This is a genomic window from Lentzea sp. NPDC042327 (assembly GCF_040647275.1).
Taxonomy (GTDB): domain Bacteria; phylum Actinomycetota; class Actinomycetes; order Mycobacteriales; family Pseudonocardiaceae; genus Lentzea.
On record NZ_JBEZBX010000023.1, the window covers coordinates 1 to 96,824 of the forward strand.

Below are 96,824 nucleotides of genomic sequence, written 5' to 3' on the forward strand. Positions count from 1 at the left end.
CTGGCGCTCCGCGGCAACGGTGTCGGGCAAGAACCCCGTCGCGTCGCCGCAAGCGAGCGGGACCGCCAGACCCGTGCGGGCCCGCTGGCGGCCTATGTGCTTTCCGACGAGGACATCGAGTTGCGTGCCCGGCTGCTCTCCCTGGCCGACCGGCACGGTCACGCCACCATCGTCGTGCCACCGGACGCCGAGGGAGCGGGCTACGTCTTCTCGGTCGGCGCGTGGCGGCGGTTCGGGGTGGCCGAGGCGGTCGTGATCGGACTCGACCAGGGCATGGGCGAGACGCTCGTCAACGCGTACGTCAAGCGGGCGAGCGCCGGGGAGCGGTTCGTGCCGGGGCAGCTGTACTTCGACTTCTTCAACGGCGTGCCGATCACGTTCGAACGCGTCTACAAGGGCTTCTACCCGGAGTTCCTCGGCAGTGCCTACCTGCTCTACGACGGCTCCGAGTTCGCCGCCGTGCAGATCATCGTGCCGACACCGCAGGGCCACTGGCCGTGGCAGCCCGACGCGCCCGCCGGGTTCGGCGACCACCAGCTCGTCCTCACCGAGAGCGGTGTGCCGGAGAGCTGGACGCCGGGGGTCAACGGGCCGTGAGCATCCGGATCAGGGCACTCGACGCCGACCGGGCGGGTGAGGTCATGACCGTGCAGCGGGCCGCCTACCTGGTCGAGGCCCGCCGGTACGGCGCGTGGGACCTGCCGCCGCTGGTGGAGACGCTCGCGCAGGTGCGGGACCACATCTCCTCCGGGCAGCCCGCGCTCGGCGCGTTCGACGGGCACCGGCTCGTCGGCAGCGTGCGCGGCAACGTCGACGGGGACCGCATGGAGGTCGCCCGCCTGTTCGTGGCGCCCGACCAGCAGGGCAGGGGGATCGGCAGGAAGCTCCTCGACGCGGCCGCCGGTGCCGCGCCGAGCGGGGTCGACGTCCTGTGGCTGTTCACCGGTGCCCGCAGCGAGGAGAACATCCGGCTGTACGAGAGCGCCGGGTTCGTGAAGATCAGCGAGCGCGTCGACGGGCTGGGCATCACACTCGTCACGTTGGAGCGGAAGGTCATCTGAGGTTCAGGTGCCGGTCACGGGCGGCTGGCAGAGTCCTGGGCGGTCCACCCACGACCACACACCGGTGCGGACGTCGATCACACGTCGGCTGATCCGTCCGGCACCCCGCGCCCCCTGGCACATCCGGTGCCAGGGGGCGCGTCGCGTCGTGGCGGCGGGTTGTCCGGAGGTCGTTGTCCGGTGGTCGTGCGCCGACACCGGACAACGCCGCGGGCGGTAGAACTTGCGGTGCGGCCGGAACCGGGGGGTCACCGGCCGCGCAGTGGGGGATGAGCGCCCCGCCTCGCAGGAGGCGAGGGGGATGCGGGGCGGGGCGCTTGCACACCGGAAGGGCTACGGCTTGCGTCCCAGCAGTCCGATCAGGCGGGTCTGGTCGTCCGCGTCCCGAGCGACCGGGACGGCCGAGTCGAACATCGGCGTCGCACTCCACTCGTCGGCGTTGCGCTCCACGTACGCGAGCACCGTCGCGGCCAGGTCCGGGTCTATGCGCTCGTCGGCGCCGATCGAGCGCGCCAGGTCCCACGCGTGCACCGCGAGGTCCGTCGTCATCTGCCAGCAGTACTCGGCGGCGTCCAGCAGCCCGCTCGACACGTGCACCGGCCGCGACAGCGCGTCGGGCTCCAGCCACGCCTCGCGCGCCGCCGCCGCGGCCACCACCCAGGACACCAGCGGGTCGTCGCCGAGGTTGTCGTGGTCGAACCGGTCACCGACCTGCTCGGTGGTGCAGCCCGCCAGCAGCTCCGGCGCCCAGAGCTGCTCGTGGACCAGATGGCCCACCAGATCTCTGACCGACCACTCCCGGCAGGGGGTACCCAGCTCCCACTGGTCGGGGGCGATTTCCCGCACCCGACGGTCGAACTCCGTCATTGCGAGGCCGTGCGCCTGGATCAAGTCCACCCCAGCAGTGCATCAAACACCGCCCGACCCCGCACGACGGCCTGAGAGTTGGGCCACTTGGACGCAACCCCGATTGCAAACAGTACGAGCGTTCGGCGTAATGTGCACCGGATCCGCCGTGACATCGTTGACACGAGAGGACGATGACGTGAGCGCCCCTAGCGCCAGCATCCCCGGCAAGCAGGACACGGGCTTCTTCGGCCACCCCCGAGGCCTGTCCACGCTCTTCTTCACCGAACTGTGGGAGCGGTTCTCGTTCTACGGGATGAAGGCCATCCTCGGCCTCTACCTGTGGACGGCCGTGTCCGAGGGCGGTCTCGGCGTCGACAAGGCGCTGGCGTTGTCCGTCGTGGCCATCTACGGCACCGCGGTCTACATGTCCGGCGTCGCCGGCGGCTGGCTCGCCGACCGCGTGTGGGGTGGTCAGCGCGCCACCTTCTACGGCGGCGTCCTGATCATGTGCGGCCACATCGCACTGGCGCTGCCGATCGGCATCACCGGCGTGTACGTCGGCCTGATCTTCATCGTGTTCGGCACCGGCCTGCTCAAGCCGAACATCTCGACGGTCGTCGGCGGCCTGTACGACAAGACCGACACCCGCCGCGACGCCGGCTTCACGATCTTCTACATGGCGATCAACATCGGTGGCTTCGTGTCGCCGCTGATCACCGGCGCGCTCGCGGACGGCATCGGCTTCCACGCCGGGTTCGCCGTCGCCGCGGTCGGCATGGCGCTGGGCCTCGTCCAGTACCGCCTGGGCCGCAAGCACCTGCGCGGGTCCGCGGCCGTGGCGCCGAACCCGCTGCCGCACCAGGAGAAGGGCCGCGTCTACGGCCTCATCGCCGGTGTCGCCGTCGCCATCGCCGCGCTCGGCGTGGTCTCCTACCTCCTCGGTGACGTCGAGGGCGTCATCCTGATGATCAGCATCATGTCGATCGTCCTGCCGATCGCGTACTTCACCGTCATGCTGCGCAGCCCGAAGACGCTGCCGGAGGAGAAGCCGCGGGTCGTCGCCTACATCCCGCTGTTCGTCGCCGCCGCCATGTTCTGGCTGATCTTCGAGCAGAGCGCCTCGGTCATCGCCGAGTTCGCCGACTCCCGCGTCGACAACCACGTGTTCGGCTGGGAGTTCCCGGTCGCGTGGTTCCAGTCGATCAACCCGATCATGATCATCGCCCTGGCGCCGCTGTTCGCGCTGCTGTGGGTGAAGCTCGGCAAGCGGGCGCCGTCCACGCCGCGCAAGTTCGCCGGTGCGCTCGTGCTCGTCGGCCTGTCGTTCGTGCTCATGTACTTCGCGAGCAACTCGGCGGCCGACGGCAAGGTGACGCCGCTGTGGCTGGTGCTGATGTTCCTGATCATGACCGCCGGTGAGCTCATGCTGTCGCCGGTCGGCCTGTCGGTGACGACGAAGCTGGCGCCGCGCGCGTTCGCCTCGCAGACGATGAGCCTGTGGTTCCTCGCGACCTCGGCCGGCACCGGTGTGGCCGCGCAGCTCGTGAAGTTCTACACGACGAGCCCGTCGGCGTACTTCCTCACGCTGGGCGGTGCGGCCGTGGTCTTCGGCATCGCGCTGGCCGTGGCGGCCCCTGCCATCAGGAAGCTGATGTCGGGCGTCGAGTGAGGCGCACAAGGCGAGAGGGAGGCCCGTCGCGGCGGCGGTGCGGCGGGTCTCCCTCTCGCCTTCAAGCATGCACTACGGAGATGTGTCATTGGGGCACGAACATTGCTCCGGACAGGTGAAGTAGGGCACGTGCGCCCGCGAATTTCGCCCCACGTCAGGTCTGCTTCACCGCCAGTGATCGTTTGGGCTCGTTCGCACGAACCGGAAGTCGCAACGCGCCGCGGATGAGCTTCGACCTGCGCCGCGCCATCGGGCCGTCCTGCGCGAGGTTCGGGAAGCGCTTGAAGAGCTCGTGCAACGCGACCGCGCCCTCGATGCGCGACAGGCCCGCGCCGATGCAGTAGTGGATGCCCGCGGAGAACGCGAGGTGCTCGCGCGCGTTGGACCGCGTCGGGTCGAACGTGAGCGGGTCGGAGAACACTCGCGGGTCACGGTTGGCCGCCGCGAGCAGCAGCATCACCGGCATGCCCTTCGGCAGGGAGACGCCGGCCAGCTCAAGGCGTTCCTTCGGCCAGCGGATCGTGTACTGCACCGGCGGGTCGAGCCGCAGCACCTCCTCGACGAACCCCTCCGCGTACTCCGGGCTCTGCGCGAGCGGCGCGACCGTGTGCGGGTTCTCGAACGCCTTCAGCACGCCGTTGCCGATCAGGTTGACCGTCGTCTCGAACCCGGCGAACAGCAGCAACCCGGTGGTGGCGACCAGGTCCTCGCGGCTGAGGTCCGCGTGCTGGGTCACCAGGTGGCTGACGATGTCGTCCTGCGGGTTGCGCCGCCGCTCGTCCATCAGCCCGTCGATGAAGTCGTTGTACTCGACGATCGTGGCGTGCAGGTCCCTGAGCTGCTTGTGCGACCAGACGCCGTCGAGCGTCTCGGCCAGCGACGAACCCCAGCGGGCGAACAGCGCCCTGTCGTCGTCCGGCACGCCCAGCAGGTCCGCGATCACCTGGATCGGCACCTGGGACGCGAACTCCGCCACCACGTCGAACCGGTCGTCCAGCCGGTCGAGGTGGTCCGTGACGATCTTCTGGATCGACGCGGTGCGGTCCTTCAGCGCACGAGGGGTGAAGAACGGCTGCACCAGCCTGCGCAGCCGGGTGTGGTCCGGCGGGTTCTTCATCAGGAACGAGTCCTGCACCGGGTTCACGACCTTGTGGCCGTCCTTGACCAGCGTGATCGGGATCATCGACGCCTCGTCGAACGTCGCCGTGACGAACCGCGGGTCACGCAGCACCGAGTCGCACAACGCACGCGACGGCGTGACGTAGGCGCCCATCTTGCTGCGCACCATGTCGCCCTTGGCGCGCACCTTCTCGTACATCGAGTACGGGTCGCGGTCCGGCGGTGATGCCATGACACCGGCGTACGGGTCACCGATCAGCGCATAGCCGCGCACGAGAGAGCGGAGCGCGAAGAACTGGACGGTGGTCTTCAGCGAGGACGGCATGCGTCCACAGTGGGGTTTACGTGAAAAACCTTCAAGAGCTGCGGCGGTGGCGGCGCACGGTTTCTTCGACGAGGTCGAGCACCGGCTCCATGTCGTCGGCCGGCAGCCCCATCGCCAGGTGCGACACCAGGCCCTCCAGCACCAGCTCCAGGAAGCTCGTCAGCACCGTCACGTCGACGTCGTCGCGCAGGTTGCCGGCCTCCCGCTGCCGGAGCAGGCGCTGCCGGGTCGCGGCCGTCAGCTGCTCGGACCGCTCGGCCCACCGCGCGCGGAAGTCGGGGTCGGTGCGCAGCCGCCGGGAGACCTCCAGGCGCGTGCCCAGCCAGTCCGCCGCGTGGCCCTCGTCGCGCTTCTCCGGCTCGTCGAGCAGGTCGCGCATGACCTGGACCAGGCCCTGCTCGGCCACGACGTCGGCCATCCGCAGCGCGTCGTCCTCCGCGAGGGCGAGGAAGAGCGACTCCTTGTCCCGGAAGTGGTGGAAGATCGCACCGCGGGACAGTCCCGTGGCCTCTTCGAGACGGCGTACCGTGGCACCCTCGTAGCCGTGGCGCGCAAAGCAAGCACGCGCACCGTCGAGGATCTGGCGACGGCGGGCGTCTAGGTGGTCCTGGCTGACCCTGGGCACCGGTAGATGGTCCCAGGACGGGGACCGGAAATCCAATCCGTACGTACGGATTGGACAGCTCCATCCGTGTGATCCTTTCGAGTGGATCTCCGGCCTGGCCTGTCCCGGTGGCGGCGTGAGCGCCAATATCCTCCTGCGCCATGGAGACGCACGAGTTCGTCAAGCTGTCGGCGCTCGCCGAGCGCCTCGGGTGGCGGCGGCGCGTCTCGACCGGCGTCCACGTGGTCGACCTCCTGCTCAGCCGCACGACCACCGACCTCATCGCGGCGCTCGCGGAGAACCGGGACCGGGAACGGTCCGGCTGACCTCGGCAGACCGCGGACGGCACCGCCACCTCGTCGACCAGCAGGTCTACGGCCGCCTGCACATGGTGGAGGTCGACATCTGGCTGACTCCACCGCCAGTAGAAGCAGCGGAGGAGGCGCAGGGCGTGAACGTGAACGAAGCGGGCAACTCGACACATCCGCCACGCAAACCCCCTGGGCACACGCGTGCGCGCACGCCACGTCGTTGATCTGTAAGGATTTGCACGTCCGCGAGAGCGTGCGAGCCGCAATGCCCGCGTGTAGCGTCGAATGCGCTTATCCGATCACGGGGAGTGTGTAGTGACGACTGCGCTGCGTGACCAACCGGCGCCGGTCAGGTTCGCTGACCGCGCCGAGGCCGAGGCTTACGTCGCCTCGGTCTGCTTCAAGCACGGGCCTCCGAGGTTGTTCGGCGTGGAACTGGAGTTCACCGTCCACCACGCAGAAGACCCCGCGTTACCCCTGGACCAGCGAAGGTTGGCCGCGGCGCTCGGAGACCACGCGCCGCCGACCCTCGTTCCGGACAGCCCGCAGAGGCCGCTTCCCAGCGGCACGCCGCTGACCGTCGAACCGGGCGGGCAGGTCGAGATCTCCACACCTCCCTGCACCTCCCTCCCCACGCTCTTCACCACCGTCGAAACGGACGTCGAGCAGCTCACCGCGTTGCTCGCGGACCAAGGTCTCGTCCTCGGCGACAGGGGTGCCGACGCGCACCGGACGCCGAGCCGGGTGCTGCGGGTGCCGCGCTACGCCGCGATGGAGCACGAGTTCGGCCGCCTCGGCCACGACGGCATCTCCATGATGTGCAGCACCGCCGGGCTGCAGGTGTGCCTCGACTTCGGCGAACAGCAGGACCTGCGGGCCAGGTGGGCCGCCGTGCACCAGCTCGGGCCGGTGATGGTCGCGTTGTTCGCGAACTCACCGGGGCTCGGCGGGCAGCGGCAGGACTGGGCCTCCGCGCGGATGCGGACGTTGTACGGCACGGATCCCGTGCGCACCAGGCCGAGTGCCGTGTGCGCCGATCCGGCCGCGGCCTACGCGCGGCGGGTGGTCGACACGCCCGTGATCGTCGTCAGGGGACCGGGTCCGAACTGGGTCCCGCCCAGGAGGCTCACGTTCGCCGACTGGATCGACGGGGCGCTCGACCGCAGCCCCACCAGCGACGACCTCGACTACCACATGTCGTTGATGTTCCCGCCGGTGCGGCCGCGTGGGTACATCGAGATCCGGTACCTGGACACGCCGCCGCCGGGCGGCTGGATCGCGCCGAGTGCGCTGCTCGTCGCGCTGTTCAGCGACCAGTCCGTTGTGGACGGTGTGCTGGCGGCGACGGAACGGGCGGCCGGGCGGTGGCTCGTCGCCGCACGGCACGGGATGGCGGACGACCGCATCGCGCGGGCGGCGAAGGACGTCGTCGCCCTCGGCATCGAGGCGTTGCCCCGCACCGGTCTCTCCGACGAGCAGATCAGCACCATCAGCCGGGAGCTGGAGGGGAAGCTGTGACCGAAGAACTCCGCGAGCGGGTGGCGGAGGAACTGTTGCGTTCTCGCGCGCGTTCCACCGCCCTGACCGATGCCGTCGACGAGCACGACCTCGTGCGGCAGCACTCCAAGCTCATGTCGCCGCTGGTCTGGGACCTCGCGCACATCGGCAACCAGGAGGAGCTCTGGCTCGTCCGCGACGTCGGCGGGCGTGAACCGGTGCGCAGCGACATCGACGAGTACTACGACGCGTTCAAGTACGGGCGCAGCGTGCGGCCGGAGCTGCCGCTGCTCAACCCCGCCGAGGCCCGCCGGTACGTCAGTGACGTGCGCGGCAAGGTGTTCGACGTGCTGGAGGAGGTCCCGCTGGAGGGCCGCAGGCTCGTCGAGAACGCCTTCGCGTTCGGCATGATCGTGCAGCACGAGCAGCAGCACGACGAGACGATGCTCGCCACCCACCAGCTGCGCACCGGCGAACCGGTGCTGCACGCGCCCTCTCCGCCGAAGGGGAACCTGGTCGCCGCGACCGAGGCGTTCATCCCGGGCGGACCGTTCGAGATGGGCACCTCGGACGAACCGTGGGCCCTGGACAACGAACGCCCCGCGCACACCGTCCACGTCGACCCGTTCTTCATCGACACCACCCCGGTCACCAACGGCGAGTACGCCGAGTTCGTCCTCGCCGGCGGGTACTCCGACCGTCGGCTGTGGACGGACGAGGGATGGGTGCACCGCACGCGCGCCAAGCTCACCGCACCCCGGTTCTGGCACCGCGAGGGCACGAGCTTCAGCCGCACCGCGTTCGGTGTCACCGAGCCGATCGTGCCGGACGAACCCGTTGTGCACGTGTGCTTCCACGAGGCCCAGGCCTACGCGACGTGGGCGGGCAAGCGGCTGCCGACCGAGGCCGAGTGGGAGAAGGCCGCACGGCACGATCCGGCGACCGGCACCAGCCGCCGGTACCCGTGGGGTGACGCGGCACCGGACGAACGGCACGCGAACCTCGGCCAGCGACACCTGCGCCCCGCACCGGCCGGCGCGTACCCGGACGGGGTCTCCGCGCACGGCGTGCACCAGCTGATCGGTGACGTCTGGGAGTGGACCTCGACGGACTTCCACGGCTACCCGGGCTTCGAGGTCTTCCCGTACCCCGAGTACTCGGAGGTCTTCTTCGGACCCGACTACAAGGTGCTGCGCGGCGGTTCGTTCGGCACCGACTCCTCCGCGGTCCGTGCGACGTTCCGCAACTGGGACTACCCGGTCCGGCGGCAGATCTTCGCAGGCTTCCGCTGCGCCAGGGACGCCTAGGCGATGTGCCGCCACCTGGCGTACCTGGGCCCCGCCGTGCCCTTGTCCGGCCTGCTGTACGACGCACCGCACTCGTTGGAGCACCAGTCGTACGCACCGGGGGACATGCGCGGCGGGGGCTCGGTCAACGTCGACGGCTACGGCGTCGGCTGGTTCCCCGGCCCGGTGCGCTACCGCCGTGCCGGCACGCTGTGGAGCGACGCGAACCTGCGCGCCCTCAGCGGCACCGAGTCCACCGCGGTCCTCGCCGCGGTCCGCAACGCCACGACCGGCATGCCGGTGGCGGACGCGGCGTGCGCGCCGTTCACCGACGGCACGTGGCTGTTCAGCCACAACGGGCGCGTCACGGGCTGGCCGCACAGCGTCGAGGACCTCGCGAGGACGCTACCGGTGACCGACCTGCTCACCCTCGACGCGCCCACCGACTCGGCACTGCTGTGGGCGCTCGCCGCACGGGCGCTGGCCGCGGGGAAGAACCCCGCCGACGCCCTTGTTGAACTCAGCGACGAGGTCGAGGCCGTGGCCCCGGGGTCACGCCTCAACTTCCTGATGACCGACGGTTCGGTCGTCGTCGGCACCACCTGGACCCACTCGCTGTGGGTCCGCCACGACGGCGTGAGCGTCACGCTCGCCTCCGAACCGCTCGACGCCGACGCGGCGTGGCGGGAGATCCCCGACCACCACGTCGTCCTCGCCGATCCATCCACTGTGGAGGTTCGACCCGCATGACCGAGCCGGTGCTGGACGTTCACCTCAAACCGGAAGACGCCGTGCACGCCCTGCGCGCCGACGTGCGCGCCGGGCTGACCGCGGACCCGAAGTGGGTGTCGCCGAAGTACTTCTACGACGCGACCGGCAGCGCGTTGTTCGAGGACATCACCCGCCTGCCCGAGTACTACCCGACGCGGGCGGAACGGGAGGTGCTCGCCGCGCGGGCCGGTGAGATCGCGGCGACCACCGGCGCGCACTCGCTGGTCGAGCTGGGCTCCGGGTCGTCGGAGAAGACGCGGCTGCTGCTCAGCGCCCTGCGCGACCACGGCACGCTGACCGAGTTCGTGCCGCAGGACGTCTCGGTGTCCGCGCTCACCGAGGCCGCCCACGCGATCATCGCCGACTACCCCGGCCTGCGGGTGCACGGTGTGGTCGGCGACTTCACCCAGCACCTGGGCCTGCTGCCGGGCGTGTCACCGCGCCTGGTCGCGTTCCTGGGCGGCACGATCGGCAACCTCATCCCCGAGGAGCGGGAGAAGTTCCTGCACACCGTCCGCGACGTGCTGCGGCCGGGGGAGTGGCTGCTGCTCGGCACGGACCTGGTGAAGGACCGCGAGACGCTGGTGCGCGCCTACGACGACGCGCAGGGCGTGACGGCCGCGTTCAACCGCAACGTCCTGAACGTCCTCAACCGCGAGCTCGGCGGCGACTTCGACGTCGCGGCGTTCGAGCACGTGGCGATGTGGAACAGCGAGCAGGAATGGATCGAGATGCGGCTGCGCGCCACGCGCGCCATGACGGTCACGCTCGCCGGTCTCGGCCTGGCGGTGGAGTTCCGCGAGGGCGAGGAGCTGCGCACCGAGGTGTCGGCGAAGTTCCGGCGGGACGGGGTGCGCGCGGAGCTGGAGGACGCCGGGTTCACCCTGCACCGGTGGTGGACCGACTCGCGGGACCGCTTCGCCGTCTCGCTGGCGCGGGCGATCTGAGCCGACAACCCTCCGATAGGCGGGTACAAACGGTGCGCCCGCAGTGATGGGCTGCACCGGTGACGTCTTCCCTTGCCACCCGTGCCGGCCGCGCGGCGCTCGCTTCGGCGCTCGCGCTCGGCACCATCGCCTCCGGTCTGGGCGCGAGCACCGCCTCCGCCCAGCCCGGCGCCGCAGCAGTCAGACCCGCCGCTTGGGGGCCGTGCGCGGCGGATGTGCTCGCCTCGATCCCTGCTGCCGAACGCACCAGGGTCAGCTGTGCCATCCAGGAAGTTCCCGTCGACCACTCGCGTCCGCGCGGTGACAAGACGGGCATCATCATGATGAAGCGGCCGGCGACCGACCCGGCGAAGAAGATCGGCTCGCTGTTCATCAACCCCGGCGGCCCCGGTGGCGCCGGTCTGATCTACGGCGCGTTCGGCGCGAGCTTCTTCAGCCAGGAGGTCCTCGAGAAGTTCGACCTCATCGGCTTCGACCCGCGCGGTGTCGGCCGCAGCGCCCCGCTGCGCTGCTTCCGCACCCAGGAGGAGGCCGACGCGGTCAACGAGGGCTGGTTCGCCCTGCCGACGACCAAGGCGGAGATCGAGAGCTCGATCCGCCAGTCGAAGGCCTACACGGACTACTGCGGGATCAACGCCGGTCCGCTGCTCAACCACATGTCGACCGAGGCAGTCGCCCGCGACCTCGACGTGCTGCGCGAGTCGGTCGGCGACCGGCAGCTGACCTACGTCGGCTTCTCCTACGGCACGCTGCTCGGCGCCACCTACGCGAACATCTTCCCGGAGCGGTCGCGTGCGCTCGTGCTCGACGGCAACGTCGACCCGAAGCTGCGCCTGACCAACGGCGCCGAGTACGACCGCCAGCGCGCCAAGGGCTTCGAGATCGCGCTCGACGCGTTCCTCAAGCGCTGCGACGCCGAGGGCACCGCCAAGTGCGCGTTCGCCGGTGACGCCCGCAAGAAGTTCGACGGCATCCGCGAGACCCTGCGCAAGGGCCCGACGACGCTGCCGGACGGCACGCAGGTGACGCTGACGGACGTCGTCGGCCGCACCGCGAGCAACCTGTACAACCCGGCCACGTTCAAGGCGCTCGCCACGTGGCTGCAGTCGATCCACGCGGCGCAGAACCCGGCCGCGGCGACGGCCACCGCGCAGACGATGAGCGTCCAGTCCGTTGTGGACGTTCCCGCGCTGAACAACAACGGTGGCCTGGCCGACGTGCGCGGCCTGCCGGAGACCCCGTACACGAGCGACGACTCGTACTACGCGGTCAACTGCATCGACAAGCCGTTCGCCAGGACGACCCGCACCTGGGCGTCCACCGCGGCCAAGTGGGAGAAGGAGTCGCCCACGTTCGGCCGCTACCAGGCCGCTTCGGACGCGCTGACCTGCCCGACGTGGCCGGCGCGCAACCCGGACCGCTGGATCGGCCCGTGGCACCGCAAGACCAAGAACCCGGTCGTCGTGGTCGGCAACTACTACGACCCGGCCACGCAGTACGAGTTCGCCCGCCGCATGTCCCAGCAGCTCGGCAACGCGCGGCTGATCAGCGTCGACGCGTTCGGCCACTGCATCCTGGGCGACTCCGCGGGTGCCGACGCGGCGGTGACCAGGTACCTGGTCGACCTCACGGCGCCGGTGAACGGTTCGGTGTACCAGCCCAACACGCAGCCCTTCTGAGCAAAGGCGTTGCGAGCAGCACTCCCGCGGTGAGGAACGGCGTCACCGGGGCCACCGCCAGCGCGACCACGGCGATGGCCCCGTCGGCGCCGTTCTTCCGCGCGCAGGACCAGAAGCCGAGCGCGAGGCCGGCCGTGATGGCGATGATCGTGACGGCCAGCGTCCACGGTTCCTGCCGGTCGGCCAGCGCGAGGGCGAGCACGCCGATGCCCGCCAGGTAGAACGGGTCCCGGCGCGGCCCGAGTGCCGCGGCCGCGGCGGCGAACACCGGGATGGCCGCGTGTTCGGGAGCGGCCTGCAGCACGGCGCCGAACGCCACGCCCGCGACGGCGACCCGCCAGCTGCGGCGCCTGATCGCCCAGACGAGCACCGCGGCCACGACGAACCACACGGGCGTGTAGGTCAGCATGTCGCCGCGGCCCAGGCTGCCGATCCCGGTGGCTCCGCTGGACACGACGACCTGTGCCGGGCGTTCGTCAGAGGAGTACCAGCCGGGCGCACTGCCGCACACGGCTCCGGGCAGGGTGCACGGGTTGGTGAGGAACATCGGGCTGAGCGTCACCGTGTACGCCGCCAGCGAGCCGAACCCGGCGATCGAGAGCGCCACCCAGGCGGGTCTCGGCGCCACGGCGACGAGCAGCAGGGCCACCCCGAACGCGATCCAGACCACCTCCGGCATGGCCTCGACCACCGGGCGGGCGGGGAGGACACCGAGGAAGGTCAGCCCGAGCGCGACCGCGAGGACCACGATCCCGCCGGAGTGCAGCGGCCTGCGCGGGGCCGCGGCGAGCGCGGCGGCGGTGAAGAGCAGCAGGACCGGGATGAACGCCCGGTCGGTGCAGAGCACGAGCGCGCCGAAAACGACGGCCGCGGCGCCCATCCGCCAGCTGCGGTGCCGGACCGCCCACGCGACGAGCCCGGCGGCGATCACCAGCCGCGGCGAGGCCAGGTCGGGGGCCAGCGCCCCGGAGGTCGCGCCGATCCAGCCGGGGCCGAAGGGCTGCACCGCGATCGTCGCGAGCCCGGCGAGGACGAACGTCACCCACGCGGGCCGGGCGAAGTAGAGGAAGACCGCCGTCGCGGCCGCGAACCAGATCACGACAGCACGCTCCGCACGATCAGCACGACCGAGCTCAGCCCGGCGACGAGGAGCATCGGCGTGCGGATCCCACCCGCGTCGACCCGCTCGCGCAGCGGCCCGGACAGCAGGAAGCCGGCGACGAGGAACGGGATGAGCGCGACCCCTGCCCAGAACTGGTGGGCGGTGACCTGCCCGGCGCCGGCCAGCGCGAGGACCGAGGCGCCGGAGCCGAGCACGAAGAACGCCGCGAGCGTCGCCCTGACCTGCGGACCCGCCTGGTTCTGGTAGAGCAGCGCCACCATCGGCCCGCCCACCGACGTGGCCGTGCCGAACGACCCGCTGGCGAACCCGGCCGTGACGAGCGACCCCGGCCTCGGCACCGGCCGCCAGGTCGTGGTGGACAGCAGCACGCACGCCAGCACCGAGCCGCCGACGACCAGCCCGAACCCCTTCGGGTCGAGCGCGTCGACGACCAGCACGCCCACGACCGTGCCGGGCAGCCGGCCGAGCATCGCCCAGCCCACACCGCGCCAGTCGACGTGGCCGAACTCGCGGGCGAGCGACATCGACGCGTGGGCGGCGGCGACCATCAGCACCGGCACCGGCAGCAGCGCCGGGTCCAGCAGCGCGATCAACGGCACCGCCACGAGCGCCAGCCCGAACCCGATCAACCCCTGTAACAGCCCGCCCACCGCGACGACCGCTCCTGCGACCACAATCCCCCAGCCCATGGGTCGCGATGCTAGCGAGTGGTCCGATCGGCGGAGGGCCCGGTTTCGCCCGGTGTTCTCCTGACGTCGGTCAAGCGCACCCGCGGTCCGCGCCACGACCTCGTCCCGCCGCGGCTTCCTGCTCGGACCTCATGCGGTCGAAGGCAGCCCGAACCGCGGGAACAGGCTGAGGTCGAAGAACGACGAGACGCGCGTGATCCGGTCGTGCCCGACCTCCAGCACCTGGAGGTTGAACGGCCGGAACACGCCGTCCCCGTCCGCCAGGTACAGGCCGTAGGCGGGCTGGCCGTTCGCCTCCGTCGCGATCATGCGCGCCCTGCCGGGGACGGCCGGGCACTGGTGCACGAGGTGCCACGCGATCATGTCCGGGCCGCGGTACCACTGCGGGTACGGCGGCATCTCCCACACGACGTCCTCGCTGAACAGCGCGACGATCGCCGGGATGTCCTTGGCCACGAACGCCTCGACCCACCGGTCGAGCAGCTCCCGCGCCCCGCCCGGTTCGGTGACCTGGTCCTCGCTGAGGTCCTTGAGCCGGTCGTGGGCGCGTTGCAGGGCGCTGTTGACCGCGGCGACGGTCATGTCCAGCCGGTCGGCGGTCTCTGCGGCGCTGAGCCGCAGGACGTCGCGCAGGATCAGCACCGCGCGTTGCCGTGGTGACACGTGCTGCAGCGCCGCGACGAACGCGAGCCGCGTGCTCTCCCGTTCCGCGACGATCGCCGCCGGGTCGGTCGGGAACGGCTCCAGCCACGGCACCTCGTGGTCCTGGGTGAGCGGGTCGTCCTGCGTGGCGCCGCGGGTGCCGAGCCCGGACGGCAACGGCCGGCGGGCGCGGCTCTCCAGCGCGGTGAGGCAGGCGTTCGTGGCGATCCGGTACAGCCAGGTGCGCACCGACGACCGGCCCTCGAACCGGTCGTAGGACTTCCACGCCCGCAGGTACGTCTCCTGCACCAGGTCCTCGGCGTCGTGCAGCGAGCCGAGCATCCGGTAGCAGTGCGCGAGCAGCTCGCGGCGGTACGGGTCCACCGCGGTGGCGAAGTCGGTCGTGGCCGTCATCCCCGGACCCCGATCGCGGTGCGCATGCGGTCGATGAGCGTGCCGATGTGGTCCCTGAGCTCCGGCGGTTCGTGCACCTCGAAGTCGAAACCCAGGTACAGCAGGAAGAACACCATCCGGTCGAGCGACTCGGCGCCGGTGCGCACGAGGCACGTGTCGTCGTCGATCGCCTCCAGCGACACCGAGGTGGGCGTCGAACGTTCGGCGACCGCCCGCACGGGTGCGTGGACCGTGAGCACGGCCTGGTAGGTGTAGACGCTCGACGCGACCTGACGCGACACGAACTCGCCGAGCTCGGGGGCAGGCGGTTCGCGCGGCGCGAACCGGGCCGCGAGCGCCGGCTGCTCGGTGATCCGGTCGACCCTGAACGTCCGCCAGTCCTCTTTGGACACATCCCACGCGACCAGGTACCAGCGGCGGCCGGTGTGCACGAGCCCCTGCGGCTCGACGAGCCGTTTCGCGGGCTCGCCGTGCGTGGCGGCGTAGGTGAACCGCAGCTGCTGGTGGTCCCGGCAGGCGGCGGCGATGACCGTGAGCGTCGCCGCGTCGACCACCGGCCCGCCCGCGACCAGGGGAGTGGTGTGGGCCTGCAACGCCTGGACGCGCCTGCGCAACCGGCTCGGCAGGACCTGCTCCAGCTTGGTGAGCGCGCGCACCGACGTCTCCTCGATGCCCGCGACCGTACCGTTCGCCGCGGTCCTGAGTCCTACGGCGACGGCCACCGCCTCGTCGTCGTCCAGCAGCAGCGGCGGCAGCTCGGCACCCGCCCCCAGCCGGTACCCGCCCGTGGCGCCGGGAAGCGACGTGACGGGATAGCCGAGACTGCGCAGCTTGTCGACGTCGCGGCGGATCGTGCGCACGTCGACGCTGAGCCGGCCGGCGAGTTCCGGGCCCGTCCAGTCGCGCCGCACCTGCAGCAACGAGAGCAGCTTCAGCAGCCGTGCGGACGTCTCCAGCATGGGCGGAAGTCTAAGTTCCATTGCGGACAACCGCGGGAAGTGGCTAGTCTTCCCGGTATGACTGCCGGGTCGGCCCTGTGCCGTGAGCGGAACGGTTGCCCGGCCCTGACTTGATCAGGGCCCCTCCACCCCCGCGCTTCCTCCGTTCTCAAGGGGAACTGCGCACGGGAGAGGAGGTGATGCGCAATGCTTCCCAACGTTGGTGATGTCTTCTCCGGGAAGGTCGTCTCGACCGTCCCGTTCGGCTCGTTCGTCGAGCACCCCGCCGGGGCACACGGGCTGCTGCACGGTCAGCAGGCCGAGGTCGGTTCGACCGTGCAGGTGAAGGTGCTGGTGGTGGACGACGCGCAGCAGCGGTTCAGCCTCGAACTGGCCTGATCCGCCTGACCGCATGAGCGCGTGACCGGACAGAGGCGCCCTGTCCGGTCCTGTGCTCACGCCCTGCGGTACTCCGCGCACTCGCCGACCAGCCGGTCGTGCAAGGTCCTGCGGTGCCCCTGTTCCCGGGGTGCCGGGCCGAGCGCGTCCGCCGGGCTGTCGACGCCGTGCAACAGCCGGTACAACACCACGTCCGTTGCCGTGCAGAGCCAGTCGTCCGCACACCCCGGTGGTGCGGCGGGTCCCAGCGCGTTCTCGAACCACGCCGGGAACAGCAGGTCGCGCGCGACCGCGTCCTCGATGCGCTCGCGGATCTGCCGGCGTGCCTCGGCGACCGCCTCGTTGCCCTGCGACCGTGCGGCGGCGTCCCCGGCGTGCGCCTCGTCGTCCGGTGCCGGCGGCCGCCGCCCGAGCTTCCCGAACGCCTGCCACCGCGCGTACTTGGCGCGCCACAACGACTCCGCGTTCGCCGGGAGGTTCGTGAGCCCCTCGGCGGCGTCGATCGCCTCGGCGAGCCGGGCGTCGTACCGCGCGATCAGCTTGCGCGTGTCCTGCGCCTCCTGCGGCGTGAACGTCTTGCGCGCGTAGGCGTCCTGCCCCGCGAGGATCGTGTCGACGAGCGTCTGGTCGATGCCGGGCCAGTCGTCGAAGTCGGCCCTTTCCGCCACCCCCGCCCGCACCTTGCGGTTGAGCGCGACGAGCAGGCGCTCGAGCCGGTGGACGCTCTCGGCGAGCTCGCTCACCCGGTTGTTGGTCCCGGTGAGCCTGCGGTTGTTGTCCCTGATCTGGTTGGTGGCGCTGAGCTGCTGCTGCGCTCCCGCGGTCTCGACGTCGTCGAGGCGCGCGGTGAGGGTGCCGAGGTCCTTCCTGAGCCGTTCGACCTTGTCGCCGAGCGCCTTGACCGGGTCGATGTTCACCGCAGCGTCCTCCACGCCCACCACACGCCACCCGCGACCACGGCCAGTGCCGCCCACCCGCGCAGGACCGGGGTGAGCAGCACCCCCGCGAGCGCGGCGGAGATGGCGGCGGTGCGGGCCCGCGGCTCCCACAGCCGCGTGCCGGTGGGGTCCACGAGCACCGCGGCCGCGACCGCCAGCGCGAGGACGACCGACACCAGCGACCAGGGGTCGAACCACCCGATGACCACGGTCAGCGCCGCGACCGCCGTGACGGCCGCGACGACCCGGTTCGGGACGGTGAGCCGCGCCGACTCGACGTCCCTGCGCGCCTGCACGACGGCCTGGACCTCCCGGTCGGTGTCGGCGAGCAGGGCGGGGAGCTCGGGGCTGCCGGGGTGGGTCGCCTGGAGTGCGCGCAGTGCTGTTCGCAGGGAGTGCTGGCGGTCGGCCAAGCGGGCGAACGGATCGGCTGCCATGTCCCGGAAGCGTGATCAACGGGGGCGGGGTGTGGGTAGGGCTGCGCGACGAGTTGGTCCGGTTGCCGACGAACTTCGCTCAGGTGGCGTAGCGCAACCCCGGGCACGGCCCCACCCCCGTGCTCACGACTTCCTGCGCGCCTCCGGCGGCCACACGACCTCGATCGGCACCCCGGACGCCCGTGCCTGCTCGACCACGTCCGCCGTGCCGCCCCTGCCCTGCGCCGGCACCCCGTCCCACACCGCCACGAGCAGCTCGACCGAGGCCAGCACGCGTTCGTTCGCGGCGACGTAGGCAAGCCGGCCCGACGTCATGTGCGGCAGCACGCTGACGACCGTCGCGGCCGACCGCAGCTCGTCGTACTCGGCGACCTGGTGCGGTTTGAGCCGGTCGCGGTAGTCGAGCGCCGGGAGCACCACCTCCACCTGCCCGCCCAGGTCCAGCACCGCGCGCGCGAACACCTGGTCGGCGCCCGGCGCGAGGCACGTGACGCCGACCAGCGGCCGGCCCAAGCCGGCTAAGACCGCCGACAGCGCGGCGCGGACGGCCGGGACGCACTCGGGGACCAGGTTGCTGTGACCGGTGACACCGACGCGCATCAGGCGGTCCGAATCGCCCTGATCGCGTCGCGCGTGTCCTGCACGGCGGGGATGTGGCGGTGCCGTGCCGCCTCCTTCGCGAAGTCCTCCAGCTTGCGCAGCACCCGGCCCGAGGAGAGCTTCGCCGCCGTCGGCAGGACCTCGTTGATCAACCCGCACGCCGCCTCCGGGTCTCCCGCGACCATCTTGGTGCGCGCCAGTCCGATCACGTCGAAGGCGCGGTTGCGCACCTTCGAGGGGTCCCTCAGCTCCAACGCACGCCGAATGTGCTGCTCGGCGTACACGGCCTGAGAGGGGTCATGCATCGCGAGGTCGCGGCAGCGGGCGCCGATGACGCCCTCCAACTCGGCCTCGTCGAAGCTGTGCAGGTAGTCCGGCTCGTGCGACGAGTCGCGCTGCGCGAAGCTGTCCTGCGCCATGCCGACGGCCTGGTGGAACTCGCGGACCTTGCCCAGCTGCGCGTAGGCCCAGGCCTCGCGCGTGAGCAGCAGGGCCTTCAACGTCGGCGTGCCGGTGCGGCGGGTGCCGTACTGGCCGAGCTGCACGAGCTCCAGACCGTCCTCCGGGCGGCCCAGGTCGAACATCTGCCGGGCCATCGCGGCCAGGCACAACGCGGCGAAACCGTCGTTCTGACCGGCCTTCGCCATCCGGATGGCGAGCACGTAGTAGCGCTGGGCCGCGTTGTGCAGGCCCGCGTCGAACGACATGCTCGCGGCCACCTTCGACAGCTCGGCGCCGATGAAGAACGCCCGTTCCGTCAACGGGCCCGCGGGGGCGCGCTGGAGCCGTTCGGCCAGCTCGTCGAGCTGACCCAGCACGGCCTTGCGCGCCAGCCCGAAACCACCGCGGCCGCCCCAGCCGCGCAGGCCGTCCGCGACCTGCTGCAACGCCGCCAGCTCCTCCTCGCTGATCGCCGAGTGCGACGACCACCGCGACAGGTTCTGCAACGGGTGCAGCCAGCGCTGCAACGGCTCGACCAGTGCGGACCCCACCGTCACCGCGGCCGCTCCCGTGAGCGCCGCTCGTCTGCTGATCGCCAAGTCGCTCCTCGCCGTCTCCTCGACCGAACGGGCAATGCTCGTCGCCTCCCACGGGGCGGCGAGCACATCCGGTGGGCCCGAACCGGGGGAACCCACCTGAGCTGGGATGACGACCCGGTCGAACCACAGCCGCTCGCCCGGCACGCCGAGCACCAGCGCGAAGTGGCGCAACCGGTCGAGGCGGTCGATCGGGTTCTCACCCGACTCGTAGCGCGAGAGCTGGGCCTGGCTGATGCCGAGCCACGCCGCCATGCGGTCCTGGGACACCCGGCTGAGGTGGTGCGGGTGGTGGCGGTACGCGGAGATCAACGCGCCCATGTCGCGGTCGGTGCAGGCGGCCGCGACCGAGGGGTGGTCCCAGAAGTCGTCGGGGACCGCGGGAGGGCCGTGCACACCGGAACGGGCGTTGCGGCGGCACCGGTGGCACAACCGGTCGGTGTTGTCGGCGGCGATGAACGCCCCACACGGGCAGGCGCGCCTGGACTTGGGTCTCGCGGCATCCATCGGCATCGCTCCCGTCACTGAGCGATTACCAAGTGTACGGAGCCGTGATCGTCAGTCCATCCATCTCATGCATAAGACGTAATGGGTACGCGTGTCGCACCCCCGGTACCCCCGCCCGGCGGATGAGCTTCATGCGTCCGCTGCATGAAGCCCATGCACCGGGCGAGTGGTGCTGACGCGAAGTGCGAAGCACCCTGCACATCGTCGGGTCGCGGGTCGATCCCCGTGACCGAGTGCCTGACCCACCCGAAGGGGAGGACGACCGCCGATGAGCCTCACGACCGCGGAGACCGGCAAAGCCGGTGTCCCACAGAACAGGGCACACGACCGGGCGATCGGGGAGGCCGTCGCCGGCTACCGGTTGCTCGGCTGGCAGGTGCAGGTCACCGAACAGGGCGTGTTCCTGCCCCTCGGGCCCGCCACCACCGCGCTCGCCATGCCGGCCCGCATCGGGTCGCGCGTGCTGGCCGACCTGAAGTCGCGCATGCTCGCCGGACCGGTCACCGTCATCCCCGGCCCCCGCGAGCACTGGATCTTCCTCGCCGAGCTGGTCGCGTTGCTCCCGACGCACCTCAAGGCCCCGGCCGAGGTCCAGTTCGTGCGCTCGCCCCACCGGATCGCGCTGCCACCCACGATGACCAGGTACGGCTCCCTGCGGTGGGCGAACCCGCCGTCGCACTCGCGGCACTGGTTCCCGCCGTTCACCGCAGTGCTCGCCCTGGCCCGGACGGCCGTCGCGGAGGACCAGCGCCGATAATCGGCACCCGTGGACCGTCGTTCAGTGTTGTTGTGCGGGCTCGTCGCGGCTTTGAGTGCGTGTGGCGAGCCTGCGCCGCGCAAGACGGGCGGTGTCGGAACCGCCCGTGCGGGGGACCGGGTCACCCCCGCGTCGTCCGTGCCCGAGGGCAGCGGCGTGCTGGTGGACATGCCCGGCAACGCCCAGCTCCTCGTCGTGCAGCCCCGGCCGGGTGAGTACCGGGCGTTCAACCCCTCGTGCCCGCACGTGGGCTCCCTGGTGAACCCGCCCGCCGCCGGCGTGATCACCTGCCCGCTGCACGGGAGCACCTTCGACCCGGCCACCGGCGCCGTCCGCAGAGGACCCGCGACGTCCGGCCTGACCGAGGTCGCCATCACCCTGTCCGGTGATGACCTGCTGCTCGCCTGAGACCTGTGGAATTGCTGTGCATCCGGCCCGTCGCTGAACTTCCGCCGCCCGGATCGCGTACTGCTGTGGTGTGACCCCGAACACCACCCACCACGGAGGATCGGTCGTGACCACCGAAAGCCCAGTCAGCAGGCGGGCTGCCCTGTGCGGAATCGCGGTTGCCCTCGCCGTGCCCAGCGGCCTCGTGGCCTGCAGCTCACCCGGCACGTCGTCCGGCACCGCACCGACCCAGCAGGGGAGCGGCAACACCGGCTCCACCGGCTCCACCGGCTCCACCGGCTCGACCGGTGCGGCGGGAGGTGCGCTGGTCGCGCTGGCCGACGTGCCCGAGGGCGGCGGCGCCGTCGTGGACGCACCCGGCGGCAAGAAGATCGTCGTCGCCCGCATCTCGGCCACCGAGGTCAAGGCCTACGACGCCACCTGCCCGCACCAGGGTTCGATGGTCGCGGAACCGTCCGCCGGCACCATCACCTGCCCCTCCCACGGCAGCCAGTTCGCCGCCGCGGACGGCAAGGTCAAGAAGGGCCCCGCCACCTCCGGCCTGCGCGCCGTGCAGGTCCGCGTCGACGGCGACCAGGTGGTCCTGGCCTGACCCTTTCCACTTTTGTCAGACCCCGTCGTTAGGCTGGGTCACGTGGCAGATCCTTCGACGTACCGCCCTTCTCCGGGCTCGATCCCCGAGGCCCCCGGCGTCTACAGGTTCCGCGACGCCGGTGGCCGGGTCGTGTACGTCGGCAAGGCGAAGAGCTTGCGCAGCAGGCTGAACTCCTACTTCGCGGACCTGTCCGGGCTGCACCCGCGCACGCGGCAGATGGTGACCACGGCCGCGTCGGTCGAGTGGACCGTCGTGACCACCGAGGTCGAGGCGCTGCAGCTGGAGTACAACTGGATCAAGGAGTACGACCCCCGGTTCAACGTCCGGTACCGCGACGACAAGTCGTACCCGGTGCTGGCCGTCACGCTGTTCGAGGACTACCCGCGGCTGCACGTCTACCGCGGCCCGCGCAAGAAGGGCGTGCGCTACTTCGGCCCGTTCGCCCACGCGTGGGCGATCCGCGAGACGCTGGACCTGCTGCTGCGCGTGTTCCCCGCGCGCACCTGCTCGGCCGGTGTGTTCAAGCGCCACAACCAGATCGGCCGCCCGTGCCTGCTCGGGTACATCGACAAGTGCTCCGCGCCGTGCGTGGGCAAGGTGTCCGCGGACGAGCACCGCGACATCGTCGACGACTTCTGCGACTTCCTGGCCGGCAAGACCGACCACATGGTCCGCCGCCTCGAACGCGAGATGCTGCAGGCGTCGGAGGAGCTGGAGTTCGAGCGCGCGGCCCGGCTGCGCGACGACCTGGGAGCACTCCGCCGCGCGATGGAGAAGCAGGCCGTGGTCCTCGGCGACGGCACGGACGCCGACGTGATGGCGTTCGCGCAGGACGAGCTCGAGGTCTCCGTTCAGGTGTTCCACGTGCGCGGCGGCCGGGTCCGCGGCCAGCGCGGCTGGGTGCTCGACAAGGTCGAGGCCGTCGACGACGGCGCCATCGTCGACCAGTTCATCATGCAGTTCTACGGCGACAACACGGAGAGCACACCGCGCGAGGTCCTCGTGCCGGTGCTGCCCGACGACGCCCCCGCCCTGGAGGACCTGCTCTCCGAACAGCGCGGCTCCCGCGTCGCCCTGCGCGTCCCGCAACGCGGCGACAAACGCGCACTGCTGGAAACCGTGGCGCGCAACGCCTCCGAGGCGTTCGCCCAGCACAAGCTCCGCCGCGCCGGCGACCTCACCGCGCGCTCGGCCGCGTTGCAGGAGCTGCAGGACGCCCTGGCCCTCGACACCGCGCCGCTGCGCATCGAGTGCATCGACATCAGCCACGTCCAGGGCACCGACGTGGTCGCGTCGCTGGTGGTGTTCGAGGACGGCCTGGCCCGCAAGTCCGAGTACCGCCGCTTCGCCCTGCGCGAAGCCGCCACCGAGGGCGACGTCGCCTCCATCGCCGAGGTCGTCCGCCGCCGCTTCCAGGCCATGCTCCGCGAAACCGCCTCCGGCGGCCCCAACCCCGGCATCGACCCGGACACCGGCAAACCCCGCAAGTTCGCCTACCCGCCCAACCTCCTGGTCGTCGACGGCGCCGCCCCCCAAGCCGCCGCGGCCGCCGACGTCCTCGCCGAGCTCGGCATCACCGACGTGGCCGTGGTCGGCCTCGCCAAACGCCTGGAGGAGGTATGGGTCCCCGGCGAACCCGACCCGGTGATCCTCCCGCGCACCAGCGACGCCCTCTACCTCCTGCAACGCATCCGCGACGAGGCCCACCGCTTCGCCATCGCCTACCACCGCCAAAAGCGCTCCAAGCGCATGATCGCCTCCGAGCTCGACAACGTCCCCGGCCTGGGCGAAACCCGCAAAGCCGCCCTGCTCCGCCACTTTGGCTCGGTCCGCAAACTCAAACAGGCCACAGTGGACGAAATCAGCGACCTCCCCGGCTTCGGCCGCCGCACCGCCGAGGCAGTGGTCGTGGCCCTGTCCGCCCCTTCCACCCCGGCGCCCCACCCCGACCCAGCCCCATGACCCCCGCTCCCACCGACCCACCCCAGCCACCCACACCGGCGGCTTGCTCACACACCCCGACTCCGCCGGACGCTCCGGTTCCGCCAGCCGCTTCGGCTCCGCCGGGCACTCCGGTTCCGGAGCAGCCGCTCGCACCAGTTCAGCCGCCTGGTCCGGCTGCTGCACCCGCCGCGGCCCAGCCACCCGCCGACGCGGAGCCATCCACGCCGGTCGTGCCGTCCACCCCAGGTGCGCCGCGCACCTCGGTGGCGCAGCGCGCCTCGGCAGGGCCGCACATCCCGGCCGCGTCGCCCGCCCCGGCCGCGTCACCCGCCCCAGCCACATCGCGCACCTCGGTCGTGCCACACACCTCGGCCGCGACGCCCGCCCCAGTCGTGCCGCGCACCCCAGCCGCATCGCCGGCCACAGCCACATCGCGCACCTTGACCGGTCCGCACACCCTGGCCGCGTCGTCCGCCCCAACCGCGCCGCGTACCCCGGCCGAGTCACGTGTCCCGTCTCCGTCGCTCACGCCCTCACCGCGACTGCCGACACCCCCGCCTCCGCCGCCCACCGCAGCGATGACCCGCGCCCTGACCGAAGCCGACTGGCTCCACCCGTTGCCCGCCCAGGCCGCCGACCTCCTGATCACCCTGCAGGCCCCACCCCGGTTGATCGCCCACCTGCGCGCGGTGCACGACGTGGCCCGCCAACTGTCCGACTGGGTCGCCCAACACCACCCCGAAGTGCCGTTCGACCGCGAGGCGGTCCTGTTCGGCGCCGCCACCCACGACATCGGCAAGGTCGAACACCCCGCAGAACTCTCCGCCCCGGGCTCCTCCCACGAGCCGGCGGGCCACGCCCTCCTCCTCCGCCACGGCGTGCCGGGCCACCTGGCCCGCTTCGCCGGCACCCACGGTTCCTGGACCGCCCCCGGCACGACCTTCGAGGACCACCTGGTGAGCCTCGCCGACAAGGCCTGGAAGGCCAAACGCGTCGAAGACCTCGAACAACTGGTGACCACCCACCTCGCCACGGCCAGCGCCCGCGAGCCCTGGGACGTCTTCCTCGCCCTCGACGACGAGCTCGACCGCATCGCCTCCACCGCGGACGCCCGCCTGGCCTTCCAGTCGAGCCACCCCATCGCAGGCTGACCCCGATGCTCGCCACACCCGCCCGTCACGCACACCCGGCTGGCCACGCACACCCGGCTGGCCACGCATGCCCGCCCGCCATGCACACCTGCCCGTCACGGGCACCCGGTCGGCCACGCATGCCCGCCTGCCACGCATGCCCGGCCAGCCATGCACACCCACCTGCCATGCACACCGGCCCGCCACGTACGTCCGGTCGCCACGCACCCGCCCGCCGTTCCGGCTCAGCCACCGGTCTGGCTCAGCCACCGCTCTGGCTCAGCCACCGTTGCTCCCGCCCAACTGCCACTGCTCCCGCCCGGCGGCCCACCACTCCGCCCCCGCCCCCTTCCTTCTCGGCGCGGCGAAGACGACCATGGTGTTGAGACATCTGAAAGACGGCGCCAGGCGCAGATCCGGACAAGCTTCACCTGTCCGAGTGACGGCCACCGCAGTCCGGAGCACAACCAGCCGCGAAGCGCCCAACCAAGTGGGCCAGGCGCGCACCCTCACCGTGACGCGCGCGTCACCGTGGCCCGAACCTGCCGCGCGCGGAGGGCCTCGCAGTGGAGACTGCACCCGGCGCGCTGGAAGAACGGAAGGCGCGCCGAACTGGCAGACCTGTCCAGAACCGGCAGACCTGCCCGAACCGCAGAGCTGCCCACAACCGGCAGACCTGCCCCAACCGCAGAGCTGCCCACCAACCCCAGAACCGCCCAGAACTGCCCGAACCCCAGAACCGCCCACAGCACAGCCCACCGAGAAGCGGAAGCTGACGCTCCCGCTCATGAACAGGTAACGGAGTCGTAGTCGTGAACGCGGAGAAGTCCGGCATCGAAGTCGCCGTGGTGACCGGGCTGTCCGGTGCGGGTCGCAGCACCGCGGCCAAGTGCCTGGAGGACCTCGGCTGGTTCGTCGTGGACAACCTGCCCCCGGAGCTCATCGCCACGATGGTCGAGCTCGGCGCGCAGGCGCGAGGGGCGATCACCAGGGTCGCCGTCGTCATGGACGTGCGCAGCCGTGCGTTCACCGAGGACCTCGCGTCGATCATCAAGGACCTGGACGCGCGCGGGTACAAGCCCCGCGTCCTCTTCCTCGAAGCCACCGACGCCGTGCTGATCCGGCGGTTCGAGGCGGTGCGGCGCGGTCACCCGATGCAGGGGGACGGGCGGTTGCAGGACGGCATCGAGGCGGAGCGGGTCCTGCTCACGCCGCTCAAGCAGGAGGCCGACCTGGTGCTCGACACGTCAGCGCTCAGCGTCCACCAGCTGCGGGCCAAGATCGAGGACACGTTCGGCACGGAGGCCGCCACCCGGACGCGGGTCACGGTGCTGAGCTTCGGCTACAAGTACGGGCTGCCGATGGACGCCGACCTCGTCATGGACGTGCGGTTCCTGCCGAACCCCTTCTGGATTCCTGAGCTGCGCGAGCAGACCGGGCTGGACGGCGAGGTGCGCAACTACGTGCTGTCGCAGGAGGGGGCCGAGGAATTTCTGGACCGGTACCACGAGTTGCTCAGGCTGGTCGGCGCCGGATACCGGCGTGAGGGCAAGCGGTACCTGACGCTCGCGATCGGGTGCACGGGTGGCAAGCACCGCAGTGTCGCCCTGTCCGAGGAGCTGTCGGCGCGGCTGGCGAGTGAGGACGGCATGGCGGTCAAGGTTGTGCACAGGGATCTGGGACGCGAGTGACGGAGTTGAAGGCAGTTGCTCTGGGCGGCGGGCGCGGGCTGCACGCGACGCTGTCGGCGTTGCGGCGGGTGACCGGGGACGTGACGGCCGTGGTGACCGTCGCGGACGACGGGGGCTCGTCGGGGCGGTTGCGGCGTGAGCTGTCCGACCTGCTGCCCCCCGGTGACCTGCGCAAGGCGCTGGCGGCGCTGGCGGGGGAGGACGAGCACAGCGTGCTGTGGACCTCGCTCTTCAAGCACCGCTTCGGTGGCACGGGTGCGCTGGCCGGTCACGCGATCGGCAACCTGGTGCTCGCCGGGCTGCTCGAACAGCTCGGCGACCCGGTGGCGGTGCTCGACGTGGCCGGGCGGCTGCTGGGCGTGCGGGGGCGGGTGCTGCCCATGTCGAACGACCCGCTCGACATCGAGGCCGACGTCACCGGGCTCGACGAGGACGAGACCGACGTGCGCCGGATTCGCGGGCAGGTCGCCATCGCCACCACGCCCGGACTGGTGCGGCGCATCCGGCTGACTGCCCCGAACGGGCGACCTGCCGGCTGCCCCCAGGCGGTGGAGGCTGTACTTGCCGCCGATCTCGTGCTACTCGGCCCGGGATCGTGGTTCACCAGCGTGTTGCCGCACCTGCTGGTCCCCGAGCTGCACGACGCGCTGGTGCGGACGCACGCCAAGAAGGTCCTCGTGCTCAACCTCGTCCCCCAACCGGGCGAAACCGCCGGTTTCTCACCGGAGCGGCATCTGGACGTAGTCTGCGAGCACGCACCCGAGCTGAAGGTGGACGCGGTCATCGCCGACGTCGACTCGGTCCCGACGCCGGACCGGTTGACGCGAGCCGCCTCGGCACTGGGTGCGCGAACGCACCTGGCCAGGATCGCCGCACCGGACGCCGCCGACCGGCACGATCCGGAGGCACTGGCAGGCTGCCTGAGGCAAGTGGTCGAGGAGACCGGAGTGGGAGGGACAGACCCGTGGCGATGACGTCGGCGGTCAAGGACGAGCTGAGCAGGCTCGCGGTATCCAAGACCTGTTGCCGCCGCGCGGAGGTCTCGTCCCTGCTGCGGTTCGCCGGTGGCCTGCACATCGTGTCCGGCCGGGTGGTCGTCGAGGCCGAGCTCGACCTCGGCTCCGCGGCCCGCAGGCTCCTCAAGGAGATCCAGGCGCTCTACGGCCACCACGCCGAGGTGTTCACGATCCAGTCGAACGGCCTGCGCAAGGGCACCCGCTACGTCGTCCGCGTGGTCAAGGACGGCGAGGGCCTCGCCCGCCAGACCGGTCTGCTCGACCCGCGCGGCCGACCCGTGCGCGGCCTGCCGGCCCCCGTGGTGTCCGGTGGCGTGTGCGACGCCGAGGCGGCGTGGCGCGGCGCGTTCCTGGCGCACGGCTCGCTGACCGAACCCGGCCGCAGCTCCTCCCTGGAGATCACCTGCCCCGGCCCGGAGGCGGCGCTGGCCCTGGTCGGCGCGGCCCGCAGGATGGGCATCGCCTCCAAGCAGCGCGAGGTCCGCGGCGCCGAACGCGTGGTCATCCGCGACGGCGACGCCATCGGCGCCATGCTCACCCGCCTCGGCGCCCACGACAGCGTGCTGGCCTGGGAGGAACGCCGCATGCGCCGCGAGGTCCGCGCCACCGCCAACCGCCTGGCGAACTTCGACGACGCCAACCTGCGCCGCTCGGCCCGCGCCGCGGTCGCCGCGGCCGCACGGGTCGCCCGCGCGCTGGAGATCCTCGGCCCGGAGGCCCCCGACCACCTCGCCGCCGCGGGCCAGCTCCGGCTGGCGCACCGGCAGGCGTCGCTGGAGGAGCTCGGCCAGCTGTCCGAGCCGCAGATGACGAAGGACGCCGTCGCCGGCCGCATAAGGCGTCTGCTGGCGATGGCCGACAAGCGCGCGAAGGACCTGGGCCTGCCCGACACCGAGTCGGCGGTCACGGCGGAGATGCTTGAAGCAGAGGTCTGACCATGGGCCGAACGGCCTAGTCAGAGCCTGTTTTTCTGGCTCGATCCAGAGATACTCACTATCCCTGTGACCAGCGACGCAGTTCGGCAGATAGGGTGGGCTTGTTCCTAGCCAGCTGAACGCAAGGAGTCCGTCGTGACGGTTCGTGTAGGTGTCAACGGGTTCGGTCGCATCGGCCGAAACTTCTTCCGCGCGGTGCGTGCCGGCGGCCACGACATCGAGATCGTCGCGTTCAACGACCTCGGTGACGTCGCCACCATGGCCCACCTGCTGAAGTACGACAGCATCCTCGGTCGCCTGGACGCCGACGTGCAGGTCACCGACGAGGGCATCTCCGTCGACGGCAAGGTCATCAAGGCCCTCGCCGAGCGCGAGCCGGGCAAGCTGCCCTGGAAGGACCTCGGCGTCGACGTCGTGGTCGAGTCGACCGGCTTCTTCACCGACGCCACCAAGGCCCGCTCGCACGTCGACGAGGGTGGCGCCAAGAAGGTCATCATCTCCGCGCCGGCCAAGAACGAGGACCTGACGGTCGTCATCGGCGCGAACGAGGAGAAGCTCGACGGGTCGCAGACGATCATCTCGAACGCGTCCTGCACCACGAACTGCCTCGCGCCGCTCGCCAAGGTCCTCAACGACAGCTTCGGCATCGAGCAGGGCCTGATGACCACGATCCACGCGTACACGCAGGACCAGAACCTGCAGGACGCGCCGCACAAGGACCTGCGCCGTGCCCGCGCCGCCGCGCTGAACATCGTGCCGACCTCCACGGGTGCCGCGAAGGCCATCGGCCTGGTGCTGCCGGAGCTGCAGGGCAAGCTCGACGGCTACGCGCTGCGCGTGCCGATCCCCACCGGCTCGGCCACCGACCTGACCGTCACGCTCAAGCGCGAGGTCACCGTCGACGAGGTCAACGCCGCGTACAAGGCCGCCGCCGAGGGCCCCCTGGCCGGCATCCTCAAGTACTCGACGGACCCGATCGTGTCGGCCGACATCGTCACCGACCCGCACTCGTGCATCTACGACGCGCCGCTGACCAAGGTCATCGGCAACCAGGTCAAGGTCGTCGGCTGGTACGACAACGAGTGGGGCTACTCCAACCGCCTCGCGGACCTGGTCAAGCTCGTCGCCTCCAAGATCTGAGCAGCGGGAACGGACAGTCAGTGAAGACTCTCAGCGACCTGCTCGCGGAGGGTGTCGCAGGTCGGCGCGTGCTCGTGCGCGCCGACCTGAACGTCCCCCTCGACGGCGACAAGATCACCGACGACGGCCGCGTCCGCGCGTCGGTGCCGACGATCAAGGCACTGGCCGGTGCCGGTGCCCGCGTGGTCGTCACCGCCCACCTCGGCCGCCCCAAGGGCGAGCCGGACCCCAAGTTCTCCCTGGCACCGGCCGCCGCTCGCCTCGGTGAGCTGCTCGGCACCGAGGTGGTGCTCGCGGAGGACCTGGTCGGCCCGTCCGCGACCGCCGCGGTCGGCGCGCTGACCGACGGTGGCGTCGTGATGCTGGAGAACGTCCGCTTCGACGCCCGCGAGACCTCGAAGGACGACGCGGAGCGCGCGGCACTGGCCGACGAGCTCGCCGCGTTCGCCGACGCGTTCGTGTCCGACGGCTTCGGTGTCGTGCACCGCAAGCAGGCCTCGGTCTACGACGTCGCGCAGAAGCTCCCCGCCTACGTCGGCGGTCTCGTCGAGGCCGAGCTGGGTGTGCTCAAGAAGCTCACCGACGACCTGGAGCGCCCGTACGTCGTGGTGCTCGGCGGCGCGAAGGTCTCCGACAAGCTCGGCGTCATCGCGAACCTGCTGAGCAAGGTCGACCGGCTGCTCATCGGCGGCGGCATGGCGTACACGTTCCTCAAGGCCCAGGGCCACGAGGTCGGCACGTCGCTGCTGCAGGAAGACCAGCTCGACCAGGTCAAGGGCTTCCTCGCCGAGGCGGAGAAGCGCGGCGTCGAGCTCGTGCTGCCGGTCGACGTGCTGGTCACCGCCGAGTTCGGCAGCACGGAGCACGACGTCGTCGGCACCGACTCGATCCCCGCCGACCGGATGGGCCTCGACATCGGCCCGAAGTCGCGCGAGCTGTTCGCGTCGAAGCTCGCCGACGCCAAGACCGTGTTCTGGAACGGCCCGATGGGCGTCTTCGAGATCGAGACCTACGCCGGCGGCACCCGTGCCGTGGCCGAGGCGCTCGTGGCCTCCGCAGCGTTCACCGTCGTCGGCGGTGGCGACTCCGCGGCGGCCGTCCGCGCACTGGGTCTGCCCGAGGACGGGTTCTCGCACATCTCCACCGGTGGTGGTGCGTCCCTGGAGTTCCTCGAAGGCAAGGAACTCCCCGGCATCAGCGTCCTGGAGGACTGAGGTGGCAGCGCGCACCCCGCTCATCGCGGGCAACTGGAAGATGAACCTGAACCACCTCGAAGCGATCGGCCTCGTGCAGAAGATCGCCTTCGCCCTGCCGGAGAAGTACTTCGCCAAGGTCGAGGTGGCCGTCCTCCCGCCGTTCGTCGACATCCGCAGCATCCAGACGCTGGTCGACGGCGACAAGCTGCTGCTCAAGTACGGCGCGCAGGACATCTCGCAGCACGACTCCGGCGCCTACACCGGCGAGGTGTCGGGCCTGATGCTCAAGAAGCTCGGCTGCCACTACGTCGTGGTCGGGCACTCCGAGCGCCGCGAGTACCACGGCGAGACCGACGCACTGGTCAACGCCAAGATCGCCGCCGCCCTCAAGCACGAGGTCACGCCGATCTTCTGCTTCGGCGAGAAGCTCGACGTCCGCGAGGCGAAGGGCCACCTGGAGCTCGTCCGCCGGCAGCTGGAGGCCGGTCTCAAGGGCTTCACCGCCGAGCAGGTCGCGAAGATCGTGTTCGCCTACGAACCGGTCTGGGCGATCGGCACCGGCAAGACCGCGTCCTCGGCCGACGCGCAGGAGGTGTGCTCGCTGGTCCGCTCGTTCGTGGCGGAGTCCTACGGCGAGGAGACCGCCGCGGTCGTCCGCGTGCTCTACGGCGGCTCGGTGAAGTCGTCCAACATCGGTGAGCTCATCGGGCAGAAGGACGTCGACGGCGCCCTGGTCGGCGGCGCGAGCCTCCAGGCCGACGAGTTCACCAAGCTCTGCGCTCTGGCTGCCGGCGGGCCTCTACCCTAGGTTGATCTGGACAAACCCTTAATCCCACTGGTTGCACACGTTCGGCAGTCGAACAGGTACTCTATGGCGTCGGCTGCCTGACAGCGAGGAAGAAATGATCCTGTTCCTGCAGATCCTGTTGATCGTCTCCAGCGTGCTGCTGGTGCTGCTCGTGCTTCTGCACCGCGGCCGTGGTGGCGGCCTTTCTTCGCTGTTCGGCGGCGGTATGCAGTCGAGTCTGTCCGGTTCCTCCGTTGTCGAGAAGAACCTCGACCGCCTGACGCTGTTCGTCGGCGCGGTCTGGATCATCGCGATCGTGGGCATCGGACTGCTGATCAAGCTGCCCGGCGCGGGCAGCTGATCAACCGTTCAGCGGCAGAAGCCCTCCGGGGCTTGGGGTAACCACTTGGTGGGGGTGTAACGGTCGATGTCCGGTGGTAACGCGATTCGCGGTACCCGCGTCGGCGCAGGACCGATGGGTGAGTCGGAGCGCGGCGAGTCCGCGCCCCGCCGTCGGGTGTCGTACTGGTGCGCGAACGGTCACGAGTCCCGGCCGTCTTTCGCGGTCGACGCGGAGATTCCGGAGAACTGGGACTGCCCGCGCTGCGGCCTGCCGGCAGGTCGTGACGAGCAGACGCCACCCGCGCCTCCGCGCAACGAGCCGTACAAGACGCACCTCGCGTACGTGAAGGAGCGGCGCTCCGACGCGGACGGTGAGGCGATCCTCGAAGAGGCTCTCGCCAAGCTGCGCCGTCAGCGCGAGGAGCCGTAGGGCTCACGGAGTTCCCGATCAACGCGAAAGGCCCCCTCATCTGCGGAGAGGGGGCCTTTCGCGTGTTCAGGCACTACCTGGGGGTGCCGGAGGGTCACCGCCGCAGGCCGGAGAACTGGCGGCGCAGCATCGCGGCACCGACCAACAGGAAGAACACCAGCACCACGAGCGTGCTGCTGCTCCCACCGGACGAGCTGGACAGCGTCACGTCGACGTTGCCGACGAGCGTGATGCCGCACTCGGCGCGCACCTTGTGCCGGCCGGGTTCGATGTTCGTGAACCGCACCGGCGCGGTGAAGCCGCCGTTGTCGTCGGCGGTGGCCTTGCCGACGTCCTGGCCGAGCGACTTCAGCGTCACGCCGGCGCCCTTGGGGCAGCCGGTGCCGGTCGCGGTCAGGTCCTCGCCGGGCTGGATGTTCTCCTTGTCCAGCACCAGGACGCCGTCACCGGAGGAGCCGAACGGGTCGGTGGACGACGACGTGCCCGACGACGACGGTGCGGTCGTCGTCGTCGTGGTGGTGGTCGTCGTGACCGGGGGAGTGGTCGTGGTGGTCGTGGTGACCGGCGGGCGTGTGACGGGCGGGTCGGTGGCCGGCGGGTTCGTCACCGGGGGGACGGTGACCGGCGGCTGCGTCGTCGTCGTGGCCGGCCGCGGGGTGACGACGAAGGTGTTGCGGGCCATCCGGTTGCACTCGTCGGTCGCGGTGAAGACGTACTGACCGGCCTTGGCGCCGGCCGGGATGGTCGCGGTGACCGAACCGTTAGCCACCCACGGCGCGGTGGCCAGTACGCTTCCGCCCGGCCAGTTGATGCGCATCGTGCCCTTGCACCTGTAGAAGCCCGTCCAGGTGAAGGTCGCGCTCGACCCCGCGGGTCCGGTGCCGGGGTTCGCGGACACGGTCAGCTGCTGCTGGGCGGCTGCCGGTGTGGCGACCAGCACCGTAACACCGGCCGTCAAGGCCGCGAGTAAGACTGAAGACCGCATTCCCTCTCCCCGGATCAGAACCGAAGGTGCGCTAGTGAGACGTCGTACGACCGGTGCAGGTTTACTGCTGTGGTGCGGAATTATGCTGCTGCCGTCAACCGCGTCCGCACAGGGCGGGTCGGTGACGCTCGAAGCCACAGTGGACAGCACCCCGGTGGGCGCGACGGTCATGGTGCTCGACCCGGACCGCACCGCCAGGGTCTCGGTCACGGTCCGCAACGACACGGACACGGTGCAGCACGTGAAGACGGTGCGGATCAGCGGGTCCGCGCTGGCGCTGACCTTCTTCGCCTACGACACAACGGTTCCGTTCGACGTGCCGGCGGGGGAGACCGAGACGCGGTCGTTCCCGCTGGAGCCCGCTGACCTGGGGGCGCAGGCCATCGGGTTGCTGCCGGTCTCGGTCGAGGTGATCGGCCCGCAGCGCGAGGTGCTCGCCTCGATCGACGCCACCGGTGACATCCGGGGCTCGCTGTGGTCGGTCTACGGCGCGTTCGGGCTGGGCGTGCTGGCGCTGACGGCGTTGTCGTGGCTGGGCGCGCTGATCGCGCTGGCGCGGCGGCGGCTGCCCGCGAACCGGTGGCAGCGGGCGATGCGGTTCCTGCCGGCCGGCATCGGGACCGGGCTGATCGCGGTGTTCACGCTGTCGGTGCTGCGCCTCGTGGCACCGTCACCCTCCGCCGAGATCCCGTTCGTCGTCGGCGCGGCCGCGGTGGCACTGCTCCTCGGCTACGTGACGCCGCATCCGGGCGAACAGCAACAGCAACAGCAACTGTCCGAAGTGGATACCGTGAGGATCCCGAGACTGTGAGGACTGCCCGGTGACATTGTCCAGTGTGGTCGCCGCGCTCCCGCAGTACGCCGTCGGCGAGCAGATCGGCGAGGGCGGGATGGGCGTCGTGTACGGCGGCGTGCACCGGCAGCTCGGCCGTCCCGTGGCGATCAAGCGGTTGCCGGCCGCGGTCGCGGAGGACCCGCGGATGAGCGAGCGGTTCGAGCACGAGGCACGGCTGCTCGCCCGGCTCGACCACCCGCACATCGTGCCCGTGTACGACTACGTCCGGCAGCACGGCGAGCACCTGCTCGTCATGGAACGCCTCGACGGCGGCACGGTCTGGTCCCGGTTCGCCTCCGCCGGTCTCACCGCCCAGCAGTCCTGCGGCATCGTGCTGGCGGCGCTCTCCGGGCTGCACGCCGCGCACGAGGCCGGGGTGCTGCACCTCGACGTGAAGCCGAAGAACCTGCTGTTCACCTCGAACGGCCTGGTCAAGGTCGCGGACTTCGGCATCTCGCAGGTGGTGTCCGAGGGCGCCACGCTCGTCACGCACGCCGGCGCGGTGCTCGGCACACCCGCCTACATCGCGCCGGAGCAGGCGCTGGGCAACGCGCTCACACCCGCCGCGGACGTCTACGCCACGGGCACGGTGCTGTACGAGCTGCTGAGCGGCGACCTGCCGTTCGAGCGCGGCGGCGGAGCGCTCGCCATGATCCAGAAGCGGGTCCACCAGGACCCGCGGCCGTTGACGAACGTCCCCGGTCCGCTGGCCGGCGTGGTCATGCGCAGCCTGGCCCGCGACCCGTCGGCCCGCTACCGCAACGCGGAGACGTTCGCCGTGGACCTCGCCGGTGCGGCGGGCCACCTGTTCGGCCCGGACTGGCTGATGCGCCTCGGCATGCCCGTGCACCTGGCGCCACAGGTGTCCGCCGCACGGCCGTCCGCGCGGCCCACCCAGCCGCGCGACACGATCTCGATCACCCAGCAGCCGGTCCGCGCCACGCTCGCCGACCCGGTGCCCGCCGCCCGGCTGAGCGGCAGCGGCACCCTGGTGCCCGCCGCGCAGGTGATCACGCCGCCGGCCCGTCCGTGGTGGCTGTGGCTGGTGGCCGCGGCTGCGTTGATCGCGCTGGTGGCGGTGCCGTTCGCGGTGTCCGGGCGGGACCTGCCGTCGTACCCGGCGAACCTGTCCGAGCCGGTGGCGGTCGAGGGGCAGCGGCTGACGGTGTCGCTGGCGGGTCTCCCGCTCGCGGACGTGGTGAGTGGACAGGAGGGGTTCGAGCTGCCCGGTGCGGCGCGGTGGGTCGTCGGCGGCGCGGTCACGGCGGCGGTGGACGGACGCGAGTTCCTGCTCGTGTCGAACCAGACGCCGTGGCTGAGCATCATGGGCACGGGGTCCGCGCTGCTGCTGCTGTTCACGCTGGCGTACCTGGAGTCGAACCTGCGGGCGTTGCGGCGCCGGCAGACCGGGGTGGGCGCGGTGATCGCGTCGGTGCCCCTCGGGTTCGGCCTGGGTCTCGCGGTGTGGCTGCTCGTGTCGGTGCTGCTGGACAGGGAACCGGTGCTGCCGATCGCGATCACCTGCGGCGTGCTGGGCGCGGCAGCCGGCCTCTCCGCGGCGCTGGCCTCCAAGCGCTGACCGCGCTCGAACAGTTCCGCGATCTCCCGCGCCTGCCTCTCAAGGCGTCTGCAAGTACTACCACCTCAACATCAAACGGCTAGTTGTCGGCGGCGGTGCGCTGGGTCGGGAACGACGCCGTCACGAGGTAGCCGCCCTCCTCGGTGGGGCCTGCGGAGAACTCGCCGCCGAGCAGCGTGGCGCGCTCCCGCAGGCCGACCAGGCCGTGACCGCCGCTGGGCAGCGACTGGCCGGGCTCGGGTGACGCCGCGTTGCGCACCTCCACGCGCACGGCCTCGTCGCCCGCGTCCACCACCACCTGCGCCGTGGCACCGGGTGCGTGCTTGCGGACGTTGGTCAGCGCCTCCTGCACGGTCCGGTAGACCGCGCCGGACACCGGGGCCGCCACGTCGTTCACCGGCCCGTTGACCTGCAGCTCCACTTCGAAACCGGCGTCGGCGGCGAGCTCGGGCAGCTCACCGACACCGGGCTGGGTCACGTCGTCGCCGTCGGCGGTGCGCAGCACGGACACGAGCTGGCGCAGCTCGTCCAGGGTCCTGGTCGACAACGTGCGGATCGTCGCGGCCACCTGCTTGTGCTCGGCGTTCGCCACGGCCATCCGCAGCGCGCCCGCCTGCATGGCGATCAAGCTGACCTGGTGCGACACGACGTCGTGCATCTCACGGGCCAAGCGCGCGCGTTCGTCGGCACGGACGGCGTGCGCGTTCAGGACCCGTTCGCGTTCACGGGACTCGGCGAGCTCGGCGATGCGGTCGGCGAGCTGCTGGCGGGCGTGGGCGAGCAGGGCCAGCGCGATCGGCAGGCCCGCGATCATCACGCCGCGGATCGCCGAGTGCAGGTGGGCGTACCAGGGGAACTTGAGGAAGTCCTCCGGCGGCCACAGCGCCGAGCGGCTGAGCCACACCAGCACACCCGCGGCCAGCGTCTGCCAGCCCCACACGTACCGGCGCGCGACCGCGTACAGGGCGATCATCGCGGCCATCTGCGCCCAGCCGAAGAAGAAACCGGGGATGGTCAGCAGCGCCACCACGAACGGGAACCGGCGGCGCAGCAGCAGCACCGCGGCCGCGATCCAGGACAGCCACAACGAGTAGGCCGGCGGGTGCTCGTCGGCCAGCCACGACATGCCGAGCCACACGTCGAGCACCCCGACGAGCACGAGCCCCAGGTCGGCCGCGACCTGCCGGACGCCACCGGTCAGCGGCCAGAGCGACCCGGCCCCGGTCGCCGTCGACCGCCGGGCCGGAAGCAGCGTCGTGGTCAGGATCCGACCTCCCCTGTGAGCGGTGCGATCCTCACCGTACTGCGCGTATGCGGCGGTTGGCATGGCTGCCCCTTCACCCCGACCTGCTCCGTCACGAGTTAAGGACGGCCCCGCTCGCGGATCGGTACGCCGCTGTCCCCACTAATGTGCTACCGCACACGCACGGGGCGTGTGCGGCAGCTCCGGGGGAGGTCAGCCGCCTGCGGGCAGCGCTTCCACGAGAACCGACGTGGCGGCGGCAACCGCGTTGAGCACGGGACACCTTTCCGGCGCAGCTCGCGAGGCGGACCGGCGGCGAATTGTCAGAAAATCGTCAGGTTCAGTCGCAGCGCTTCCACGAGAACTGGAACAACGTGCGCACCTCGCCCCGCGAGTAGTCCATCGTCATGAAACTGTTCGCATTCGGGTCGGCGGAACCTTTGTCGACGCGCAACGAGCTGTTGACGTTGAGATTGCGCTTCTCACCGCACGGCGCGTAGACGATGTCCGCGAACTCGGTGCGGTGGGTGACCCGCCAGTTGTCGTCGACCGGCCCGGTGAACGAGTGCTTCTTCACGGTGCCGGCCGGCTGGCCTTGGAAGTAGTAGTTCACCCACTGGTGGCCCGTCGCGCCCCGTTCGAGGTGTGCGAAACCGCCGTAGGTGGCTTCCGCGATGCCGTAGGTGAAGCCCTGCGGAATGTTGATCTGCAGGTTGAGCTGGCAGTTCTTCCTGAAGTCGGTGGCGCCCGCGCCCTTGCCCGCCTGGGCCAGGTAGTCGCTGTAGAGCACCCAGAACGACGTGTTGTCCGGCGCCACGACCACGTCCGCGGTGCCCTGTTCGCACCCGGACCCGTTGATCGTGACCACGTCGATCGTCACCCGCTCCGCAGGAGTCACAGCGGCTTGCGCGGGCGTGGACGACAATGTGAACAGCACGGCCAGACAGGCTGCTGCCGTCGCTTTGCGCATGGAGGTCGCCTTTCCTGGAGCCTCTTTCTCAGCGTGGAGCGGCAGCGGTGCACGGAGGCTAGCGCAGAAACACATCCGACGATGTAGCCCGAACGGCCGTGGTCACACCGGTGGGGCAGCAGGTGGACAATTCTCGGTGATAGTCGCGCACCTGGTGCTGAGGACACGAATGGTTTCCGGCATAATGACGCGCATGCAGCAAGCCGGTCTGGTGCTCGTGGTCGAGGACGAGGACCCCGTGCGGAGGTACACCGTCAGCCTGCTCGAGGAGCTGGGCTACCGCGTCCTGCAGGCGGCGGACGGCGCGGAGGCGATCGCGGTCCTGCGCGCGCGCCATGCGGAGATCAGCGCGATGCTGCTCGACCACAGCATGCCCGGCCTGTCCGGCGGCGAGGTGCTGGCCGAGCTGGAGCGCGAGGGGCTGTCCGTGCCCGTCGTGCTGACCAGCGGCCACGACCGCACGGTCCTGGAACACCGGTTCGCGGGCCACGCCGTGGCGGGCTACCTGCAGAAACCGTTCCGGATCGAAGCGCTCGACGAGACCGTGCGGCTCGCGGTCGCCCAGCGCGCTCAGACGTCCTGATCGAGGACCTGGCGGACCGCCTCCAGCAGCTCCGACTCCACGTACGGCTTGCTGATCAGCACCTCGGAGGTCATCGGCTCGTCGGTGGTGTAGCCGGACATGTAGATCACGGCCGGCGCCGCCCCCGCTGACCGCAGCAGCGCCACGAGCTCCGGTCCGCCCATCTTCGGCATGACGACGTCGGTGAGCACCAGGTCGATCGTGCTGCGGTGCTCGGTCGCGAGCTGCAGCGCCTCCTGGCCGTCACCTGCCTCGACCACCACGTACCCGGCGGCCTCCAGCGAACGGCGGGTCATGGCCCGCACCTGGGCGTCGTCCTCCACCAGCAGCACCGTGCCCGCGCCCAGCTGGGTGGTGACACGACGCGTGAACGGCGCCGTGGGCGTGCCCTCTCTCTCGTACGGCACCGGTAGGTACACCTCGATGGTCGTGCCCTCGCCGGGGGCGCTGATCACCTCGATCTGGCCGCCGCTCTGCTGCACGATGCCGAACACCGTGGACAGTCCCAGCCCGGTGCCCTTGCCGACCGGTTTCGTCGTGAAGTACGGCTCGAACACCTGCGCCAGCACGGACTTGTCCATGCCCGCACCGGTGTCGCGCACCCGCATCACCACGTACGCGCCCGGCCGCACGCCCACTATCCGGCCGGTGTCACCGGGCCCGAGCGTGGCGTCGCCGATCTGCACGGTCAGCCTGCCGCCCTGGGGCATCGCGTCGCGCGAGTTCACCGCGAGGTTGAACAGGATCTGCTCGATCTGGCCCGCGTCCGCCCACACCCGCGAGACGCCGCCGGGCAGGTCGAGCTCCAGCTCGATCCCCTCGCCCACGAGCGTGCGCAGCATCGAGCCGACCTTCGTGAGGTTCTCCCTGAGGTCGAGCGACTCGGGGTGCAGCACCTGCTGGCGGGTGAACGCGAGCAGCTGCCGGGTCAGGTTCGCCGCCCGCTCACCGGCGTGGCGGATGTCCTCGATCGCCGCGCGCCGCGGGTCGTCGGGCAGGGTGCGCCGCAGCAGCATCTCGCTGTTGCCGTTCACCACGGTCAGGATGTTGTTGAAGTCGTGCGCGATGCCACCGGTCAACCGGCCGATGGCCTCCATCTTCTGCGCGTGCCGCAGCTGCGCCTCGGTCTCGCCGACGCGTTCCTCGAGCCGGGCGCGCGCGTCCTTCAGCTCCTGCATCAGCCGGATGCCGCGCAGGGCGCTGCTGAGCTGCTGCTGCACGGCCTCGTAGATCCAGCCCTGCTCCGGGCCCTCCTCGAAGATCACGTACCCGAGCTGCTCGTCGTCGGCGTGGAGCGGGGCGACCAGCGCGCTGAACGGCTCATCGCGGCGGAACGGGTACGGCGTCAGCGCGATGGCGGGGAACGGCCTGGCCGGAGCGGTCCGCACCGCGCCCCGCTCGTAGCGGACGAGCACACGGGCTATGCCGGGCGCCTCGTACGCCATGACGTGGCAACCGGGGATGCCCAGCCGCGGCAGCTCCTCGACCAGCGCGTCGGTGAGCTCGCTGACCGTCCTCGACGCGATGAGCCGTTGCCCGGCTTCGCGCACCGTCTGGTCGTGGCGCTCGTGCGACAGGTACGCGAACTTCGCGTCTGTGCGGAACGCGTCGCCCACCAGCAGCTGCACGCGCAACCACAGCTCCTGGAACACGGCGGCGTCGGTGACCCGCGCGGTGACGAACCGGTAGAGGTCGAACAGCGGCGCCCACCAGCTCTCCGGCGAACACCCGGCGCGCGCGCTCGCCCGGATGTACTCGGCGAGCAGCTTGAGGAACTCCGCCCCCTCGACCTCCCCGCGCCCGGCGGCCATCAGCTCGACGACGAGCTGTTCGGCCCAGCCCTCCGGCAGCGCCTCCGCCGACGGGCCGAGCGAGGACCGCAGGCGCCCGGCCACGGTGTGCGCGCTCGCCGACTCGGCGAGGTTCAGCCGGCCGTGCGCGGGCGCGTGCTCGCCCAGCCCGGTGGGCAGGCAGCCGCACGACCGGCGCACCACCAGCTCGGTGCGCATCGTCTGCACCGGCGGCGTGGGCCGCTTGCGCGCCAGCGCCAGCGCCAGCTCCGCCGCCCGGACCCCCATCTGGTGGAAGGGGGCGCGGACCGTGGTGAACGCGGGCATCGCCGCGTCGATGTCGACCTTGCGGTGCACCCGGACCTGGTGACCGGAACCGGACGTCGTGGCGTACCCGAGGTCGTGGGTGCGGACGTTGGTGTGGTTGTCGTAGCCGACGACCGCGATGTCCTCCGGGATGCGGAACCCCAGGGCCTCCAGCGCGGACACGACACCGATCGCGTAGTCGTCGTTGGCGGCGGCGACCGCGTCCGGCGGCCGGTCCACCGACGCGAGCACGGCGCGCACCGCGTCCGCAGCGGTGCTCGGCTCCCAGACGAACGAACCGGGCACCGTCACCAGCCGCGGGTCGAGCGGAATCCCGTGCTTGCGCAACGAGTCCGCGTACCCCTGGTACCGCTCCTGCGCCCCGGCGTGCGACCGCGGCCCGCGCACGAACGCGATGCGCCTGCGGCCGTGCACCTCGATGAGGTGGTCGACGGCCTGTTCCATGCCTTTGCGGTTGTCCATCAAGATGGCCGGCCACTGCGCGAGGGAGGTCTCCACACTCACGATCGGCGTCGGCGCGTACCGCTTCACATACTCCTGCATGCCCTCGGAGCCGATGAGCTGCCCCACGCGCGTGGTCCACACGACGAGCGCGTCGACCCGGTCCGGTGACACGAGCTCGTACACGGAGTTGGCCTGGCGCTTGTGCGGGTCCGGGTGGCCGAGCTCGGTGCCCACGAAGCACACCAGGTCGCACCCGAGCCGCTGCGCACCCTCGCTGACACCGCGCCACTGCTCGCCCGCGAGCTCGATCAGCGGGCCAGCGGTGATCATCCCGATGGTGGGCCGCCGCTCCGCACTGCCGTTCGCCACAAAACCCCCGCTGCCTCAACGCGATTCGAAATGATACGCGCAGCCGGGGGAATGCCCGGACTGTTGCGAGGGGGAACTCTTCGGTGGATTTGGCCGTACTGCACGGAGTTCACGGTCTGGCGGCCCGATCTGCCCCACGCGCTGTACGACCGTGTTCCCCCGACGAAAAAGGCCCCCGGTGCGAACCGGGGGCCCTCGTCATGCCAGCGGGGGTGTGAACAAGGCGGGTACCTTCGAGGCAGCCGCCGTGTCCAGCAGCCACAGCGTGCGGCGGCGTCCGGTGGCACCGGCGGCCGGCAGCTGCACCTCGCCCGCCCCGGTCAGGCTCATCGCGACCGCGGCGGCCTTGGCCTCCCCGGTGGTCATCAGCCAGACCTCCTGCGAGTTCCGCACGGCCCCCAGCGTCAGCGACACGCGGGTCGGCGGCGGCTTGGGGCAGTTGCGGACGGCCACGACCGACCGCTCCTCCTCGTACACCGCAGGGGAAGCGGGGAAGACCGACGCCACGTGGCCCTCCTCGCCGACACCCAGCATGCAGACGTCGAACGACGGCACGTCGCCGTGGTCCTCCGGGCGGGCCAGCGCGGCCAGCACCGCCGCGTACGCCTCGGCGGCGGCCTCCGGGTCGTCGCCGAACTCGCCGTCGGAGGGCGCCATGACGTGCACGCGCGCCGGGTCGACCGGCACGTGGTCGAGCAGGGCCGCGCGGGCCTGCGTCTCGTTGCGCTCCGGGTGACCGGACGGCAGGAAGCGCTCGTCGCCCCAGAACAGGTCCACGCTGGACCAGTCCACGGCGTCACGGGCGCCGTTGCGGTTGAGGTGCTCCAGGACCGCGGTGCCGGTGCGGCCGCCGGTGAGCACGACCGACGCGGAGCCGCGGGCGGCCTGAGCGTCGACCACGCGGGTCACCAGGCGAGCCGCCGCGGCGGCGGCCAGGAGGTCGCCGTCGCGGTGGACCACTACTTGCGGACTGCTCACGAACCCGCCTTCGCCTTGGGCTTCTTCGCGGCCGCCTTGCCGTTGGGCGCGGGCAGGTCCGCTGCGGCCTCCGGTTCACCGGCCGCCGCCGCGGCCGCGGCCGACTCGGGCTTCGCCGCCGGCGTGCGACCCCGGGAGATCTTCGACAGCGACTTCAGCGCCGCCGCGTAGACCTCGTCCGGGTCGAGCCTGCGCAGCTCCTCCGCCAGGCAGTCGCGCACCGAACGCCGCTGCAGCGCCACCCGCCGCGACGGCTGGCCGGGCTGGGTCAGCGTGCCCACCTTGCCGTCCGGGCGGTGCAGGTCGACGTGACCGGACGCCCGGTTCAGCGTGACCTGGACGATGCCCTCGCCCGAGGTCGCCTTGAAGCGCTTCGCGGGCACCTTCAGCCGGTCGGTCAGCCACGCGGCCAGCAGGTCGGTGGACGGCGAGTCGGCCTCACCGGTCACCTCGGCGTCGACGACCTTCTCGTACGGCGGCAGGTCGAGCGACGAGGCGAGCATGGCGCGCCACAACGTGAGCCGCGTCCACGCCAGGTCCGTGTCGCCCGGCGCGTAGTGCGCCCGCCGGGTCTCCAGGGCCTTGATCGGGTTCTTCTCGGCGGCGGCGTCGGTGATGCGCCGCTGCGCGAGCTGGCCGATCGGGTCCTTCGACGGCGAGATCGGCGCGTCGAACGGCCACCACGCCACGACCGGGGTGTCCGGCAGCAGCAGCGGCATCACGCAGGACGCGCCCTCCTTGGCCAGCTCGCCGTACAGGCGCAGCACCACGACCTCGGACGCGCCCGCGTCACCGCCGACGCGGATCTGGGCGTCCAGCCGGGGAGCCGCCTGCCGGGCACCGCGCGCCACGACGATCACGCGACAGGGGTGCTCGCGCGAGGCGTCGTTCGCCGCGTCGATCGCGGCGTCGGTGCGCTGGCCGTCCTCGGTCACGATGACCAGGGTCAGCACGCGGCCCAGCGTCGTCGCACCGCCCTCGTCGCGCAGCCGGACGAGCCGGGAGTTGATCTGCGAGGTGGTGGTCGAGGGAAGGTCGATGATCACGGACGCCTCCAGTGCCTTCCGGTCCTGGCGGTCATCGCGTCCGCCGACGGCGGTCCCCAGGTGCCGGCCTTGTACTTCTCGAGAGCCGGTTCGTCCTTGCGGGCCCAGAACTCGAGGATCGGGTCGAGGATCTCCCAGGAGAGCTCGACCTCGTCGTTCTTCGGGAACAGCGACGGCTCGCCGAGCAGCACGTCGAGCAGCAGCCGCTCGTAGGCCTCCGGCGACGACTCGGTGAACGAGTGGCCGTAGCCGAAGTCCATCGTGACGTCGCGGACCTCCATCGTGTTGCCCGGCACCTTCGAGCCGAACCGGATGGTCACGCCCTCGTCCGGCTGCACCCGCACGACGAGCGCGTTCTGGCCGAGCTCCTCGGTCGCGGTGTCGTCGAACGGCAGGTGCGGCGCCCGCTTGAACACGACGGCCACCTCGGTGACGCGGCGGCCCAGGCGCTTGCCGGTGCGCAGGTAGAACGGCACCCCGGCCCACCGGCGGGTGTTGACCTCGCAGGTGATCGCACCGAACGTCTCGGTCTTCGACTCGGGCGAGAAACCGCCCTCCTCCAGCAGACCGGGCACCTTCTGGCCGCCCTGCCAGCCACCGGTGTACTGGCCGCGCGCGGTGGTCTCCTCGAACGGCTCCGCCGGACGCGTCGCCGAGAGGATCTTCACCTTCTCCGCCCGCAGGTCCGACGGCTTGAAGGAGACGGGCTCCTCCATCGCGATCAGCGCGAGCAGCTGCAGCAGGTGGTTCTGGATGACGTCACGCGTGGCGCCGATGCCGTCGTAGTACCCGGCGCGGCCACCGAGACCGATGTCCTCGGCCATGGTGATCTGCACGTGGTCGACGTAGTTCGAGTTCCAGATGGGTTCGTACAGCTGGTTCGCGAACCGCAGCGCCAGGATGTTCTGCACGGTCTCCTTGCCGAGGTAGTGGTCGATGCGGAACACCGACTCCTCGGGGAAGACCTCGTTGACCGTGCGGTTGAGCTCCTTGGCCGAGGCCAGGTCGTGGCCGAACGGCTTCTCGATGACGACGCGGCGCCACTGGTCGTTCTGCGCCTGCGCCAGACCCGCGCGCTTGAGCTGGTTGATCACCGTCGGGAACGCGCCCGGCGGGATCGACAGGTAGAACGCGTGGTTGCCGCCCGTGCCGCGCTCGGTGTCGAGCGCCGCGAGGCAGGAGGCCAGGTTGTCGAACGCCTCGTTGTCGTCGAACGTGCCCTGCACGAACCGGATGCCCTCGGCGAGCTGCTGCCACACGGCCTCGTTGAACGGCGTGCGCGCGTGCTCCTTCACCGCGTCGTGGACGACCTTCATGAAGTCCTGGTCGGCCCAGTCGCGGCGGGCGAAGCCGACAAGACCGAAGCCCGGCGGCAGCAGACCCCGGTTCGCGAGGTCGTAGATCGCGGGCATGAGCTTCTTGCGCGACAGGTCACCGGTGACACCGAAGATGACCAGCGCGCTCGGCCCCGCGATGCGCGGCATGCGCTTGTCGCGCGCGTCCCGCAGCGGGTTGCGCCACTTGGCGGCGGATGTGGTCACGAACCGTCCTCCTGGACTGCCTCGACGAGCTGGGCCAGACCTGCGATGCGGTCCTGCAGGTGCAGCCGCAGCACCGGGCGGCCGTGTTCGACGAGGACCTGACCGTCACCGGCCGCCTGCGCGAGCTGCAGCTGCGCCAGCGTGTAGGGACGGCCGGGCACCTCCAGGTCGTCACCGGACTCGCCGGTGATCTGGATGAACACGCCGTTCTGGTGACCGCCCTTGTGGTACTGGCCGGTCGAGTGCAGGAACCGCGGACCCCAGCCGAACGTGGTCTGCAGGTGCGTCCTCTTCGCGATCTCCGCGCGGAGCAGCTCGAAGGACGCGTCGTCGATCCTGTCCAGGTACGCCTGAACGGAGATGTAGCCGTGCTCGGGCGCCACCTCGACCAGGGCGGCGAGCGCCTCGGCGACGGTGTGGACCTCCCGCGGGGCCCAGCCGGTGCCGTGGCCCTCGACCGGACCGTCCACGAAGGACGGAGCGGTGGCCGAGACCGCCGGCGCGTCGAGCAGCGCCCGCGCGGCCTTCTTCGCGGCCTCGACGTCGGGCTGGTCGAACGGGTTGATGCCGAGCACCCGGCCGACGAGCGCGGTCGCGTACTCCCACAGCAGGAACTGCGCGCCGAGCGGGCCCTCCACGGCCACGTGCGCCGACCCGGTGGCCGGTCCGATCGCGACGGTGGTGGCGTCGGAGCGGGCGTCGACGAAGCCGGGGGCACCGGGGCCCTCGACGACGACGGGCAGCAGGCCGGTGCCGTTCTTGCCGGTGGACTCGGCGATCAGCTGCTCGGCCCAGTCGCCGAAGCCCTTGATGCCCGAGCCGGTGTCGGCGAACACGACCTTCTCCGCGCCGTTGGCGTGCGCGGCACCGAAGATCGCGGCCAGCCGCACCGCGGGGTTGTCGACCGAGTCCTGGGAGAGGACCTTCGCCTCGGCGGCGGCGTCGTCGAGCAGGGACTCGACGTCGGCGCCCGCGAGGTAGGACGGCACCAGGCCGAACGCGGTCAGCGCGGAGTAGCGGCCACCCACGTGCGGGTCGGCCAGGAACACCTTGCGGTAGCCCGCCTCCTCGGACGCCTTCTGCAGCGGCGAGCCGGGGTCGGTGACCACCACGATGCGCGACGCGGCGTCGATGCCCGCGTCCGCGAAGGCCTTCTCGAAGATCCGCCGGTGGCTGTCGGTCTCGACGGTGCCACCGGACTTGGACGACACCACGATCACCGTGCGCTCGAGGTCACCGGCGAGCGCGTCGGCGACCTGGGCGGGATCGGTGGTGTCCAGCACGACCAGCGGGACGCCCGCGGTGCGCGTGATCACCTCGGGGGCCAGCGACGAGCCGCCCATCCCGGCGAGCACGACGCGGTCGACGCCTTCGGCGTGCAGTGCGGAGCGCAGGGCCACGAGGTCGGGGAGCAGCGCACGGGACGACTCGTGCAGCGTGGTCCAGGAGAGGCGGATGCCCGCCTCGGACTCGGCTTCCGGCCCCCACAGGGTCGGGTCCTGCGCGGTCAGCTTGCTCGGCACCGAATCCGCGACCAGGTCAGCAGCGATCGTGCTGACCTGGTCGGCGTTCGGTGACCTCACGATGTCGACGGAGGTCACTTGATGATCAGCCCTTCAGCTTCGCCAGTTGGTTCGTCACCGTCTCGAGCAACTCTTCCCAGGACTTCTCGAACTTCTCGACGCCCTCGGTCTCCAGCGCGACGAACACGTCCTGGAGGTCGATGCCGACGGCGCTGAGCCGGTCGAACACCTCCTGGCCCTCCGCGGCGCGCCCGGTGACCGTGTCACCGGTGATCTCGCCCGCGTCGGCGACGGCCTGCAGCGTCTTCTCCGGCATCGTGTTCACGACGTCGTTCACGACGAGCTGGTCGACGTAGAGGGTGGGGGAGTAGCTCGGGTCCTTCACACCGGTCGAGGCCCACAGCGGGCGCTGCGCGTTCGCGCCGTCCGCCTTGAGGGCCTCCCAGCGCTCGCCCTGGAAGGTCTGCTCGAACGCGCCGTAGGCGATCCACGCGTTGGCCAGCGCGGCCTTGCCCAGCAGCGCGGTGGCCTCGTCCGTGCCGATCGCCTTCAACCGCTTGTCGATCTCGGTGTCCACCCGGGACACGAAGAACGACGCGACCGAGTGGATCGAGCGCAGGTCGTGGCCGTTCGCCTTGGCCTGCTCCAGGCCGGCGATGTACGCCTCCATGACCTTCTCGTACCGCTCGACCGAGAAGATCAGCGTGACGTTGACGGAGATGCCCTCGGCGATCACCTTCGTGATCGCGGGGATGCCCGCCTCGGTGGCCGGGATCTTCACCAGCAGGTTCGGCCGGTCCACGGTCTTCCACAGGTCCTGCGCCTCGGCGACGGTCTTGTCCGTCTCGAACGCCAGGCGCGGGTCGACCTCGATGGAGACGCGGCCGTCCACACCGTTCGTGCTGTTGTAGACGTCGCGGAACTTGTCGCACGCGTTGCGCACGTCGGTCGTGGTGACCTCGCGGATGGTCGCCTCGGTGTCGGCGCCCCGGTTCGCGAGCTCGCGGACCTGCTCGTCGTAGGACTCGCCCTTCGACAGGGCGCCCGCGAAGATCGTCGGGTTCGTCGTGACACCGACGACGTTCCAGTCGCGGATCAGCTCGTCCAGGTTGCCGCTGGTCAGGCGCTCGCGGGACAGGTCGTCCAGCCAGATGGAGACACCGGCGCCGGACAGTGCGTCGAGATGCGGCTTGCTCACTTGTTACCCCTCACGTTGTCAAGGGAACGGCGGGCGGCGGCGACGACGTCTTCCGTCGTGAAGCCGAACTCCTTGAACAGGACCTGGTAGTCGGCCGAGGCACCGAAGTGCTCGATCGAGACGATCTCGCCGGCGTCGCCGACGTAGCGGTACCACGGCTGTGCGATACCGGCTTCCACCGCGACGCGCGCCTTGACCGCCTTCGGCAGGACCGACTCGCGGTACTCGGCGTCCTGCTTCTCGAACCACTCGACGGACGGCATGGAGACCACGCGCACCGCAACGCCCTCGCCCTGCAGGACCTTTCCGGCCTCCAGGGCGACCTGCAGCTCGGAGCCGGTGCCGATGATCACGACCTCCGGGTTGTCGTCACCGAGGAGCACGTAACCGCCGCGCTTGACGCCCTCCGCGGAGGTGCCTTCGAGGATCGGGAGGTTCTGCCGGCTCAGCGCGAGGCCCACCGGGCCGAGCTGCTCGACGACGGCCTTCCACGCGTACGCGGTCTCGTTGGCGTCACCGGGGCGCACGACAGCGAAGTCCGGGATCGCGCGCAGGGCCGCGAGGTGCTCGATCGGCTGGTGCGTCGGGCCGTCCTCACCCAGGCCGATGGAGTCGTGCGTCCAGACGTACGTGACGGCGGCCTGCATGATCGCGGCCAGGCGCACCGCGGGGCGCATGTAGTCGGAGAACACGAGGAACGTGCCACCGAACGGGCGCGTCGGGCCGTGCAGCGCGATGCCGTTGAGGATCATGCCCATGGCGTTCTCGCGGACACCGAAGTGCAGCACGCGGCCGTACGGGTCGGCGCTCCACATCCCGGTCGAGATCGAGGCCGGGCCGAAGGACTTGGCGTCCTTGATCGTGGTCAGGTTCGACTCGGCGAGGTCGGCGGAACCGCCCCACAGCTCGGGCAGGTGCTTCGCCAGCCCGTTGATCGCCTCACCGGAGGCCTTGCGGGTCGAGATCTCCTTGCCGCCCGGCTCGTAGGAGGGCAGGTCGGCGTCCCAGCCCTGCGGCAGCTCGCGGGCGACGAGCCGGTCGAGCAGCGCCTTGTTCTCGCCGTTGGCCGAGGCCCACGCGTCGAAGGACTTCTGCCACTCGGCCTTGGCGTGCTCGCCGCGCTTGACGACCTCGCGGGCGTGCGCGAGCACCTCGTCGGCGACCTCGAAGGTCTGCTCGGGGTCGAACCCGAGGATCTCCTTCGTGGCCTTGACCTCGTCGACGCCCAGCGCGGCACCGTGCGCGGCACCGGTGTTCTGCTTGTTCGGCGCCGGGTAGCCGATGATCGTGCGCAGCAGGATGAACGACGGCTTGTCGGTGACGGCCTTGGCCTTCTCGACGGCCTCGAGGATGCCCTTGACGTTCTCGCCGGACTCCACGACCTGGACGTGCCAGCCGTAGGCCTCGTAGCGCTTCGCGGTGTCCTCGGACAGCGCGATCGTCGTGTCGTCCTCGATGGAGATCTTGTTGTCGTCGTAGAAGACGACCAGGTTGCCCAGCTGCTGCGTGCCCGCGAGCGACGAGGCCTCGGAGGTGACGCCCTCCTCGATGTCACCGTCGGAGGCGATCACGTAGACGTGGTGGTCGAACGGGCTCTCGCCCGGCGCGGCCGACGGGTCGAAGAGACCACGCTCGCGGCGAGCGGCCATGGCCATGCCGACGGCGGCGGCCAGACCGGAGCCCAGCGGGCCGGTCGTGATCTCGACACCGCGGGTGTGGCCGTGCTCGGGGTGGCCCGGCGTCTTCGAGCCCCACTTGCGCAGGTGCTTGAGGTCGTCGAGCTCCAGGCCGTAGCCCGACAGGAACAGCTGGACGTACAGCGTCAGGCTGGAGTGGCCCGCGGACAGCACGAACCGGTCGCGGCCGATCCAGTCCGGGTCGGCGGGGTCGTGCCGCAGCACCCGCTGGAACAGCGTGTAAGCGAGAGGCGCGAGGCTCATCGCGGTGCCGGGATGACCGTTGCCGACGTTCTGCACGGCGTCCGCCGCGAGCACCCGAGCGGTGTCGACGGCGCGCTTGTCGAGCTCCGTCCAGTCATCAGGCAGATCGGCCTTGGTGAGCCGGGTGATGTCGTCGGTGACGCTCACGGACTTACAGCTCCACTCTGTCGGTTGGGCGGGTCCCGACCTGTCTGCAGACGACCTTGGTGGATCGATCCCGAAAGGCCTGACCCGCGTGTGTCCCTCGTCCTGCGGCCAGCCTAGTCCTGACACTTGCCGAAGGTGCTCTGAAAGGTCCCGGGCCGGTGTGTGCCCAGGCACACCAGCACCCGAACGGGCTGTGAATCCTGCGCGCGGTTACCATCAGTTGCTGGATTTCCCCCCACTCGCGACATGAGGAGCGTTCCCGCGATGAGTGCCGACAGTCTCGTTGCCGAGGCCCCGGGCAGGTCGCCTCGCCAGGTTGTCGGCGCCTACGTGGCGCTCACCAAGCCGCGGGTCATCGAGCTCCTGCTGATCACCACGATCCCCGCGATGCTGCTGGCCCAGCACGGTCTGCCACCGCTGTGGCTGATCGCCTGCACCCTCACCGGCGGTACCCTCGCCGCGGGGTCGGCAAACGCCCTCAACTGCTTCGTGGACGCCGACATCGACTCGGTCATGAAGCGGACCGCGGGCCGGCCCCTCGCGCACAACGCCATCCCGCCGCGCAACGCCCTGATCTTCGGCATCGTGCTCGGGGTCGTCTCGTTCGCGTTCCTGTGGATCTTCGTCAACCTCATGTCGGCCGCGTTCGCGGTGGCGACGATCCTCTTCTACATCTTCGTGTACACGCTCGTGCTCAAGCGCCGCACCTCCCAGAACATCATCTGGGGCGGCATGGCGGGCTGCATGCCGGTGATCATCGGCTGGAGCGCGGTGACGGGCACGGTCGAGTGGCCCGCCCTCGTGATGTTCGGCGTCATCTTCTTCTGGACCCCGCCGCACACCTGGGCCCTCGCGATGAAGTTCAAGGACGACTACGCCAGGGCAGGCGTGCCGATGCTGCCGGTGGTGGCCACAGCCGCGCAGGTGACGCGGCAGATCGTCATCTACAGCTGGATCACCGTGGTCTGCACGCTCGCACTCGCCCCGGTCACCTCGTGGATCTACGTCGCCGTGGCGGCGCTGTCGGGCGTGTGGTTCGCCGTGTTCGCCCACAAGCTGCACAACGTCGTGCGCCGCGGTGGTTCCACGAACACCATGAAGTTCTTCCACATGTCGAACCTCTACCTGATGCTGGTGTTCTGCGGGCTCGCCGTGGACGCCGTGGTCGGGTTGCCGGTGCTGGGCTGGCCGTTCTAGCTGCACCTCCAGGCGTACGGCTGTGGCGCCCGTCGAGTTCACCGTCTCCGGCGGCGAAGGCTCGCCGCTGGAGCACGTCGCCGCGCTCGCGGACCGGGTGTCGCTGTTCGTCGTGACCGATCCGGGCGGATGGGCGCAGGTCAGCCGGGGGCTGGCGGTCGGCCGGGCCGGCTCGGCCGCCGTGCGGACCCGCCTGCGGACGCTGCGGTTCGCGGTGCTCGACCTCCGGCACTTCGCCTCGGCCGACGGCCTGCCCCCGATCTCGGACGTGCCCGCCGACGTGGTCGCGCTGCACGACACCCGGACGTGGGACTCGGCGCCGGTCGTCGCCGCGCTGCGCGGGCTCGGGCGGCCGGTCGTGCTGTTCACCGCCGTGCACGCGTGGGTGTCCGGAGTGGATCCGGCGACCGTGGTCCTGGGCTGGAGCACGCCGCACGTGGTGCTGGCCGCGCCGGTGCGGGCGGGCGAGGTGCGGGTCGAGGACGTCCTGTGGCAGTTCCGCGAGCTGGAACGGCGGGGGCGGGCCGGGTTCGTCCCGCTGCCGCAGCCGCCCGTGCCCGACGACCGCGCGGTCACCGTCGTGGTCGCGCTGCCCGGTGCGACCGAGGGCGTCGCGGGAGCGTTGCGGCCGGGTGCCGACTACGAGGTGTGGGTGCACGTCGGGGCGCACGCCACGCCGTTGCCCGGTGACCTGGAGCTGCGGGCGGTGCTCGCCATGTCCGGGCGCGCGGTGCGGACCGAGACGTTCGTGCTGCCCGCCGACGGGGCGGGCCCGTGGGTGAGCTTCCCGGTGACCACGCCGTACGCCGCGGCGCGGTGGACCGGGGAGCTGGTCCTCTACCGCGGTGCGGTGCCGGTGCACGTCCAGCAGGTCGTGCTGCCGGTCGGTGGTGGTGAGTGGCGTGCGGTGCCGCGGTACCGGCTGTCGCGGACGTTCGCCGACGTGGCACCGCTGGCGTCACGGGTGGCGTCGATCCTGGTGGTGGGGGAGCGGGCGCTGGTCGCGGCCGGTGACGAGGTGCCGTCGTGGGTCGGCCTGGCCGGCTGCGGGCACCCGGCGCTGCCCGTGGCGGGGCTGGACCCCTGGTACGGCAAGGACTTCCCGGCGTACTGCGCGGACCTGGCGGCGTTGGCGCGCGACGGTGCGGCGTTGTACGCGCGGCTGTTCGCCGGGTCCGCGTTGCCGGAGCTGCTCCGGCGGTCGGCGCGTGCCTCCGGTCGCCCGGCCGGGGTGCTGGTGGCCGAGGTGACCGAGTCGCCGGTGCCGTGGTCGCTGGTCTACGACCTGCCGTTCGCCGATGGGCCCTATCGGCTGTGCGCGTCGGTGGGGCGGTTCGGCCCGTTCGGGCCCGGCGGTGAGGTGCCCGCGCACTGCCCGGTGTCCGACCACAGCGGGAACGTGCTGTGCCCCTTCGGTTTCTGGGGCCTGTCCACTGTGCTGGAACAGCCGGTCGGACCGCTCGTGCGGCAGGTGTCGCAGACCCCGCGGCCGTTCGAGGTGATGATGGCGGTCGACCCCGGGATGGACCGGGCGCTGACCGAACGGCACGCCGCCGAGCTGATGTCGATGCTTCCGCCGGAGGCCGTGTCGTCGGCGTACGTCAGCCCGTCGGAGCTGGGGCACGCGCTGGCCGATGAGTCGGCGGACATCGTGCACCTGCACTTCCGCGAGGGGTCCCTCGACGCGGAGGAGGTCGAACGGTGGAGCCACGACGGTGTGTGGCCGCAGCCGCACTGGCCCACCCGCAAGCCCTTGGTGGTGGCCACCTCCCCGCTGAGCGCGCTGGTCCGGCCGCTCGTCCGGCACGGCGCGTCCGGCGTCATCAGCCCCGCGGTGGCGGTGCCGCAGGACATGGCCGGGTGGGTGACCGGCATGGTGCTGGCCCGGCTCGCGGCCGGGTTCGGCGCGGGCGAGGCGCTGCGGCTGACCCGGTGGGAAATGCTCGGCCGGGGCAACGTGCTGGGCCTCGCCCACGCCCTGAACGCGTCAGCCGACCTGCGGCTGCGGGCCGGCGGCTGAGGTCACGAAGCCACCTTCGCGAGCAGGTCCTCGACGCACGGGTCGTCGAGCGACTCCACGATGCACCGCCACAGCGACAGGTTCGCCTCGGCCCACCGGGTGTAGGTCGCGGCGGCCTCCTCGTCGTAGAAGTAGTAGCCCTCGTCGGCCTTGCCCACCTGCTCGCCGACGATCTTGTGCGCGAGCTCCCGCAGCGTGATGCCGTTCTCCTGCAGGTACTTGTGGGCGAGGACGACCGGTGTGACCGGCAGCGCCTTGAACAGGGTGTCCGCGTCGGACAGCGCCTGCGCCTCCGGTGAGATGTCGCGGTGGCGGGTCCGCATCTCCGCCTCGACCACGATCCGCTCGATCCAGTCGATGTCGCCGACGCACACCCCCGCGACGAACAGCGTCTTGCGGCGCAGCGCCGCGCCGTCGGTCGGCAGCGAGTTGCGCCGGACCATGTAGTTGAGGTCGTGCACCAGCGCGGCCACCTCGACGACGTCGGCGGCGGCGCCGTTGCGGCCGGCGAAGTGCACGGCCTTGTCGCGGACGAAGCTCACGTGGTGCCAGCCGTGGAACTGCAGCTTGGCGGCCAGGTCCTCGCACAGCCGCCGCACCCGTTGCTCCACGTCCGCTATGACAGATCTCGGAATCATCGTGCGCGTACGCATCATCAGCCCTCCTGGCAGGTGGGCTGATGGTAGGCGCGCGCCGAACCCGGCCGCAGAGGCTTCAGAGGTTGTTCGTCAGATCCTCCAGCCGCTCCTCGACCGGCACGTGCCGGTGGCTGACGCCGGTGTCCGGGTCGTAGCTGAGGCTCCACGGCGTGACGGCCCGCGACTTGACGAGGAACGTCATCGTGCCGTCCGCCGCGCGGGGGATCCGGTGGAACTCGTGCGCGAGCAGCGTGCCCGTGGTGCCCGCGGCGCACTGCGTGCGCTTGGTCAGCTCGGTGCTGATGATCGAACGTCCGCCGACGCCCAGCCGTGCGTCGAAGCGTTCGTGCAGGTAGGCGCCGCTGAGGATGGTCGTGCAGAAGTGGTAGCGGTGGTTGTGCACCGAGTCCGCGTAGCCCGTGCGCCAGTCGGCGAGCGGTTTGTACTCGTGCAGCCAGAACGTGAACGGCTCACCCGGCTCGTCGCGCAGGCACCACGCGAAGTGCGTCGTCGTCTCCCGCGAGTGCGCGATCACCCACGTCGCCTGCTGCGGTGTGAGCCCGTCGATGTGCGCGCGCAGCTCCTTGCGCAGCTCCGGCCGTGCCGCCCACTCGCGGAACCACCCGCCGACCTCGGCCCAGTGCTCGACCACGGGAGGGTCGGCGCGCTTGACCCGAGCGGTGAGCTCGTCGAGCGCGGACACCCCGGTGAACTCGGCTAGCAAGATCGATCAGCTCCTCAACTGAGCGGAAGCGGAGAATTCGCGGCGAAATGCGTGGAACTTCTCTTCGAGCTCGGTGAACCCGTCGTCGCCGAGGGGTGTTCCGGTGATCTTCTCGAACAACGCCAGGAAGTCGGCGCGGGAGGTGCCCGGCGTGATGACGAAGTGGTATCCGGCCCTGGAGTTGCTGATCCGCAGGAACTCCGCGCGTTCCATTGCGTACAGGAACGAACTCTCCGTGAACCGCAGCGTCCGCGGATATGGCCTGAGCACTCCGGCCGTGTTGCTGTACAACGTGAGCCAGGCGCTGTCGTCGAACAGTTCGAGCCGGTCGAGCGGTGGATCGGAAACGATGGTGACGTCGATTCTGCTGCACCTGCTCCTGGCCGCGTACAGCCCGACGAGACCGATTCTGATCTGTTCCTTGAGCCGGCGCTGGATCTCCTCGTAGTCGCCGTCGGCGCCCTCGTTGCGCAACAGGTACCGCGCCCGCCCGCTGAGGGCGTTGTCGTCGCGCGGGTCCGCCAGCACCGCCCTGAGCTCGCACTCCGTCTGCGACAGCAGCACCCGGCCCGCCGCGTACCGCCCCGCGAACCCGCGGAAGCAGTACAGCCGCGTCCGCTCCAGGTCCTGCATCATGAGCTGGTTGAACACCGGGTCCGGCGTGGCCGTCGGCTCGAACACGTGGCTGGGGAAGAACTCCCGGTCGAGCGCCCGGTACTCCTCGCTCAGCTCCTTCAGCGCCTTGCGGCTTTCCTCGACCACGGGTGTGAGCAGCGCCGTGTGCGCCGCCCTGGACGTGATCAGCGTCTGCGTGAAGCTCACGACCGCAGAAATGAGCGTTCCGGTGCCGACCGACGTCAAGAAGTTCCGCGCCGTCCCCACGTCCATTTGACTGGAAATGGCGAGCGACACCCCGGACGTGACGACGAGTACGAGGAGTAGCAACCCGGTCCGGGTCCAGAACAACTCCTGGATCAGGTTGCTGCGGATGCCTCCGGCCTCCGCGGACACAAGTCCCACCTCCTGGATCACCTCAATGGTCGCTACCCGATCGGACGAATGCTCTCAGTGTCCGATCAAGTGCGCGGAGTTACTGTACGCGTCGGTCAAAAGATAAGGAAGCTGCTGATCGTGCGATATTCCCGGCCGGAATAGTCATCTTCCGGCGCACCCGCTCGTTCGCACCCGTGCGCTCCGGTGACGCGGCGTCGCGAAGTTCCGCCCTCGTGTCGGATGAGGGTGACCCACCCACCCGAACGCACCCGTGGCCTGTGTTCGCCCGGATTGGACCCGCTCCAAGTGGCGGACTCCTTTCACCCGCTCGGCGCGTAATTCCGAGTTAGGTGGAATCGGGGTGGCGGCGTCCCGCGACCGGCCTGCTACACCCCGCTCACACCGCCGCCCATAAGCTGCCCGGTCATGCGCACCGTCCTGCTCATCGCTTCTCTCGCCCTGGCCACCACCGCACTCGCGGCGTGCGGCACCGAGGAGAAGCCCGCCGCCGACGCCTCCGCCCCCTGCAAGGCGGAGGACTTCAAGGTCACCGGGGACTTCGGCAAGGCGCCGAAGGTCGAGATCCCGGCCTGCAAGCCCACCGGCGAGCTCATCGTCAAGGACCTCGTGACCGGCACCGGTGCCGAGGTGAAGCCGGGTACGACGGCGTCGGTGAACTACCAGCTCACGACGTTCAGCGACAAGAAGGTGCTGGACAGCTCGTTCGAGCGCGGCGAGCCGTTCGACGTGGAGAACGTCGGGCAGGCGCAGGTCATCGACGGCTGGAACGAAGGCATCGTCGGCCTGAAGGAGAAGGGGCGCCGGCTGCTGGTCGTGCCGCCCGCCAAGGGCTACGGGCAGGGTGGCGGCGGCATCAAGCCGAACGAGACGCTCGTCTTCGTGATCGACGGCGTGAAGGTCACCGCCGCGCAGTAGCCGTTGACCGCACGCGGGGACCTTCCGTGCACCACAAGTGCACGAAAGCTCCCCGCGTGCGCCGCAAGTGCACGGAAGCTCCCCGCGTGCACTGCAAGTGCATGAAAGCTCCCCGCGTGCACTCCAAGTGCACGGAAGGTCCCCGCGTGCACCTCGGTCAGGGTCAGGGCAGGAGCAGCAGCTTGCCGGTCGTGCGGCGCGACTGCAGGTCCGTGTGCGCCTGCGCGGCCTCGGCCAGCCGGTAGCGGCCGCCGACGCGCACCGACAGCGTGCCCGAGGAGATCGCCGAGAACAGGTCCGCCGCGCGCCACTCGAACTCGGCGCGGTCCAGCAGGTACGCGCCGGTCGACGGCCGGGTCAGGAACACCGAGCCGGCGGCGTTGAGCCGCTGCGGGTCCACCGGCGGCACCGGGCCCGACGACGCGCCGAACAGGGCCAGCAGGCCCCGTGGCTTCAGCGAGGCCAGTGACTGGTCGAACGTGTCCGCGCCGACGCCGTCGTAGACCACGTCGACCTTGTCGATCTGCGCGGCGAAGTCCCCGTAGCGCAGCACCTCGTCCGCGCCGGCCTCGCGGGCCAGCGCCTCCTTCTCGTCGGTCGACACGGTGCCGATCACGTGCGCGCCGTACGACTTGGCCCACTGGGTCAGCAGCAGGCCGACACCCCCGGCCGCCGCGTGCACGAGCACCCGGTCACCGGCCTTCACCCGGTACGTCGAGTGCACGAGGTAGTGCGCGGTGATGCCCTGCAGCAGCGCGGCGGCCGCGAGCTCCACGTCCAGCCCGTCGGGCACCTTCACGGCGGCTGCGGCCGGCACCACGACCTCGGTCGCGTAGCTGCCCAGCACGGACATCCACGCCACCCGGTCGCCCACCGCGAAGTCCGGCGAGCGGGACTCGACGACCTCGCCCGCGCCCTCCAGGCCCAGTGCGGTCGGCAGCGGCACGGGGTAGAGCCCGCTGCGCTGGTAGGTGTCGATGTAGTTCACGCCCGCGGCGCTCACCCGCACCAGCAGCTCGCCGTCACCGGGTGTGCGCGCGTCCACGTCCGCGTGCTCCAGCACCTCCGGACCACCGGCCGCGCGCACCACCACTGCCTTGGGCATCTGTCCTCCTAGATCGGCTCACCCCGGACAACTGCGGCCCGCCACCCGATGTTCCCGGTCCCACCACGCGGGAGCACGGGGCGGTCCACCCCGTGGCCGCTACTCCTCGCCGAGCGCCACGCGCCGCGCGAGCCCCAGCGGCAGGGCACCCGACCCGGCGATGCGGTCGTGGAAGTCGCGCAGCGACCCCAGCCCCGCGGCCAGGTAGTCCTCGCGGATCAGGTCGATCTCCAGCGCACCGGTCAGGTAGGACGGTGCCTGCGTCGGCCACGAGCAGTACCGGCGCACCTCACCCGCCGCCGTGCCGGGCGTCAGCGCCGTGCGCTCCACCATGAACGACTCGGCCTCGTCCGGGGTCATGTCGCCGCAGTGCAACGCCGTGTCGACGACCATCCGCGCCGCGCGGAACAGCCGCGCCTCGACGTGACCCATCACCGCGCCCGGTGTCGTGTAGTGGCCGACCGAGCGCAGCAGCTTCTCCGCGTACAGCGCCCAGCCCTCGGAGAAGTACGGCGTCCGGAACACCCAGCGCAGCGGGTGCGCGTCCCCCTGCGCCGCGACCCACGACGCGTGCCAGTGGTGGCCGGGGTAGGCCTCGTGCACGGAGATCGTCGGGAGCTGCGAACGGGCGTTGGTGCGCAGCCGCTGGGTGACGTCGACGTCGGAGGCGCCGTCCGGGGTGAACGGCACGAAGAAGTGCCCGAGCCGGCCCGCGGTCATCGGCGGCGGGCCGACGTAGCTCGCCACGGCCATCACCGCGCGGTGGAACGGCGGCGACGGCACGACCCGGCACTCCTCGCCCTCCGGCAGCGTCACCAGCCGGTGCTCGACCAGCGCCGCCCGCGCCCGCGCCGTCTCGGCCTCGTACTCCGCGCGCATCGCCGCCAGCGTCGGCGGGTGGTCGTCCTGCAGCGAGCTCATCACCGCGCGCCAGTCCGGTGTGCCCGCGAGCTCGACCAGCTCGGCCTCCAGCCCCGCGTACGCGTCCTGCCCGCGGCGGTGCAGCTCCGGCGCCCCGTACCCGAGCATCTCCTTGTCCTGCAAGAGGGTCGAGTACAGCTTCTCGCCCATCCGCCAGTCGCCGGTGGCGCGCAGGGCCAGGTCCTCCAGGAACACCGCGAACCGGTCGAACGCCTCCGCGGCGGGCAGCGCGGCCTCCACGAGCTCCGCGCGCAGCTCCGGTGCGGACACCTCCAGCGGCAGCGTGTCGAGGACGAACGACCGCCCGGTCCGCACCTGGCCGAGGGCGCGCCGCACGACCAGCGGCGCCGCGAGCGCCGGGTCGAGGTTGTGCTGGGCCGCCGCCAGCACCGACGGCACCTCCCGCAGCTTCGCGGCGATGGCGGTGACGAGCTCCGCCTCGGGCAGCAGGCGGTGCAGGAACGGTGCGAGCAGCCCGAAGAACAACATGCCCGTGTACGCGTGCGGGTCGCGCCGCCACGCGGGCCACGTCTCCGCGGCGAGCTCACCGCGCAGCACCGACAGCACGAGGTCGCGGTCCACCGACGCCGGCTCCGCCTCCAGCTTCGCGAGCCACGCGGCGTTCTCCCTCGCCCGGTTCTCGAAGGCAGAGGAGGAGAAGTCGCCGAACGTCGCGTAGTGCGGGAGGGAACCGACCTGCGCCGCGTGCGCGGGGTGCTGGTCGAAGTACCAGGCGAGGTAGGACGTGAGCGTGTCGGTGGTCACCCGTCCGAAGTTACCTGCTGGTTTTAGAGTGTGGGACGTGTCTGATCAAACCGCGCAGAAGCGCATCGCCGAGTTCGTGAAGGCCCACGGCAAGCCGGACCAGGCCGTTCGCGCGGTCGTCGAGCCGATCGGCCGGGCCGGTGCCCGGATCGTGCTCGTCGGTGCGGACGGTGCCATGGGCGACGTGATGACCGAGGACGTGGAGTCCGCGACCGCCGCCGTCGAGGCCGCCCCCGGCGTCGAGCCGGCCGAGTGGGACCGCGAGACCACCGCCGCGACCAAGATCGGTGCCGAGCACCGCCGCAAGATGGCCAAGATGCAGTCGTGAGGGTCGTCCTGGTCTCCTGCGCGGAGCTGCCCAAGGGCGACGGTGACGACGACGCGCTGTTCGACGCGCTGGCCCGCGACGGCGTGGACGTCACGTGGCAGGTGTGGGGCGGTCCGGTCGACGCCGACCTCGCGGTGCTGCGGGCGCCGTGGGACTACCCCGAGCGGTTCGACGAGTTCCTGGCGTGGTGCGACACGGTGCCGGTGCTCGCGAACCCGGCCGCGGTGGTCCGCTGGAACACCGACAAGTCCTACCTGGTCGAGCTGGCCGGCCGCGGGGTGCCGGTGGTGCCGACGTTCGTCGTGCGGCCCGATGAGACGCCCGAGTGGCCGTCCGGCGAGTTCGTGGTGAAGCCGGCGGTCGGCGCGGGCTCGCGCGGCGCGGGCCGGTTCACCGACCACGACCTGGCGCTGGCACACCTGCGCTCGCTGGGGAAGACGGCGCTCGTGCAGCCCTACCAGTCCAGTGTGGACGCCAACGGGGAGACGGCGCTGGTGTACTTCGCCGGCGAGTACTCGCACTCGTTCCACAAGGGACCGATGCTCGCCAGGGGCGGTGCCGGGTCCGACAACGGCCTGTACCTGGAGGAGAAGCTGGCGGGCGTCGAACCGTCGGCGGCGCAGCGCGCACTCGGTGACGCGGTGCTGGACGCGACCGCGGACCTGCTCGCGGTGCCGCGCGAGGAGCTGCTGTACGCCCGCGTCGACGTCGTCGAGGACGCGGACGGGGCACCGCTGCTGCTGGAGCTGGAGCTGACCGAGCCGACGCTCGGGTTCCGGTACACCGGTGAGGAGGCGGCTGCCCGGATGAGCGCGGCGATCAGGGCGGCGGCCACCCGGTAGTCGTTCCACACCACCTCGGGGGGATTCGGTGAAGGCGGACGTCAACGGCATCACGATCGGCTACGACGACGAGGGCGTGAGCGACCACGTGCTCGTCCTGGTGCACGGCCACCCGTTCGACCGCACGATGTGGCGCCCGCAGGTCGAGCACTTCGGCCGGCGGGGCTGGCGGGTGGTCGCGGCCGACCTGCGCGGCTACGGCGAGACGACCGTCGTGCCCGGTGTCACGCCGCTGTCGGCGTTCGCCCAGGACGTCGCGGGCCTGCTCGACCACCTCGGCGTCGACCGGTTCGTGCTCGGCGGCCTGTCCATGGGCGGCCAGGTCGTCCTGGAGTGCCAGCGGCTGTTCGGCGAGCGCATCCGCGGTCTCGTGCTCGCGGACACCTTCGCCCAGGCGGAGACGCCGGAGGGCAAGGTCCACCGCAACGCCATGGCCGACCGGCTGCTGCGCGAGGGCATGTCCGGCTACGCCGGCGAGGTGCTCACGAAGATGGTGGCGCCGCACAACGCCGAGGCGCTGCCCGAGGTCGCGGCCCACGTCAGCCGGATGATGCACGACGCGCCGCCGGAGGGTGCCGCGGCGGCGTTGCGCGGCAGGGCCGAACGCCCCGACTACACCGACCTGCTGGGCACCATCGAGGTGCCGACCCTGGTGGTGGTCGGCAGCGACGACGAGTACACGCCGGTGCGCGACGCGGAGTACATGCACGAACGCGTCCCCGGCTCGACCCTCGTCGTCGTGCACGGGGCCGCGCACATGCCCAACCTCGAACGCCCCGAGGTCTTCAACGAGGCGCTCGGCTCCCTGCTAGCGGAGGTCTGACCCGATCCCGGTCAGCCCGCGGACCTCCATCTCCGCCTGCTTCTCCCGGTCGGCCGGCTCGCCGCCGAACACCGTGCCCAGGTACCCGGCCAGGAACGACAGCGGGATCGACACGATGCCGGGGTTGCTGAGCGGGAAGAAGGCGAAGTCGACGTCGGGGAACACCGACGACGGCGAACCGGAGATGGCGGGGGAGAACACGATGAGCAGCACGCACGACGTGAGGCCGCCGTACATGCTCCACAGCGTGCCGCGGGTGTTGAACCGCTTCCAGAACATGGAGTAGAGCAGCGTCGGCAGGTTCGCCGAGGCCGCCAGCGCGAACGCGAGCGCGACCAGGAAGGCGACGTTCTGGCCGTTCGCCGCGATGCCACCGGCGATCGCGAGCACGCCGACGCCGACCGCGGTGTAGCGGGCGACCCTGACCTCGTCGCGCGGGTCGGCCTCACCGCGCTTGATCACGTTGGCGTACACGTCGTGCGCGAAGGAGGCCGACGCGGTCAGCGTCAGACCGGCGACCACCGCGAGGATCGTCGCGAACGCCACCGCGCACACGACGCCGAGCAGCACCGCCCCGCCGATCTGGAACGCCAGCAGCGGGGCCGCCGAGTTCTCGCCGCCGGGAGCGCTGGTGATCTTGTCCGAGCCCACCAGCGCCATCGCGCCGAAGCCGATGACCAGGGTGCACGAGTAGAAGATCGCCATCATCCACGTCGCCCACACGACCGAACGACGCGCCTCGCGCGCGTTGGGCACCGTGTAGAAGCGCATCAGCACGTGGGGGAGTGCCGCCGTGCCGAGCACGAGGGCCAGTGCCAGCGACAGGAAGTCGATCTTGGACAGGTCGGTGGCGCCGTACTTCACGCCCGGCGACAGCACGGCCTCACCGCGCGGCGACCGCTGGGTGGCGCGGTCGAGCATCGAGGACAGGTCGAAGCCGAACTTGCCGATCAGGAAGATGGTCAGCAGCGACACGGTCAGCAGGAGCAGGACGGCCTTGATGATCTGCACCCACGTGGTGCCCTTCATGCCGCCGACCAGCACGTACAGCACCATGACGATGCCCACGACGGCGATGATGACGGCCTGGCCGACCTTGCTGTGCACGTCGAGCAGCAGCGCCATGAGACCGCCGGCGCCCGCCATCTGGGCGATCATGTAGAAGATCGAGATGACCAGCGTCGAGTTGGCGGCCGCGGCGCGCACCGGGCGCTGGCGCATCCGGAACGCCATGACGTCGCCCATGGTGTAGCGGCCGGTGTTGCGCAGGCGCTCGGCGATCAGCATCAGGCCGATCAGCCAGGCGACGACCCACCCGATCGAGTACAGGAACCCGTCGTAGCCGTTGACGGCGATGGCACCGGAGATGCCCAGGAACGACGCGGCGGACAGGAAGTCACCCGACAGTGCGATGCCGTTCTGCGTCCCGGTGAAGCTGCTGCCCGCGGCGTAGTAGTCCGACGCGCTCACGTTCCTGGTCGACGCCCGGTAGACGACGTAGAGCGTGAGCAGGACGAAGATGCCGAAGACGGACAGGTTGATCGCGGTGTTCGCCCCGGTCACGCGAGCTCCTCATCAGCGCCGGCGAGCGCACGGACCCGGTCGACCTGGGGGTCGAGCCGCTTCTTGGAGTAGCGCGCGTACGCCATTGTGATGACGACGGTCGTGACGATCTGGAGGAATCCGAGCGTCAGGCCGACGTTCACCGTTCCGAACAGCGGAGTGCGCATGAAATCGGCGGCGTAAGCCGAAAGCAACACGAACGTGACGTACCACGTGAGGAACAAACCGGTTGCGGGAAGAATGAAACGTGTCACCCGGCGCTTCAGGACGAGGAAATCCTCACTCGTTTGGATGGCACTGAAATCCGGCTCACCGTCACCGTCTATGAGCAATGAGTGACGGGAGTCGTCAAAGGTCGCGAAACCGGGCGTCGCCGGGCGTGACACGGAGGGCAGCGCCTTCGTCATCAACCGCTCGTTTCGTTACGGGGAGTACCCGGCGGGCGCGTGCGCGGACGCCGCTGCCGTGCCGGAGGTGGAGGGCGCCAGCGTAACCACGCGTGGCGGCGAGTCAATCCCTTGCGCGTGCAACACCACCCCAAGAGGTTACTCGTGACAGCCGGTGATCAATCGTGCACGCCTGAGGTCGTTGTAGCCGCACGCTCTCTGGCCTACTATCCGCACACACCCGATGCGGCGGATCTCGATATCGAACCCCCGGGTGACTCAACTCGTGGGGATTCACCGGCCAGGAGGTAGCCGATAGTGGGGCACTTCGAGCGCGCCGTGGGGATCATTTCGTGAATGTCGAGTGGAGAAAGATCAGCGACTGGCGCAACTGGAGGCTGCCGGTCAAGCTCGGCGTCGTGCTGCTGGTCCCCGTGGCCGTGGCCGTCGGTGCGGGCGCACTGCAGATCAACGGGTACGTCGACCGGTCGAACTCGTACGTGCGGATGCAGGGACTGGTCAAGCTGAGGGCCGACCTCGCGCCGCTGATCTCCAGCGTCCAGCAGGAACGCACGCTCGCCGCGCAGAGCGCCACGAGCGGCTCCGGCGTGGGCGCCTACCAGAACCAGATCAGCGCCACGGACAACGCCGCCGCGACCGTGCGCCGCCGCGTCGAGCGCACCGCCGGCCTGAGCGACGTCGCCCGCAGCCGCTTCACGGAGATGGGCGACCAGATCGGTCAGCTCAAGACCTTCCGCGAGAAGGTGACCACCGGCAACGGCGACTCGGCGGAGGCCACGGCCGGCTACACCGGTGTCGTGAAGTCGTTGCTGGACTTCGAGCAGGCGCTGATCAGCCAGTTCGGCGACCAGGCCATCTCCGGCACCGCCATCGGCCTGCACAACATGGTCATCGCGCAGGAACAGGTCTCGCAGCAGCACGCGATCGTGCTCGCGGGCATCGGCCGCGGCAAGCTGCTCGGCACCGAGGTCCGCTCGCTGGAGCAGTCCGACATCCGCCTGCAGGACCGCCTCGGCGACTTCCAGGCCGTCGCCACCGGCGGCCAGCGCCGCGACTACGACCAGACCGTCACCGGCGCCGAGGTCGCCGCCCGCGGCAAGCTCGTCGAGCGCGCGCTCACCCAGCCCGACGGCACCCCGATCCCGGTCAGGCCCGGTCAGCCCCGGCCCGACCCCGCCTCGACGCTCGGCATCGCCGTCGACGAGTGGAACAAGGCCTCCGGCACCACCGCGCGGCTCATGGAGCAGGTCACCCGCGGCCTGCAGGACGAGCTCGCGAGCTCGTCGGCCGCGCTGCAGGACGACACGTCCGACAAGGCCGGTGCCGCCGCGGTGGTCCTGCTGGCGATGCTGCTCGTCGCCGTGACGCTCGGCTTCGTCATCGGCCGCTACCTGCTGCGCTCGCTGTCGGAGCTGCGGCACTCCGCGCTCGACGTGGCGCACCACCACCTGCCCCAGGTCGTCGCCGCGATCCGCGCCGACCGCCAGCCGGACACCACGATCGAACCGGTGCCCGTGCACACCAGCGAGGAGTTCGGCCAGCTCGCCCGCGCGTTCGACGCGGTGCACGAGCAGGCCATCCGCTCCGCCGTCGAGCAGTCGTCGATGCGGTCGGGCATGAAGAACATCTTCGTCAACCTGTCGCGCCGCTCGCAGGGCCTCGTCGAACGCCAGCTCAAGCTCATGGAGGAGCTGGAGCGCCACGAGGAGAACCCCGAGCAGCTCGCGAACCTGTTCAAGCTCGACCACCTCGCGACGCGCATGCGCCGCAACAACGAGAACCTGATGGTCCTCTCCGGCACCGACGTCGCACGCCGCTTCCACCAGCCCGTCGCGCTGGCCGACGTGCTGCGCGCCGCCGCGTCGGAGATCGAGCACTACCAGCGCGTCGTCGTGAAGTCGACGCCGTCGGTCGAGATCGTCGGCTACGCGGCGAGCGACCTCGTCCGGCTCGTGGCCGAGCTGCTGGACAACGCCACCGCGTTCTCCGCGCCCAGCACCCAGGTCGTCATCGGCTCCCGGCTCGACCAGCAGGGAGCGGTCCTCGTCGAGGTCGCCGACCAGGGCATCGGCATGGGCCCCGCCGAGCTGGCCGAGGCCAACGACCGGTTGTCCTCCGGCACCGAGGAGGACGTGCCGGTCTCCCGCCAGATGGGTCTCTTCGTCGTCGGCCGCCTCGCCGGACGGCACGGCATCACCGTGCGCCTGCGTTCGGCGGGAGAGGGCGGGGAGGGGCTGCGGGCGTTCGTGCTCGTGCCCGCCGAGCTCGTGCGCTCCCACCAGGAGGCCGAGGTCCCCGCCGCACCGCGCCACGCCGCGCTGCCCCAGCCCAAGCAGGTCCCCAAGCAGGCCCAGAAGCCACCGCACGTGGTCGTGAAGACGCCGAACCTGGCCCCGGCCCCGGTCGCCCCCGCGATCGAGGAGCAGCGCCAGTCACCGGAGTGGACCTCGTTCCGCGGCGCGGCGATCGACGAGACGCCGCTGCCGAGCCGGCCGACCGCCAACGGCACCGCCCACGGCGCCCGCAACGGCAACGGCGGCTCGAACGGGCACGGCACCGGCGCCCGCCCGGCGGTCCCGCCGGCCGAGACGACGTCCTCGTGGTTCGCCGGGAGCGGCGGCTCGGGCGGCCCGGCCGGCGACGACAGCTCCCCGCAGGTGCCCGGCCCGGCTTCGTCACCGTCCGTGACGGGTTCGTGGTTCGGCAAGAAGGCCCCCGGCACGGTGTGGGAGCAGCCGGGCGACCCCGCGGCCGACGCGGGGGAGACGAATGCCGGGTTGCCGAAACGCGCGCCGCGTAAGAACCTGCTCCCCGACCTCGTGGAACGTCCCGAGAACGGGGTGCGGCCGGCCGGTGGGCCCAAGCGCGATCCGGAACGCGCGCGGGGCTTCCTGGCCAGCTACCAGACAGGCCTTCGCCAGGCCCCGCTGGGGGACAAGGGCAACGGGAACGGCCAGTGGAACGGGCAGGAGAAGGCATGAGCACGCCTCAGTCGCGGCAGGTGGACCAGTTCGGTTGGCTGATCACGAACTTCACCGACCGCGTGCCCGGTGTCGCGCACGCGATCGTCATCTCGGTGGACGGGCTGCTCCTGACGAAGTCGTCAGGTCTGCCGCCGGACCGAGGGGAGCAGCTGGCCGCGATCGCGTCGGGCGTGACGGCGCTGACGATGAGCGCCTCCCGCTGTTTCGAGGGCGGCGGAGTGTTGCGCACCGTGATCGAGATGGACTACGGGATCATGCTCCTCATGTCCATTCGAGACGGGTCCTGTCTGGCGGTGCTCGCCGCGCCCGACAGCGACGTCGGCCAGGTCGCCTACGAGATGACCGTGGTCGTCGACCAGGTGGGCCAGATCCTCACCCCCGAACTGCGAGCTCAGCTGCACAGCGTGAGGTGATCATGAGTTCGGCCGCTGACGCGCCCCGGCGGCGCAGGCGGGCGGAGACGCCCGCGGAGCAGACCTTCGCCGACCTGATGAACGGGTTCACGCTGAACTCGTCGCGGCGGCGGTCGCGCTCGGCCTCCGACGGGCCCGAGCGGGACGCCCCCGCGTCCGGCGCTGCTGTTCCCCTTGCGCCACAGGAGGAACAGCCCGCCTTCGAGGTGCCCGCGGTGGAGCCGCAGGACGCCTCGATCGTGCGCGCGTACGCCTGGACGGGCGGGCGCACCCGGTCCGCCGTGCACCTCGAGATCGAGACACTCGTCTCCGCGAATGATCAGAGCCGGCAGTCTGCGGGTATCTTGCAGGCTGAGCACCAACACGTCGTCGAGCTGTGCCGCTCACCGCGATCCGTCGCGGAGGTGGCCGCACTGATGCGGCTCCCGCTGGGAGTCGCGAAGGTGTTGCTCGGCGACCTGGCGGAACGAGGTCTGGTGGACGTGCACCAGACTGTTTCCGCGGGCGGTGACACGCCGGACCTCGGGTTGATGGAGAGAGTGCTGAGTGGACTACGTCGGCTCTAGATTTCCCGACCTCGGGCCCCCTGGGCCTCCCGGTCGGGAGCTGACTTCGGCCAAGGTTGTGGTCGCCGGTGGCTTCGGCGTCGGCAAGAGCACCTTCATCCGGTCGATCCTCGAACACGACCTGCTGACGATGACCGCGCTGCCGCCGGAGCGGGGCCTGGTCACGGAGCTGGTGCGCATCCAGTTCGGCAAGGTGTGGCTCGACCCCGGGCTGGCGCTGCACCTGTTCGTGGCCCCGCAGTGGCAGAACCCGCGCGCGGGCTGGTCCGACGTGGTGCGCGGTGCCGTCGGCGCGGTCGTGCTCTTCGACGTGATGCGCCCGGCCGACTCGGTCGACGCCATGCGCTACTTCGAGGACCACAAGATCCCGTACGTGATCGCGTTGAACAACGTGCACGTGTCCGTCCGCTCGGACGTGCAGGCCGTCATCCGCGGCATGGGCATCGCGCCCCAGGTGCCGGTGGTGGACTGCGACCCGCGCCTGCGCGTCTCGGTGCGGGAGACGCTGATCTCGCTGGCCGAGCACGCGAAGCTGGACCGGTGGCGCCGCCGTCCCGGCCCGGACGAGACGACGCCGCTCGCGCCCGTCTGCTGACGAACCACGCGGGGGCCTTCGCACGACACGTGCGAAGGCCCCCGCGTGGCGTTTCACCGGCCGGAAGGCGTGCTCAGGCGGCGCCGGCGGCCACCACGTACGGCGAGCCCCACACGGCCTTGCCGGAGCGGCACTGCGCCTTGTCGACCGTGGCGACGGACGACCTCAGGGTCAGCGCGAACACGTTCGGCGGCAGGTCGGCCTTGAGCGGCTTCGCCTCACCGGGGTTGACCACGACCTCGGCGACCGGCTTGACCAGGTCGCTGTTGACGAACACCTGGAACTTCACCACCAGCTGCGGGTCGGACGTCGCGTCGGTGCCGACCGCCGCGACCTCCAGCCGCGTGAAGTTCTTCAGCCTGACCTGCTGGTCGCTGCTGGTCGTGTAGCACGAGTCGAGGCTCGTGAACGCGGAGTTCTGGTGCTGCGTCAGCTGCACGTCGTGGTCGCCGCGGGTGAAGGACCAGCTGTTGCCCGGCACCGGCAGCTCGACGAGCCACACCGGCGCGTCCGCGGACAGCGAGCTGCCGTCACCGGGCACCGCCGAGGCCGGCAGCGACCCGGTCGGCAGCGCGTTCGACGAGGACGGCCTGGCCGTGGTGGTGCTCGTCGTCGCGGTCGTGGTGGTCACCGCTGGGGTCGTCGTGGCCGGCAGTGCCGCCGGCGGGGCGGGCTGACCGGACGAGAACGCCTTCGCGGCGATGAACCCGAGCAGCAGCAGCACGACCGCCGCCGCCGCACCCGCCGCGATCTTCCACCGCCCGCGCTTCGGTGCCGTCACGACCCTGCCTCCCAGGTCTGCGTAGAGCCGGCGGCCGAAGCCGGGGTCCTGGCGCAGCTCGCGCGCCAGGTGCAGGCGCAGCGTCTCCACCTCGACCGGGTCGGCCGGGTTCGCGAGGAAGCGCGCCAGGATCTCCTGCGGGTACGGGCCGGACAGCTTCGCCTCCAGGTGCCCGAGCAGGCCTTCCAGTCGCGCGTCGTACGCGGCCGGGCCCACCTCGTTCTTGCGGATGACGTACTGCGACAAGGCGTGTACGGCGGAGCTGGCGAGAACGTCGTCATCCATCCTGCTGGTCCCCCTTCTCCCGCTGCTGTGCTGTGTAGAGGTCGCGCAGCACCCCCATCACCTGCGGCGGCAGGAGCGGTTTGCCGTCCGGACCCCGCGGGGCGCGGCCGGACCCCGGGTCGACGAACGACACCGCGAAGTCCTCCGCGAGCTTCGTGAGGCCGGTGAGGATGCGGCCGAGCGGTTCCGGCGGTGGCGCGACGGGCGTTCCGCTGTGCGACCGAATCTGGTCGGTGAACCCGTTCCACGCCTTGAGCAGCGCCTCCATCGCGGCGCCGCGCAACGGGTCGTGCGCGGTGCCGCCGGTGGACACGTTCTGCAGCAACGACATGACGTCCTGCATCGACCAGTCGAGCTTGCCCATCTCGTTCGCGATGGCGCGGGCGAACGGCTCCGGTTCGTCGAGCCGGGTGAGCGCGACGCTCACCAGCGGTTCGAGCCGGCGCGGTGCGGCGTGGAACAGCGCCGTGACCGCGTCCAGCAGCCCGGGGTGCCGCGGCAGCGCCCGGCCGAGGACGGTGAGCGCCGTGGTCAGCCACTCGTCCGGGAACGCCACGGCCACGGTCGTGACCAGTGCCGGGTGCTCGGCCAGGGTCGCGGCGACGAGGTGCTCGCCGAGCGCGTCCGGGCGCAGCGCGGTGAGCGGGTAGGGGCCGGGGTGCAGGCGCGACCACGCCGCCACCTGCGTGCGCACGGCGTCCGGGTCCTGGCCGAGGAAGTCGGGCAGGCGGACGACCAGCGCCTCGGCCTCCTCCGCCGACGCCGGGGCGCACAGCGTCGCCAGGGTCCCGATGATCGCGAGCGAGGGGGAACCGGCGCGCAGCGCGGCGTCGTGCCGGTGCAGCGCCGCGAGTGGGTCGGGGCCGGTCTCGCCGAGCACGGCGGTGAGCGCGCGTGCCTGGAGGTCCAGGACCGTTCCCGGCGGGGCGGCGACGGCGACCGGCTCCACGCCGAGGGCACCGGCGAACGCGGTCACGGCGGTGGTGATCGACAGACCGGGCGGGCAGGGCTGCAACGTCACCGTGCCGGACCGGCCCGCGGTGCGGAACAACGCGGCCACCCGGTCGTCGCGGTGCTCCCGCAGCGCGGTCAGCCAGCTGCCGTCGGACCGGCCGAGCAGCAGCAGGCGGGTCGGGGCGTCGTGCACCGCCGACCGCGCCGCGACCGCCTCCGCCAGCGCCACCAGCTGCTCGGAGCGCTGCTCGGCGTCGTCCACGACGGCGAGCAGCGGCCGGTCGACCGCGCTGGTGCGCCGGATCTGGGCGGCGGGCGCCTGCCCGGCGAGCAGACCGGCGAGCCACCCGTCGGCCGTCATCCGCCGGCACAGCTCGACCGCGAGCCGGGTCCGGCCGCAGCCGGCCGGGCCGACGACCAGCCTGGCCGCGTTGGGAGCGGAGGCGTGCGCCCACGCGACCAGGTCGGCCAGCTCGCGGTCCCGGCCGTGGAACGGCACCACGGCGCGCTCGGGCAGCAACAGGGTGCTGGGAGCGGCCCCGGGCTCGAACGGCTGCGGCGGCTGGGCGAACAGGCTCGGCACCACGAGCGACGGGACCAGGCCGACCAGCCTCGCCACGAGCTCGGCCATGTCCTGGTGGAACCGCCGGTGGCTGAGCGCCTGCGCCTGGATGCTCGCGAACCCGCGGATGCCCGCCGGGAGGTCCCCGTGCTTCGGTCGCGGCGCGTCCTCCAGCAGGACGGGCACGATCGGGATGCCGTTCGCCAGCGCGTGGGCGATCTCGTCGTGCACCCAGTCGCCCGGTGACTCGAGGCGCGGGCGACCGGTGCCGGGGTCGGGCACGAGCCAGTGCGGCCCGACGACGGCGACCAGGACGTCCGCCTCGTGCAACGCCCTGCGGATCTCGCTGGGGTAGTGGGTGCCCGGCTCCATCGACACGGCGTCGCGGAAGACCAGGTCGGCGCCGAAGTGGTCGCGCAGCACCTGCGTGATCGACGCCGCGCCGTAGGGGTTGTCCTTCACGCGGTAGTTGACGAACACACCGGCCATGCGACGAGAAAAGCACGCGGCACCGCCGAACGGAGCACCCCGCCGCGCATTGACCTTGAAGTGTCCAGCGGATGTCCAGTTCGCGGGGCCCACCTGTGTCCACAATGGTCCATGGGTGTCGTCTTCATCAACTTCCGCGGTGGTGACGGCCAGGACAGCGCCGTCCTGATCGACCAGAAGCTCAGCCGGGTGCTCGGCCGCGACCGGGTGTTCCGCTCCAGCGCGAGCATCGAGCCGGGTGTCCCGTTCGACCCGGAGCTCGTCCGCGCGGCCTCCTCGTGTGCGGTGCTGCTGGCGGTGATCGGCCCGCGCTGGCTCACCGTCGCCGACGGGGGCGTGCCGCGGATCGCCGCACCGGGCGACTGGGTGCGCTTCGAGATCGAGCTGGCGCTGCGGGCGGGCGCGCGGGTCGTACCGGTCCTGGTGGGGGACACGGCGATGCCGTCGGCCGCGGACCTGCCGCCGACGATCGCGGCGATCGCAGGGCACCAGTACCTGCGCCTGCACCACCGGTCCGCCGACTACGACCTGATGCAGATCCTCGACGCCGTGCGGCCGTTCGCGGGCTCCGACGGCAGCGTTCCGCCCCCTCCGCCGGCCGACACCACCCGCCTCACGTCGTTGCCGGTGGCCGCCCGTTCGCCGGACGTGGTGCTGGGCGGCGCGAACCTCAACGGCCGGCACTACGGCGAGAGCGTCGTCTACCGCTGCTCGGGCTTCTGCCATGAGCCGAAGGGGCAGGTCGAGTTCAACCTGGGCCGCCGGTTCCGCCGCTTCGAGGCCACGGTCGGCGTCCTCGACGACGCCGTGGACGCGGGCCAGACCGGTGTGTTCGAGGTGGTCGTCGACGGGGTGCCGCGCGAGCAGCGCTCGGCGGGACAGGGCGGGCCGCGCCTGCTGAGCCTCGACGTCACCGACGCGCTGCGGCTGCGGCTGGTCGCCTACCGGCCGGGCACGACGGTGCACCCGCTGCTGGCCGGCGCGAACATCGCCGGCGGGCGGTCGAACCACCTGCCCGAGCTCGCCTGGGGCAACCCCACCCTGTACGCCTGAACCACACCGCCACCCCCTGGGTCGTTGACAAGATCGCTACGATGATTTCAGTGTCGACCGAAGGGGAACATCGATGAGCGTCGGCAGGGAAACCCGCCTGTCCGCCTGGATCGAGCGGTTCGCGGCCCACTTCGCCGAGGAGGGCATCCCGCTGATCGGCGGGCGCATCCTCGGCTACCTGCTGGTCTGCCAGCCCGTGGAGCGCACCGCCGCCGAGCTGTCGCAGGAGCTGGAGGCGAGCAGCGGCTCGATCAGCACGAACCTCAAGTTCCTGGTCAACTCGGGGCTCGTGACCAAGCGGACCCGGCGGGGCCGGCAGGCCGCGGAGTACCGGATCAACGAGAAGGCCTGGTCGGACTTCGTGCAGCGCAAGCTCCACGCCATCGCGAGCGTGCAGACGCTGACCGACGACGGCATGCGGCTGCTCAGCGGCGATCCGGAGCGGGCGATGCGGCTGAAGACCGTCGACCACCTCTACGGTTGGCTCTCAGCGGAAATCCCGGCCCTGTGGGAGCGCAGGCCCGCGTCGCCCAAGTAGCTTGGGTGCATGTGGCACCCGTTCCGCGACGACATCGAGTACTACGAGGAACGGGCGCGCGGACTGCTCGCCTCCGCGTGGGACGGCGTGCCGGGTGCGCTGGAGGTCTTCGACGGTGTGCCGCTGACGGACGAGGGCGCGCACATCGTGCTCGCGCAGGCACACGGGTGCGAGGACTGGAAGACGCTCAAGGCGCACATCCGCAACCCGCGCCCGTTCGCCCGCGCCTACCAGGCGGTCGAGCTGCAGCACCCGGCCGAGCTGGCGGCGCTGCTCGCGCGTGACCCGTGGCTGGTGAAGGCCAGCGGCACCAACGGGAACGACCTGCTCGGCATGGCCACCGCCAAACACGACGAACGCCTCGTGCGCGTGCTGCTCGACGACGGCGCCGACGTGAACCACCGCAACGTCCACGGCTGGACCGCGTTGCACCAGGCGGCGTACGCGAACCAGCCGCACCTGGCCGAGGTGCTGCTCGCCGCGGGCGCCCGCACCGACCTCGAAGCGCGCGGGGCGGGCGGCACCCCGTTGACGGTCGCGTTGTTCTGGGGCCACCGGGAGACCGCGGAACTGCTGGCACGGCACGGGATCCACCCGCCGAACCTGCGCACCGCCGCCGGACTGGGCGACCTGGACCTGGCGGTGGAACCCGAGGCGGGCCGCGGCTACTACCGGCCGCACAGCGGTTTCCCGCGCTGGTGGCCGACGGCCGACCCGCAGGAGGTGCTGGACGAAGCGCTCGCGTGGGCGGCGCGCAACGACCGCACCGAGGTGTTCGGCGAGCTGGTCGAGCGCGGTGCCCGCGTCGACGCGGACGTCTACCGCGGCACGGCGCTGGCGTGGGCGGCGTGGTGCGGTCTGGAGAACGCCACCCGCACGTTGCTCGACCTGGGCGCGAACCCGGACCAGCGCACCGGTTTCGGCGGTCCGATGCACGGCGAGGGCGTCACCGCGCTGCACCTGGCGGCCGAACGCGGGCACCTCGGCGTCATCCGGGTCCTGCTCGGCGCGGGCGCCGACCGGACCGCCACCGACGCGAACTTCGAGGCGACCCCCGCCCACTGGGCGAGGCACAACGGGCAGACCGAGGCTCAGGCCTTGCTGAGCGCCTGATCGGTGGCCGCGGGCACCTCGACCTCGACGGTGCGTTCACGTGAGGACGTCCACAGCATCGCCGTGGCGACGACGACGGCACCGGCGCCCAGGACGTGGATCGACACGAGCACCTCGGGCACGCCGGTCCAGTACTGGACCATGCCCAGCGCGCCCTGGGCGAGCACGACGCCCACCAGGACCCAGTAGGAGCGGTTGCGGACGAAGAAGCCCATCGCGATCAGCATGCCCAGGAACAGGAACAGCAGGTCGGCGTGGATCTGCGCGAGCGCCGGCACCGGCACGTCCAGGCGCGGCGTCTTCGAGTCGCCCGCGTGCGGGCCGGCGGCGGTGACGAAGGTGCCCGCGATCAGCAGCAGGTACATCACGACGGCCATCACGACCTGCAGCCCGCGCGCGCCGGCGGGGACCAGCCAGCGGGCGGGTCCGTCGCCCTCGCTCAGCGACCGCAGGAGCAGCACGGCGAACCACACCAGCACCATCGAGACCATGAAGTGGACGGAGACGCTCCACCACACCAGTCCGAGCCGGACGGTCAGGCCGCCGATCACGGCCTGGGCGAGCACGCCACCGACCTGGACCGCGGCGAGCACGATCACGCGGCGGCGGCGCGGCTTGTTCAGCACCGCGGCGACCAGGCACAGGCCCGTGATGATGCCGATGACGCCGAACAGGGTGCGGTTGCCGAACTCGACCCACTGGTGCAGGGCGGCGACGTCGGGGTGCTCGACCGGGACGATGCTGCCGGGCACGCACTCCGGCCACGTCGGGCAGCCGAGCCCGGAGCCGGTGACGCGCACGATCGACCCGGTGACCGCGATGCCGCCCTGCGCGATGATGGCGGCGATCGCGAGGGCGCGTTGCAACGGAACGATGAAAGCGGTCAATCGAGACACGGACCGATGGTATGCCGGGTCAGGTGAGCCGCGTCGTCCGGGTCGCCAGTGCCCCGGCGGCAACGCCCCAGGCCACGAGCACCGCGACGGGGCCCGCACCCGGTGCCGTGCCGTGCACCACAGCGGCTTCGAGCGCCTCGGCGAGCGCGGCGGACGGCAGCAGGTGCACGAACCCGACCGGCACCGACAGCGCGACGCCGCCGGCCATCAGCAGCACGAACCAGATGATGTTCGCGAGCGCCAGCACGACCTCCGCGCGCAGCGACCCGCCGAGCAGGACGCCCAGCGCGCCGAACGTCAGCGTGCCCAGGACGACCATCAGCACCAGCCACGGCAGCCCGGCGGGCTGCACGTCCCAGCCGAGGAACAGCGCCGTCACGGCGAGCAGCGCGATCTGCAGCGCCACCACGACGAGCGCGCCGCAGACCCGTCCGGCGACGAGCAGCCAGCGGGGCAGTGCGGAGGCCGACAGCCGCTTCAGCACGCCGTAGCGGCGGTCGAAGCCGAGCGCGATGGCCTGGCCGGTGAACGCCGACGAGATGATCGCCAGCGCGAAGATCCGGGCGGTGGCCGACCCGACGCGCGGCTCGGGCATCGGGATGACCGACATGAGGCTGAGGGCGACGAGCAGCGCCAGCGGGATGAGCACCGTGAGCAGGATCTGCTCGCCGTTGCGCAACGTCAGCATCGCCTCGGTGCGGGCGTGCGCGAACAGCATGCGGCCGAGCGAGCCGCGGCCGGGCTTGGGCGTGAAGGTGCCGGGAGCGAAGGTGGTCATGAGCGCAGCTCCCTGCCGGTCAGCTCCAGGAACACGTCTTCGAGGCTGCGCCTGGCCACGGTCAGCTCCTCGGCCAGCACGCCCTGCTGGGCGCACCACGACGTGACCGTGGACACGACCTGCGGGTCGATCAGGCCTTCGACGACGTAGCCGCCGCGGGTGGCCTCGCGCACCTTCAGGCCCTCGGGCAGCGCGGCCGACAGCAGCGACGTGTCGAGGCCGGGCCGTGCGCGGAACCGCAGCCGCTGGTCGTCGGCCCGGTTCGCGGTCAGCTCGGCGGGCGTGCCCTGCGCGACGACACGGCCCTGGTCGATGATGACGACCTGGTCGGCCAACGCCTCGGCCTCGTCCATGAGGTGCGTCGTCAGCAGCACGGACACACCGTCGTCGCGGAGGGCCCCCACGAGGTCCCACACCAGACGGCGGGCCTGCGGGTCCATGCCCGCGGTCGGTTCGTCGAGGAACACCAGCTCGGGGCGCCCGATCAACGCGCACGCGAGCGACAGCCGTTGCTGCTGGCCGCCCGACAGCCTCTTGTAGGGGGTCTTCACCGCGCCGGACAGCCCGAGCACCTCGATCAGCCACCGGGGGTCGAGCGGGTGCGCCGCGCAGGCCGCCACGAGGTTCAGCATCTCCTCAGCGCGGATGCCGGGGTAACCGCCGCCGCCCTGCGGCATCACGCCGATGCGCGGGCGCAGCGCCTCACTGCCGGGCTCCAGCCCGAGAACGCGCACGGACCCGCCGTCCGCGGAACGGAAGCCCTCGCAGACCTCGACGGTCGTCGTCTTGCCGGCGCCGTTGGGCCCGAGCAGGGCGAGAACGGTGCCGGTCGGCTGCACGAGGTCCAGGCCGTCGACGGCGGTCTTCGAGCCGTACCTCTTGACCAGCCCCGACACTTCCACCGCAGGCTGGGGATTCGGGCTCACGAGCGCTCACCCTATTCGGTCGCCCCCGCTCCTGGTGCACGCGGGGCGCCCGCGTGCACCAGGAGCGCACGAAAGCTCCCCGCGTGCACTCCGCACACGTGCACGCGGGGGCCCCGCGTGCCGCTGAGGGGAACGCGGGGCCCCCGCGTGACCTCCGCAGGGGTGGCGCAAACGTTCGCGGGGCGCCCTTGACGAAGGCGGACGGGAAAGGTGGGGCTGGCCCTACCCCGGGAAGTCGGGGACACCTCAGGGTCCGCTCGGGGGAGTTCCCCATTGGTTGATCACCGCCGTCACAAGAGACTTTTCACGTGATCGAGGTGGGGGACAGAAGACGGGGACTGGTGCTCGGGGGACTGGTGTTCTCACTGGTTCCGATTTTTTACCTGCACGTGGTGTCGGCGGGGCAGCTCGACCCGGTCAGCGACGTCGTCAGCGACTACGTGTTCGTCCGCAACGGCACCGAATGGCTGGCGGCGACGTCCCTCAGCCTCGCGGCCGTGTCGGCGTTGCTGGCCGTCAGCCTGCGGGGTGCGGGCAGGTCAGCGCAGTGGCTGATCGGTGTCTGGTCGGCCGGTCTGACCGTCTCGACGATCTTCCCGACCGATCCGACGGGGGCACCGACGTCGCTGTCGGGCTACGTCCACCGCTACGCCGGCGCCGTCATGTTCGCCGCGTTGCCGGTCGCCGGACTGCTCATCGCGCGCAAATTTCCGGCTCTGCTCGGTATCGCAATAACGGCCACGGTGTCGAGTGCGGCATTCATGGTCAGCCACGTTTCCTTCGCCGGTTTCGAGGCGCGCGGGCTCACCGAACGCGTTTTGTTCGCCGCCCTTTACGGACTTCTCTTCGCAATCGCGGCCACCCAGCTCAGGCGGACGACATGACCCTGCTCGCCATCACCCTCGCCGTGCTCGGCGCCGTGTGCTTCGCCCTCGCGGCACGCCTGCAGCACGACGCGGTCGCCGAGACCGGTGCCCGCGCGAGTGTGCTGCGGCAACCCCGCTGGCTGGGCGGGCTCGCCCTGCTCGTCGCCGGTGCCGGGGTGCACGCGGCGGCGCTCGGCATGGCGCCACTCACGGTCGTGCAGCCGATCGGCGTGGTCGCGATCGGCCTGACCGCGCTGCTGGACCGGCGGCTGAGCGAGCTGCCCGCGATCCTGCTCACCACGGTGGGCGTGGGCGCGTTCGTGTTCCTCGCGTCCGGCAGCGCGACCGCCACCGAGGTCGTGCCCGACGCCGAGCTCACGGCCGGACTGGTGTGCCTCGGCCTGATCGCCATCCCCGGTGTGACAGCCGCGCTCACGACGAACGCGCGCGTTCGCGCCGTGGCGTTCGCATCAGCCGGTGGTGTCGCCTACGGCTACGTGTCAGTGCTCATGCGCGCCGTCTCCCAGTCGGTGCAGCAGGGCGGTTTCGGCCTCTCGCACGTGGCGTCCGTGCTCGGCATCGCCCTTTCGCTCGCGGTCGGCGGCTGGCTCGTCCAGCACGCCTACGTGGGCGGACCCCCTCATCTCGCCGTCGCCTGCCTGACCGTGGTGGACCCGCTGGTCGCCGTGGGCATCGGCGCCTTCCTCCTCGGCGAAGCCGCGCACCTGTCCGCGTGGACCGGTGCCCTGCTGCTCGCCTGCGCGCTCGCCGCAGCCAGTGGTGTGTTCGCCCTCGCCCGTCACCCTCGTGTCCCTCTTCGAACGGAGCTTCCCGTGAACACCTCCAGCGCGCTGCGCGTCGTCATCGCCGCCGACACGTTCCCGCCGGACGTCAACGGAGCCGCGCGGTTCGCCCAGCGCCTCGCCGTCGGTCTCGCCTCCCGCGGGCACGACGTCCACGTCATCGCACCCGACTCGCCCAAGGCCACCGAGATCGAAGGCGTGACCGTGCACCGCCTGCGTTCGCACCGGCTGCCGTTCTACCCGGACTTCCGCTTCTGCCTGCCGTGGCAGGCGAAGGAGGAGGCCGACGCGCTCGTCCAGGCGCTCAAGCCGGACGTCGTGCACGTCCAGGCGCACTTCGTGGTCGGCCGGTACGTCCTCGGCTCCGCCGCCGCGCAGGGCATCCCGACGCTCGCCACGAACCACTTCATGCCGGAGAACCTGTTCAGCCACGCGCACGTGCCGGCGTTCCTGCAGGGCCTGTCCCGCAGATGGGCCTACCGCGACCTCGCACGGGTCTTCGGCCGTGCCGACATCGTCACCGCACCGACACCGCGCGCCGTGCAGCTGCTGCACGACAGCGGGTTCCCCGAACGCGCCATGCCCGTGTCGTGCGGCATCGACATCGCCCGCTACCAGCGCGAGGTCACCCGCAACGACCGGCCCACCGCGTTGTTCGTCGGCCGGCTCGACGAGGAGAAGCGCGTCGACGAGTTCCTGCGCGCCCTCGCACGCGTGCCCGGCGCGCTCGGTGAGGTCGTCGGCGACGGCACGTGCCGCGCGGAGTGGGAGCTGCTGGCCCGCGACCTCGGCATCACCGACCGGGTGCGGTTCCACGGGTTCGTGTCCGAGGACGAGCTGCTCGACGCCTACGCCCGCGCCGACCTGTTCGTGATGCCCGGTGTCGCCGAGCTGCAGAGCCTCGCCACCATGGAGGCGATGGCCGCGGGCAAGCCGGTGATCGCCGCGAACGCCATGGCGCTGCCGCACCTCGTGCACCCCGGCCGCAACGGCTGGCTGTTCGAACCCGGTGACGTGACCGCACTGGCCCAGCGCCTGCACGCGCTCGTGCACGACGCGCCCACGCGGGCCCGCATGGGCGCCGCCAGCAGCGAGATCATCTCGCACCACGCGCTGGCGGCGACCCTGGAGCGGTTCGAAGGTCTCTACGCACGGGCGATGGGCCGCCCTGCGCCGGTCATCGCGCTGGCGGCCTGAGCTTCCGCTCGATCCGCTGCGCGACGACCTGCCCGGTGCGGGAGAGGGTGAGCCCTGCGGGGTGCTCACCCTCCCCGTCGATCAGGAACCGGTACAGCGAGGCGTGGCCCTCCAGCCGCTCCCGCAGCACCGCCGCGACGTCGCAGCCGCCGGGGTAGATCGCCGGGATCGCCTCGGTGACCAGCTGCTCGCGGATGCGCCGCCGTTCCGCCCTCGGCACGTACCAGGACGTGATCAGCAACAGCGTCAGCCCGAACACCAGCGCCGTGCCGATCACCGCCCGCCAGCCCCAGCCGCCCGGCCGCACCAGCAGCAGCACGTCCGCAGCCGCGAGGTAGGCGATGCCGTAGACGACCGCCCAGCCCGCGGTCGCCGCGGCGGGCGGTTCGGCGCGTTCGGTGCCCCACACGCCCTCCACCCGGCGCCACCGCTGCAACGACTTGCCGCCCGACAGCGCCATCCACACCCCGAACGCTCCACACAGGACGGACGTCGGGATCACCAGCCACGGCCGGGTGTGCAGCTCGAACTGCCACACCGACCACACCAGCCCGGCCGCCACGGCCACGACGGCGGCCTGCTTCCAGCGCCGCCGCAGCACCTCCAGCGGCCGGAAGTCGGCGAGCACCGCCAGCGGGGTGCGGATCGGCGCCGGCAGCGACCCCAGCAACAGCAGCGCCGCCACCACCACGACCACACCGCCGACGGTGACCGTGCCGGTGGTGAGCTGCGAGCGGTCGTCCGGCACCCGGTCGACCGCGACCGCCGCCAGCGGGATCACCGGCGACAGCAGCACCAGCCCGTGCAGCAGCGTGCCGGACCGCAGTGCCGCGTACCCGAAAGCGGCCAGCAGCGACGCGGCACCGACCGCCGCGCCGGGCCCGGCCGCCCACGACGGCAGCAACCCGAACAACGCCATCACGACCAGCGCCCCGCCGACCGCGAGCCCGAGCAGACCGAGGAACTGCGCGAGGTTCCCGCCCCTGGTCAGCCCGGTGATCGTCCAGTACGGCAACAGCGCGCCGCCGCGCATGACCCTGGTGACCGGCCGCACCGCCCTGAGCCCGGCGCGTTCCGAGTCGGCCACCGTGACCGCCACCGCCGCCGCGGTCGCCGCCGTGCGGATCATCTGGTCCGACGCCGCCTCCTGGGTGAGCGGCTCGCGGCCGATACCCGCGCGGTCGAACGCCGTCAGCGCCGCCATGCCCAGGGTGACCGTGTGCTCCTGCGGGAACTCCAGGCGCCGCAACAGGTCCGCGTGCTCCTCCAGGAACAGCTCGCCACGCGACCGCGCGTCCGCCCCGTCCCCGCGGTCGGCGATGATCGCCGCCCGCAGCCGGGGCAGCTCCTCGCAGATGATCCGCCAGTGCAGGCCCCACGCGGCCAGCTCGGCGAGCTTCAGCGACGACGGCGACAGCTCACCCTCCGCCTCGTAGATGCCCTGCAGCTCCTTCGCGGCCTCGTTCGCGCACGCCGCGACCCGCACCGGCAGCTCGGGACCGAACATGTGCCTGATCACGTTCTGCACCACCGCTTCCGCACGTTGCGCGGCGGTGCGGGTGTCACCCTCGGGACGGCCGAGGAGGTCCATCCGCCGCAGCCGGCGCGGGTCGAACAGCACCCGGCACAGCATCGTGGCGCCGTCGAGCCGCCCCCAGATCCAGTCGTTGACCCGCCAGGACCTCTTGAGGAACCCGGAGAACCGCGACAGTGACGCCCCGCCCGCCTTGTCGTCGGCGGTGAGCGACTGCTGCGCGAACGCGTTGCGCGTCTGCAGCGACACCTGCACCAGCTCGACCGGCGTGTCCAGCCCCGTCGACGCGTCGTCGGACAGGCAGGTGCCCGCGACCTCCAGCGCCAGCAACCGGCTCAGCCACCGCTCCGCCTCCGACAGCCCCGCCTCCTGCGCGGTGGCCGCCGTGCCGAGCAACGCGTGCCACGCGGTCAGCCCACCCAGCTTGAGCCGGTGCTCGTCGAGGTCGCGCACGACCTCCTGCGCCGCCCCGACGACCCGCCCGATCTCGGCGACCTGCGCCTTGACCTCCAGCCCGAGGTGCCCGTCGACCATGAGCTCGTGGTAGCTCGCCAGCCGCCCGGTCCAGTACTCCTCGCCCAGCGAGTCCGACGGCTGCCAGGCGAACAGCTCCTCGCGCAGCCGCCGCAGCTCCGCCCTCACCTGGTGCAGCTCCCCGCGAGCCCGCGCGATCCGTTCCGCCTGCCCGTCCGGTGCCACCCACACGAGCCGCTTGAGCAGGTCGAGCGCCGAGGCCCCGAGCCGCTCGGCCATCGTGATGCCCCACTCCCAGCCCAGGTCCGCGCGGCACACCGTGCTCGGCAACCGCACCCCCGGCACGTACGGCAGCACACCGTGCTTCCTCTTCCACGCCCGCTGCGCGTTCTCCGCGGCCCGCCGCGCCCGCTCGAACGACCAGTTCGCCGGGTTCCCCTTGGGCAACGCGAACTGCTGCGCGGCCACCTGCCGTGCCGCGAGCCGGATCTCCACGTCCTCGTAGTGCCCGAACAGCTTGTCCGCCAGCGAGTACACCTCGCCGACCACGTCCTGCCCCCCGGCGTGCAACCGTTCGAGCAACGCCATCCGCCCGCCTCTGCTGCCCGCCGCGCGCCGGTTGTGCTCCTCGATCTTCTCGACGTAGGTCCGGTTCGCCTGGCTCGACATGGCGCTCAGCAACCGAGCCCCGGCCGCCACCGTCGTCGGCCCCGCCCCTGCCACGTCCGCCCGCGGCTCCGACCCGAGCGGCTCGGCGTGCGGGAACACCAGCAACATCACCCGCCGCACCGGCCCGTCCGCCGGCATCCGGTCGATCGCCTCCAGCGCCTCCCTGGTCGGCGTGTTGACCAGCACCCCGCCGTCCACGGCGAACCGGCTCCGGTCCCCGCCGTTCGCCCAGCTCGCCACGTCCGCCATGTCCGGCCGGCCCGGCGAGGGCTGCCCGCCGACGGGGATGAAGCTCGGCTCGAACGCGAACGGAAAACTCGCACTGCTGCGCGCGGCCAACGCCAACTGCAGCACCCGCTCGTCGATCCCCCCGGCCGCGAAGTCGTCCCTGGTGACCTCGCTGACCCACGAGTAGGGATCACGCCGGAACGAGAAGCTGCCCTGGTGCACCGACTGCGTCAACGGCTGCCCGAGGTCGTCGTAGCTCGTGGTCGGCACACCCCCGAGCAGGGTGGTCGTGATCCGCAGGTCGATCGGCCGCTCGTCCGGCGCGGTGGGCTCGAAGTCGCTGGTGAGCCGCGCCAACGCCTCCTGCAACCTCGGCAGGAAGAACTCGTCCCCCTGCAACAGCGACGCCGGCGCCCCCTTGAACGGCGTCCTGAGCAGCTGCTCCATCCGCCCCTGCTCCGCCCACAGGTCCCGCAGCCTGCTCAGGTCCGCGTTCTTGTTGACCTGCGACAACGCGAGCGCGGCCCCGTTGATCCCCCCGGCGGACGTGCCGGCGATGACATCGGCCCTGGCCGTGCACCCCACCAGGTCGAGCAGCGGCTGGTAGACCGACCCCGGCCTGGTCAGCCGGTCCAGTTCGAGCACCGTGCCGCCCATCCAGACGGCGAGACTGACGCCGCCGTTGAGGACGACGGCGAAGCGGACCTCCTCGCGGGACATGGGCTGTCCGGCGTGGGCGGGCTTTTCCGGCTGCCCGGGCTTCTCCGGCTGTTCCGGCTTTTCGGCCGGCGCGGCCTGCGTTGGCTGCGCGGCTTGCTCGGTCTGTTCGGCTCGTGCGGTCTCCTCGGACATGCCGCACCACCCCCTCCAGCTTCGATCTTCCCCTCTGCCGGGTAGTCGTCCGCTGGAGTTGTGTGGTTACTGCTGCTTTCGCCGCAGCCGACAGTCCACGGCGCCACCCGGACGGGTGAATCGTGTCCGGATCCACGGCCGGCTGCGTCTTGTGGATGTCCGGAACCACCCCCTTGCCGCGCCCCGGAGGAAAGGAGGAACGCGGGCCCGGCCCGGCCTGACCCCGCCGTCAGCCCGCCGAGTCGACACCGTCCCAGCGCACCCTGACCAGACCCCGGCACACCCGGTCAGGCCCGCCAGATCGGTCAGGCCCGCGGTCGAACGCACCGGCCCGCCGCCCGCCCTGCGCGAGCACGCGCGCCGGGTGTGAGCCCCGGATGCGAGCGGCAGCCCCACCAAGGCGGCATCGAACAGGCCGCTTCGGCCCCACGCCCGCCCGCGCCGCCCTCACACCCGCGCCGCCCTCACACCCGAGCTAGCCGCACCCCCACCTCACACCGCATCAGACTTCAAAAACGGCCCAACCCGCTTCCGCGCGATCAACACACAAACCGCGAACGTGATCACCGCCCCCGCCACCGCCTGCGGCACCGTGTACGCCCGCCCGTCGAACGCCGACCCGGTCGGCGGCAGGATCACCGCGATCACCGCGCTGGTCACCATCGCGAACCCGCGGAACCGCGGCCCGATCACGGCCGTCGCCATCGGCAGCACCGCCCACAGCACGTACCAGGGTTGCAGCACCGGCCCGAGCACCAGGATCGCTCCCAGGGCCGCTCCCAGGGCGTTCATCGCCTTCAGCCGGCCCTTGAACGTCCGCCACAGCAGCACCACGGTGATCACGATCGAGATGCCCTGGCTGAGCAGGCGGGCGAGCGCGATCATCGAGTCGGTGTGGTTGCCGAGGCTCAGCAGGATGCCCAGGCCGCCGCCCATGAAGCCGAGCGCGGTCGGCGGTGACATCCACGACTTCACGACCGAGGCGACGTTCAGCGTCTCGATCCACCCGAACCCGAAGCCGGTGCCGAGGCAGATCGCGACCACCCCCACGCCGGCTATCGCGGCCATGACCGCGGCCACCACCAGCAGGTGTTTGAAGCTGCCGCCGAGCTTGCGCGCCACCAGCACGCCCACGAAACCGAGGGCGGCCATCGCGGGGATCTTCACCATGGCCGCGCACACGATCGTGGCCGCGCCGAACGTGATCCACCACCACCGCAGCGGTTCCAGGCCGCGCAGCGCGAACTCGATGCCGACCAGCATCATGCCCAGTGCCAGGCCGTCGTTGTGCACGCCGATGACGATGTGGAACAGCACCAGCGGGTTCAGCGCGCCCAGCCACAGCGCCCCGACCGGCGACACGCCGAAGCGGGCGGCCAGCCGCGGCAGCGCCCACACGATCATCACCAGACCGCACAGCACGAGCAGCCGGTGCACGAACACGCCCGACACGACGTGGTCGCCGGTGACCATCGCCAGCAGCCGGCCGACCGCGAGGAACAGCGGCCCGTACGGCGCCGGGGTCTCCCGCCAGATGTTCGGCACACCGCGGGTCAGCACGTGGTCCACGCCCAGCGCCGAGGCCGGGCCGAGCTCGTACGGGTCCAGGCCGCGGGCCGCGATCTCGCTCTGCGCCAGGTAGGAGTACACGTCGCGGGAGAACATCGGCACGCAGAACACCAGCGGCACGGTCCACATCAGCAGCGTGCGGTCCATCTGGCTGCGCGACACGATCCGCACCCGCCCCGGCCGCACGAACCGGCCCAGCGCGAGCCACGCCGACACGATCATGAAGATGCCGGTCCAGACGACCCCCATCGCGACCGAGGGCATCCTCGAGAAGAGCCCGAGGACGGGCACGCCGTACAGCGGCGAGTAGATGGGGGCGGCGCCACCGCCCAGGGACCCGACGGTGAGCAGCAGCGCGCCGATGGTCCCCCAACGGCGGACGATGTCCAGCTGACGACGCTCTCGACCGTTCAAGAGGTCGCTCTCCGGAGTCACGGCTCCGCCGGAAGTGGGCATGCCAGCAGCGTATCCAGCCCCGCTCAGCCGTGAGTCAGGTCACCCTGTGACCGCGATCTTTGCGACCTCCGGCGAAATACGCAACACTGGTGTTGTGAAAAACGCCGAGACCCACCTTGACGCCGTGTCGCAGCACGACGGCAAGACTCGGCGCGCTGTCGCCAGGCTCCTGCTGGAGCAGGGTCCGGTCACCGCGGCCGCTGTTGCCGAGGAACTGGGCATCAGCCCCACGGCCGTGCGCCGTCACATCGACGCACTGCTCGCGGACGGCGAGGCGACGACGAGGGACGCCCCCCGCCAGACCCAGCGGGGCCGGGGCCGTCCGGCGAAGCTCTTCCTGCTGACCGACACCGGGCGCGCCCGGTTCGGCCACGCCTACGACGACCTCGCGGTCGCCGCGATCCGGTTCCTCGCCCAAACGGGTGGCGAAGAGGCGGTCAGGGCGTTCGCGCAAAGTCGGGTCGACGCGCTCGTGGACCGGCACCGGACGGCGATCGTGGCGCAGGCCACACCCGCCGAACGGGCGAAGGCCCTCGCTGCCGCGTTGACCAGGGAGGGTTACGCTGCGGCGACCCGCACCGCGGGGGCGGGTGAGCAGTTGTGCCAGCACCACTGCCCGGTCGCCCACGTGGCTGCCGAGTTCCCCCAGCTGTGCGAGACCGAGACGGAGACGTTCGCGAACCTCCTCGGAACCCACGTGCAGCGCCTCGCGACGATCGCCCGCGGCCACGCCGTGTGCACGACGCACATCCCGAACATTTCACGGATCCCAGATGATGGAGGGGAGCCCGCATGACTGCCGCTGCCGAGCAGCGCACGCCCACCACGGTGCAGTCTCCGCTCACGCAGGAAGAGACCATCGCGTCTCTCGGCAACTACGAGTTCGGCTGGGCCGACTCGGACGTTGCCGGCGCGAGCGCCCGCCGAGGCCTCAGCGAGGACGTCGTCCGCGACATCTCGGCCAAGAAGGACGAGCCCGAGTGGATGCTCGAGTACCGGTTGAAGGCGCTCAAGCTCTTCGACCTCAAGCCGATGCCGAACTGGGGCGCTGACCTCTCTGGGATCGACTTCGACTCGATCAAGTACTTCGTGCGGTCCACGGAGAAGCAGGCCACCTCCTGGGAGGACCTGCCCGAGGAGATCAAGAACACCTACGACCGCCTGGGCATCCCCGAGGCCGAGAAGCAGCGCCTCGTCGCCGGCGTCGCGGCCCAGTACGAGTCCGAGGTCGTGTACCACCAGATCCGCGAGGACCTGGAGCAGCAGGGTGTCCTCTTCCTCGACACCGACACCGCCCTCAAGGAGCAGCCGGAGCTCTTCAAGGAGTACTTCGGCTCCGTCATCCCCGCGGGTGACAACAAGTTCTCGGCGCTCAACGCCGCGACGTGGTCCGGCGGCTCGTTCATCTACGTGCCGAAGGGTGTCCACGTGGACATCCCGCTGCAGGCCTACTTCCGGATCAACACCGAGAACATGGGCCAGTTCGAGCGCACGCTGATCATCGTCGACGAGGGTGCGTACGTGCACTACGTCGAGGGCTGCACGGCGCCGATCTACTCCTCGGACTCGCTGCACTCGGCCGTCGTCGAGATCATCGTGAAGAAGGGCGGCCGCTGCCGCTACACGACGATCCAGAACTGGTCGAACAACGTCTACAACCTGGTCACCAAGCGCGCCAAGGCCGAAGAGGGCGCGACCATGGAGTGGGTCGACGGCAACATCGGCTCCAAGGTGACCATGAAGTACCCGGCCGTCTTCCTGATGGGCGAGCACGCCAAGGGCGAGGTCCTCTCGATCGCGTTCGCGGGCGAGGGCCAGCACCAGGACGCCGGCGCCAAGATGGTCCACATGGCCCCGCACACCTCCTCGACCATCGTGTCGAAGTCGGTGGCGCGCGGCGGTGGCCGCACGTCCTACCGCGGCCTGGTCCAGGTCAACAAGCGGGCGCACCACTCGAAGTCCACGGTGAAGTGCGACGCGCTGCTGGTCGACACCATCAGCCGCTCGGACACCTACCCGTACGTCGACGTCCGCGAGGACGACGTCGCGATGGGCCACGAGGCCACGGTCTCGAAGGTCTCCGAGGACCAGCTGTTCTACCTGATGTCGCGCGGCCTCAACGAGGACGAGGCCATGGCCATGATCGTGCGCGGGTTCGTCGAGCCCATCGCGCGCGAGCTGCCCATGGAGTACGCCCTCGAACTGAACCGCCTGATCGAACTGCAGATGGAAGGGGCCGTCGGCTGACATGGCCGCCCTGTCGACTCAACCTCACTCCCACGGCGCTGTCGTCCCGGTCGCCTCGCGCGCGGAGCACTTCACGTCCTACGACGTGGACGCGTTCGAGGTCCCGGGCGGCCGTGAGGAGATCTGGCGCTTCACGCCTCTCAAGCGTCTTGCCGGTCTGCACTCCGGCGCTGCGGCAACGGGTTCCGCTGCCGTCGAGGTGAACGCCGCCGCCGGTGTCACCGTCGAGACGGTCGGTCGTGACGACGACCGCCTCGGCGGGGCCGGTGTCCCCGGTGACCGCATCGCGGCCCAGGCGTACACGTCCTTCGAGAACGCCACCGTCGTGACGCTGCCCGGCGACGCGAAGTCCGAGCCCACGACCGTCACCGTCACCGGTGCCGGCGAAGGCCAGGTCGCCTACGGCCACCTGCTGGTCAAGGCGTCGCAGTTCGCCGAGGGCACCGTCGTCCTCGACTACCGGGGTTCCGGCGCGTACGCCGAGAACGTCGAGCTCCTCGTCGCGGACGGCGCGCACCTCCAGGTGATCGCGATCCACGACTGGGCCGACGACGCGGTGCACGTCTCGCAGCACCACGTGAAGCTCGGCCGCGACGCGTCGATCAAGCACACCGTGGTGACGCTGGGCGGCGACGCCGTCCGCATCACGCCGGTCGTGCAGTACGCGGGCAAGGGCGGCGACGCGGACCTGGCCGGTCTGTACTTCGCCGACGCGGGCCAGCACCAGGAGCACCGCCCGTTCATCGACCACTCGCAGCCCAACTGCCGCAGCAACGTCGTCTACAAGGGCGCGCTGCAGGGCGAGGGCGCGCACACCGTGTGGATCGGCGACGTGCTGATCCGCGCGGCGGCCGAGGGCACCGAGACCTACGAGCTCAACCGCAACCTGGTGCTCACCGACGGCGCACGCGCCGACTCGGTGCCGAACCTGGAGATCGAGACCGGTGAGATCGAGGGTGCGGGCCACGCCAGCGCCACCGGCCGGTTCGACGACGAGCAGCTGTTCTACCTGCAGGCGCGCGGCATCCCGGAGCACCAGGCGCGGCGGCTCGTCGTGCGCGGCTTCTTCCAGGAGCTGATCGCGAAGATCTCGGTCCCCGAGGTGCGCGAGCGCCTCGAGACCGCCATCGAGGCAGAGCTCGAGGCGGTCGGGGCGTGATCAAGGTGTGTGCACTGTCCGACCTGGACGACCGCAAGCCCTTCGCCGCCACCGTGGACGACGTCGACGTCGTCCTGGTGCGCGAGGGCGAGCGGGTGCACGCCCTCGCGGACCTGTGCTCGCACGCCGCGGTGTCGCTGAGCGAGGGCGAGGTCTCCCGCAAGGGGATCGAGTGCTGGCTGCACGGGTCGTGCTTCGACCTGCAGACCGGCAAGCCCTCGTCACCGCCCGCCAGCGAACCGGTCGACGTCTACGCCGTCGACATCCGTGACGGCGACGTCTTCGTCGACGTCACCGCCACCACGAACTGACTTCTAGCTACACCACCAGGAGAACGGCAAGTCATGGCCACCCTTGAGATCAAGGACCTGCACGTCTCGGTCGTCAGCGAGGACGCTCCCAAGGAGATCCTCAAGGGCGTCGACCTGACGATCAAGGCCGGCGAGACGCACGCCATCATGGGCCCCAACGGCTCCGGCAAGTCCACGCTGTCCTACGCGATCGCCGGGCACCCGAAGTACACGATCACCTCGGGCACCGTCACGCTCGACGGTGAGGACGTCCTGGAGATGTCCGTCGACGAGCGCGCCCGCGCGGGCCTCTTCCTCGCCATGCAGTACCCGGTCGAGGTCCCCGGCGTCTCGATGTCGAACTTCCTGCGCACCGCCGCCACCGCCGTCCGCGGCGAGGCCCCGAACCTCCGCCACTGGGTCAAGGAGGTCAAGGGCGCGATGGCCGACCTCGACATCGACCCGGCGTTCGCCGAGCGCTCGGTGAACGAGGGCTTCTCCGGCGGTGAGAAGAAGCGCCACGAGATCCTGCAGCTGGGCCTGCTCCAGCCGAAGGTCGCGATCCTCGACGAGACCGACTCCGGCCTCGACGTCGACGCGCTGCGCGTCGTGTCCGAGGGCGTCAACCGGTACAAGGCCTCCGGTGAGGTCGGCGTCATGCTGATCACGCACTACACCCGGATCCTCAAGTACATCCAGCCCGACTTCGTGCACGTCTTCGCGAACGGCCGCATCGTCGAGTCCGGTGGCCGCGAGCTGGCCGACGTCCTCGAGTCCGAGGGTTACGTGAAGTACACCGGGAAGACGGAAGCAGCAGCCCTTTCCTGACGTTGTAGCGGTTGAGAGGAGGCGCTGTGACCACCACCGCAGCACCACTGGACGTCACCGCCCTCAGGGCGGACTTCCCGATCCTGTCTCGCACCGTTCGTGACGGGAAGCGCCTGGTCTACCTGGACTCCGGCGCCACCTCGCAACGCCCGACGCAGGTTCTGGACGCGGAACGCGCGTTCCTGGAGCGGCACAACGCCGCCGTGCACAGGGGCGCGCACCAGCTGGCCGAGGAAGCGACCGATGAGTACGAGGGTGCGCGTCAGCGCATCGCGGACTTCGTCGGCGCCGACTTCGGCGAGCTGGTGTTCACCAAGAACGCCACCGAGGGCTTCAACCTCGTGGCGTACGCGATGGGCAACGCCGTGACCTCGGGTCCCGAGGCCGCGCGGTTCCGCATCGGCCCCGGCGACGAGATCGTCGTGACCGAGATGGAGCACCACGCGAACCTCGTCCCGTGGCAGCAGCTCGCTGCCCGGACCGGCGCCACGCTCAAGTGGTTCGGACTCGACGCGGACGGCAGGCTCGACCTGTCCGACGTGGACAGCGTGATCACGCCCAGGGCGAAGGTCGTGGCGTTCACGCACCAGTCCAACGTCACCGGCGTGATCAACCCGGTCGACGTGCTCGTCGCGGCCGCGCGGAAGGCCGGCGCGCTGACCGTGCTGGACGCGTGCCAGTCCGTGCCGCACGGACCGGTGAACTTCCACGAGCTCGGCGTCGACTTCGCGTCGTTCTCCGGCCACAAGATGCTCGGCCCGTCCGGCATCGGTGTCCTCTACGGACGCCGTGAGCTGCTGGAGGCACTGCCCCCCTTCATCACCGGCGGCTCGATGATCGAGCTGGTGAAGATGGAGGGCTCGACGTTCGCCCCGCCGCCGCAGCGCTTCGAGGCGGGCTCACCGATGACGTCCCAGGCCGTCGGTCTGGGTGCCGCCGTCGACTACCTGAGCGTCGTGGGCGTGGAACGCGTCCACGCGCACGAGCACCTGCTGACCGTGGCGGCGCTGGAAGGCCTGTCGGCCGTCAAGGGCGTCCGCCTGATCGGCCCGCGCGACGCGGTCAACCGCGGCGGCGCCGTGCCGTTCGAGATCGAGGGCGTCCACCCGCACGACGCCGGCCAGGTGCTCGACAGCCTGGGCATCGCCGTGCGCGTCGGGCACCACTGCGCGTGGCCGCTGCACCGCTGCCTGAACGCGCAGTCCTCGGTGCGGGCGACGTTCTACCTGTACAACACGCTGGACGAGGTCGACGCGCTCGTCGACGGCGTCCGCGAGGCGCAGAAGTTCTTCGGGGTGGCCTGAGATGCAGCTCCAGCAGATGTACCAGGAGATCATCCTGGACCACTACAAGAACCCGCACGGCCGCGGCCTGCGCGACCCCTACGACGCCGAGTCGTTCCAGGTCAACCCGACCTGCGGCGACGAGGTGACGTTGCGCGTGCACGTCGTGGACGACGTGGTGAAGGACGTGTCCTACGACGGCCAGGGCTGCTCGATCAGCCAGGCCTCGACGTCGGTGCTGACCGACCTCGTCGTGGGCAAGCCGGTGAGCGAGGCGTTCGGGAAGATGGACGCGTTCGTCGAGCTCATGCAGGGCCGCGGCCAGGTCGAGCCCGACGAGGACGTCCTGGAGGACGGCATCGCCTTCGCCGGCGTCGCGAAGTACCCGGCGCGCGTGAAGTGCGCGCTGCTGGGCTGGATGGCGTTCAAGGACGCAGTCGCACGAAGCCAGGGAGCAGCATGAGCACCGAAGAAGTGGTCCGGGGAGCCGAAGGCATGCCGGTCTTCGAGCCCAAGGCTGACGTCGCCGCCCTCGACGACGTGGAAGAGGCCATGCGCGACGTCGTCGACCCGGAGCTCGGCATCAACGTCGTCGACCTCGGTCTCGTCTACGACATCCACGTCGACGACAAGAACGTGGCCACCATCGACATGACGCTCACGTCCGCGGCCTGCCCGCTGACCGACGTCATCGAGGACCAGACCCGCGCCGCCCTCACCGGCGGCGGCCTCGTGTCGGACTTCCGCATCAACTGGGTGTGGATGCCGCCGTGGGGCCCGGAGAAGATCACCGACGACGGCCGCGAACAGCTGCGCGCGCTGGGCTTCACCGTCTGACCTCACCAGCAGTGGAACGGCGCGCACCCACCCGGTGCGCGCCGTTTTCCGTTGGTTCAACAAATGCGTTGCACGGCTTCACCACCGTCGCTTAACTTGGTCCCGACAACGAACAAGAGATCAACCGGAGGAAGACATGATTGCCAGCTTCGAGCTCGCGGGGTGGCGGATTCTCGCTGCGATCGCCGGGGGTCTCCTGGCGCTGGCGTGGGGCTCCACGCCATGACCTGACACACCAGGTCATGACCTCGGAGCCGCCCACGGGAAACCATGGGCGGTTTTCTTTTCGCTAATTCCCGCCGGCGAGCTTCGGAAGCGCAACGGATTCCAAACCCGTTTCCCGGGGGTTCGACTCCTTCCGCCGGTGCTGCCCGGAAGAACAACCGCACGACAACCGAACAACGGGGGACGCGCCGGCGCGCAGGTGATCCTTGCACGATCGCCCCGGTGGGTTCGACACCCACGTCTTCCACCCGTCCCGTAGCTCAGTCCGGTGAGAGCGTCCGTCTGATACGCGGTAGGTCCCAGGTTCAAGTCCTGGCGGGACGACCAACCCACCCCGAGCGGCCCGCCGGATCTTCGGCGGGCCGCTCACCCGCACCCGGCGCCCGTGCTCCGAACGGCCTAGTGTTGCGCTCCCGGGGTGCCGCGACGGCGCCGCTGACCCGATGGTGGCCACGTGACGGCGTTGACGCACCTGCACCGCCTCGACACCCCGTCCGGGGTCCTCGCCGCGTGCTGCGCCGCCTGGGGTGCCTGCTACGCGACCGGGCCGGACCTCGGTGTCGTGGTCGCGGTCCTCGCGAACTTCACGGCGACCCTCTCCGGCACCCTGCTCGACTCCTCCCGCACGCAACCGGTCGCGGTGCGCGAGGTGGGGACCGGTCAGGTCCGTGCCCTGGTGGTCGCCGAGATGGTCGTCGCACTGGCACTGGCGACCGCCGTGTCGTGGCGGGTCGCCGCCGGCGTCGCACTGGCCCTGCTGCTCCACCTGGCCCGGACCCGGTTGCCACGCCACGGGTACGCCGGTCCGGTGGCGCTGGCGACGGCCACGGTCCTGCTGCCCGCCGTCACCGCCTACTCCGCCGCCGGGGGACAGGCCGACCCCGCCGTGTGGCTCGTGTTCTCCGGCGCCACCGCACTCGCGACCGGCCGTGCGCTGCGGTGGCCGGCCGACGACCAGCCGCGTGACACGACCGTGCGCACCCGGTCCGCGGTCGGCGCCGCCCTCCAGCTGACCGCGGGTGGCCTGCTGATGACCGGCGCCGGCCTGTGGTTCCGCTTCGGCTGGTCCTGGGCGGTCGCCGGGGTCGTCGCGTGCTCGGCGTTCCTGCTCGCGGCCCGCGACAGGCCGGACCACGGCGAGTCCGCGGCAGCCGCGTCGACCGTCGTGCTGGCCGTGATCCCGTTGCTGGCCAAGATCCCGCCATCGGCCTGAGGGTCAGGCCGGCGCGGTCTGGTCCACGAGGAACCCCACCACGTCGTCGAGCCGCCCCCTCCGCGCGAACGCCCGCCGCTGCCGCACCGCACCCGTCCCGTCGAGCAGCACCCGGTCGATGCCGTCGCTCACCAGCTCGTAGTCGCCCGTGAGCTCCAGCGCCGGGCGCACCCAGCGCACCAGCGACGCCACGAGCGTGGCCGCCGGCGTCAGCGCCCCCGTCACGGGGTCGATCCCGAACCCCTCCAGCCCGTCCCTGGCCGCACGCCACAACGCCACCCTCAACAGGTGCGGCGGAACCGGCGCCGGCGCCGCACCCGACGTCAGCGCGGTCGCGGCGATCCCGCGCACCAGGGCCGCCATCAGCACGGCCTCCTCGACCGTCGGCGCCACGTCGCTCACCCGCAGCTCCAGCGTCGGGTGCCGGGCCGACAGCCGGACGTCCCAGTAGAGCATCCCCGCGTCCAGCGCCGCCCCGCTCGCGACGATGTCCTCCCGTGCCGCGAAGTACTGCGCCGCCGACTCGAAGTGCGGCGGCGCACCCGAGGTGGGCCACCGGTTCCACACCACGTACCGCCAGCTCGCATAGCCGGTGTCGTCGTCCAGCCAGTACGGCGAGTTCGCGCCCAGCGCCAGCAACGTCGGCAGCCACGGCCGCAGGTGGTTGCTCACGAACACCTTCGACTCGTCGTCGGGCAGCCCGACGTGCACGTGCAGACCGCAGATCGCGAGGTCGTTGGTCAGCGCGCCCATCTCCTGCGCCATCCGGTGGTAGCGCGGGGCGTTCGTCAACGGCGTCGGCATCGTCAGCCCCAGCACCGGCGTACCGGTCGCGGCCAGCCGGGCGTCGTGGCGCGCGGCCCGCTCCATCAACGCACGGCGCGCCACGGCCAGCTCCTCGCGCAGCACGGCCATGTCCGTGCAGATGCCCGTGGCCGACTCGACCTGGTACTGCGCGATCTCCGGCTGGAGGTCCACCTCGTAGCGGTCGGCACCGGCCAGCACCTCGGCGGCGCGGTTGGCCAGATGCCCCGTCGACGCCTCGACGAGCACGAACTCCTCTTCCACCCCAACGGTGAGGAGACCGTCCACGGCCGTGCGCTGCGCTGGTACAGATTGCGTTCCGCTGCCGACCTGCACGACGAACCTCCGATGCGCTGAGTAGCGACCTCGATGCTATGAGTGATCAGTTCGTCGCACAGGAGGCGTTCGGTTGTACTTGTCAACTCACCGCGCGTTGCCCGACACCACGCAGCACATCGCGCCGTTCGGTACCCGGCCGGCCCATGACCCAGCTCGACCCGGCGAGCGACTTCGCGTGCTCCTTGACCGGTGCCAGCAACCGCGACACCTCGCGATACGACCCCACTGACCCCGCGGCACAGATAAGGGTCGCAAGAGAGACGGTGACGTGTCGTCCTTCTGCCGTGTACGCCTTGTCCAGCAAACGGGCGGACAACGGCACCGTTTCGTCGAGACCGGCCATGATGAGGAAGTCGTCGCCACCCACGTGCCCCACCTGCACACCGGGGAACGTCGTCGCCAGGTCCGCCAGGTCGTGCCCGATCTCGCGGATCAGGTCGTCCCCCGCCGCGAACCCGACCGTGTCGTTGACCAGCTTGAAACCGTCGACGTCCAGCCACGACACCGCGAAGATCTCCCCGCCCCCGATCCGCCGGTCGACCTCCCGCGCGATCGCGTCGCTGCCCGGCAGCCGGGTCAGCGGGCTCAACGCGGCCGCCTGCTCCACCTTGAGCTCGGCGACACCGCGGACCACGTCCGCGACCCGCACCACGCCCATGCACCTCTCGTTGTGGTCGACCACGATCAGGTCGTCGTTCGTGCGCTCACGGTTGGCATGCGCCACCACGTCCAGCAGGTCGAGCGCCGACGCATCAGTACCGATGACGTGCGGCCTGTCCGCCAGCCGAGCCGCCTCCCGCTTCGCGTGCAGCGCGTGCCCGTACGGACCGGTCACCGCCAGCAGGAACCGGTTGCGGTCCACCGACCACCGCGGCCGGCCCTCGACGTCGACCAGCACCACACCGGTGACCGTCGGCTGCGTTGCCAGCACCTCGCGCACCTCCTCCGAGGTCGCGCTCTCCGGCAACGTCGTGGCCGGGTGCAGGAAGTCGGTCACCCGCGGACCACTGCTGCGCCGGATCTCCCCGGTCTGCGTCACGGCCTCGGGCGCAATGCGCGCGTTGACCACCGGTCGGCGCTGAGGGGGAGCAAGGAAATGCCCTTGTGCGTGCGCCACACCGAGCTTCCGCACGACCGCGAGCTGTTCCTCGGTCTCGATACCCTCCGCCACGACCTGACCACCGGTGTACTCACCGAGGTGCACCAACGACCGCACGAGCGAACAACGCGCCGCATCGTCCGGAAGGGTGCGCACGATCTCACGGTCGAGCTTGATGTAGTCCGGCGCCGAGCTCGTCAACAGCCCCAGCGGGACGTCACCCTCGCCCACGCAGTCCAGCGCGATGCGGAAACCGTGGTCCCGCAACGTCTGCAACCCGCGCGCCAGCCGCACGCGGTTCGCCCGCGAGTACGGCTCGCCCACCTCGATGACGACACCGTCCGGACTCCGCCCGGTCTCCCGCAACGCGCCGTACAGCGGCGAGAGCGTCTCCGGCCGGTCCGCCACCGTGAGCGCCAGCAGGTTCACGTGCAACGGGAGCAGCAGCTCGAAGTCGGCCGCGGCGCGGAGGGCACGGCACGCGAGTCCGACGTCGGCGTTCGTCAGGAGCCGCGCCTGATGAGCCGCCTGCAGCAGGTCCTGCACGGTGCCGTCGTGGGGCCGCGCGAGCGCCTCCACCGCGACGACGCCGCCGGTGTTGAGGTTGAACAGCGGCTGGAAGGCGAACCTGACGTCATCCAGCAATGCGGGCACGCACCCGATCGTGCCGGTGCGAACGACCCGCACCAAGGGGGTTCACCAGGAGTTCACGGAGTTGGCGGCGACTCGCCACGGCACCGCTGCGCACCGTGACCCGCCCCTCACACGGGGAGCACCAGCTTGAGCTTGAACCGCGCCGGAGCCGTGCCGAACAGCCGCACCATCGCGGCCGAGACCCCCGCCAGGTCCTCGCGACCGGACAGGTACGCCCGCTGCGACTCGGCCGGGAGCCGGAAGAACAGCTCGAAGAAGTCCCGCGTCTCGTCGGCGTCCATGCGCAGCAGGGTCTCCAGCCCGAACCGCCGCAGGGCGTGAACCGCACGGGCCTTCTTCGACCAGATCACCTGATGCGGGTCTTCACCGGCCTTGATGGCCGCCGCCACCCTTGGAGCGAGCGCGAGAGAGGTGGCCACGCTGTAGCCCGTTGCAGGATGGATGAACCCGGCCGCCGCACCGAACGCGCCCTTGTGCCGTGGAGCGTCCAACGGGAAACGGACGCGCTCCTCTCTCACACCCGGCAACTGGCGAGCATCAAGCCGTCGGCGCAACTCGTTCAACGGCATGCCCGGCCGGCGCGCGAGGCAGGTCTCCTCCACGAGCACCTGGTTGTCGCCGAGCGGCACCGTGTAGAGGAACGTGTCGCCGCCCCGCCAGTCCATCAACGTCGTGTCGGTGTCGTCCGACTCGATGACCACACCGACCGCTGTCTGCTCCGCACGACCCTTACGCGCACCCGTTGCGTTGAACGTGTGCCTGGCCGGTGCCGGCCGATCGAGCACCGTGACGTCGCCGGGCAGCTCGTGCAGACGCACGTTGTCGAGCACCACGTAGGTGCGGTCGATTTTGTGCTCCTCACGCGCGAAGGCACGCACCGTCGTACTCGTCGCCGCAACCGGTGTGTGTGGTGGGAGCTCATCCGCCCACGCGCCATAAGTCGCCGTCCACACGCGATGCGGGTGCCTGTCGACGATGGCCGTGTGCAGGCCCTCCCGTGCACACGCGCGCGCAAGGGCACGTCCGGCCGGTCCGCCACCGATCACGAGCACGTCGTACATGCGTCCATGATTGACGTTGTGGGCCCGGAGTACCTGACGGCGACGCAGGTCACTTCAAGTCGTTTCGCGCCGCTGCGCGCTCCGTCCCAGGTCGTCGCCGGAGAACCCGCAGGTCAGGGCGCTGCCGATGGCGGATGACCCCCCGATTTGGAGATCGAAACACCCCCGTGTAATGTTCTCCATGTCAGAGCGAAGCGGGCCGGAAATCAAAACCGGAACGGGCCTGGCAAA

At 71.1% G+C, this 96,824-nt stretch carries 89 protein-coding genes and 1 tRNA gene; 51 read left to right on the plus strand and 39 right to left on the minus strand.

Annotated elements, in window-relative coordinates:
* Together AB0A63_RS36890 and AB0A63_RS36895 are read left to right on the plus strand one after the other, a co-directional pair.
* On the plus strand, positions 1–597 hold a 597-nt coding region (locus AB0A63_RS36890), incomplete at its 5' end, for a DUF4262 domain-containing protein (RefSeq protein ID WP_360400091.1).
* Positions 594–1,061, plus strand: coding sequence for a GNAT family N-acetyltransferase (locus AB0A63_RS36895; protein WP_360400094.1), 468 nt, complete (start codon positions 594–596; stop codon positions 1,059–1,061). The genes AB0A63_RS36890 and AB0A63_RS36895, both read left to right, overlap by 4 nt.
* Positions 1,062–1,394: 333 nt before the next feature.
* Here the strand turns inward: AB0A63_RS36895 and AB0A63_RS36900 are convergent, their stop codons facing one another.
* Positions 1,395–1,928 (minus strand): TIGR03086 family metal-binding protein, encoded by a 534-nt coding sequence (locus AB0A63_RS36900; protein ID WP_360400097.1) that lies wholly within the window; start codon positions 1,926–1,928, stop codon positions 1,395–1,397.
* Between the two features lie 178 nt (positions 1,929–2,106).
* Here AB0A63_RS36900 and AB0A63_RS36905 point away from each other — a divergent pair, with 178 nt between their 5' ends.
* Positions 2,107–3,579, plus strand: coding sequence for a peptide MFS transporter (locus AB0A63_RS36905; RefSeq protein ID WP_360400100.1), 1,473 nt, complete (start codon positions 2,107–2,109; stop codon positions 3,577–3,579).
* 154 nt (positions 3,580–3,733) lie between these two features.
* Here the strand turns inward: AB0A63_RS36905 and AB0A63_RS36910 are convergent, their stop codons facing one another.
* Both AB0A63_RS36910 and AB0A63_RS36915 read right to left on the minus strand, forming a co-directional pair.
* The gene (locus AB0A63_RS36910; protein ID WP_360400103.1) at positions 3,734–5,023 is read right to left on the minus strand and encodes a cytochrome P450; all 1,290 of its coding nucleotides are present in this window, start codon (positions 5,021–5,023) and stop codon (positions 3,734–3,736) included.
* A 31-nt stretch (positions 5,024–5,054) separates the two neighbouring features.
* On the minus strand, positions 5,055–5,648 hold the full coding sequence (locus AB0A63_RS36915) for a helix-turn-helix domain-containing protein (RefSeq protein ID WP_360400106.1): 594 nt from the start codon (positions 5,646–5,648) through the stop codon (positions 5,055–5,057).
* A 140-nt stretch (positions 5,649–5,788) separates the two neighbouring features.
* Between AB0A63_RS36915 and AB0A63_RS36920 the strand changes: the two genes are divergently transcribed.
* The 6 genes from AB0A63_RS36920 to AB0A63_RS36945 all read left to right on the plus strand — a co-directional run bounded on the left by AB0A63_RS36920 (position 5,789) and on the right by AB0A63_RS36945 (position 12,118).
* On the plus strand, positions 5,789–5,953 hold the full coding sequence (locus tag AB0A63_RS36920) for a hypothetical protein (protein ID WP_360400109.1): 165 nt from the start codon (positions 5,789–5,791) through the stop codon (positions 5,951–5,953).
* A gap of 300 nt (positions 5,954–6,253) precedes the next feature.
* The gene (locus AB0A63_RS36925) at positions 6,254–7,456 is read left to right on the plus strand and encodes a glutamate-cysteine ligase family protein (RefSeq protein WP_360400112.1); all 1,203 of its coding nucleotides are present in this window, start codon (positions 6,254–6,256) and stop codon (positions 7,454–7,456) included.
* Positions 7,453–8,742 (plus strand): ergothioneine biosynthesis protein EgtB, encoded by a 1,290-nt coding sequence (egtB, locus tag AB0A63_RS36930; RefSeq protein WP_360400115.1) that lies wholly within the window; start codon positions 7,453–7,455, stop codon positions 8,740–8,742. Before AB0A63_RS36925 ends, egtB begins: the two co-directional genes overlap by 4 nt.
* A gap of 3 nt (positions 8,743–8,745) precedes the next feature.
* Positions 8,746–9,471: an ergothioneine biosynthesis protein EgtC gene (gene egtC, locus AB0A63_RS36935; protein WP_360400118.1), complete on the plus strand. Its 726-nt coding sequence runs from the start codon at positions 8,746–8,748 to the stop codon at positions 9,469–9,471.
* Positions 9,468–10,439, plus strand: coding sequence for an L-histidine N(alpha)-methyltransferase (gene egtD / locus AB0A63_RS36940; protein WP_360400121.1), 972 nt, complete (start codon positions 9,468–9,470; stop codon positions 10,437–10,439). The genes egtC and egtD overlap by 4 nt, the downstream gene beginning before the upstream one ends.
* A 59-nt stretch (positions 10,440–10,498) precedes the next feature.
* Complete coding sequence (locus AB0A63_RS36945) at positions 10,499–12,118, plus strand: alpha/beta hydrolase (RefSeq protein WP_360400123.1); 1,620 nt, start codon at positions 10,499–10,501, stop codon at positions 12,116–12,118.
* Here the strand turns inward: AB0A63_RS36945 and AB0A63_RS36950 are convergent.
* The 4 genes from AB0A63_RS36950 to AB0A63_RS36965 form a co-directional block, all read right to left on the minus strand.
* Positions 12,066–13,217 carry a hypothetical protein gene (locus AB0A63_RS36950; RefSeq protein WP_360400125.1) on the minus strand — a complete coding sequence of 384 codons (1,152 nt, stop codon included), beginning with the start codon at positions 13,215–13,217 and terminating at the stop codon, positions 12,066–12,068. The two genes, AB0A63_RS36945 and AB0A63_RS36950, sit on opposite strands and share 53 nt — an antisense overlap.
* Positions 13,214–13,930 (minus strand): sulfite exporter TauE/SafE family protein, encoded by a 717-nt coding sequence (locus AB0A63_RS36955; RefSeq protein WP_360400128.1) that lies wholly within the window; start codon positions 13,928–13,930, stop codon positions 13,214–13,216. The genes AB0A63_RS36950 and AB0A63_RS36955 overlap by 4 nt, the downstream gene beginning before the upstream one ends.
* A gap of 129 nt (positions 13,931–14,059) precedes the next feature.
* Complete coding sequence (locus AB0A63_RS36960) at positions 14,060–14,986, minus strand: sigma-70 family RNA polymerase sigma factor (RefSeq protein ID WP_360400131.1); 927 nt, start codon at positions 14,984–14,986, stop codon at positions 14,060–14,062.
* Positions 14,983–15,945: a YafY family protein gene (locus AB0A63_RS36965; protein ID WP_360400134.1), complete on the minus strand. Its 963-nt coding sequence runs from the start codon at positions 15,943–15,945 to the stop codon at positions 14,983–14,985. Before AB0A63_RS36965 ends, AB0A63_RS36960 begins: the two co-directional genes overlap by 4 nt.
* Before the next feature lie 186 nt (positions 15,946–16,131).
* Between AB0A63_RS36965 and AB0A63_RS36970 the strand changes: the two genes are divergently transcribed.
* Entirely contained in the window at positions 16,132–16,323 is a 192-nt protein-coding gene (locus tag AB0A63_RS36970; RefSeq protein ID WP_360400137.1) for a S1 RNA-binding domain-containing protein, read from the plus strand.
* 56 nt (positions 16,324–16,379) lie between these two features.
* Here the strand turns inward: AB0A63_RS36970 and AB0A63_RS36975 are convergent, their stop codons facing one another.
* The 4 genes from AB0A63_RS36975 to AB0A63_RS36990 form a co-directional block, all read right to left on the minus strand.
* The gene (locus AB0A63_RS36975; RefSeq protein WP_360400140.1) at positions 16,380–17,240 is read right to left on the minus strand and encodes a hypothetical protein; all 861 of its coding nucleotides are present in this window, start codon (positions 17,238–17,240) and stop codon (positions 16,380–16,382) included.
* A complete protein-coding gene (locus AB0A63_RS36980; protein WP_360400143.1) occupies positions 17,237–17,698 on the minus strand; it encodes a hypothetical protein in 462 nt (153 codons plus the stop codon). The genes AB0A63_RS36975 and AB0A63_RS36980 overlap by 4 nt, the downstream gene beginning before the upstream one ends.
* Before the next feature lie 123 nt (positions 17,699–17,821).
* The gene (locus tag AB0A63_RS36985; protein WP_360400146.1) at positions 17,822–18,298 is read right to left on the minus strand and encodes a hypothetical protein; all 477 of its coding nucleotides are present in this window, start codon (positions 18,296–18,298) and stop codon (positions 17,822–17,824) included.
* Positions 18,298–19,842 carry a helix-turn-helix transcriptional regulator gene (locus AB0A63_RS36990; protein WP_360400149.1) on the minus strand — a complete coding sequence of 515 codons (1,545 nt, stop codon included), beginning with the start codon at positions 19,840–19,842 and terminating at the stop codon, positions 18,298–18,300. Before AB0A63_RS36990 ends, AB0A63_RS36985 begins: the two co-directional genes overlap by 1 nt.
* A gap of 268 nt (positions 19,843–20,110) precedes the next feature.
* Between AB0A63_RS36990 and AB0A63_RS36995 the strand changes: the two genes are divergently transcribed.
* The 4 genes from AB0A63_RS36995 to uvrC all read left to right on the plus strand — a co-directional run bounded on the left by AB0A63_RS36995 (position 20,111) and on the right by uvrC (position 23,564).
* Positions 20,111–20,599, plus strand: coding sequence for a hypothetical protein (locus AB0A63_RS36995; protein WP_360400152.1), 489 nt, complete (start codon positions 20,111–20,113; stop codon positions 20,597–20,599).
* 9 nt (positions 20,600–20,608) lie between these two features.
* Positions 20,609–21,007 carry a Rieske (2Fe-2S) protein gene (locus AB0A63_RS37000; RefSeq protein ID WP_360400155.1) on the plus strand — a complete coding sequence of 133 codons (399 nt, stop codon included), beginning with the start codon at positions 20,609–20,611 and terminating at the stop codon, positions 21,005–21,007.
* A gap of 106 nt (positions 21,008–21,113) precedes the next feature.
* Complete coding sequence (locus tag AB0A63_RS37005) at positions 21,114–21,599, plus strand: Rieske (2Fe-2S) protein (RefSeq protein ID WP_360400158.1); 486 nt, start codon at positions 21,114–21,116, stop codon at positions 21,597–21,599.
* Positions 21,600–21,641: 42 nt separating this feature from the next.
* Positions 21,642–23,564, plus strand: a complete 1,923-nt coding sequence (gene uvrC / locus AB0A63_RS37010; RefSeq protein WP_360400161.1) for an excinuclease ABC subunit UvrC — start codon at positions 21,642–21,644, stop codon at positions 23,562–23,564.
* A 139-nt stretch (positions 23,565–23,703) separates the two neighbouring features.
* Here uvrC and AB0A63_RS37015 read toward each other — a convergent pair whose 3' ends face one another.
* Entirely contained in the window at positions 23,704–23,949 is a 246-nt protein-coding gene (locus tag AB0A63_RS37015; protein ID WP_360400164.1) for a hypothetical protein, read from the minus strand.
* A 175-nt stretch (positions 23,950–24,124) separates the two neighbouring features.
* Between AB0A63_RS37015 and AB0A63_RS37020 the strand changes: the two genes are divergently transcribed.
* The 9 genes from AB0A63_RS37020 to AB0A63_RS37060 all read left to right on the plus strand — a co-directional run bounded on the left by AB0A63_RS37020 (position 24,125) and on the right by AB0A63_RS37060 (position 32,213).
* Entirely contained in the window at positions 24,125–24,697 is a 573-nt protein-coding gene (locus AB0A63_RS37020) for an HD domain-containing protein (protein WP_360400167.1), read from the plus strand.
* A gap of 791 nt (positions 24,698–25,488) precedes the next feature.
* The gene (rapZ, locus tag AB0A63_RS37025) at positions 25,489–26,367 is read left to right on the plus strand and encodes an RNase adapter RapZ (protein ID WP_157529633.1); all 879 of its coding nucleotides are present in this window, start codon (positions 25,489–25,491) and stop codon (positions 26,365–26,367) included.
* Positions 26,368–26,372: 5 nt separating this feature from the next.
* Positions 26,373–27,341, plus strand: coding sequence for a uridine diphosphate-N-acetylglucosamine-binding protein YvcK (yvcK, locus tag AB0A63_RS37030; RefSeq protein WP_360400329.1), 969 nt, complete (start codon positions 26,373–26,375; stop codon positions 27,339–27,341).
* The gene (gene whiA / locus AB0A63_RS37035; RefSeq protein WP_360400170.1) at positions 27,332–28,318 is read left to right on the plus strand and encodes a DNA-binding protein WhiA; all 987 of its coding nucleotides are present in this window, start codon (positions 27,332–27,334) and stop codon (positions 28,316–28,318) included. Before yvcK ends, whiA begins: the two co-directional genes overlap by 10 nt.
* 135 nt (positions 28,319–28,453) lie before the next feature.
* On the plus strand, positions 28,454–29,458 hold the full coding sequence (gene gap / locus AB0A63_RS37040; RefSeq protein WP_053738345.1) for a type I glyceraldehyde-3-phosphate dehydrogenase: 1,005 nt from the start codon (positions 28,454–28,456) through the stop codon (positions 29,456–29,458).
* A gap of 20 nt (positions 29,459–29,478) precedes the next feature.
* Positions 29,479–30,672: a phosphoglycerate kinase gene (locus AB0A63_RS37045; protein WP_360400174.1), complete on the plus strand. Its 1,194-nt coding sequence runs from the start codon at positions 29,479–29,481 to the stop codon at positions 30,670–30,672.
* Between the two features lies 1 nt (position 30,673).
* On the plus strand, positions 30,674–31,462 hold the full coding sequence (tpiA, locus tag AB0A63_RS37050; protein WP_360400177.1) for a triose-phosphate isomerase: 789 nt from the start codon (positions 30,674–30,676) through the stop codon (positions 31,460–31,462).
* Positions 31,463–31,556: 94 nt separating this feature from the next.
* Positions 31,557–31,802 carry a preprotein translocase subunit SecG gene (secG, locus tag AB0A63_RS37055; protein WP_030470276.1) on the plus strand — a complete coding sequence of 82 codons (246 nt, stop codon included), beginning with the start codon at positions 31,557–31,559 and terminating at the stop codon, positions 31,800–31,802.
* Between the two features lie 66 nt (positions 31,803–31,868).
* Positions 31,869–32,213, plus strand: coding sequence for an RNA polymerase-binding protein RbpA (locus AB0A63_RS37060; protein ID WP_053738343.1), 345 nt, complete (start codon positions 31,869–31,871; stop codon positions 32,211–32,213).
* Between the two features lie 94 nt (positions 32,214–32,307).
* Here the strand turns inward: AB0A63_RS37060 and AB0A63_RS37065 are convergent, their stop codons facing one another.
* The gene (locus AB0A63_RS37065; protein ID WP_360400181.1) at positions 32,308–33,171 is read right to left on the minus strand and encodes a hypothetical protein; all 864 of its coding nucleotides are present in this window, start codon (positions 33,169–33,171) and stop codon (positions 32,308–32,310) included.
* A 109-nt stretch (positions 33,172–33,280) separates the two neighbouring features.
* Here AB0A63_RS37065 and AB0A63_RS37070 point away from each other — a divergent pair, with 109 nt between their 5' ends.
* Positions 33,281–34,009, plus strand: a complete 729-nt coding sequence (locus AB0A63_RS37070) for a hypothetical protein (RefSeq protein ID WP_360400184.1) — start codon at positions 33,281–33,283, stop codon at positions 34,007–34,009.
* Between the two features lie 10 nt (positions 34,010–34,019).
* On the plus strand, positions 34,020–35,612 hold the full coding sequence (locus AB0A63_RS37075) for a serine/threonine-protein kinase (RefSeq protein WP_360400187.1): 1,593 nt from the start codon (positions 34,020–34,022) through the stop codon (positions 35,610–35,612).
* A 79-nt stretch (positions 35,613–35,691) separates the two neighbouring features.
* Here AB0A63_RS37075 and AB0A63_RS37080 read toward each other — a convergent pair whose 3' ends face one another.
* Both AB0A63_RS37080 and AB0A63_RS37085 read right to left on the minus strand, forming a co-directional pair.
* The gene (locus AB0A63_RS37080) at positions 35,692–36,939 is read right to left on the minus strand and encodes a histidine kinase (protein WP_360400190.1); all 1,248 of its coding nucleotides are present in this window, start codon (positions 36,937–36,939) and stop codon (positions 35,692–35,694) included.
* A 256-nt stretch (positions 36,940–37,195) separates the two neighbouring features.
* Entirely contained in the window at positions 37,196–37,792 is a 597-nt protein-coding gene (locus AB0A63_RS37085; RefSeq protein ID WP_360400193.1) for a DUF4360 domain-containing protein, read from the minus strand.
* A 226-nt stretch (positions 37,793–38,018) separates the two neighbouring features.
* Between AB0A63_RS37085 and AB0A63_RS37090 the strand changes: the two genes are divergently transcribed.
* Positions 38,019–38,408, plus strand: coding sequence for a response regulator (locus tag AB0A63_RS37090; RefSeq protein ID WP_360400196.1), 390 nt, complete (start codon positions 38,019–38,021; stop codon positions 38,406–38,408).
* On the opposite strand, the gene AB0A63_RS37095 is transcribed toward AB0A63_RS37090, so the two are convergent.
* From AB0A63_RS37095 to tkt, 7 genes are all read right to left on the minus strand, one after another.
* Positions 38,396–41,299, minus strand: coding sequence for a substrate-binding domain-containing protein (locus AB0A63_RS37095; RefSeq protein ID WP_360400199.1), 2,904 nt, complete (start codon positions 41,297–41,299; stop codon positions 38,396–38,398). The two genes, AB0A63_RS37090 and AB0A63_RS37095, sit on opposite strands and share 13 nt — an antisense overlap.
* Positions 41,300–41,536: 237 nt before the next feature.
* On the minus strand, positions 41,537–42,316 hold the full coding sequence (gene pgl / locus AB0A63_RS37100) for a 6-phosphogluconolactonase (RefSeq protein ID WP_360400202.1): 780 nt from the start codon (positions 42,314–42,316) through the stop codon (positions 41,537–41,539).
* Positions 42,313–43,362, minus strand: a complete 1,050-nt coding sequence (opcA, locus tag AB0A63_RS37105; protein WP_360400205.1) for a glucose-6-phosphate dehydrogenase assembly protein OpcA — start codon at positions 43,360–43,362, stop codon at positions 42,313–42,315. The genes pgl and opcA overlap by 4 nt, the downstream gene beginning before the upstream one ends.
* Positions 43,359–44,846, minus strand: coding sequence for a glucose-6-phosphate dehydrogenase (gene zwf / locus AB0A63_RS37110; protein WP_360400332.1), 1,488 nt, complete (start codon positions 44,844–44,846; stop codon positions 43,359–43,361). The genes opcA and zwf overlap by 4 nt, the downstream gene beginning before the upstream one ends.
* A gap of 53 nt (positions 44,847–44,899) precedes the next feature.
* Positions 44,900–46,486 carry a glucose-6-phosphate isomerase gene (locus AB0A63_RS37115; RefSeq protein WP_360400208.1) on the minus strand — a complete coding sequence of 529 codons (1,587 nt, stop codon included), beginning with the start codon at positions 46,484–46,486 and terminating at the stop codon, positions 44,900–44,902.
* A gap of 25 nt (positions 46,487–46,511) precedes the next feature.
* Positions 46,512–47,624 carry a transaldolase gene (gene tal, locus AB0A63_RS37120; protein WP_360400211.1) on the minus strand — a complete coding sequence of 371 codons (1,113 nt, stop codon included), beginning with the start codon at positions 47,622–47,624 and terminating at the stop codon, positions 46,512–46,514.
* A complete protein-coding gene (gene tkt / locus AB0A63_RS37125; protein WP_360400214.1) occupies positions 47,621–49,711 on the minus strand; it encodes a transketolase in 2,091 nt (696 codons plus the stop codon). The genes tal and tkt overlap by 4 nt, the downstream gene beginning before the upstream one ends.
* A 264-nt stretch (positions 49,712–49,975) precedes the next feature.
* Here tkt and AB0A63_RS37130 point away from each other — a divergent pair, with 264 nt between their 5' ends.
* Together AB0A63_RS37130 and AB0A63_RS37135 are read left to right on the plus strand one after the other, a co-directional pair.
* Positions 49,976–50,908: a heme o synthase gene (locus AB0A63_RS37130; RefSeq protein ID WP_360400217.1), complete on the plus strand. Its 933-nt coding sequence runs from the start codon at positions 49,976–49,978 to the stop codon at positions 50,906–50,908.
* 22 nt (positions 50,909–50,930) lie between these two features.
* Positions 50,931–52,928, plus strand: coding sequence for a hypothetical protein (locus AB0A63_RS37135; protein ID WP_360400220.1), 1,998 nt, complete (start codon positions 50,931–50,933; stop codon positions 52,926–52,928).
* Between the two features lie 2 nt (positions 52,929–52,930).
* Here the strand turns inward: AB0A63_RS37135 and AB0A63_RS37140 are convergent, their stop codons facing one another.
* The 3 genes from AB0A63_RS37140 to AB0A63_RS37150 are packed head-to-tail and all read right to left on the minus strand — an operon-like array spanning position 52,931 to position 55,301.
* Positions 52,931–53,584, minus strand: a complete 654-nt coding sequence (locus AB0A63_RS37140; protein WP_360400223.1) for an HD family phosphohydrolase — start codon at positions 53,582–53,584, stop codon at positions 52,931–52,933.
* Positions 53,585–53,642: 58 nt separating this feature from the next.
* The gene (locus AB0A63_RS37145) at positions 53,643–54,290 is read right to left on the minus strand and encodes a hypothetical protein (RefSeq protein ID WP_360400225.1); all 648 of its coding nucleotides are present in this window, start codon (positions 54,288–54,290) and stop codon (positions 53,643–53,645) included.
* 6 nt (positions 54,291–54,296) lie between these two features.
* Positions 54,297–55,301 carry a hypothetical protein gene (locus AB0A63_RS37150; protein ID WP_360400335.1) on the minus strand — a complete coding sequence of 335 codons (1,005 nt, stop codon included), beginning with the start codon at positions 55,299–55,301 and terminating at the stop codon, positions 54,297–54,299.
* A 408-nt stretch (positions 55,302–55,709) separates the two neighbouring features.
* On the opposite strand from AB0A63_RS37150, the gene AB0A63_RS37155 reads away from it, so the two are divergent.
* On the plus strand, positions 55,710–56,219 hold the full coding sequence (locus AB0A63_RS37155; RefSeq protein ID WP_360400228.1) for an FKBP-type peptidyl-prolyl cis-trans isomerase: 510 nt from the start codon (positions 55,710–55,712) through the stop codon (positions 56,217–56,219).
* Positions 56,220–56,382: 163 nt separating this feature from the next.
* Here AB0A63_RS37155 and AB0A63_RS37160 read toward each other — a convergent pair whose 3' ends face one another.
* On the minus strand, positions 56,383–57,324 hold the full coding sequence (locus tag AB0A63_RS37160; RefSeq protein ID WP_360400231.1) for a quinone oxidoreductase: 942 nt from the start codon (positions 57,322–57,324) through the stop codon (positions 56,383–56,385).
* A gap of 99 nt (positions 57,325–57,423) precedes the next feature.
* Positions 57,424–59,010 carry a DUF885 domain-containing protein gene (locus AB0A63_RS37165; protein WP_360400234.1) on the minus strand — a complete coding sequence of 529 codons (1,587 nt, stop codon included), beginning with the start codon at positions 59,008–59,010 and terminating at the stop codon, positions 57,424–57,426.
* 37 nt (positions 59,011–59,047) lie between these two features.
* On the opposite strand from AB0A63_RS37165, the gene AB0A63_RS37170 reads away from it, so the two are divergent.
* Genes AB0A63_RS37170 through AB0A63_RS37180 form a run of 3 tightly spaced genes read left to right on the plus strand, consistent with a single transcriptional unit; the run spans position 59,048 to position 61,003 of the window.
* On the plus strand, positions 59,048–59,338 hold the full coding sequence (locus AB0A63_RS37170) for a hypothetical protein (protein WP_360400237.1): 291 nt from the start codon (positions 59,048–59,050) through the stop codon (positions 59,336–59,338).
* Positions 59,335–60,180 (plus strand): hypothetical protein, encoded by an 846-nt coding sequence (locus tag AB0A63_RS37175; protein WP_360400240.1) that lies wholly within the window; start codon positions 59,335–59,337, stop codon positions 60,178–60,180. Before AB0A63_RS37170 ends, AB0A63_RS37175 begins: the two co-directional genes overlap by 4 nt.
* Before the next feature lie 28 nt (positions 60,181–60,208).
* Entirely contained in the window at positions 60,209–61,003 is a 795-nt protein-coding gene (locus tag AB0A63_RS37180; RefSeq protein WP_360400243.1) for an alpha/beta fold hydrolase, read from the plus strand.
* On the opposite strand, the gene AB0A63_RS37185 is transcribed toward AB0A63_RS37180, so the two are convergent.
* Together AB0A63_RS37185 and AB0A63_RS37190 are read right to left on the minus strand one after the other, a co-directional pair.
* Complete coding sequence (locus AB0A63_RS37185) at positions 60,989–62,566, minus strand: cation acetate symporter (protein ID WP_360400246.1); 1,578 nt, start codon at positions 62,564–62,566, stop codon at positions 60,989–60,991. The two genes, AB0A63_RS37180 and AB0A63_RS37185, sit on opposite strands and share 15 nt — an antisense overlap.
* Positions 62,563–62,973, minus strand: a complete 411-nt coding sequence (locus AB0A63_RS37190; RefSeq protein ID WP_360400249.1) for a DUF485 domain-containing protein — start codon at positions 62,971–62,973, stop codon at positions 62,563–62,565. Before AB0A63_RS37190 ends, AB0A63_RS37185 begins: the two co-directional genes overlap by 4 nt.
* A gap of 332 nt (positions 62,974–63,305) precedes the next feature.
* Here AB0A63_RS37190 and AB0A63_RS37195 point away from each other — a divergent pair, with 332 nt between their 5' ends.
* From AB0A63_RS37195 to AB0A63_RS37210, 4 genes are read left to right on the plus strand one after another with little or no spacing between them, the layout of a single operon-like run.
* Positions 63,306–65,954: a nitrate- and nitrite sensing domain-containing protein gene (locus AB0A63_RS37195; protein ID WP_360400252.1), complete on the plus strand. Its 2,649-nt coding sequence runs from the start codon at positions 63,306–63,308 to the stop codon at positions 65,952–65,954.
* On the plus strand, positions 65,951–66,370 hold the full coding sequence (locus tag AB0A63_RS37200) for a roadblock/LC7 domain-containing protein (protein WP_053738309.1): 420 nt from the start codon (positions 65,951–65,953) through the stop codon (positions 66,368–66,370). Before AB0A63_RS37195 ends, AB0A63_RS37200 begins: the two co-directional genes overlap by 4 nt.
* A gap of 2 nt (positions 66,371–66,372) precedes the next feature.
* Complete coding sequence (locus tag AB0A63_RS37205; RefSeq protein ID WP_360400255.1) at positions 66,373–66,936, plus strand: DUF742 domain-containing protein; 564 nt, start codon at positions 66,373–66,375, stop codon at positions 66,934–66,936.
* 58 nt (positions 66,937–66,994) lie between these two features.
* Positions 66,995–67,531 (plus strand): ATP-binding protein, encoded by a 537-nt coding sequence (locus AB0A63_RS37210; RefSeq protein WP_360400258.1) that lies wholly within the window; start codon positions 66,995–66,997, stop codon positions 67,529–67,531.
* A 73-nt stretch (positions 67,532–67,604) separates the two neighbouring features.
* Here AB0A63_RS37210 and AB0A63_RS37215 read toward each other — a convergent pair whose 3' ends face one another.
* Both AB0A63_RS37215 and AB0A63_RS37220 read right to left on the minus strand, forming a co-directional pair.
* Positions 67,605–68,597 (minus strand): hypothetical protein, encoded by a 993-nt coding sequence (locus tag AB0A63_RS37215; RefSeq protein ID WP_360400261.1) that lies wholly within the window; start codon positions 68,595–68,597, stop codon positions 67,605–67,607.
* Positions 68,590–70,602 (minus strand): toll/interleukin-1 receptor domain-containing protein, encoded by a 2,013-nt coding sequence (locus AB0A63_RS37220; RefSeq protein WP_360400264.1) that lies wholly within the window; start codon positions 70,600–70,602, stop codon positions 68,590–68,592. Before AB0A63_RS37220 ends, AB0A63_RS37215 begins: the two co-directional genes overlap by 8 nt.
* Positions 70,603–70,713: 111 nt before the next feature.
* Between AB0A63_RS37220 and AB0A63_RS37225 the strand changes: the two genes are divergently transcribed.
* The 3 genes from AB0A63_RS37225 (at position 70,714) to AB0A63_RS37235 (ending at position 73,306) form a co-directional block, all read left to right on the plus strand.
* On the plus strand, positions 70,714–71,655 hold the full coding sequence (locus AB0A63_RS37225; protein ID WP_360400267.1) for a TIR domain-containing protein: 942 nt from the start codon (positions 70,714–70,716) through the stop codon (positions 71,653–71,655).
* A gap of 73 nt (positions 71,656–71,728) precedes the next feature.
* Positions 71,729–72,193 (plus strand): ArsR family transcriptional regulator, encoded by a 465-nt coding sequence (locus tag AB0A63_RS37230; RefSeq protein ID WP_360400270.1) that lies wholly within the window; start codon positions 71,729–71,731, stop codon positions 72,191–72,193.
* A gap of 9 nt (positions 72,194–72,202) precedes the next feature.
* A complete protein-coding gene (locus AB0A63_RS37235; RefSeq protein ID WP_360400273.1) occupies positions 72,203–73,306 on the plus strand; it encodes an ankyrin repeat domain-containing protein in 1,104 nt (367 codons plus the stop codon).
* Here AB0A63_RS37235 and AB0A63_RS37240 read toward each other — a convergent pair.
* From AB0A63_RS37240 to AB0A63_RS37250, 3 genes are read right to left on the minus strand one after another with little or no spacing between them, the layout of a single operon-like run.
* Positions 73,285–74,202, minus strand: a complete 918-nt coding sequence (locus tag AB0A63_RS37240; protein ID WP_360400276.1) for a COX15/CtaA family protein — start codon at positions 74,200–74,202, stop codon at positions 73,285–73,287. The genes AB0A63_RS37235 and AB0A63_RS37240 overlap by 22 nt on opposite strands.
* A gap of 19 nt (positions 74,203–74,221) precedes the next feature.
* Positions 74,222–74,980, minus strand: coding sequence for an ABC transporter permease (locus AB0A63_RS37245; RefSeq protein WP_360400279.1), 759 nt, complete (start codon positions 74,978–74,980; stop codon positions 74,222–74,224).
* Entirely contained in the window at positions 74,977–75,906 is a 930-nt protein-coding gene (locus tag AB0A63_RS37250; protein WP_360400282.1) for an ABC transporter ATP-binding protein, read from the minus strand. The genes AB0A63_RS37245 and AB0A63_RS37250 overlap by 4 nt, the downstream gene beginning before the upstream one ends.
* Before the next feature lie 308 nt (positions 75,907–76,214).
* On the opposite strand from AB0A63_RS37250, the gene AB0A63_RS37255 reads away from it, so the two are divergent.
* Both AB0A63_RS37255 and AB0A63_RS37260 read left to right on the plus strand, forming a co-directional pair.
* On the plus strand, positions 76,215–76,790 hold the full coding sequence (locus AB0A63_RS37255) for a DUF998 domain-containing protein (RefSeq protein WP_360400285.1): 576 nt from the start codon (positions 76,215–76,217) through the stop codon (positions 76,788–76,790).
* Positions 76,787–78,772: a glycosyltransferase gene (locus tag AB0A63_RS37260; RefSeq protein WP_360400288.1), complete on the plus strand. Its 1,986-nt coding sequence runs from the start codon at positions 76,787–76,789 to the stop codon at positions 78,770–78,772. The genes AB0A63_RS37255 and AB0A63_RS37260 overlap by 4 nt, the downstream gene beginning before the upstream one ends.
* On the opposite strand, the gene AB0A63_RS37265 is transcribed toward AB0A63_RS37260, so the two are convergent.
* A complete protein-coding gene (locus tag AB0A63_RS37265) occupies positions 78,753–82,529 on the minus strand; it encodes a patatin-like protein (RefSeq protein ID WP_360400291.1) in 3,777 nt (1,258 codons plus the stop codon). The two genes, AB0A63_RS37260 and AB0A63_RS37265, sit on opposite strands and share 20 nt — an antisense overlap.
* A gap of 492 nt (positions 82,530–83,021) precedes the next feature.
* Complete coding sequence (gene mptB / locus AB0A63_RS37270; protein WP_360400294.1) at positions 83,022–84,554, minus strand: polyprenol phosphomannose-dependent alpha 1,6 mannosyltransferase MptB; 1,533 nt, start codon at positions 84,552–84,554, stop codon at positions 83,022–83,024.
* On the opposite strand from mptB, the gene AB0A63_RS37275 reads away from it, so the two are divergent.
* The 10 genes from AB0A63_RS37275 (at position 84,553) to AB0A63_RS37320 (ending at position 92,636) form a co-directional block, all read left to right on the plus strand.
* Entirely contained in the window at positions 84,553–85,350 is a 798-nt protein-coding gene (locus tag AB0A63_RS37275; protein ID WP_360400297.1) for a metalloregulator ArsR/SmtB family transcription factor, read from the plus strand. The two genes, mptB and AB0A63_RS37275, sit on opposite strands and share 2 nt — an antisense overlap.
* Positions 85,347–86,801 (plus strand): Fe-S cluster assembly protein SufB, encoded by a 1,455-nt coding sequence (gene sufB, locus AB0A63_RS37280; protein ID WP_360400300.1) that lies wholly within the window; start codon positions 85,347–85,349, stop codon positions 86,799–86,801. The genes AB0A63_RS37275 and sufB overlap by 4 nt, the downstream gene beginning before the upstream one ends.
* 1 nt (position 86,802) lies before the next feature.
* Complete coding sequence (gene sufD / locus AB0A63_RS37285) at positions 86,803–87,960, plus strand: Fe-S cluster assembly protein SufD (RefSeq protein ID WP_360400303.1); 1,158 nt, start codon at positions 86,803–86,805, stop codon at positions 87,958–87,960.
* Positions 87,957–88,271: a non-heme iron oxygenase ferredoxin subunit gene (locus AB0A63_RS37290; protein ID WP_360400305.1), complete on the plus strand. Its 315-nt coding sequence runs from the start codon at positions 87,957–87,959 to the stop codon at positions 88,269–88,271. The genes sufD and AB0A63_RS37290 overlap by 4 nt, the downstream gene beginning before the upstream one ends.
* A gap of 33 nt (positions 88,272–88,304) precedes the next feature.
* Positions 88,305–89,078, plus strand: coding sequence for a Fe-S cluster assembly ATPase SufC (gene sufC, locus AB0A63_RS37295; protein ID WP_266041288.1), 774 nt, complete (start codon positions 88,305–88,307; stop codon positions 89,076–89,078).
* A 26-nt stretch (positions 89,079–89,104) separates the two neighbouring features.
* On the plus strand, positions 89,105–90,382 hold the full coding sequence (locus tag AB0A63_RS37300) for a cysteine desulfurase (protein WP_360400308.1): 1,278 nt from the start codon (positions 89,105–89,107) through the stop codon (positions 90,380–90,382).
* A 1-nt stretch (position 90,383) separates the two neighbouring features.
* Positions 90,384–90,824, plus strand: coding sequence for a Fe-S cluster assembly sulfur transfer protein SufU (gene sufU / locus AB0A63_RS37305; protein ID WP_360400311.1), 441 nt, complete (start codon positions 90,384–90,386; stop codon positions 90,822–90,824).
* A complete protein-coding gene (locus tag AB0A63_RS37310) occupies positions 90,821–91,198 on the plus strand; it encodes a metal-sulfur cluster assembly factor (protein ID WP_360400314.1) in 378 nt (125 codons plus the stop codon). Before sufU ends, AB0A63_RS37310 begins: the two co-directional genes overlap by 4 nt.
* Positions 91,199–91,672: 474 nt before the next feature.
* Positions 91,673–91,750 (plus strand) — tRNA-Ile (locus tag AB0A63_RS37315).
* A 127-nt stretch (positions 91,751–91,877) separates the two neighbouring features.
* The gene (locus AB0A63_RS37320) at positions 91,878–92,636 is read left to right on the plus strand and encodes a hypothetical protein (RefSeq protein ID WP_360400317.1); all 759 of its coding nucleotides are present in this window, start codon (positions 91,878–91,880) and stop codon (positions 92,634–92,636) included.
* Between the two features lie 3 nt (positions 92,637–92,639).
* Here AB0A63_RS37320 and AB0A63_RS37325 read toward each other — a convergent pair whose 3' ends face one another.
* From AB0A63_RS37325 to AB0A63_RS37335, 3 genes are all read right to left on the minus strand, one after another.
* Positions 92,640–93,728, minus strand: a complete 1,089-nt coding sequence (locus tag AB0A63_RS37325) for a glutamate--cysteine ligase (RefSeq protein WP_360400320.1) — start codon at positions 93,726–93,728, stop codon at positions 92,640–92,642.
* A 130-nt stretch (positions 93,729–93,858) separates the two neighbouring features.
* Positions 93,859–95,532: a GGDEF domain-containing protein gene (locus tag AB0A63_RS37330; protein ID WP_360400323.1), complete on the minus strand. Its 1,674-nt coding sequence runs from the start codon at positions 95,530–95,532 to the stop codon at positions 93,859–93,861.
* 107 nt (positions 95,533–95,639) lie between these two features.
* A complete protein-coding gene (locus tag AB0A63_RS37335; protein WP_360400326.1) occupies positions 95,640–96,593 on the minus strand; it encodes a lycopene cyclase family protein in 954 nt (317 codons plus the stop codon).
* Positions 96,594–96,824 lie beyond the last annotated feature (231 nt).

What these genes read in the sequence shown, in the direction of transcription:
- AB0A63_RS36900 (WP_360400097.1), bottom strand. Translation starts at nt 1,928, where the DNA reads ATGACGGAGTTCGACCGTCGGGTGCGGGAAATCGCCCCCGACCAGTGG.
- AB0A63_RS36910 (WP_360400103.1), bottom strand. Translation starts at nt 5,023, where the DNA reads ATGCCGTCCTCGCTGAAGACCACCGTCCAGTTCTTCGCGCTCCGCTCT.
- AB0A63_RS36920 (WP_360400109.1), top strand. Translation starts at nt 5,789, where the DNA reads ATGGAGACGCACGAGTTCGTCAAGCTGTCGGCGCTCGCCGAGCGCCTC.
- egtC (WP_360400118.1), top strand. Translation starts at nt 8,746, where the DNA reads ATGTGCCGCCACCTGGCGTACCTGGGCCCCGCCGTGCCCTTGTCCGGC.
- egtD (WP_360400121.1), top strand. Translation starts at nt 9,468, where the DNA reads ATGACCGAGCCGGTGCTGGACGTTCACCTCAAACCGGAAGACGCCGTG.
- AB0A63_RS36955 (WP_360400128.1), bottom strand. Translation starts at nt 13,930, where the DNA reads ATGGGCTGGGGGATTGTGGTCGCAGGAGCGGTCGTCGCGGTGGGCGGG.
- AB0A63_RS36960 (WP_360400131.1), bottom strand. Translation starts at nt 14,986, where the DNA reads ATGACGGCCACGACCGACTTCGCCACCGCGGTGGACCCGTACCGCCGC.
- AB0A63_RS36965 (WP_360400134.1), bottom strand. Translation starts at nt 15,945, where the DNA reads ATGCTGGAGACGTCCGCACGGCTGCTGAAGCTGCTCTCGTTGCTGCAG.
- AB0A63_RS36970 (WP_360400137.1), top strand. Translation starts at nt 16,132, where the DNA reads ATGCTTCCCAACGTTGGTGATGTCTTCTCCGGGAAGGTCGTCTCGACC.
- AB0A63_RS36980 (WP_360400143.1), bottom strand. Translation starts at nt 17,698, where the DNA reads ATGGCAGCCGATCCGTTCGCCCGCTTGGCCGACCGCCAGCACTCCCTG.
- AB0A63_RS36985 (WP_360400146.1), bottom strand. Translation starts at nt 18,298, where the DNA reads ATGCGCGTCGGTGTCACCGGTCACAGCAACCTGGTCCCCGAGTGCGTC.
- AB0A63_RS36990 (WP_360400149.1), bottom strand. Translation starts at nt 19,842, where the DNA reads ATGGATGCCGCGAGACCCAAGTCCAGGCGCGCCTGCCCGTGTGGGGCG.
- AB0A63_RS36995 (WP_360400152.1), top strand. Translation starts at nt 20,111, where the DNA reads ATGAGCCTCACGACCGCGGAGACCGGCAAAGCCGGTGTCCCACAGAAC.
- AB0A63_RS37020 (WP_360400167.1), top strand. Translation starts at nt 24,125, where the DNA reads ATGACCCGCGCCCTGACCGAAGCCGACTGGCTCCACCCGTTGCCCGCC.
- secG (WP_030470276.1), top strand. Translation starts at nt 31,557, where the DNA reads ATGATCCTGTTCCTGCAGATCCTGTTGATCGTCTCCAGCGTGCTGCTG.
- AB0A63_RS37060 (WP_053738343.1), top strand. Translation starts at nt 31,869, where the DNA reads ATGTCCGGTGGTAACGCGATTCGCGGTACCCGCGTCGGCGCAGGACCG.
- AB0A63_RS37070 (WP_360400184.1), top strand. Translation starts at nt 33,281, where the DNA reads ATGCTGCTGCCGTCAACCGCGTCCGCACAGGGCGGGTCGGTGACGCTC.
- AB0A63_RS37080 (WP_360400190.1), bottom strand. Translation starts at nt 36,939, where the DNA reads ATGCCAACCGCCGCATACGCGCAGTACGGTGAGGATCGCACCGCTCAC.
- AB0A63_RS37090 (WP_360400196.1), top strand. Translation starts at nt 38,019, where the DNA reads ATGCAGCAAGCCGGTCTGGTGCTCGTGGTCGAGGACGAGGACCCCGTG.
- AB0A63_RS37095 (WP_360400199.1), bottom strand. Translation starts at nt 41,299, where the DNA reads ATGATCACCGCTGGCCCGCTGATCGAGCTCGCGGGCGAGCAGTGGCGC.
- zwf (WP_360400332.1), bottom strand. Translation starts at nt 44,846, where the DNA reads ATGCCGCGCATCGCGGGGCCGAGCGCGCTGGTCATCTTCGGTGTCACC.
- AB0A63_RS37130 (WP_360400217.1), top strand. Translation starts at nt 49,976, where the DNA reads ATGAGTGCCGACAGTCTCGTTGCCGAGGCCCCGGGCAGGTCGCCTCGC.
- AB0A63_RS37140 (WP_360400223.1), bottom strand. Translation starts at nt 53,584, where the DNA reads ATGATGCGTACGCGCACGATGATTCCGAGATCTGTCATAGCGGACGTG.
- AB0A63_RS37155 (WP_360400228.1), top strand. Translation starts at nt 55,710, where the DNA reads ATGCGCACCGTCCTGCTCATCGCTTCTCTCGCCCTGGCCACCACCGCA.
- AB0A63_RS37160 (WP_360400231.1), bottom strand. Translation starts at nt 57,324, where the DNA reads ATGCCCAAGGCAGTGGTGGTGCGCGCGGCCGGTGGTCCGGAGGTGCTG.
- AB0A63_RS37190 (WP_360400249.1), bottom strand. Translation starts at nt 62,973, where the DNA reads ATGACGAAGGCGCTGCCCTCCGTGTCACGCCCGGCGACGCCCGGTTTC.
- AB0A63_RS37200 (WP_053738309.1), top strand. Translation starts at nt 65,951, where the DNA reads ATGAGCACGCCTCAGTCGCGGCAGGTGGACCAGTTCGGTTGGCTGATC.
- AB0A63_RS37205 (WP_360400255.1), top strand. Translation starts at nt 66,373, where the DNA reads ATGAGTTCGGCCGCTGACGCGCCCCGGCGGCGCAGGCGGGCGGAGACG.
- AB0A63_RS37215 (WP_360400261.1), bottom strand. Translation starts at nt 68,597, where the DNA reads ATGGATGACGACGTTCTCGCCAGCTCCGCCGTACACGCCTTGTCGCAG.
- AB0A63_RS37220 (WP_360400264.1), bottom strand. Translation starts at nt 70,602, where the DNA reads ATGGCCGGTGTGTTCGTCAACTACCGCGTGAAGGACAACCCCTACGGC.
- AB0A63_RS37225 (WP_360400267.1), top strand. Translation starts at nt 70,714, where the DNA reads ATGGGTGTCGTCTTCATCAACTTCCGCGGTGGTGACGGCCAGGACAGC.
- AB0A63_RS37230 (WP_360400270.1), top strand. Translation starts at nt 71,729, where the DNA reads ATGAGCGTCGGCAGGGAAACCCGCCTGTCCGCCTGGATCGAGCGGTTC.
- AB0A63_RS37235 (WP_360400273.1), top strand. Translation starts at nt 72,203, where the DNA reads ATGTGGCACCCGTTCCGCGACGACATCGAGTACTACGAGGAACGGGCG.
- AB0A63_RS37245 (WP_360400279.1), bottom strand. Translation starts at nt 74,980, where the DNA reads ATGACCACCTTCGCTCCCGGCACCTTCACGCCCAAGCCCGGCCGCGGC.
- AB0A63_RS37260 (WP_360400288.1), top strand. Translation starts at nt 76,787, where the DNA reads ATGACCCTGCTCGCCATCACCCTCGCCGTGCTCGGCGCCGTGTGCTTC.
- AB0A63_RS37265 (WP_360400291.1), bottom strand. Translation starts at nt 82,529, where the DNA reads ATGTCCGAGGAGACCGCACGAGCCGAACAGACCGAGCAAGCCGCGCAG.
- AB0A63_RS37275 (WP_360400297.1), top strand. Translation starts at nt 84,553, where the DNA reads ATGCCAGCAGCGTATCCAGCCCCGCTCAGCCGTGAGTCAGGTCACCCT.
- mptB (WP_360400294.1), bottom strand. Translation starts at nt 84,554, where the DNA reads ATGCCCACTTCCGGCGGAGCCGTGACTCCGGAGAGCGACCTCTTGAAC.
- sufB (WP_360400300.1), top strand. Translation starts at nt 85,347, where the DNA reads ATGACTGCCGCTGCCGAGCAGCGCACGCCCACCACGGTGCAGTCTCCG.
- sufD (WP_360400303.1), top strand. Translation starts at nt 86,803, where the DNA reads ATGGCCGCCCTGTCGACTCAACCTCACTCCCACGGCGCTGTCGTCCCG.
- sufC (WP_266041288.1), top strand. Translation starts at nt 88,305, where the DNA reads ATGGCCACCCTTGAGATCAAGGACCTGCACGTCTCGGTCGTCAGCGAG.
- sufU (WP_360400311.1), top strand. Translation starts at nt 90,384, where the DNA reads ATGCAGCTCCAGCAGATGTACCAGGAGATCATCCTGGACCACTACAAG.
- AB0A63_RS37310 (WP_360400314.1), top strand. Translation starts at nt 90,821, where the DNA reads ATGAGCACCGAAGAAGTGGTCCGGGGAGCCGAAGGCATGCCGGTCTTC.
- AB0A63_RS37335 (WP_360400326.1), bottom strand. Translation starts at nt 96,593, where the DNA reads ATGTACGACGTGCTCGTGATCGGTGGCGGACCGGCCGGACGTGCCCTT.